The organism is Acinetobacter sp. YH01003 (assembly GCF_013420525.1).
GTDB classification, from domain to species: domain Bacteria; phylum Pseudomonadota; class Gammaproteobacteria; order Pseudomonadales; family Moraxellaceae; genus Acinetobacter; species Acinetobacter towneri.
Map to the genome: position 1 here is coordinate 57,672 of NZ_VOXY01000004.1, position 115,343 is coordinate 173,014.

The 115,343-nt window shown below is 40.9% G+C and carries 99 protein-coding genes, 8 tRNA genes and 2 pseudogenes (2 of these 109 cut by a window edge); 71 read left to right on the forward strand and 38 right to left on the reverse strand.

The genetic code is table 11. The annotated features are described in order from the left end of the window. On the forward strand, positions 1-450 hold the final stretch of the coding sequence (locus FTT70_RS05720; protein WP_180168393.1) for a hypothetical protein. It extends 516 nt beyond the left edge of the window; 450 of the gene's 966 nt are visible here — the last part of the coding sequence; its start codon lies off the left edge, out of view; the stop codon is at positions 448-450. A 210-nt stretch (positions 451-660) separates the two neighbouring features. Here the strand turns inward: FTT70_RS05720 and FTT70_RS05725 are convergent, their stop codons facing one another. After that, complete coding sequence (locus FTT70_RS05725) at positions 661-1,266, reverse strand: hypothetical protein (RefSeq protein ID WP_180168394.1); 606 nt, start codon at positions 1,264-1,266, stop codon at positions 661-663. Positions 1,267-1,323: 57 nt separating this feature from the next. Between FTT70_RS05725 and FTT70_RS05730 the strand changes: the two genes are divergently transcribed. Then, complete coding sequence (locus tag FTT70_RS05730; protein ID WP_180168395.1) at positions 1,324-2,625, forward strand: hypothetical protein; 1,302 nt, start codon at positions 1,324-1,326, stop codon at positions 2,623-2,625. A 45-nt stretch (positions 2,626-2,670) separates the two neighbouring features. On the opposite strand, the gene gatB is transcribed toward FTT70_RS05730, so the two are convergent. Genes gatB through gatC form a run of 3 tightly spaced genes read right to left on the reverse strand, consistent with a single transcriptional unit; the run spans position 2,671 to position 5,991 of the window. After that, positions 2,671-4,146 carry an Asp-tRNA(Asn)/Glu-tRNA(Gln) amidotransferase subunit GatB gene (gatB, locus tag FTT70_RS05735; protein WP_180061216.1) on the reverse strand — a complete coding sequence of 492 codons (1,476 nt, stop codon included), beginning with the start codon at positions 4,144-4,146 and terminating at the stop codon, positions 2,671-2,673. Then, positions 4,146-5,624, reverse strand: coding sequence for an Asp-tRNA(Asn)/Glu-tRNA(Gln) amidotransferase subunit GatA (gene gatA, locus FTT70_RS05740; RefSeq protein WP_004975402.1), 1,479 nt, complete (start codon positions 5,622-5,624; stop codon positions 4,146-4,148). Before gatA ends, gatB begins: the two co-directional genes overlap by 1 nt. Positions 5,625-5,676: 52 nt before the next feature. Further along, positions 5,677-5,991, reverse strand: coding sequence for an Asp-tRNA(Asn)/Glu-tRNA(Gln) amidotransferase subunit GatC (gene gatC, locus FTT70_RS05745; protein WP_004975405.1), 315 nt, complete (start codon positions 5,989-5,991; stop codon positions 5,677-5,679). 137 nt (positions 5,992-6,128) lie between these two features. Between gatC and FTT70_RS05750 the strand changes: the two genes are divergently transcribed. The 6 genes from FTT70_RS05750 (at position 6,129) to FTT70_RS05775 (ending at position 10,890) form a co-directional block, all read left to right on the forward strand. Further along, the gene (locus FTT70_RS05750; RefSeq protein WP_004975408.1) at positions 6,129-7,175 is read left to right on the forward strand and encodes a rod shape-determining protein; all 1,047 of its coding nucleotides are present in this window, start codon (positions 6,129-6,131) and stop codon (positions 7,173-7,175) included. Positions 7,176-7,191: 16 nt separating this feature from the next. Then, positions 7,192-8,049 carry a rod shape-determining protein MreC gene (gene mreC, locus FTT70_RS05755; RefSeq protein WP_131261540.1) on the forward strand — a complete coding sequence of 286 codons (858 nt, stop codon included), beginning with the start codon at positions 7,192-7,194 and terminating at the stop codon, positions 8,047-8,049. Further along, on the forward strand, positions 8,036-8,542 hold the full coding sequence (mreD, locus tag FTT70_RS05760) for a rod shape-determining protein MreD (RefSeq protein WP_178318225.1): 507 nt from the start codon (positions 8,036-8,038) through the stop codon (positions 8,540-8,542). Before mreC ends, mreD begins: the two co-directional genes overlap by 14 nt. After that, positions 8,530-9,096, forward strand: coding sequence for a Maf-like protein (locus FTT70_RS05765; protein WP_180168396.1), 567 nt, complete (start codon positions 8,530-8,532; stop codon positions 9,094-9,096). Before mreD ends, FTT70_RS05765 begins: the two co-directional genes overlap by 13 nt. 39 nt (positions 9,097-9,135) lie before the next feature. Further along, complete coding sequence (gene rng, locus FTT70_RS05770) at positions 9,136-10,590, forward strand: ribonuclease G (protein ID WP_104852376.1); 1,455 nt, start codon at positions 9,136-9,138, stop codon at positions 10,588-10,590. 129 nt (positions 10,591-10,719) lie between these two features. Beyond that, a complete protein-coding gene (locus tag FTT70_RS05775; protein WP_004975418.1) occupies positions 10,720-10,890 on the forward strand; it encodes a PA1571 family protein in 171 nt (56 codons plus the stop codon). Between the two features lie 59 nt (positions 10,891-10,949). Here FTT70_RS05775 and FTT70_RS05780 read toward each other — a convergent pair whose 3' ends face one another. Together FTT70_RS05780 and FTT70_RS05785 are read right to left on the reverse strand one after the other, a co-directional pair. Further along, positions 10,950-12,329: a wax ester/triacylglycerol synthase family O-acyltransferase gene (locus tag FTT70_RS05780; protein ID WP_179996035.1), complete on the reverse strand. Its 1,380-nt coding sequence runs from the start codon at positions 12,327-12,329 to the stop codon at positions 10,950-10,952. Positions 12,330-12,507: 178 nt separating this feature from the next. Then, the gene (locus FTT70_RS05785) at positions 12,508-13,239 is read right to left on the reverse strand and encodes a phosphoadenylyl-sulfate reductase (RefSeq protein WP_179989363.1); all 732 of its coding nucleotides are present in this window, start codon (positions 13,237-13,239) and stop codon (positions 12,508-12,510) included. A gap of 190 nt (positions 13,240-13,429) precedes the next feature. On the opposite strand from FTT70_RS05785, the gene thrH reads away from it, so the two are divergent. Then, the gene (gene thrH, locus FTT70_RS05790; RefSeq protein WP_179989364.1) at positions 13,430-14,047 is read left to right on the forward strand and encodes a bifunctional phosphoserine phosphatase/homoserine phosphotransferase ThrH; all 618 of its coding nucleotides are present in this window, start codon (positions 13,430-13,432) and stop codon (positions 14,045-14,047) included. Positions 14,048-14,112: 65 nt separating this feature from the next. Here thrH and FTT70_RS05795 read toward each other — a convergent pair whose 3' ends face one another. The 6 genes from FTT70_RS05795 to FTT70_RS05820 form a co-directional block, all read right to left on the reverse strand. Next, positions 14,113-15,240 (reverse strand): OmpP1/FadL family transporter, encoded by a 1,128-nt coding sequence (locus tag FTT70_RS05795; protein ID WP_180168397.1) that lies wholly within the window; start codon positions 15,238-15,240, stop codon positions 14,113-14,115. Positions 15,241-15,550: 310 nt separating this feature from the next. Then, positions 15,551-16,777, reverse strand: a complete 1,227-nt coding sequence (locus FTT70_RS05800; protein ID WP_180095824.1) for an OmpP1/FadL family transporter — start codon at positions 16,775-16,777, stop codon at positions 15,551-15,553. A 355-nt stretch (positions 16,778-17,132) separates the two neighbouring features. Beyond that, on the reverse strand, positions 17,133-18,755 hold the full coding sequence (locus tag FTT70_RS05805; protein ID WP_131261534.1) for an iron ABC transporter permease: 1,623 nt from the start codon (positions 18,753-18,755) through the stop codon (positions 17,133-17,135). A gap of 86 nt (positions 18,756-18,841) precedes the next feature. Next, positions 18,842-19,858, reverse strand: coding sequence for an extracellular solute-binding protein (locus tag FTT70_RS05810; protein WP_131261533.1), 1,017 nt, complete (start codon positions 19,856-19,858; stop codon positions 18,842-18,844). A 21-nt stretch (positions 19,859-19,879) separates the two neighbouring features. Beyond that, positions 19,880-20,998 (reverse strand): ABC transporter ATP-binding protein, encoded by a 1,119-nt coding sequence (locus FTT70_RS05815; RefSeq protein WP_180168398.1) that lies wholly within the window; start codon positions 20,996-20,998, stop codon positions 19,880-19,882. 268 nt (positions 20,999-21,266) lie between these two features. Then, positions 21,267-22,622: an amino acid permease gene (locus tag FTT70_RS05820; protein ID WP_171287414.1), complete on the reverse strand. Its 1,356-nt coding sequence runs from the start codon at positions 22,620-22,622 to the stop codon at positions 21,267-21,269. Positions 22,623-22,943: 321 nt separating this feature from the next. Here FTT70_RS05820 and prpF point away from each other — a divergent pair, with 321 nt between their 5' ends. Together prpF and FTT70_RS05830 are read left to right on the forward strand one after the other, a co-directional pair. Next, the gene (gene prpF / locus FTT70_RS05825; RefSeq protein WP_131261531.1) at positions 22,944-24,134 is read left to right on the forward strand and encodes a 2-methylaconitate cis-trans isomerase PrpF; all 1,191 of its coding nucleotides are present in this window, start codon (positions 22,944-22,946) and stop codon (positions 24,132-24,134) included. A gap of 423 nt (positions 24,135-24,557) precedes the next feature. Then, positions 24,558-25,493 carry a polyprenyl synthetase family protein gene (locus tag FTT70_RS05830; RefSeq protein ID WP_178866902.1) on the forward strand — a complete coding sequence of 312 codons (936 nt, stop codon included), beginning with the start codon at positions 24,558-24,560 and terminating at the stop codon, positions 25,491-25,493. A 124-nt stretch (positions 25,494-25,617) separates the two neighbouring features. Here FTT70_RS05830 and FTT70_RS05835 read toward each other — a convergent pair whose 3' ends face one another. Then, positions 25,618-25,974, reverse strand: a complete 357-nt coding sequence (locus FTT70_RS05835; protein ID WP_096901797.1) for a hypothetical protein — start codon at positions 25,972-25,974, stop codon at positions 25,618-25,620. 440 nt (positions 25,975-26,414) lie between these two features. Between FTT70_RS05835 and ndhC the strand changes: the two genes are divergently transcribed. From ndhC to FTT70_RS05915, 16 genes are all read left to right on the forward strand, one after another. After that, positions 26,415-26,960: an NADH-quinone oxidoreductase subunit A gene (gene ndhC, locus FTT70_RS05840; RefSeq protein ID WP_004975445.1), complete on the forward strand. Its 546-nt coding sequence runs from the start codon at positions 26,415-26,417 to the stop codon at positions 26,958-26,960. A 6-nt stretch (positions 26,961-26,966) separates the two neighbouring features. After that, on the forward strand, positions 26,967-27,644 hold the full coding sequence (locus tag FTT70_RS05845) for an NADH-quinone oxidoreductase subunit B family protein (RefSeq protein ID WP_004975447.1): 678 nt from the start codon (positions 26,967-26,969) through the stop codon (positions 27,642-27,644). Positions 27,645-27,729: 85 nt separating this feature from the next. Further along, positions 27,730-29,517, forward strand: coding sequence for an NADH-quinone oxidoreductase subunit C/D (gene nuoC / locus FTT70_RS05850; protein ID WP_004975450.1), 1,788 nt, complete (start codon positions 27,730-27,732; stop codon positions 29,515-29,517). A gap of 14 nt (positions 29,518-29,531) precedes the next feature. After that, a complete protein-coding gene (gene nuoE, locus FTT70_RS05855; protein ID WP_004975451.1) occupies positions 29,532-30,041 on the forward strand; it encodes an NADH-quinone oxidoreductase subunit NuoE in 510 nt (169 codons plus the stop codon). Beyond that, positions 30,038-31,375 (forward strand): NADH-quinone oxidoreductase subunit NuoF, encoded by a 1,338-nt coding sequence (nuoF, locus tag FTT70_RS05860; RefSeq protein ID WP_004975453.1) that lies wholly within the window; start codon positions 30,038-30,040, stop codon positions 31,373-31,375. The genes nuoE and nuoF overlap by 4 nt, the downstream gene beginning before the upstream one ends. Before the next feature lie 11 nt (positions 31,376-31,386). Next, positions 31,387-34,071 (forward strand): NADH-quinone oxidoreductase subunit NuoG, encoded by a 2,685-nt coding sequence (gene nuoG, locus FTT70_RS05865; RefSeq protein ID WP_180168399.1) that lies wholly within the window; start codon positions 31,387-31,389, stop codon positions 34,069-34,071. 3 nt (positions 34,072-34,074) lie between these two features. After that, complete coding sequence (nuoH, locus tag FTT70_RS05870; protein WP_004975457.1) at positions 34,075-35,094, forward strand: NADH-quinone oxidoreductase subunit NuoH; 1,020 nt, start codon at positions 34,075-34,077, stop codon at positions 35,092-35,094. A gap of 18 nt (positions 35,095-35,112) precedes the next feature. Then, positions 35,113-35,655, forward strand: coding sequence for an NADH-quinone oxidoreductase subunit NuoI (nuoI, locus tag FTT70_RS05875; RefSeq protein ID WP_004975460.1), 543 nt, complete (start codon positions 35,113-35,115; stop codon positions 35,653-35,655). Next, complete coding sequence (gene nuoJ, locus FTT70_RS05880) at positions 35,655-36,173, forward strand: NADH-quinone oxidoreductase subunit J (protein WP_171062597.1); 519 nt, start codon at positions 35,655-35,657, stop codon at positions 36,171-36,173. Before nuoI ends, nuoJ begins: the two co-directional genes overlap by 1 nt. Next, positions 36,173-36,481 (forward strand): NADH-quinone oxidoreductase subunit NuoK, encoded by a 309-nt coding sequence (nuoK, locus tag FTT70_RS05885; protein ID WP_004975463.1) that lies wholly within the window; start codon positions 36,173-36,175, stop codon positions 36,479-36,481. Before nuoJ ends, nuoK begins: the two co-directional genes overlap by 1 nt. Further along, positions 36,478-38,373, forward strand: coding sequence for an NADH-quinone oxidoreductase subunit L (gene nuoL / locus FTT70_RS05890; protein ID WP_180168400.1), 1,896 nt, complete (start codon positions 36,478-36,480; stop codon positions 38,371-38,373). The genes nuoK and nuoL overlap by 4 nt, the downstream gene beginning before the upstream one ends. Before the next feature lies 1 nt (position 38,374). After that, a complete protein-coding gene (nuoM, locus tag FTT70_RS05895) occupies positions 38,375-39,988 on the forward strand; it encodes an NADH-quinone oxidoreductase subunit M (protein WP_004975471.1) in 1,614 nt (537 codons plus the stop codon). A gap of 3 nt (positions 39,989-39,991) precedes the next feature. Next, positions 39,992-41,485 (forward strand): NADH-quinone oxidoreductase subunit NuoN, encoded by a 1,494-nt coding sequence (gene nuoN, locus FTT70_RS05900; protein WP_179989664.1) that lies wholly within the window; start codon positions 39,992-39,994, stop codon positions 41,483-41,485. Positions 41,486-41,611: 126 nt separating this feature from the next. Beyond that, complete coding sequence (upp, locus tag FTT70_RS05905) at positions 41,612-42,247, forward strand: uracil phosphoribosyltransferase (protein ID WP_004975475.1); 636 nt, start codon at positions 41,612-41,614, stop codon at positions 42,245-42,247. Positions 42,248-42,328: 81 nt separating this feature from the next. Further along, on the forward strand, positions 42,329-42,622 hold the full coding sequence (locus FTT70_RS05910) for a cold-shock protein (RefSeq protein WP_004975478.1): 294 nt from the start codon (positions 42,329-42,331) through the stop codon (positions 42,620-42,622). Positions 42,623-42,708: 86 nt separating this feature from the next. Further along, positions 42,709-43,290: a cold shock domain-containing protein gene (locus FTT70_RS05915; protein ID WP_096901807.1), complete on the forward strand. Its 582-nt coding sequence runs from the start codon at positions 42,709-42,711 to the stop codon at positions 43,288-43,290. 34 nt (positions 43,291-43,324) lie between these two features. On the opposite strand, the gene gigC is transcribed toward FTT70_RS05915, so the two are convergent. Next, complete coding sequence (gene gigC / locus FTT70_RS05920) at positions 43,325-44,206, reverse strand: LysR family transcriptional regulator GigC (RefSeq protein WP_004975482.1); 882 nt, start codon at positions 44,204-44,206, stop codon at positions 43,325-43,327. 85 nt (positions 44,207-44,291) lie between these two features. On the opposite strand from gigC, the gene FTT70_RS05925 reads away from it, so the two are divergent. Next, the gene (locus tag FTT70_RS05925; protein ID WP_180168401.1) at positions 44,292-45,053 is read left to right on the forward strand and encodes a ferredoxin--NADP reductase; all 762 of its coding nucleotides are present in this window, start codon (positions 44,292-44,294) and stop codon (positions 45,051-45,053) included. Next, entirely contained in the window at positions 45,031-45,618 is a 588-nt protein-coding gene (locus tag FTT70_RS05930) for a hypothetical protein (protein ID WP_218952770.1), read from the forward strand. The genes FTT70_RS05925 and FTT70_RS05930 overlap by 23 nt, the downstream gene beginning before the upstream one ends. A gap of 238 nt (positions 45,619-45,856) precedes the next feature. Here the strand turns inward: FTT70_RS05930 and FTT70_RS05935 are convergent, their stop codons facing one another. Next, entirely contained in the window at positions 45,857-46,279 is a 423-nt protein-coding gene (locus tag FTT70_RS05935) for a hypothetical protein (RefSeq protein ID WP_180168402.1), read from the reverse strand. A 200-nt stretch (positions 46,280-46,479) separates the two neighbouring features. Here FTT70_RS05935 and FTT70_RS05940 point away from each other — a divergent pair, with 200 nt between their 5' ends. From FTT70_RS05940 to FTT70_RS05955, 4 genes are all read left to right on the forward strand, one after another. Next, on the forward strand, positions 46,480-46,758 hold the full coding sequence (locus FTT70_RS05940) for a hypothetical protein (RefSeq protein ID WP_004975487.1): 279 nt from the start codon (positions 46,480-46,482) through the stop codon (positions 46,756-46,758). A 254-nt stretch (positions 46,759-47,012) separates the two neighbouring features. After that, complete coding sequence (locus FTT70_RS05945; RefSeq protein ID WP_180050277.1) at positions 47,013-48,734, forward strand: mechanosensitive ion channel; 1,722 nt, start codon at positions 47,013-47,015, stop codon at positions 48,732-48,734. A gap of 94 nt (positions 48,735-48,828) precedes the next feature. Next, positions 48,829-48,999, forward strand: a complete 171-nt coding sequence (locus FTT70_RS05950) for a hypothetical protein (protein WP_179988591.1) — start codon at positions 48,829-48,831, stop codon at positions 48,997-48,999. Between the two features lie 169 nt (positions 49,000-49,168). Further along, positions 49,169-49,336 (forward strand): hypothetical protein, encoded by a 168-nt coding sequence (locus tag FTT70_RS05955; protein ID WP_004975492.1) that lies wholly within the window; start codon positions 49,169-49,171, stop codon positions 49,334-49,336. A 183-nt stretch (positions 49,337-49,519) separates the two neighbouring features. Here the strand turns inward: FTT70_RS05955 and FTT70_RS05960 are convergent, their stop codons facing one another. The 5 genes and pseudogenes from FTT70_RS05960 to FTT70_RS05980 form a co-directional block, all read right to left on the reverse strand. Next, positions 49,520-50,716 carry an NAD(P)/FAD-dependent oxidoreductase gene (locus tag FTT70_RS05960; RefSeq protein WP_180168403.1) on the reverse strand — a complete coding sequence of 399 codons (1,197 nt, stop codon included), beginning with the start codon at positions 50,714-50,716 and terminating at the stop codon, positions 49,520-49,522. A gap of 53 nt (positions 50,717-50,769) precedes the next feature. Further along, positions 50,770-51,642: a 1-aminocyclopropane-1-carboxylate deaminase/D-cysteine desulfhydrase gene (locus tag FTT70_RS05965; protein WP_104853251.1), complete on the reverse strand. Its 873-nt coding sequence runs from the start codon at positions 51,640-51,642 to the stop codon at positions 50,770-50,772. Between the two features lie 67 nt (positions 51,643-51,709). After that, positions 51,710-51,902, reverse strand: a pseudogene (locus FTT70_RS05970) (HlyD family secretion protein); the annotation flags it as partial. 21 nt (positions 51,903-51,923) lie between these two features. After that, positions 51,924-52,284, reverse strand: a pseudogene (locus tag FTT70_RS05975) (IS4 family transposase); the annotation flags it as partial. Positions 52,285-52,418: 134 nt separating this feature from the next. After that, complete coding sequence (locus tag FTT70_RS05980; protein ID WP_180060383.1) at positions 52,419-54,041, reverse strand: oleate hydratase; 1,623 nt, start codon at positions 54,039-54,041, stop codon at positions 52,419-52,421. 357 nt (positions 54,042-54,398) lie between these two features. On the opposite strand from FTT70_RS05980, the gene FTT70_RS05985 reads away from it, so the two are divergent. Continuing rightward, positions 54,399-55,022 carry a LysE family translocator gene (locus tag FTT70_RS05985; RefSeq protein ID WP_096901823.1) on the forward strand — a complete coding sequence of 208 codons (624 nt, stop codon included), beginning with the start codon at positions 54,399-54,401 and terminating at the stop codon, positions 55,020-55,022. A gap of 186 nt (positions 55,023-55,208) precedes the next feature. Here the strand turns inward: FTT70_RS05985 and FTT70_RS05990 are convergent, their stop codons facing one another. After that, positions 55,209-56,009: a putative phage abortive infection protein gene (locus tag FTT70_RS05990; protein WP_228278934.1), complete on the reverse strand. Its 801-nt coding sequence runs from the start codon at positions 56,007-56,009 to the stop codon at positions 55,209-55,211. 179 nt (positions 56,010-56,188) lie between these two features. After that, positions 56,189-58,246: a methionine--tRNA ligase gene (metG, locus tag FTT70_RS05995; protein WP_004975504.1), complete on the reverse strand. Its 2,058-nt coding sequence runs from the start codon at positions 58,244-58,246 to the stop codon at positions 56,189-56,191. A gap of 278 nt (positions 58,247-58,524) precedes the next feature. On the opposite strand from metG, the gene apbC reads away from it, so the two are divergent. The 7 genes from apbC (at position 58,525) to FTT70_RS06030 (ending at position 68,506) form a co-directional block, all read left to right on the forward strand. Further along, on the forward strand, positions 58,525-59,778 hold the full coding sequence (gene apbC, locus FTT70_RS06000; protein ID WP_180044331.1) for an iron-sulfur cluster carrier protein ApbC: 1,254 nt from the start codon (positions 58,525-58,527) through the stop codon (positions 59,776-59,778). Positions 59,779-60,150: 372 nt separating this feature from the next. Next, complete coding sequence (locus FTT70_RS06005; RefSeq protein ID WP_070152620.1) at positions 60,151-60,744, forward strand: LysE family translocator; 594 nt, start codon at positions 60,151-60,153, stop codon at positions 60,742-60,744. 446 nt (positions 60,745-61,190) lie between these two features. Next, positions 61,191-61,760 carry a dCTP deaminase gene (dcd, locus tag FTT70_RS06010; protein ID WP_004975507.1) on the forward strand — a complete coding sequence of 190 codons (570 nt, stop codon included), beginning with the start codon at positions 61,191-61,193 and terminating at the stop codon, positions 61,758-61,760. Positions 61,761-62,002: 242 nt separating this feature from the next. Next, complete coding sequence (locus FTT70_RS06015; protein ID WP_180061164.1) at positions 62,003-64,075, forward strand: hypothetical protein; 2,073 nt, start codon at positions 62,003-62,005, stop codon at positions 64,073-64,075. Positions 64,076-64,088: 13 nt separating this feature from the next. Then, positions 64,089-64,805 (forward strand): hypothetical protein, encoded by a 717-nt coding sequence (locus FTT70_RS06020; protein ID WP_004975509.1) that lies wholly within the window; start codon positions 64,089-64,091, stop codon positions 64,803-64,805. Between the two features lie 33 nt (positions 64,806-64,838). Beyond that, complete coding sequence (locus tag FTT70_RS06025) at positions 64,839-67,085, forward strand: DUF6160 family protein (RefSeq protein WP_179989684.1); 2,247 nt, start codon at positions 64,839-64,841, stop codon at positions 67,083-67,085. 14 nt (positions 67,086-67,099) lie between these two features. After that, positions 67,100-68,506 carry a hypothetical protein gene (locus FTT70_RS06030; protein ID WP_167846168.1) on the forward strand — a complete coding sequence of 469 codons (1,407 nt, stop codon included), beginning with the start codon at positions 67,100-67,102 and terminating at the stop codon, positions 68,504-68,506. A gap of 58 nt (positions 68,507-68,564) precedes the next feature. On the opposite strand, the gene FTT70_RS06035 is transcribed toward FTT70_RS06030, so the two are convergent. From FTT70_RS06035 to FTT70_RS06050, 4 genes are all read right to left on the reverse strand, one after another. Continuing rightward, the gene (locus tag FTT70_RS06035) at positions 68,565-70,280 is read right to left on the reverse strand and encodes a proline--tRNA ligase (RefSeq protein ID WP_178867157.1); all 1,716 of its coding nucleotides are present in this window, start codon (positions 70,278-70,280) and stop codon (positions 68,565-68,567) included. A gap of 123 nt (positions 70,281-70,403) precedes the next feature. Beyond that, positions 70,404-73,508: an efflux RND transporter permease subunit gene (locus tag FTT70_RS06040; protein WP_180168404.1), complete on the reverse strand. Its 3,105-nt coding sequence runs from the start codon at positions 73,506-73,508 to the stop codon at positions 70,404-70,406. A gap of 63 nt (positions 73,509-73,571) precedes the next feature. After that, positions 73,572-74,705 (reverse strand): efflux RND transporter periplasmic adaptor subunit, encoded by a 1,134-nt coding sequence (locus FTT70_RS06045; RefSeq protein ID WP_004975519.1) that lies wholly within the window; start codon positions 74,703-74,705, stop codon positions 73,572-73,574. A 49-nt stretch (positions 74,706-74,754) separates the two neighbouring features. Continuing rightward, complete coding sequence (locus tag FTT70_RS06050; protein WP_154320463.1) at positions 74,755-75,399, reverse strand: hypothetical protein; 645 nt, start codon at positions 75,397-75,399, stop codon at positions 74,755-74,757. Positions 75,400-75,674: 275 nt separating this feature from the next. Between FTT70_RS06050 and pilG the strand changes: the two genes are divergently transcribed. The 6 genes from pilG (at position 75,675) to FTT70_RS06080 (ending at position 84,303) form a co-directional block, all read left to right on the forward strand. Beyond that, positions 75,675-76,058, forward strand: coding sequence for a twitching motility response regulator PilG (pilG, locus tag FTT70_RS06055; protein WP_004975524.1), 384 nt, complete (start codon positions 75,675-75,677; stop codon positions 76,056-76,058). Between the two features lie 32 nt (positions 76,059-76,090). After that, positions 76,091-76,459 (forward strand): PleD family two-component system response regulator, encoded by a 369-nt coding sequence (locus FTT70_RS06060; RefSeq protein ID WP_004975526.1) that lies wholly within the window; start codon positions 76,091-76,093, stop codon positions 76,457-76,459. 3 nt (positions 76,460-76,462) lie between these two features. Further along, positions 76,463-76,999 (forward strand): chemotaxis protein CheW, encoded by a 537-nt coding sequence (locus FTT70_RS06065; protein WP_004975527.1) that lies wholly within the window; start codon positions 76,463-76,465, stop codon positions 76,997-76,999. A 46-nt stretch (positions 77,000-77,045) separates the two neighbouring features. Next, entirely contained in the window at positions 77,046-79,121 is a 2,076-nt protein-coding gene (locus FTT70_RS06070; protein WP_180095796.1) for a methyl-accepting chemotaxis protein, read from the forward strand. A 169-nt stretch (positions 79,122-79,290) separates the two neighbouring features. Next, a complete protein-coding gene (locus FTT70_RS06075; protein ID WP_180168405.1) occupies positions 79,291-83,841 on the forward strand; it encodes an Hpt domain-containing protein in 4,551 nt (1,516 codons plus the stop codon). A 3-nt stretch (positions 83,842-83,844) separates the two neighbouring features. After that, entirely contained in the window at positions 83,845-84,303 is a 459-nt protein-coding gene (locus tag FTT70_RS06080; RefSeq protein WP_167846162.1) for a hypothetical protein, read from the forward strand. An 81-nt stretch (positions 84,304-84,384) separates the two neighbouring features. Here the strand turns inward: FTT70_RS06080 and dapE are convergent, their stop codons facing one another. From dapE to FTT70_RS06095, 3 genes are all read right to left on the reverse strand, one after another. Beyond that, complete coding sequence (gene dapE, locus FTT70_RS06085; protein WP_004968259.1) at positions 84,385-85,518, reverse strand: succinyl-diaminopimelate desuccinylase; 1,134 nt, start codon at positions 85,516-85,518, stop codon at positions 84,385-84,387. Between the two features lie 141 nt (positions 85,519-85,659). Continuing rightward, positions 85,660-85,806 carry an entericidin A/B family lipoprotein gene (locus FTT70_RS06090; RefSeq protein WP_096901466.1) on the reverse strand — a complete coding sequence of 49 codons (147 nt, stop codon included), beginning with the start codon at positions 85,804-85,806 and terminating at the stop codon, positions 85,660-85,662. Positions 85,807-85,926: 120 nt separating this feature from the next. Then, positions 85,927-86,811 (reverse strand): DUF1853 family protein, encoded by an 885-nt coding sequence (locus tag FTT70_RS06095; protein ID WP_180168406.1) that lies wholly within the window; start codon positions 86,809-86,811, stop codon positions 85,927-85,929. A gap of 87 nt (positions 86,812-86,898) precedes the next feature. On the opposite strand from FTT70_RS06095, the gene FTT70_RS06100 reads away from it, so the two are divergent. From FTT70_RS06100 to FTT70_RS06150, 11 genes are all read left to right on the forward strand, one after another. Beyond that, on the forward strand, positions 86,899-87,279 hold the full coding sequence (locus FTT70_RS06100) for a YbaN family protein (RefSeq protein ID WP_004968265.1): 381 nt from the start codon (positions 86,899-86,901) through the stop codon (positions 87,277-87,279). A gap of 9 nt (positions 87,280-87,288) precedes the next feature. Further along, positions 87,289-87,813: a cell wall-recycling L,D-carboxypeptidase ElsL gene (gene elsL, locus FTT70_RS06105; protein WP_131261501.1), complete on the forward strand. Its 525-nt coding sequence runs from the start codon at positions 87,289-87,291 to the stop codon at positions 87,811-87,813. A 273-nt stretch (positions 87,814-88,086) separates the two neighbouring features. Continuing rightward, a tRNA-Val gene (locus FTT70_RS06110) sits at positions 88,087-88,162 on the forward strand. 26 nt (positions 88,163-88,188) lie between these two features. Beyond that, positions 88,189-88,265 (forward strand) — tRNA-Asp (locus tag FTT70_RS06115). A 51-nt stretch (positions 88,266-88,316) separates the two neighbouring features. After that, positions 88,317-88,393 (forward strand) — tRNA-Asp (locus FTT70_RS06120). Positions 88,394-88,413: 20 nt separating this feature from the next. Continuing rightward, positions 88,414-88,489, forward strand: a tRNA-Val gene (locus tag FTT70_RS06125). Between the two features lie 14 nt (positions 88,490-88,503). Then, a tRNA-Asp gene (locus FTT70_RS06130) sits at positions 88,504-88,580 on the forward strand. A 101-nt stretch (positions 88,581-88,681) separates the two neighbouring features. Further along, positions 88,682-88,757, forward strand: a tRNA-Val gene (locus tag FTT70_RS06135). Between the two features lie 64 nt (positions 88,758-88,821). Continuing rightward, positions 88,822-88,898: transfer RNA gene (locus FTT70_RS06140), tRNA-Asp, on the forward strand. 101 nt (positions 88,899-88,999) lie between these two features. After that, positions 89,000-89,075 (forward strand) — tRNA-Val (locus tag FTT70_RS06145). Positions 89,076-89,169: 94 nt separating this feature from the next. Beyond that, entirely contained in the window at positions 89,170-89,631 is a 462-nt protein-coding gene (locus FTT70_RS06150) for a DUF2750 domain-containing protein (RefSeq protein ID WP_004977378.1), read from the forward strand. A 25-nt stretch (positions 89,632-89,656) separates the two neighbouring features. Here FTT70_RS06150 and FTT70_RS06155 read toward each other — a convergent pair whose 3' ends face one another. From FTT70_RS06155 to yccS, 4 genes are all read right to left on the reverse strand, one after another. Continuing rightward, the gene (locus FTT70_RS06155) at positions 89,657-90,475 is read right to left on the reverse strand and encodes a YdcF family protein (protein ID WP_131261500.1); all 819 of its coding nucleotides are present in this window, start codon (positions 90,473-90,475) and stop codon (positions 89,657-89,659) included. 167 nt (positions 90,476-90,642) lie between these two features. Further along, the gene (locus FTT70_RS06160) at positions 90,643-93,261 is read right to left on the reverse strand and encodes a sulfite reductase flavoprotein subunit alpha (RefSeq protein ID WP_180168407.1); all 2,619 of its coding nucleotides are present in this window, start codon (positions 93,259-93,261) and stop codon (positions 90,643-90,645) included. A gap of 155 nt (positions 93,262-93,416) precedes the next feature. Continuing rightward, positions 93,417-93,977, reverse strand: coding sequence for a YcxB family protein (locus FTT70_RS06165; RefSeq protein WP_004977388.1), 561 nt, complete (start codon positions 93,975-93,977; stop codon positions 93,417-93,419). Positions 93,978-94,124: 147 nt separating this feature from the next. After that, positions 94,125-96,299, reverse strand: a complete 2,175-nt coding sequence (gene yccS / locus FTT70_RS06170) for a YccS family putative transporter (RefSeq protein ID WP_131261543.1) — start codon at positions 96,297-96,299, stop codon at positions 94,125-94,127. A gap of 251 nt (positions 96,300-96,550) precedes the next feature. Here yccS and FTT70_RS06175 point away from each other — a divergent pair, with 251 nt between their 5' ends. The 3 genes from FTT70_RS06175 to gltS all read left to right on the forward strand — a co-directional run bounded on the left by FTT70_RS06175 (position 96,551) and on the right by gltS (position 101,253). After that, a complete protein-coding gene (locus FTT70_RS06175; RefSeq protein ID WP_180168417.1) occupies positions 96,551-97,735 on the forward strand; it encodes a multidrug effflux MFS transporter in 1,185 nt (394 codons plus the stop codon). A 399-nt stretch (positions 97,736-98,134) separates the two neighbouring features. Then, positions 98,135-99,397 carry a DcaP family trimeric outer membrane transporter gene (locus FTT70_RS06180; protein ID WP_180168408.1) on the forward strand — a complete coding sequence of 421 codons (1,263 nt, stop codon included), beginning with the start codon at positions 98,135-98,137 and terminating at the stop codon, positions 99,395-99,397. 614 nt (positions 99,398-100,011) lie between these two features. After that, on the forward strand, positions 100,012-101,253 hold the full coding sequence (gene gltS / locus FTT70_RS06185; protein WP_180168409.1) for a sodium/glutamate symporter: 1,242 nt from the start codon (positions 100,012-100,014) through the stop codon (positions 101,251-101,253). A 91-nt stretch (positions 101,254-101,344) separates the two neighbouring features. Here gltS and chrA read toward each other — a convergent pair whose 3' ends face one another. Continuing rightward, positions 101,345-102,571, reverse strand: a complete 1,227-nt coding sequence (chrA, locus tag FTT70_RS06190) for a chromate efflux transporter (RefSeq protein WP_180168410.1) — start codon at positions 102,569-102,571, stop codon at positions 101,345-101,347. Positions 102,572-102,804: 233 nt separating this feature from the next. Here chrA and FTT70_RS06195 point away from each other — a divergent pair, with 233 nt between their 5' ends. From FTT70_RS06195 to FTT70_RS06205, 3 genes are all read left to right on the forward strand, one after another. Next, positions 102,805-103,815, forward strand: a complete 1,011-nt coding sequence (locus tag FTT70_RS06195; RefSeq protein ID WP_214129004.1) for a patatin-like phospholipase family protein — start codon at positions 102,805-102,807, stop codon at positions 103,813-103,815. 355 nt (positions 103,816-104,170) lie between these two features. Next, the gene (locus FTT70_RS06200) at positions 104,171-104,341 is read left to right on the forward strand and encodes a hypothetical protein (RefSeq protein WP_180168411.1); all 171 of its coding nucleotides are present in this window, start codon (positions 104,171-104,173) and stop codon (positions 104,339-104,341) included. Between the two features lie 357 nt (positions 104,342-104,698). Next, positions 104,699-105,220 (forward strand): acyl-CoA thioesterase, encoded by a 522-nt coding sequence (locus tag FTT70_RS06205; RefSeq protein ID WP_004977311.1) that lies wholly within the window; start codon positions 104,699-104,701, stop codon positions 105,218-105,220. A gap of 184 nt (positions 105,221-105,404) precedes the next feature. Here FTT70_RS06205 and FTT70_RS06210 read toward each other — a convergent pair whose 3' ends face one another. After that, positions 105,405-105,617 (reverse strand): hypothetical protein, encoded by a 213-nt coding sequence (locus tag FTT70_RS06210; RefSeq protein WP_004977309.1) that lies wholly within the window; start codon positions 105,615-105,617, stop codon positions 105,405-105,407. Positions 105,618-106,138: 521 nt separating this feature from the next. On the opposite strand from FTT70_RS06210, the gene FTT70_RS06215 reads away from it, so the two are divergent. The 4 genes from FTT70_RS06215 (at position 106,139) to FTT70_RS06230 (ending at position 110,187) form a co-directional block, all read left to right on the forward strand. Next, positions 106,139-107,161, forward strand: a complete 1,023-nt coding sequence (locus tag FTT70_RS06215; RefSeq protein WP_180168412.1) for a GTP-binding protein — start codon at positions 106,139-106,141, stop codon at positions 107,159-107,161. A gap of 92 nt (positions 107,162-107,253) precedes the next feature. Beyond that, entirely contained in the window at positions 107,254-107,784 is a 531-nt protein-coding gene (locus FTT70_RS06220) for a YaeQ family protein (RefSeq protein ID WP_004977306.1), read from the forward strand. Positions 107,785-107,842: 58 nt separating this feature from the next. Further along, on the forward strand, positions 107,843-108,184 hold the full coding sequence (locus FTT70_RS06225; protein WP_004977304.1) for an FKBP-type peptidyl-prolyl cis-trans isomerase: 342 nt from the start codon (positions 107,843-107,845) through the stop codon (positions 108,182-108,184). Positions 108,185-108,345: 161 nt separating this feature from the next. Next, the gene (locus FTT70_RS06230) at positions 108,346-110,187 is read left to right on the forward strand and encodes a GGDEF domain-containing protein (RefSeq protein WP_257229363.1); all 1,842 of its coding nucleotides are present in this window, start codon (positions 108,346-108,348) and stop codon (positions 110,185-110,187) included. Positions 110,188-110,211: 24 nt separating this feature from the next. Here the strand turns inward: FTT70_RS06230 and FTT70_RS06235 are convergent, their stop codons facing one another. Continuing rightward, the gene (locus FTT70_RS06235; protein ID WP_180072521.1) at positions 110,212-110,532 is read right to left on the reverse strand and encodes a co-chaperone YbbN; all 321 of its coding nucleotides are present in this window, start codon (positions 110,530-110,532) and stop codon (positions 110,212-110,214) included. Positions 110,533-110,684: 152 nt separating this feature from the next. Between FTT70_RS06235 and FTT70_RS06240 the strand changes: the two genes are divergently transcribed. From FTT70_RS06240 to FTT70_RS06250, 3 genes are all read left to right on the forward strand, one after another. After that, positions 110,685-111,677, forward strand: a complete 993-nt coding sequence (locus FTT70_RS06240) for an NAD(P)H-quinone oxidoreductase (RefSeq protein WP_104852325.1) — start codon at positions 110,685-110,687, stop codon at positions 111,675-111,677. Between the two features lie 304 nt (positions 111,678-111,981). Then, on the forward strand, positions 111,982-112,161 hold the full coding sequence (locus tag FTT70_RS06245; protein ID WP_096901477.1) for a hypothetical protein: 180 nt from the start codon (positions 111,982-111,984) through the stop codon (positions 112,159-112,161). A gap of 314 nt (positions 112,162-112,475) precedes the next feature. Next, a complete protein-coding gene (locus FTT70_RS06250; RefSeq protein WP_004977287.1) occupies positions 112,476-112,982 on the forward strand; it encodes a hypothetical protein in 507 nt (168 codons plus the stop codon). Positions 112,983-113,117: 135 nt separating this feature from the next. Here FTT70_RS06250 and FTT70_RS06255 read toward each other — a convergent pair whose 3' ends face one another. Both FTT70_RS06255 and FTT70_RS06260 read right to left on the reverse strand, forming a co-directional pair. Continuing rightward, positions 113,118-114,446 (reverse strand): hemolysin family protein, encoded by a 1,329-nt coding sequence (locus tag FTT70_RS06255; protein ID WP_104852324.1) that lies wholly within the window; start codon positions 114,444-114,446, stop codon positions 113,118-113,120. Positions 114,447-114,583: 137 nt separating this feature from the next. Further along, on the reverse strand, positions 114,584-115,343 hold the 3' portion of the coding sequence (locus FTT70_RS06260; RefSeq protein ID WP_004977282.1) for a LysR family transcriptional regulator. 230 nt of this gene lie beyond the right edge of the window; the window shows 760 of its 990 coding nt (coding positions 231-990); its start codon lies off the right edge, out of view; the stop codon is at positions 114,584-114,586.

Consider the following 115,343-nt stretch of genomic DNA (forward strand, 5'->3'; position numbering starts at 1 on the left):
ACACCTGCAAAGGCTGCACCTAAAGCAGCTCAAAGTAATCCAAAAACAACAAATGCAACCAAAGTTGCTGAAATGAAAGAAAAACCTGAAGAGAAAAAAGAGCCTGTAGTTGCGCCAGTAAAAACAGCTCCACCACGCGTGGTTGAGACACCACAACAGCAACAGACACGTTTATATGTTGCAGCACGTCGTGATTTAAATAGTGGGCGTAATCAGATTAATGCCTGTAATAATGCGCAACGTGCTTATAACTATGGCAAGTTACAGGGCGCAGAGGGTACACGTATTTATACAGAATCTGGCATGTTGGTGGCACGTTGTTTAACGGGTGTTTCGAGTTATCGGAGTCGTTTTCCAAATTCAGATGCGCAGGCGAAACGTATTTTGCAGAATTTAGCCAACAATTATAATCACGCAGGGGCTAAGAATATGTTGAGAGGCATGAAATGAGGAGCGCATAATTTCTGATCTGCTCTTCATTTTAAAATTTAAATATTTATCTCTCCCTTGCACCACAGTGCAGTTTATCACTAGTGCTTGTTTTAAAGACCTTTCCAATATTAAAGTTTTGATGGCATTTAATTTGTAATGGAAGCTCCTTCTCCCACTTGGATGAGCAGTACTGCTGCGCAAGGGGGAGGGGTAATTTAAAAGGTAAAACTAAATAAGATCAGGATAAAACTGCTCAAATTCTTTATTTATCGCCTCACCACGTAATAAATAGCCTTTGGGCTGAATATAACTATAAATTTCTCGTGCAGGCTGTTCATGCCAGCCAATATTAAATGCACAAAGCTTTGGGAAAAATTGTAGATGGTTGTAATTCAAATTATTATGAATCCAATAGGCGAGTTGTTGCCAATTGACTTGATCTTTTTCATACAGTGCTAAAAATGATGGAATGACAATACACGCCGTTGCCCCATAACCTTTTGCATCGGGATAGTCCCAAATGTGACTGGCAAAGTTTTTCTCATTACTTGCGCAGTTATGTCCTTTTTCATTTCCGAGTTGGTTCACGCTTGGTGAGCGATAAGCGGAGCGAATCGCAATTCGTCCAAATTTATCTTGGAGTGGTTCGAGCAGTTGTTGGCAGAGTTCTTTGCCTGTGCGAATGGCAATGTCAGGATGGTCGGGGAAGTTTGGTACACCGTACCAATTGGCGATTTCGCTATACAGAAAGTCACGCATAAAAAAGGACTTTGACAGCTGGACGCGCCCTAAGTCTTCGAGTTTGGTGATTGAGGTTACTTTTTTAATGGTCATCTTATTTAACAAATAGTTCTTTATGCTAGATTACAATATAAATTTAGGGGGGAAGAAATGAGTTATTTTTCTATAGATGAGTCCATTGAAAATATTAAAAATCCATATACAAAAGAATTATTTAAAGAAGTTTACTCTTCTTATGCAATGGGGAATTATAGATCTGCTACTGTGATGCTTTGGTCGGTTGTAGTGACAGATCTTGTCCATAAATTGAAGGAGTTAGATAGTGTTTATAGTGATCCTAAAGCAGCACAAATTCTTCAATACATTCAAGCCGAGCAGACTAAAGATCCTAAGTCATCTAAATGGGAGTCTGAGATTATTGATAAGTTTTATAAAGAAATAAATTTTTTTGAAACTTTTGAAGTTGCTAATTTAGAGCATTTACAGAAAATGAGACATGTATCAGCTCACCCAGTAATTACATCAACAGACTTATTGCACTCTCCTACAAAAGAGACAGTGTACAGCTTGATAAGAAATGCTCTAGAAAGCGTACTAACTAAAGAAGCTTTATTTTCCTCTAAAATTATTGATGTTATGCTTAAAGATTTGAATACTATTAGAGATACTTTAGTTGGTTATGATCAAAGAGATCGTTATTTTTCTCATAAATTCCTTTCAAAAATGCCTAATGCAGTATTGCTCAAGTTCTTAAAGACATTATGGAAGTTTCTTTTTAGAGTTAATAATCCAGAAACAATACTCAATAAAGATATTAATTTGGATATTTTAAATAGTATCATTAATAGAAAAGAGCAGATTTTTATAGAGTTTTTAAATAAAGAAAAAGATTTTATTTCTGATATTCAGTTAGAAGATAATTTAAAAGAAAATCTACTTCATTTCTTATTGAACAATAGATGGTGTTTTGAATATTTTAGTGAAAACTCTATTCAAACTGTAACTACAATTATTGAGGCAAGTGATAGTAAGTTTCAGTTAATTAAGTTTAAGCGTATTATTGATTATATTGATTATTTAATTAGAAACTCAAATAATTATTCATTATCAAATTTTAATATTATAGAAGATGAAGCTGAGGAGTATAGTTGTAAAGATAAATTCTATGACTACTGTATTGAAGGATACTCTTTTGCAAGATCATTTGATTCAGCTAATCACAGATTTGATAAGTTAATACGTCCTTATTTTCAAAACTTTAGTTTTCAACAATTAAAAAATTTAGCTAGTAAGGTTAATCAAAATTCACAATGTTATGATAGAAGTCGTGCAAAAAGAGATCATAAATTAATTATTGAAAAAATATTAGAAAATGATCCAACATACGATTTTACAGGTTTAGATGGTTTTATAGATGGGAATGAATCACTGATTTCATCTTTAACCGATTAATAAAAAACCCGCTTTCGCGGGTTTTCTTTTTCAAAACTGATCAGATTAACCAATCAATTTCTTCATCAATTCATTCACTTGAGCAGGGTTGGCTTTACCTTTCGCTGCTTTCATCACTTGACCAACAAGACCGTTGAAAGCTTTCTCTTTACCAGATTTATACTCTTCAACCATCTTCTCGTTCGCAGCAAGCACGTCTTTGATGATTGCTTCAATCGCGCCTGTATCAGTTTCCTGTTTCAAGCCTTTTTCAGCAATAATTTCATCCGCAGATTTGCCTTCGTCCCACATAAAGCCGAATACTTGCTTCGCGATCTTACCGTTAATTGTGTTGTCCACAATACGCGCGATCATACCGCCAAGTTTTTCCGCAGAAACAGGAGAGTCCGCCAAATCTAAGCCTGCTTTGTTTAAAGCACCAGAGAATTCACCCATTACCCAGTTTGCAGATACTTTACCTTGTGCCGCGCCACCAGCCGCAGCAACCACAGCTTCGTAAAATTCTGACATTTCACGAGTCAATGTGAGCACGTGAGCATCGTACTCAGTTACACCAAAGTCCGCCACGAAACGTGCACGACGTGCAGCAGGAAGCTCAGGCATAGTCGCTTTAATGGCTTCAATTTGCGCATCAGGAATAATCACAGGCAACAAGTCTGGATCAGGGAAGTAACGGTAATCGTTGGCTTCTTCCTTTGAACGCATTGAACGCGTTTCCATCTTCACAGGGTCAAACAAACGTGTTTCTTGGTCAATCGTACCATCCCATTCCAAGATTTCCATTTGACGTTCAATTTCAACATTGATCGCTTGTTCAATAAAGCGGAATGAGTTCAGGTTTTTAAGTTCACAACGTGTACCGAAGGGTTGACCCGGACGACGTAACGACACGTTACAGTCCGCACGGAACGAACCTTCAGCCATGTTGCCGTCAGAAATACCTAACCAACGAACCAGTGTGTGAATCGCTTTAATGTAAGCAACCGCTTCTTCAACCGAACGCATATCTGGCTCAGATACTATTTCCAATAAAGGTGTGCCTGCACGGTTTAAGTCAATACCTGACATGCCTTCAAATTGGTCGTGAATCGATTTACCTGCATCTTCCTCAAGGTGTGCACGGGTTACGCCAATGCGTTTGGTTGTGCCATCTTCAAGTTGGATGTCGATATGACCCAAGCCTACAATCGGGTTATCCATCTGGCTGATCTGGTAGCCTTTTGGAGAATCCGGGTAGAAGTAGTTTTTACGTGCAAATACAGAGGCTTGGTCGATGTAGGCATCAATACCCAAGCCAAAACGGATTGCCAAATCCACCACTTCTTTATTCAACACAGGCAAGACGCCTGGCATAGCTAAATCAACAAGGCTGGCTTGCGTATTTGGGTCTTGACCAAATTCGGTTGATGAACCTGAGAAAATTTTAGAATTGGTTGCAAGCTGAGTATGAATCTCAATACCAATCACGACTTCCCAACCATCAATCAGGTTTGATTTTGGTTTAGCAGTATTCTTCGCCATTATGCGTTCTCCTCAGCAATTGCAGCGCGTTGAGTATGCCAATCGGTCGCTTGTTGATACTGATGTACCACAGATAACAGTTGTGATTCAGACCAGTAATTGCCAATCAATTGTAAACCTACAGGCAAGTGATCTTGGTCAAAACCAACAGGCGCACTAATTGCAGGTAAGCCCGCTAAGTTCACCGCGATGGTGTAAATATCACCCAAATACATTTCAACTGGGTCTAAAGACGCGCCAATTTTGTAGGCAGTTGTTGGTGCAGTTGGTGCTGCAATCACATCGACCTGTTCAAAGGCTTTTAAGAAGTCTTGCTGAATTAAACGACGGACTTTTTGCGCTTTCACGTAGTAAGCATCGTAATAACCCGCAGAAAGGGCATAAGTACCAATCAAGATACGACGTTGCACTTCTGCACCAAAACCTTCAGAACGTGAACGTTTGTAGAGGTCTAAAATATCTTGAGGATTTTCTGCGCGGTAGCCGTAACGTACACCATCGTAACGAGAAAGGTTGGACGATGCTTCTGCAGGCGCAATCAGATAGTAAGTTGGCACGTAGCTTTCAGTCATGTTGAGGTCAATCTCAACCAATACTGCGCCCAATTCTTCTAATTTTTTTAGTGATTCTTCAACACGTGCTTTCACCGCAGCATCTAAACCAGCCACATTGAAGTATTGTTTCGGAATACCAATGCGTAAGCCTTTGAGCGTTGTTGCATTCAGGTTCGCGACATAATCTTCAACCGCTTTATCCATAGAGGTTGAGTCTTTGGCGTCATGACCTGCCATTACATTCATTAAATATGCGCAGTCTTCTGCAGAGCGTGCCATTGGGCCTGCCTGATCTAAAGATGATGCATAAGCGATGATGCCGTAACGTGAAACACGTCCGTAAGTTGGTTTGAGACCAGTCAAACCACAGAAAGACGCAGGCTGACGGATTGAACCACCTGTATCTGTACCTGTAGCAAATGGTGCAAGGTCAGCCGCCACGACAGCAGCAGAACCACCTGACGAACCACCCGGTACATGGTCAAGTGCCCATGGGTTTTTGGTCGCGCCATAGAACGAACTTTCAGAGGTTGAACCCATTGCGAATTCGTCCATGTTCACTTTACCCAAAGTGACCAAACCTGCATTTTTACCTTGTGCCACCACAGTTGCGTCATAAGGCGAGATAAAATTGTCCAGCATTTTTGAACCCGCAGAGGTTTTAATGCCTTGGGTACAAAAAATATCTTTATGTGCAACAGGAATACCTGTCAGTGCTGTCGCTTGACCCGCCTGACGTAATGCATCGGCTGCATCCGCCTGTGCCAGTGCTACTTCATTGGTCACGGTGACATAAGAGCGCACTTGCGGATCAATTTTGGCAATACGTTTTAAATAATGTTCTGTTAGTTCGCGAGAGGAGAATTTGGCTGCCGCTAAACCCTCAGAGATTTCACGAATCGATAAGCGATGTAAATCTGTCATGAGAAAAATTCTTTTACCTTTTTATGAAGTCAAAATGTAACAGCCGAATAAATTATTCAATCACACGTGGAACAAGGTACAAGCCATCCTGAACTGCAGGGGCAACAGCTTGATATTGCTCACGATGATTCTGTTCGGTTACGACGTCTTCACGTAATGGTTGAGGGTGGTCAAATGGGCTTTTTAAAGGCTCAACGTCATCGGTATTTATGCCTTTTAAGCTTTCCATCATGCCTAAAATTTTATTTAGACTTTGAGCATACTCAGCAGATTGCGTATCATTGAGTTTAAGACGAGCAAGATGGGCAATTGCTGAAACTGTTTGTGCATTTAAATCTGCAGAATGCTGAGCATCCGAGGTAGACATAACATCACCTAAAATCAGTATTAATAAAAAATTTCAAAATATCGTGCGTTATAATAAGCGATTGACTTGTTCAACGCACCACATTTAGTTAAAGTTGCCAACTTGCGTCCACATAAAGTTTAATCGAGAACGACTCCGTGATTCTAAAACGACTAATTGGCTTGTTTTCGCCAGACCTAGCCATTGATTTAGGTACAGCAAATACACTTATTTATGCGCCAGGACGAGGCATTATATTAAATGAACCGACAGTTGTGGCAATTCGTCACAGCGGTTCACAGAAAATTGTTGCCGCAGTCGGTCTTGATGCCAAACAAATGTTGGGTCGTACCCCTGCAAACATTTCTGCAATTCGCCCAATGAAAGATGGTGTCATCGCTGATTTTGAAGTGACTGAAACCATGCTGAACCAATTTATTGGCAAAGTGCATGAAAAACGTTTATTCCCACCTGCACCGCGTGTAGTGGTGTGTGTACCATGCAAATCTACTTTGGTAGAGCGCCGTGCGATTCGTGAAGCCGTGTTTAACGCAGGCGCACGTGATGTACGTTTAATTGAAGAGCCAATGGCAGCAGCAATTGGCGCAGGTATGCCAGTCGAGCAAGCCTGTGGTTCAATGGTGGTAGATGTTGGCGGTGGCACGACAGAAATCGCGATCATTTCATTACAAGGTTGTGTTTATTCAGATTCATTGCGTATTGGTGGTGATGTATTTGATGAGCAAATCATTAACTACGTGCGTAAGGCACATGGTTGTGTGATTGGTGAAACCACAGCAGAAACCATTAAGAAAGAAGTTGGCATGGCATTGCCAGATGAAGGTGCTAAACCACTGGAAATTGAAGTGCGTGGTCGTAACTTGGCAGAAGGTGTGCCACGTGCCATTACTGTAACTTCTGATGAAATTACCCAAGCTATTTCTGATCCGTTACAAAGCATTGTATCGGCAGTAAAATCTGCACTGGAACAAACTCCACCAGAACTTTCTTCCGATATTGCAGAGCGTGGAATTGTGCTCACCGGTGGAGGTGCGTTATTGCGTAACCTAGACAAGCTTTTGGCACAAGAAACAGGCTTGCCTGTGGTAGTTGCAGAAGAACCATTAACTTGCGTTACCCGCGGTGGCGGCAAGGTCTTGGAATTCTTTGATAATCCAAACCACGATATGTTATTTGTTGGCTAATACATAGGATTCGGCGGTGCAAACAAATCTGTTTTCCAGACAACCGCCATCTTTTCGCTCTTTTATAATTGCGGTCATTACTTGCTTGGTCATCCTGTTCTTTAACTGGCGTGTCCCGCATGTAATTCAACCTGCACGTGATGTTTTGTATGCGGCATATAATCCAATTTATGCCTTTGCAAGCTATCCTGTATTGTCGCGAGAATGGCTAAGTCAACAAAGTAAGTCTGAAGCTCAATTGCGTCGTGAAAATACCGCGATGCAGGCAGAGCTATTACAGGCTCAAGTCCGTTTGCAAAAATTGTCTGAACTCTCTGCAGAAAATACTCGCCTGCGCGGTCTACTCGATACGCCTTTAATTATTGATGGACGCATGGAAATTGCCGAAGTGATTGGTACCGATGCCGATCCTTTGCGCCACATTATTGTGATTAACCGTGGTTCACAAAATCAGCTCAAAGTCGGGCAAACCGTTTTGGATGATAAAGGCATTATGGGGCAGATCATTGCTGTGTATCCACACAGTAGCCGTGTCATGTTGCTTTCTGACAAAGAACACTCACTTTCAGTGCGTTTGGAACATACAGGCATGCGAGCCATTGTGTCGGGTACGGGCGATTTAGGGCGTTTGAAAATGGAATATGTACCGACCAGTGCCAATATTCAGGTTGGAGAGAAAGTCTATAGCTCAGGCTTGGGCGAGCATTTCCCTGCAGGATATTTGGTTGGAAGCATTGCCAAAATCAGCCGACATAATTCTGGTGAGTTTGCACAAATTGATGTGATGCCTGCAGCACAATTGGCGGGTGGTCATCATGTGGTGGTGCTGTTCTCAGAATCTTTAGCGAAGGAGCAGCCAAATGCCAATCGCTAAAATTGGACAAACCCGACTCGGACAAAACAAGAATAAAGATCCACTATTTCCGATTATTTTTTCAGTAATCGCTGCATCCGTACTCATGGTGTATCCGCTGTCTTATACAGGCTCGGGTTGGCGACCATTGTTTATGTTGATGGTGACCTTGTTTTGGGTGCTTGGGCAACCAACATGGTGTGGCATCTGGTTTGCCTTTGGTACAGGCTTGTTTGCAGACTTGCTCCTCGATGCACCTTTGGGCATGAATGCCTTGAGTTTTGTGGTGATTACTTTTGTGGCACGTTTCCTGACTCGTGAACGCCGTATTATGACGTTTGCAAATTTATGGGTCATCAGTGCAATCGCAATTTTGGCACACCTCGCCCTGATTTGGGTGATGCAAGTCATGGGTGGGATTCAGTTCCCATTTGCCCGTCATTGGCAACCTTTGCTGAGTAGTATTTTGCTCTGGCCTGTGCTGTATTATTTCTTGCGAAAATGGCGCATTTAATTCTTGCCTCAAGTTCACCGCGCCGTCGGGAACTCCTGCAACAGCTTGGGCTGGAATTTGAAATTTACAGTCCTGACATTGATGAATCTATTTTGGCGGGCGAAGATGTTGCCGCGTATGTTGAGCGGTTGGCATGTGCCAAAGCTGACGCAGTTTTACAGCTATTTCCTGATGCTATTGTGATTGCTGCCGATACCAGTCTAGGCGTAGATGGGCAGATTTTGGGCAAGCCAGAATCCAAAGCACATGCCTTTGCCATTTGGTCACAACTTTCTGGTCGAAAACATGATGTTTTTTCAGGGGTTTGTGTGCGTACAAAACAGAAAAAATCCAGTATAGTGGTACGTACACAGGTTGAATTTCAATCGCTTAGCCTAGATGATATGGAAAGCTACTGGGCAACAGGTGAGCCGATTGGAAAAGCGGGTGCTTATGCGATTCAGGGCATCGCAGCACGTTATATTCCGCGTATTGAGGGCAGTTATAGCAATGTTGTCGGCCTGCCACTCTATGAAACCGTACAGTTATTACAGACAGTTAAGGCACTAAATTAACTGCTGCACAAAAATTTTTATAATGTTTTGAGTTTTATTATGTCTGACGAGTTGTTGATTAACGTCACACCGATGGAGTGTCGGGTGGCGTTAATTCAAAACGGCACGGTCAATGAACTATTCGTTGAGCGTACAGCCAAGCGTGGTTTGGTGGGCAATATTTATAAAGGCAAAGTGGTGCGCGTGCTGCCAGGCATGCAAGCCGCTTTTGTCGATATTGGCTTATCGCGTACTGCTTTTTTACATATCAATGACATGATTTGGCCGCGCAGCCAACCTACACCGAATGTCTTTGAATTATTGCAGCCTGGACAAATTCTAACTGTGCAAGTGATGAAAGATATGCTTGGTACTAAAGGCGCACGACTGAGCACTGATCTTTCCATTCCTTCGCGTTATTTGGTTCTAATGCCGTATGGCAGTCATATTGGCGTATCACAACGCATTGAATCGAGTGAAGAACGTGAGCGTCTACGCGGGATCATTGAAACCATTCAGGCTGAGCATAAATTACCAGGCTCAGTGATTGTACGCACAGCAGCCGAAGGCGTCGATGAAGCGGCCTTAGTGCAAGATATGTGTTACTTGGCAAAATTGTGGGAATACATTCAGCGTAAACAAAAAAGCATTGCTGTGCCTTCTTTGATTTTTGAAGAGTTGCCGTTACCGCAACGCGTAATTCGTGATTTGGCGAATGATAACACCGCCAAAATTTATGTCGATTCACGTGAAATTCACGCCAAATTAAAAGAATTTGTGGATGAGTTTGTGCCCAATATGCACAATCGCCTGATTCATTACCCAGGCGAGCGCCCACTATTCGATTTATACAATGTCGAAGAAGATATTCAAAAAGCATTGCAAACCCGTGTGGCATTAAAGTCAGGCGGTTATCTGATGATTGATCAGACCGAAGCCATGACCACCATTGATGTGAATACGGGTTCTTATGTCGGTGGTCGGACTTTAGAAGACACTGTTTTTAAAACCAATATGGAAGCCACACAGGTCATTGCCCGCCAGTTACGTTTGCGTAATTTGGGTGGCATCATCATTATCGACTTCATTGATATGCAAGAAGTACAGCATCGTGATGAAGTCTTGAGTCAGTTTGAGCGTATGCTTGAACGAGATCATGCCAAGACCAAAATTACCCAAGTGTCTGAACTGGGCTTGGTCGAGATGACCCGTAAACGCACCCGTGAATCATTAGAACATTTACTTTGTGAAGCCTGTCCAACTTGTCAGGGACGGGGATATGTCAAAACAGCAGAGTCAGTATGTTACGAAATTTTTCGAGAAATTTTAAGATACGCACGCGCATTTGAATCACAACGTGGCTTTACTGTCGTTGCGCACCCATCGGTGATTGACCGATTGTTAACTGCCGAAGCGCCAGCAGTGGCGGATTTAGAGCACTTTGTCAGCCGTGTGATTAAATTTCAGGTGGAAAATTTATATACGCAAGAGCAATACGATATCATTTTGAGCTGAAATTGTAACAGGATATCGCTAAACAGTTGTTACATCTGAAATTTTACTTTTTTGAGTGAATTCTCAATACTAAGCATACAGAGTAGCCAAAGCCGAACATCTCCCTCGGTTTAGCAAATGAGGTATGCCATGGGTATGAGTAAAGTTGTGATTCAAAAGAGTTTAAAAGTATTAGATCGTAAAGTGACACATAATGGTTATATTGTGGATGAGCAAGGTAAAGAAACTCAAATTACCACTGCAATGGTTAGTGCAGTTTGTCAGCAATTATTAAAACAGTGTCGTACTATTCAAAAATAAGGGGCAGCAATTGCCCCTTAATTGATTCTATTGAATTGTTTTTCTAATGGATTGACGTATCAATCCACGATTTTATTGACCCCTTCAGGCGCATCAATAATCTGTTCAAAACGCTGAATTTCATCTTCCAAGTGTTGCAATAAGTTTTGCATTTTCGGTAAGGCATGACGACAAGCAGTTAAACCAACTTCTAATTTGTCTAAATAGCTGGTCATGGTAATGTTTAAAGCTTGTCCATCTAACACGATTGAAGCAGGGTATAGTGCATCTAGCTTTGCACCATTCCAATACAAAGGTTCACGTGGGCCAGGTACATTGGAAATCACCAAGTTAAAGGCCTGACGCTTTGGCATAATGCCTGACAAAATATTTAAACCAGCAGCGCCGTAAACAAAAGCACTATAGTTCATAATTTGATTGGCATTCATGCGCTTAAAACGCTGCTTGGCATTTTGTACACTGCGGCGCACAATTTTTAAACGCTCAAGCGGATCTTCTTTGTGCGTACCTAAGTTGGCTAAAATCATGGTGATTCGATTAGATACTTCAGAATCGTCATCACGAATAGAGGCAGGCACCATCGCAATTAAAGGTTTTTTCGGTAAAGCATATTGGCTGAGTAAGTACTCACGCAATGCGCCTGAGCAAATTGCCAGTACCACATCATTAATGGTTACGCCCAAAGCTTTAGCAATGCGATGCAAACGTGCAAACTCAAAAGATTGCGCGGCAAAACGACGTGAGGCGCTGACACGTTGGTTTAAGATGGTACTTGGTGCTTGGAAGCTAGAAACATAATCGGGGTTACGTCCCATATCTTTAGTAACAGTTTGTGATACTTCATAAACTGCGCGAGGGGTTGCTTCAACATGACCTTTAACCCCACCAAAAATTTTCTTTAAACGGCTGACTTTCGGTTCTTTCAGGCGTTTAGCACGCGGACCTTCCACACACCAAGGCGGTACAATTCTTTTTGCATTTTCGTCGTGCGAAAGGGATTTTTCCACCAAACGCATGCCAGCAATACCATCTACCATGGCATGATGAATTTTAAAGAACATCGCAAAACGATTATCTTCAATACCTTCAATAATATGGCAAGTCCAGAGTGGTTTGGCGCGATCAATCAACGAGCTGTGTTCTTGTGAAATATAAGTTAATAATTCACGAATACGGCCTGGCTTTGGCAAGGCAATATGACGGAAGTGATGATCGAGATCGAACTCTTCATCTTCATCCCAAAATAGACCATTGAGCTTATTGTTAAATGGTGCAATAGGCATTGACTTTGAATTGCGAATATCGGCAACCAAGTCTTGAATAAAAGTGGCTGGTGCATGTTCTGGAATTTGGAATAAGAATAATCCACCCACATGCATGGGCTGTTGACGTTTTTCGAGTGATAGGAAAATAAAATCAATAGGGTGTAATGGACGCATATTGTGGATTGCCTCACTGCAATTTCTACGCTTGTTCTTATCTGAACAAGGTTTTTAGAGTTATATAAGATTTAATTCAGTATATCTTTTTTATCAAACAAATATAGTGATTTTTGCGCCATCGCAAGTCAATAAAAATCACAGTAAAACTGTGATTTTTATTGTAGTAATAGATGTATTATTTTAAATTTCCAGCATGTAGACCGCATTCTTTGTGCGTTGCTTCTTCCCACCACCAACGCCCTTCGCGTTCATGTTGGTTCGGAAGAACAGGGCGGGTGCAAGGTTCACAGCCAATTGAAATAAAACCTTTTTCATGCAAACGATTGTATGGAATTTCCATCATGCGAATGTAATTCCACACGTCACTACTTGACCAGTTTGCCAGTGGATTGTATTTGATTAATTGTTTATCTGGACCTGAAAATCCTGCATCTGCTTGTACGACAGGAATATCTTGGCGTGTACCTGGACTTTGGTCTTTACGTTGACCTGTAATCCAGCCATCTAGTGTTGCCAGTTTTTTACGTAAAGGTTGAACTTTACGAATCCCACAACATTCTTGATGCCCATCTTCAAAAAAGCTAAATAAGCCTTTTTCTTGAACCAATTGTTGCACTGCTTCAGTTTCAGGAAAGCAAATTTCGATCTCAATATTATAATATTTGCGTACAGTTTCTAAAAATTGATAGGTTTCAGGATGCAAACGTCCTGTATCTAAACTAAATACACGAAATGGCACACCTAAATTGGATGCCATATCAATCAGCACTACATCCTCCGCACCTGAAAATGAAATCGCGACTTCGCCTTGCTGACTTAAGGCAAGTTTTAAAATGTCACTCGGTGATTTATCGGCATATTCAGTCGCGAGTGCATCAACAATGTCTATGGTGGGAATGGTGCGCATAAATCTTCCTACAGTCGGCTTGAGGGCTAATCTTTGTTCTTGAGCGAATTATTTTAATGGAATTCCTAAAAAGGTCTTATCACTAAAAAATAAATGCTTATGAATGAAATAGATTTAAAAAAGAACAAGGCAAATACCAAATCTTCGGCTATGATAGGGAAAAATTTTTACAGGTATTTTGGGAGAACCCATGGAAATCGTATGTCTTGATCTTGAAGGTGTGTTAGTTCCAGAAATTTGGATTAACTTTGCTAAAAAAACTGGCATTAAAGAACTTGAAGCAACTACACGTGATATTCCAGACTACGATGTGTTGATGACTCAGCGTTTAAATATTTTAAAGCAGCATGGCTTGGGCTTAAATGATATTCAGGCCGTGATTGCAGACATGGGGCCATTCCCGGGCGCGAAAGAGTTTGTAGAGTGGGTGAGCACACACTTCCAATTGATTATTCTTTCAGACACGTTCTATGAGTTTGCACATCCGTTGATGAAGCAATTGGGCTGGCCAACCATTTTCTGTCATAAATTAGAAACAGATGAAAATGGCATGATTACAGCATACAAATTGCGTCAACCCGACCAAAAGCGCCAGGCGGTTAAAGCATTACACGGTTTAAATTTCCGTGTAATTGCTGCAGGTGATTCGTATAACGACACCACGATGCTAGGTGAAGCGGATCATGGTTTCTTATTTGATGCTCCTGATAATGTGATTGCAGAATTCCCACAATTCCCGCCAATTCGTGGTTATGATGCGTTAAAAGAAGCTATTCGTAATGCTTCAGTGCGTGATATTCCCGCTTAAGTTTTTAAGCTAAAAGAAAGGGCACTTTAATAAGTGCCCTTTCTTTTATGGAATCTATCAAAAAATTAGAAACGGTAACCTATTTTCATGCCATAACCGAGTGCATGGTTATCTTCAAAATCGCCCACGATATCTGTACCACGTTTTGCTTTGGCATCACCTAACCAGAAATATTTTACGCCAGCTTGAATAAAATAGTTTTCAGCAGGGCTGTATTGACCACCTAAACCTACGCTCCAGAAGCCTTCAACAGGGCCTAAAGTAGTTACAGGGTTACCTGCACCAGAATCCCAACCTACAGATGCAGAACCTGACCATTTGCTACTGAATTTGTGACCTAAACCCACAGTTGCTGAATATTGATCATCAGAATAGTCAATTAGGTTTTGACTAATTAATGGATGTGATAATAATTCTGGGCTAACTACAAAATTATCCCAATGCACCCAACGTAAGTTCGCGAATGCTAATGTATTTTTTGCAATACCAGTTTGTAAATCAAGGTTAACTGATTGAGGGGTAATTGCTTCTACTGGACTATTAACAATTTTACCAAATGGAAGTTTAGAGGTTTCAGTAGAAGATGCATTATGTTTGATTTCTGATCGATATGTAATCGAAGCTTTTAAAGCAATTTCAGGAATTTGATAAGCAAATCCTGCCAGCCAGCCAAAAGCTTCTTCCTGTTCAATTTTAATATTATATCCACTTAATGCTTTATAAGCTGCACCATATAGTTTAATTTCAGCTTCTACAGTTTGCCATACTGGGCCTGCATAAATATTCCAGTTTTCAGTAGGTTGATAACCAATTAATGCAGTTAAATTATGCGTACGGACTTCAACTTTTGTTCCTTCAGTACCGTCAGAGAAATCTGAACCATCAACTTGATAGGTTGCATCAGCACCATAAGGTTGGTCATATAACAGACCTAGGGAAATTTTATCCGTTGCTTGAACTTTAATGGCTGCAGAAGGGAAATAGTAGTCATCTCCCATATCTTCAACTTTATTACCGCTGATATCTTTACCTTTAACAGTCGGATCAAGAACCGAAATACCTGCTTCTGCATAATTACCCGGTTGTAAAAATGCAGCAATAGATTGACCAGAACGGTCTAGACCAGCAGCAAGCGCAGGTGTAAGTGGAAGAGTGCTAAGTAAAATAGCCGAATAAATTTTATTGAGCTTCATGGTCGTTCCCTGATGCTTTATGTAACAAAAAGTGCAGGAAAAGTAACATATTTGAAAAAAGAGTAAATGCTCAACTTGGCAGAATAAATGAACTGAATAAGTTATAAATAGCAGTTGATTAGAGTAAAAGTACTATTTTCAGGTCTTAAGTGAATGAATTTTATTAAATAATTTTTTAGGGTGATGTTTTGGTAAATATGAGTTTAATTGCTTTAAATTTGAACATTTAGTTAACACTTGTATAAAAAAGAGGAGTTTTAAGTGCAAAAAGAGCCACTCCGAAGGGTGGCTCTTTTGAAAAATATTGGAATTAGAAGCGGTAACCCATTTTTAGACCGTAGCCGATTGCATGGTTGTCTGTGAACTCACCAACATTTGGGTTAGCAACTGTTAAAGCCGTTGCATCACCCAACCAGAAGTATTTAACACCACCTGCAATGAAGTAGTTTGGTGCAGGTGAGTATTGAACACCTAGACCTACGTTCCAGTAGCCTTCAGTTGGACCAAGAGTAGTTACAGGATTGTCGACACCTGAGTCCCAACCTACAGAGACATTGCCCGCCCACTTGTCTGTGAGTTTACGACCAACACCAACAGCAGCTGACCATTGCTCTTCATTATATTCAACGAGGTTGCCACCTTTTAATTGCGGCTGTTGCAACAAAGCTGAAGCTAGGTCAATAGCTTGTCCAAACTCTGATGGACGAATAGAGAAGTTAGACCAATCGACCCAACGTACGTTAGCAAAAGCAACGGTATCTGCCATAATTCCTGTTTGGAAATCCAAATTAACAGACTGTGGAGTTGTTACTGCAGTTTTTCCTGGATTAAATGCAGGAATTGCAGCAGGGTTCCCTGCTAACCCTAAACCTAATGCCACATTTAGTGGAACACCAGAGTGGCTTTCTGTTGTAGAAAGTTCATGGTCGATTTCAGAGCGATAGGTTAAAGACGCTTTAAGCGCAATTTCAGGAATTTGGAAGGCAAGACCAGCTAACCAACCAATTTCACTATCTTCTTTCATTGTTGCATCATATCCGCCGAACGCGTTATATGCTGCACCGCGGAGTGCTACACTACCTTTAGCTGTTTGATAAACTGGACCTGCATAAATATTCCAATTTTCAGTTGGTTGGAAACCAAATAAGAAGCTTAGATTTTCAGTTGTTACTTCAGCGCGGGTACCATCACTTCCTGTCGGATTAAATGCTACTGATTGAGCGGTATATTCAGCTTCTGCACCAAATGGTTGATCGTAAATTACACCAAAAGAAAACTGATCTGTGACTTGTAGTTTTAAGGCAGCTGATGGGAAGTAGTAATCACTCGCCATATCACCTGTTGCCTGTCCACCTAAAGCAGTAGAACTCGTACCAGATACATCTGGATCTAATACAGAAATACCTGCTTCAAAGTAGTTACCCGGTTGTAAGAACGCAGCGATGGATTGACCAGAGCGATCCATACCTGCAGCAAAAGCACCTGTCATTGGTACAGTTGCTAAAATCATTGCTGTGCTAAGTGCTTTTAATTTCATTATACATTTCCCTTGGGCTATAAAGTCTTTTATGACAGTTTTTGTTGATGCTTTAAGCTTTCATTTAGGATGATTTCGACTTGTGCAAACCGAGACCATTTGTTACTCCATGTGACAAAAATATCACAATTAAAATAAGAGTAAATGCTCTAGAAAAAACTAATCAGTATAAAAAACACGCTGAATAGAGTATTTGTTCTAATTGGTGTGGGTTTTTAGCTTGTTAGTGATTGAAATTAAATAATAAAATTTAAAAATCAATCTATTGTTTAAATGTTTTTAATTGGTTAAAAAAAATACTTTTTATCAAAATTCATTTTGTTGCAAGGCATATCTTGCAACAAAATGGGGTGCATTAACGTGTGGTTTTTCCAAGCTTTGCCAAAAGAATGACAGGAATCAGCCCAACCAATACAATTAGTAAAGCTGCTACTGCGCCATCTTCATAAGTGCCCCTAGACGCTTCTGCATATAGCTGGGTAGCGAGTGTTTCCATATTTAAAGGACGGAGCAACAAAGTGGCAGGTAGCTCTTTCATGCAATCTACAAAAATTAATAAAGCTGCAGAAATAATAGCAGGGCGTAATAATGGCAGGTGTACACGCCACAACAGTGCAAAGTTGTTTTGCCCTAAATTGCGTGCAGCATCATCAAAAACACCATGAATACGGTTATAGCCTGACTCAATGCCGCCCACCGAAATAGCTAAAAAACGCACAGCATAAGCATAAATAAGGGTAAAACTAGTACCGAGAAATAATAAACCTGTGTGTATCCCTAATTTAAACTCTAAAAAATCTGCAATGGCATGATCAATTTTTCCCAAAGCCAACATGAGACCAATGGCTAAAACAGTTCCTGGAATGGCATAACCTAAACTGGCAATACGGCTAAACCAGTGGTGTTTGCTAAAACGTGCCGCACTGACAATAAAGAAACCAATCAAAATAGTTACCACAGTTGCAAGACTGGCAAGGATTAGTGTGTTGATTGAGGCTTGTAATAGGAAATCTGAAAAGCCCGCATATTGAATGCGTTTATAGGATTCGACCAATAAATGACTGGTGGGAATTAAAAAGCCAATACAAACAGGAATTAAGCCCAAGCCTAGTAACACAAGTGCTTTAAGCCCTTTGACCGATTGTGCAGGCATTAAACGGCTGCGTTGAGCCGAGTTCATATAACGCTGTTTACGCCGTCCTAAACGCTCTACTAACACCAATAAGGTAATAATCATCAACATGAAAATGGCAATTTGTGCGGCACTGGCTAAATCGGACTGATTGGTCCAGGTTGAATAAATCGACAAAGTTAAGGTTTTAATGCCTAAAAATTCTGTTGCACCAATATCATTAATGGTTTCCATTAAAACCAGACTAGTACCCACAGCAATTGCAGGACGTGCCAGTGGAATTGCAACACGTAAAAACACTTGATCGGGTTTTAATCCTAATGTACGTGCAACCTCAATTAAACTGGCCGATTGCATCAGAAACATTGCACGGGTGCTTAAATACACATACGGATACAGCACAAAGCTAAGCAAGAAGATGCCGCCCCACACGGTACGAATATTAGGAAACCAAAACTGTTGTAATTCTAAATTAAACCCATCCCGCAGGATACTTTGCACAGGGCCAATGGGGTGCAAAATGTCGATATAACTATACGCAATAATATAAGTTGGTACGGCTAAAGGCAGCAGTAAGGCCCAATCTAAAAATGCACGACCTCGGAATTGATACGCTGTTACAATCCATGCGCTGCCTGTACCAATCAGGATGGTGAGAATCCCCACACCCAACAATAAAATCCCTGTTTCTGCCAACGTGTGTGGAATTACATAACGCAGCAGATGCCCCCAAATTTCGCTATCACCTTGTAATGCTGTCCAAATTAAAGCGAGCACAGGTAAACAGGCGAGTAGCGTCAATAACCCACTGAGCGAAAATAAAAAATTAAATTTATTTTTAAGCATTGCAATAGAGGTACTAAATAAGGGGGAGGGAACAGCTGAGCATCTTACAGTGCAAAGCGCTGCACTGTAAGACAAAAGCAAAAAATTTAGCGGTTAAACTGGACTTTATCGACCAATAAGTTGGCGGCTTTACGGTGACGTGCAATATCGCTTAAACGAATCGAGTCGATGTTGAGTTTACCGAAGCTAGCGATAATCGGGTCAATTTTTACCCCAGGTTTGACTGGGTATTCAAAGCCGTTTTGTGCGTAGATGGCTTGTGCGTGATCTGAAGCTAAAAACTCGAGCAACTGTACCGCTTCTTTACGGTTTGGTGCATGTTTAGAAACCACTGCACCCGATACGTTTACATGCGTTCCACCATTTTTAAAGCGTGGTAACACGACATTAATGGCATTGCCCCAGCGTTTTTGTTCCGCATCACCTGTACGCATTGTGCCGACATAATAGGTGTTGGCAACGCCAATATCACAAATTTTACCTAAAATATCACGTGCCACATCTCGGTCACCACCGCTGGCTGGGCGAGCTAAATTGGCTTTCACGGCACGCAACCAAGTTTCGGCTTGTTTTTCACCATGATGGGCAATATACGCTGCAATTAAAGCGGTGTTATATGGATGATTGCCCGAACGAATACAGATTTTATTTTTCCATTTTGGATTGGCTAAATCTTCATAAGTAATCGCATTTAATGGTGTACGGTCTTTAGAGGCGTAGACTGCACGTGCACGCATCGATAAAGCATACCAATGACCATTGGCAGCACGTAAATTGGCAGGAATTGCACTATTTAAGGTTTTAGAACTCACGCGCTGAGTTAGACCACTTTCAACCAAATCAACCAAGTTCCCAAAATCTACAGTCAGCATCACATCGGCAGGCGAGCGACGGCCTTCTGCTTTCACACGTTCTAATAAACCATCTTTAATAAAAACCGTATTCACTTTTACCCCAGTTTTTTGGGTAAATTCGGTTAATAGGGTTTGAATCAGCACAGGTTCACGTGTGGTGTATAAATTGACTTCCGCTGCTTGTGCGACACTTGCACCAAATGCAAGTAAACCTGTAACAAGCAATGATAAATTAGACAGTGGTTTCATGCAGTATTCCTAATTAAAAATTTAAACCTGAACAGCAGCTTGAGTAGAAGATAAGGTAGTGGATGATTGTTCATCAGACGCCAAGAAATAACAGCTGTTTAAATCGACAGAAACATAGATTTGTTCAGCGGGCTGAATATCTTGAAGGTGGTTCACTTGTGCCAAAAGAGTGAGATCGTGATCGCGTAGTTTTAGACGCAGTTGTTGCGCATGGCCCATAAAACTTGATGACACAATGCTTGCTGGCAATGCATTTTCACTTGGTGTTTGGCTGACACGCAATTGATGCGGACGGAAGCAGCAAACCAGTGAATCTTGAGCGGTGGTATGTTCTGGTAAATCAATTTTGCCAAATACTGTATGAATTTCTTGATGATTGATTTGCACTGGGATTTCATTCAATGCTGAAAAATAACGTGCAGCAAACAACGTTTTCGGCTGTAAATAAAGTTGTTTCGGTGAACCAATTTGAATAATTTGCCCTTGATGCATCAAAATAATTTGATCGGCAATTTGCAATGCTTCTTCTGGGTCATGTGTCACGATAACCGTAGTCGTTGCAGTTTGTTTGAGGAGTTGAATGGTATTTTGACGAATTTGATCACGCAGACGATGATCCAAATTTGAAAAAGGTTCATCCATCAACAAAACTTGCGGTTCTGGTGCTAAGGCACGTGCTAAGGCAACGCGTTGTTGTTCGCCGCCCGAAAGTGTATATGGATAGCTGTCTTGATGATGCAACATGGAAACATGCGCTAAAGCTTGTTTGGCAATGGTTTCCCGCTGCGCTTTGGGAAATTTCTTTAAGCCAAACATAACATTGTCTAACACACTTAAATGTGGGAAAAGTGCATAATCCTGAAACACTAAACCAATATTGCGTGCTTCCGCAGGAATCTGTGCTTGCTCACTCCACAAGGTATTTTGTTCCAGTTGGATTGTGCCGCTGCTTGGTGTTTCCAAGCCTGCAATCAGACGTAGCATTGTGGTTTTGCCGCAGCCTGAATGACCTAATAAACACACAATTTGTCCACTCATCGCTGACCATGTTGCTTGTTGCACTGCAAAACGCGAACCAAACTTTTTACTGAGCTGTTGGATCGTCAAGACATTGGCAGGTTGAGCAGCGTACGCATTCATAGTTTATTCACACGACAAATTTTGTGCTCAAATGATAACTAAGAACTCTTCTCATGTAGAGTCTTTTTATCATTTAGAATGTAAATGATGTAGCTTTTGCTACAAAAAAGTTGAAATATCAACTGAAAAGAATGGGTTGGAATTTAAATTATTTTAAGTGCAGCACTTTATTTATGGGCTATTAAAAGGGGGGCTTAAAAGCAAAAAGTTACTGCCGAAGCAATAACTTTTTAATTTTTAGAAATCTGTACTATGCGTACTATGCAAATTAAGGTTTTTTCGCATTAAGCACTCTAAATAAAATGTACATCAAGACCACCCATACAGGAATCATAATGACTGATTCTTTAAAGCCTTGTGTCCACATAATATAAAGTACCACTGCAATAAACGCTAAAACCAAATAGTTGCTAAATGGTGACCATAGCGCAGGGAACTTAGTTGGAATCGCTAATTTTTTCAGTGTGCTGGTAAATTTAAGGTGAGTCAAACTGATCATCGCCCAGTTTAAAACCAATGCACCCACAACAATATACATGAGGTGGCTTAAAGCTTCTTCGGGTACAAAGTAGTTCAACAATACACAGCCGAAAATTAATACCGCAGAGAATAATACTGCTGGAATTGGCACACCTTGTTTATTCACTTTTAGGAAAATTTTTGGTGCGTTACCTTGTTTGGCCAAACCAAACAGCATACGGCTGTTGGCATACATCCCACTGTTATACACAGAAAGTGCCGCAGTCAAAATCACGAAATTCAGTAAGTGCGCTGCCCATTCAATGCCCATTTGACTAAAAATCATTACGAATGGACTTTTATCTAAACCACCTAAATCTAACTGATTCCAAGGCACTAAAGACAATAGAATGGTGAGTGAACCGATATAGAAAATTAGAATACGGAACACCACTTGGTTAATGGCTTTAGGAATGGTTTTTTCAGGATCTTGCGCTTCTGCGGCAGCCATACCAATCAACTCAATGCCGCCAAAGGCAAACATGAGGAATGCAAGCATGAAGAACAGACCTTCAAAGCCATTCGGGAAGAACCCCCCATGCGCCCAAAGGTTGCTGAATGATGCGGTTGAATTGGCATCTGCAGAAAGTAAGAGATATAAACCAAACACAATCATCGAAACCACAGCAGCGACTTTAATGATTGCTAGCCAGAATTCTGACTCACCATAGAACTTTACATTGCCCAAGTTAATAATGGTAATCACAATGAAAAAGAACAGTGCCGAAGTCCAAGCAGGAATATGCGGCCACCAGTAGTTAATATATTTGGCAACTGCGGTGAGTTCTGCCATTGCCACCAAAATATACAAAATCCAGTAGTTCCAACCTGCTAAAAAGCCAGGGAATTTACCTGCATATTTATAGGCAAAGTGACTGAATGATCCTGCAACGGGCTCATGAACAATCATTTCCCCCAATTGGCGCATAATTAAAAATGCAATAAGACCACCAATGGCGTAACCCAAAATAATAGAAGGGCCAGCAGATTGGATGACCTGCGCGGAACCTAAGAATAAGCCTGTACCAATTGCTCCACCCATGGCAATCAATTGAATATGGCGGTTCTTTAAGCCACGCTGAAGTTGTGAAGACTCGTTGTTCAAAGTATTCAGCCCGACAAGGAAAAAGTGACAAGATTGTAATAGATCAAATTTCATTAGCCTAGTAGCTAGACAATAATGAAATAAATTTATGATAAATATTAAAATATTTTATGGTTTTTATTTGTATAAAAGATAAGTGAATCAATATATTAATTTTATTTTTGCCTTATAAATCAAGATGACTGGTTAGGGTAAAATTTACCAAATGTTGTTTTTTTATACTTAAGTCAAGACCGCGATACCTTTTGAATAAAAACCGTTATGATGCAAAAGGGTCTTTTTATATGGCCATAACAATCAAAAAACAAGGGAATAAAATTCATGCGTTTTGCACCACAAGTTAAAATTCCAGCGACTTATATGCGCGGCGGTACCAGTAAAGGCGTATTTTTTAAACTTGATGATTTACCTGCAGCGGCACAGCAGCCAGGCAAAATTAGAGATCAAATTTTATTACGTGTGATTGGCAGTCCAGACCCTTATGCCAAACAAATTGATGGAATGGGCGGTGCAAGCTCAAGTACCAGTAAAACCGTAATTTTAGCCAAAAGCACTCAACCCGATCACGATGTCGATTATTTGTTTGGGCAAGTTTCGATTGATCAGCCATTTGTCGATTGGAGTGGCAACTGCGGTAACTTAACAGCTGCAGTCGGTGCATTTGCGATCAGCAATGGCTTGGTCGATGCCAGTAAAATTCCAGAAAATGGCATTTGTACTGTACGTATTTGGCAGAAAAATATTGAAAAAACCATTATTGCGCATGTTCCAATGACGCATGGTCAGGTGCAGGAAACGGGTGACTTTGAGTTGGATGGCGTGACTTTTCCTGCCGCAGAAGTACAAATTGAATTCTTAGACCCTGCCGATGATGGCGAAGAAGGTGGGGCAATGTTCCCCACTGGAAATGTGGTGGATACTTTGCATGTGCCAGATATTGGAACATTCCAAGCAACCTTTATTAATGCGGGTATTCCCACAATTTTCCTAAATGCAGAAGAAATTGGTTATACAGGCACAGAACTGCAAGATGCAATCAATGGTGATGCACAAGCTTTGGCACGTTTTGAAACCATTCGCGCTTATGGTGCTAAACAAATGGGTTTGATTCAGGAAATTGCTGAAGCTGAAAAACGCCAACATACGCCAAAAATTGCCTTTGTTTCTGCGCCAAAAAGTTATGTATCTTCAAGTGGTAAACAAATTCAGGCTGAAGATACTGATTTATTGGTACGTGCATTGTCGATGGGTAAATTACACCATGCCATGATGGGTACAGCAGCAGTCGCGATTGGTACAGCTGCAGCCATTCCGGGAACATTGGTCAACTTGGCTGCGGGCGGGGGTGAGCGTGAAGCTGTACGTTTTGGACATCCATCAGGTACGCTTCGTGTGGGTGCGCAAGCCGTGCAGGAAAATGGACAATGGCAAGTCAAAAAAGCTGTGATGAGCCGTAGTGCACGTGTATTAATGGAAGGTTGGGTGCGTGTACCTGCGGAAACATTAGAATAAGTTTTGCTTCGAACAGATTTGGGGTTTGTTGACATTTCATAAATGGCTTGCGCTGTAGGCTAAAACTGAGCAGATCAGGCATGAAACGCAGGGAATAGTGGGTCTATTGCCAAGTTTCATAACGCAATCTGAGAAAGTTTTAGCCACAGCCTTTCAGGACAAGCATATTTTTTGCTGCTATTGCGTTATGTGCCAGTCATTTAGAATGACTAAATTTCCTGTCCCATGCCTTATATCAGCTAAAAAATATGCGTTGTCGCAAACATAGATGAAGTGTCAACAGACCCTAATTAACTACATATAGCCTCTATCTCGATAGGGGCTTTCTTATGGCTGAAATGTTATATCAGTTCAGTTAAGGCTTAAAAAACTTTGAATTACAGGTACAATGCTGCAACACAGGCAGCTTACTGCTTATTAGACATGAACCAACCACTCGAGGCGAATGTGTCATCACTTCACGATTTACAGGCGCATGCATTAACCGCAGCCCAACAACGTATTCAGCAAGACTTGCTTACCGCTTTAGAGGCTTTTGCATTGCCAGAACCGTTAAAGTCTGCCGTGCATCATGCCGTCATGTTGGGTGGAAAACGTGTTCGCCCTGCCTTGTGTTATGCCACCGCAGCATTAAGACCGAATCAAAACTCTGCTGCGGTACGCCGTGCTGCAGTTGCGATTGAGCTGATTCATTGCTATTCATTGGCACATGATGACTTGCCGTGTATGGACAATGACTTGTTGCGTCGTGGGCAACCGACGTGCCATGCAGCGTATGGTGAAGATACAGCATTGTTGGCAGGCGACATTTTACAGTCGATGGCATTTGAAATTTTAGGCAGTCGTTTGTTTGATCAGGCTGTTGCAGTAGATCAAGGCATTGTGCTCAAACAGATGCAAATTTTAGCCACCGCTTCTTCAAAAATGGTCTGTGGTCAGGTTTTAGACTTGCAGTCTGAAGGTAAACAGGTAGATCAGGCGACTTTGGAAAATATCCACCGTAATAAAACAGGGGCGTTAATTTCTGCAGCGGTGATGATGGCAGCTGTGACCGTGTTTGATGGACGAGATAAAGCGATTCCGCAATTGCGTGAATATGCGCAGGCAATTGGTTTAGCCTTTCAGGTACAAGACGATATTTTAGATATTATTTCGGATACTGAAGTGTTAGGTAAAACTGCGGGGAAAGATGAACAAGTTGAAAAGTCGACCTATCCTGCACTCATGGGCTTGGAAAAAGCACAAGCTTATGCACAAGAATTGCACGATCAAGCCTTTGCTGCGTTGGCATATTTTAAAACTGATACCGTCTTAGAGTTACAGCAAATTTCCGAGTTTTTATTGTCACGTAAAAGCTAAATTATTCTAGATGGAGGGCTTGTGGCTCTCAATACTCAAAAGCGAGCAGATGCTCGCTTTTTTGTGCTTTATGAAAGTGTTGGCTGTTTTAAGCAACACACTTTAATGCAGATTCTATACGGCTTTATTCTTGTAGCGTTGCATCAGGTGGTAAAATTGCTTTGCCTTGTTTTAAGCTGTCTAAAGCCTCGCGGTTAAAATCTACCAATAAAGAATTGTTTTGTGGATCAATCGCATAACGGCTAATTAATTTTTGATCGCCTTGTAAGGTTTCAAGGCGGTATTCATCTGCAATATTCATAATGCCGTCTAAATTAATGGTGGCAGATGCTTTGTCTTGGCGAAATAATTCGTAAATATCACGCAGGTCAAAAATTGCATTTTGTGCGTCAGGATGTTTTTCAAAATAATTTTGCAAATGACGAATAAATAATTGCGCAAACATAAAGTAATTTGGTTTGTGGGTATAGTCTAAGCTCATGTGTTTACTCCTTATTATTCAAATTTTTAATGCTTACTAGGAATAGCACACTCTGAGTGAAAAATTAAAGAAACTCAGGGCTTAAGTTGCAAAAACTACACAAACTTTTGTACGGCTTAAACTAAGCTGAAACCTGAAGTTGCGATGATCTCTCTATAAATTTAAAAACTTTGCAACGAACCGCTCAATTGGTGTTTTGGAAAAAATAATCACAACTGACTTATCTATTTGTTAAAGCGATTAAGAGCCCTACGGAGTAGTGGAATTCTAAAATATCAAGTATTTGAATAAAAAATCATCCGAAAGACTAAGACTTATGAACTAGCAAGTGAAATCATAAATCAGGTACAATTGGCGTGATTAATTTTGTGTTTGGTGTATTTGAAGGCCAATACATACATTCTTTGTTAATAAATAGGCCTGCCAGGAGTTATCCCCGCATGAGTGCCATTACTCCATACGAATGGGCAATTATTGCCTTCGTGATCGGCGTTACATTTTTATGCGTCTTTATGCTGACCGTTCCTTTACTCCTTGGGGGTAAATCATGGGGGCGTGCGAAGCAAGAGCAGTTTGAGTCGGGTGTTGTAGGTGCTGGTGGAGCACGTATCCGCTTATCTGCAAAGTTCTATTTGGTTGCAATTTTCTTCGTTGTTTTCGACTTAGAAGCACTTTATCTATACGCATGGGCAGCTTCTGTTCGTGAAGTAGGTTGGGTGGGCTTTGCAACGGCTGCTGTATTTATTTTAGTTTTACTCGTTGGCTTAATTTATGAATTATCAACTGGTGCGCTGAACTGGGCTCCATCTGATAAGCGTAAAGCAGCAGGGATTAAACCTAAAATTGGTTCGCCAAATATGGATCTTGCAGAAATCACACGCTTTAACTCAATTGAAGAATTGGTAACGGACCCTACCGGTCAAATTCCAGCTCAATCCTCTGGTCGTGTAAAAAAATCTGCGACTACCTCATCTGACAAGGAGTAACTCGGGATGAAATATACCTTAACCCGTGCGAATCCCGATGCTGATCAATATCCACTTCAAGAGCGTCAGATCGTAACCGATCCGCTTGAAGAAGAAGTGAATAAAAATGTGTTCATGACTCGTTTAGAGGACTTGGCACATACAGCAGTAAACTGGGGACGTAAGAACTCAGTTTGGCCGTTTAACTTTGGTACATCGTGCTGCTACGTAGAGTATGCAACTACCTTAACAGGTGTGCATGACTTGTCACGTTTTGGTGCAGAAGTTATTCGTGCTTCACCGCGTCAGGCAGACTTGATGATTGTTGCAGGTACGTGTTTTGTGAAAATGGCACCTGTAATTCAACGTTTGTACGAGCAAATGCTTGAGCCTAAGTGGGTAATCTCAATGGGCGCATGTGCAAACTCAGGTGGTATGTACGACATTTATTCAGTTGTGCAAGGTGTGGATAAAATCATTCCTGTGGATGTGTACATTCCGGGTTGCCCACCACGTCCTGAAGCATTAATCCAAGCATTGATGTTATTACAAGACCAAATTCAATTAGAGCGTCGTCCGTTGTCTGCGGTGATTGGTGATGATCTTAAGCCAGTATATAAGCCGAAGATGATGCCAGAACGTGACCGTAAGAATGCGCAGCGTATTGCGGTGAAAAACTTACGCTCTATGGATGAAATTAAATAATTTAAACGTACAAATATTGATGCACCCGACGGGTGTAGTTGTCGTTTAGGTTGACTGAATTTGTATTAAATAGGAAGCCAAGCCAATGGCTGAAACTGACATTGCTATGCCAGAATCAACTGCAGTTGATTCACGCCCAGCATTTGCAATTGTAGAAGAGCTCAAAACCAAATTTGGTGAGAACTTCTACGTGCAAACGACTTTTGAAGATTTTCCAACAGTCTGGGTTGAGCGCGCACGTGTACAAGAAGTTTTAATGTTCTTGCGTACAGTGTCACGTCCATACGTGATGTTGTTCGACTTGTCTGCGGTAGATGAGCGTTTGCGTACTCACCGCGATGGTCTACCTGCGTCTGACTTTACTGTGTTCTATCACTTGTTATCGCTTGAGCGTAACACGGACATTCGTATTAAAGTTGCGTTGAATGAGAGTGATCTCAACATTCCAACAGCAACCAACATTTGGCCAAATGCCAACTGGTACGAGCGTGAAGCTTACGATATGTTTGGTATCAACTTCGAAGGGCATCCAATGCTTCGTCGTATCTTGTTGCCAACATATTGGGAAGGTCATCCGTTACGCAAAGAGTATTCTGCACGTGCAACGGAATATACACCGTATATGCAGAACCAAGCCAAACAAGACTTCGAGCAAGAACACCTTCGCTTTGTGCCTGAAGATTGGGGCTTAAAGCGCGGTAATAAAGACGAAGACTTCATGTTCCTGAACTTGGGTCCTAACCACCCATCTGCGCACGGTGCGTTCCGTGTAATTTTGCAGTTGGATGGTGAAGAAGTGAAAGACTGTGTGCCAGATATCGGCTATCACCACCGTGGTGTGGAAAAGATGGCTGAGCGTCAAACTTGGCATTCATTCATTCCTTATACAGACCGTGTGGACTACTTGGGGGGTTGTGCGCAAAACATGCCGTATGTCATGGGTGTGGAACAACTGGCAGGCATTACTGTGCCAGACCGCGCACAATGTATCCGTGTCATGATGTCGGAATTGTTCCGTATCAATAACCACTTATTGTTCATTGGTACTGCAATTCAGGATGCGGGCGGTATGACCCCTGTATTCTATATGTTCGCAGACCGTCAAAAAATCTACGATGCGATTGAAGCTATTACGGGTTACCGTATGCATCCAGCATGGTTCCGTATCGGTGGTACCGCACACGACTTACCAAACAATTGGCAACACCTGATTCGTGAAATCTTAGAGTGGATGCCAAAACGTATGAACGAATACTACACTGCGGCATTACGCAACTCGGTATTCATGGGTCGTACGCAAGGCGTAGCGCAGTATGATGCGAAATCTGCCTTGGCTTGGGGTGTGACAGGTACTGGTTTACGTGCAACAGGTATCGACTTTGACGTGCGTAAATACCGTCCATACAGTGGTTATGAAAACTATGACTTCGAAGTACCTGTAGAGTACGAAGGCGATGCTTACGCACGTGTACTGGTTCACTTCCGTGAAATCGAAGAGTCATTGAAAATCATCAAACAATGTCTAGATAACATGCCATCTGGTCCATATAAAGCAGACCATCCATTGGCTGTTCCACCACCAAAAGACAAGACATTACAAGATATTGAAACCCTGATTACGCACTTCTTAAGCGTGTCTTGGGGTCCTGTAATGCCTGCTGGTGAAGCATCTGTAATGGCAGAAGTGGTGAAAGGTGCATCGAACTACTACTTGACTTCAGATAAGTCAACGATGAGTTACCGTACCCGTATTCGTACACCAACTTTCACGCATTTACAGCAAATGCCTTCTGTGATTAACGGCAGTCTGGTATCTGACTTAATCATTTATTTAGCGACCATTGACGTCGTAATGGCAGACGTGGATCGCTAAGGGGTAAACGCATTATGATGATTTTGACTGATAAAAAGCCACGTGTGAATGTTGAAGGGATTTTGACTGCGGAAGAAATCCATGAAATTGAACATCACATTGGTCATTATCCGTACCCACGTGCAGCATCTTTAGATGCCTTGAAGTGTGTACAGCGCCGTAATGGCTGGGTAGATGATGCGCAGTTAAATGCGATTGCACAGCTTCTAACCATCAGCGTTGCTGATTTAGAAGGTGTTGCAACATTCTATAACCGTATTTATCGCCAGCCTGTAGGTCGTCACGTGATTTTATTGTGTGACTCGATTGCATGCTTCCTGATGGGTGCAGAAACACTTGCAGAAGCATTCCAGCGTGAATTAGGCATTCAGTTTGGTCAAACGACTGCAGATGGTCGTTTCACGTTATTGCCAATTTGCTGTTTAGGAAATTGCGATAAGGGCCCAACCTTGATGATTGATGAAGATACTCACGGTTTAGTTGAGGTGACATCGGTGCAACAGTTATTGGAGAAGTATGTATGAATACCGAACCAAGACCAATTTATGGTGACGGTAACCCAGAAACGCATCCATTAACTTGGCGTTTAAGCAAGCAAGAGCACGTGCGTAATGCAGATGATTACGAAGCACTAGAAGGTTATGCAGGCTTTAAGAAAGCGATTTCTATGCCGCCTAAAGATGTGCTTGAAGTCATTAAAGCTGCGACAGTGAAAGGTCGTGGTGGTGCAGGCTTCCCAGCAGGGATCAAATGGTCACTGATGGCGCCAAACGACAATTCAGGTCCACGTTACCTGATTTGTAATGCCGATGAGATGGAACCGGGTACTTTCAAAGACCGTTTGTTGATGGAAAAACTTCCACACCAACTGATTGAAGGTATGCTGATTGCTGCGTACACGCTTGAAGCAACCCACGGCTATATCTTTATTCGTGGCGAATACATCGAAGCTGCACAGTACTTAAATGAAGCGATTGAGCAAATTCGTGCCAAAGGGTATTTGGGCGAAAACATTTTAGGTACTAACTGGGGCTTTGAACTATACGTGCACACGGGCGCAGGTCGTTATATCTGTGGTGAAGAAACCGCATTGATTAACTCGCTTGAAGGTCGTCGTGCTAACCCACGTACTAAACCACCATTCCCGCAAGTTGCAGGGGCATGGGGTCGTCCAACGATTGTCAACAACGTAGAAACCTATAACAACTTACCTGCAATCATGTTGCGTGGTGCAGAGTGGTATATCGGTTTATCTGCAGGTAAATCGAAAGACCCTGGCACAAAAATTTACGGTGCTTCTGGTAAGGTGAAATTCCCAGGTCTATGGGAGCTTCCATTTGGTACGACTGCACGTGAAGTAATTGAAGACTATGCGGGTGGCATGCGTGATGGCTTGAAGCTAAAAGCATGGTTACCGGGTGGTGCATCTACCGACTTCTTGGCAGCAGAACACATTGACTTGCCTATGGATGCAGAAAGCATCATGAAGGCAGGTTCACGTTTAGGCACGTGTTTGCTTATGGTGGTCGATGAAACCCAATGTATGGTTTCTGCAACCCGTAACTTAGAAGAATTCTTTGCGCGCGAATCATGTGGTTTCTGTACCCCATGTCGTGATGGTTTACCGTGGGCTGTAAAAGCACTCAAAGCAATTGAAAATGGCGAAGGGAAAGAAGAAGACATTCAACATCTTCAAGAACTCACCAAAAAATTGTGGATTGGTAAGACCTTCTGTGCTCACGCACCAGGTGCGATGGAGCCATTAATGGGCGCACTCAAATATTTCCGTGGCGAGTTTGAAGCAAAAGTGGCAAATAGCCGTCCTGCTGCTCAAGCTAGCAACGTAGAACAAGCTTAAGGAATTCGACTATGGCTACAATTCATGTCGATGGAAAATCGTACGAAGTCAATGGCTCGGAAAACTTGCTGCAAGCATGTTTGAGCCTTGGGATCGACATTCCGTACTTTTGTTGGCATCCATCCTTAGGTTCTGTCGGTTCTTGCCGTCAATGTGCCGTGACCCAATATGCGAACCCTGAAGATACTCGTGGTCGCTTGGTGATGTCATGTATGACACCTGCTGCTGACAATACCTATATCTCGATTGAAGACAAGGAAGCAACTGAGTTCCGTGCTTCAATTGTAGAGTTCTTGATGACCAACCACCCACACGACTGTCCAGTCTGTGAAGAAGGTGGTCACTGTCATTTACAAGATATGACTGTAATGACACAGCACGATCGTCGTCGTTACCGCTTTACTAAACGTACTCACTATAACCAAGAGCTTGGTTCGTTCATCGCGCATGAAATGAACCGTTGTATCGCGTGTTATCGTTGCGTGCGTTACTACAAAGACTATGCAGGCGGTACAGACTTTGGTGTCTATGCCAACGCATCACGTGTTTACTTTGGTCGTCCTGAATCGGGTACTTTGGAATCTGAATTCTCAGGTAACTTGACTGAAGTCTGTCCAACAGGTGTATTCACCGACAAAACTCACTCTGCGCGTTATAACCGTAAGTGGGACATGCAGTATGCGCCTAGCGTATGCCAAGGCTGTTCTTCAGGTTGTAACATCTCTCCGGGTGAGCGTTATGGCGAATTGCGTCGTGTAGAAAACCGCTTTAACGGTGAAGTCAACCAATACTTCCTATGCGATAAAGGTCGATTCGGTACAGGTTATGTGAACCGTGAAGATCGTCCACGTCAGCCTCAGTTCCGTAACGGTGCGAGCGTAGAAACCGTTTCTGTAGATGCTGCACTTGATACAATTATTGCCAAAGTTCAAGGCAAAAAAGTTTTGGGTATTGGTTCACCGCGTGCATCGCTTGAATCAAACTTTGCTTTGCGTGAGTTGGTGGGTCAAGACAACTACTCAACAGGTTTATCGCAAAAAGAGCAAAACTTGGTTGAACTTGCAGCTTCAATCATGCAAACCGAAGGGATTTACAACCCGGGTATGCGTGAAATTGAAGACTACGATGCTGTGTTAATTTTGGGTGAAGATTTAACTCAAACTGCACCACGTATGGCGTTGTCTGTTCGTCAAGCGGCGAAAAACAAAGCCAAAGAAATGGCGGCAGAGCGTCGTACGCCAGACTGGTTGGCTGAACCTGTGCAACGTATTGCGCAAGATGCAAAATCACCAATTTACATTTTGGCTGCAACGCAAACTCGTTTAGCTGATGTCGCAACAGGTGAAGTGGTTGCTTCTCCAAATGATATCGCACGTTTAGGTTTTGCCATTGCTGCTGCGGTTGCAGGTGACGTGATCACAGGTTTAGATGACGATGCGAAAGCATTTGCACAAACCATTGCTGACACGTTAAAAGCTGCGAAAAAACCATTGGTGATTTCAGGTACAAGCTTACTAGACGCTGCCATTATGGAAGCGGCTGCACAAGTGGCACAAAACTTGGGTGAAAACGCAGGTTTAAGCTTAACTGTGCCAGAAGTGAACTCAATGGGCTTGGCTATTTTTGGTGGTCAAAGCTTAGAGCAAGCATTTGCGCAAGATTACGATGCTGTGATTGTGGTTGAAAATGACTTATATCGTCGTTTACCTGCAGTACAAGTCGATGCAGCTTTAGCGAAAGCACAAGATGTCATCGTGCTAGATCATGCTGAAACCTCAACTGTGCAAAAAGCCAATATCGTACTTTCTGCAGCAAGCTTCGCGGAAGGTGATGGTACGGTGGTGAGTCAGGAAGGTCGTGCACAACGCTTCTTCCAAGTTTATGACCCAAGCTACTACAAACCTGAATTGGCGATTAAAGAATCTTGGCGCTGGTTACACGCACTTGAAACAGGCTTAAAAGGCAAAGCAATTGCTTGGACTGTTTTAGATGACGTGATTGAATCTGTAGTGAAGAATGTTCCAGCACTTGAAGCAATTCAAGATGTTGCACCAGATGCAGGTTTCCGTGTACATGGCTTAAAAGTTGCGCGTGAACCACGTCGTTACTCAGGTCGTACCGCTATGCGTGCACCGTTATCCATTCACGAACCAAAACAACCTGTCGATGTAGATTCAGCATTAACATTCTCTATGGAAGGTTATGTGGGTAATCAAACGCCAGCGGCACTTGTACCATTTGCTTGGTCTGCAGGTTGGAACTCGCCACAAGCTTGGAACAAATTCCAAGACAACGTGGGTGGTCACTTAAAAGGTGGTGACGCAGGTATTCGTTTATTCGACCGTTTGGCGAAACGTCCTGCACGTAGCTATGTTGCACCTGCACCAGTACTTGCAAATCCAGACAGCTTCCGTTTAATTCCAATGCATCACATTTTTGCATCGGGGGAATTTACGGTGAAAACTCCTGCAATGGAATCACGTATTCCTGAAGCAGTATTTGCTGTAGGTACGCAGGATGCGCAGCGTTTGAATCTACAAGATGGTCAAACAATTACTGTACAAGCAGGCGAAACATCTATCGTGTTGCCAGTGCAAGTGATTGAATATTTACCTACAGGTTATATTGGCTACCCAATTGGTCTTGCACCAACGGTATCTCTTGCAGAGCCTGTTTCAGTCGCGGTAGGAGTGTAATTCATGCAACAAGAATTAATCCGTCAGACGCCGCTGTGGGCTGAGAACTGGCCAATTGCCTATTCAGTCATTCAAGCGATTGTCATCTTACTGGTTGTGGTATTGATTGCTGCACTCATGTCTTTTATTGAGCGTCGTTTACTGGGCTTATGGCAAGACCGTTATGGTCCGAACCGTGTAGGTCCAGGCGGTATGTTCCAGATTGTTGCCGACATGCTGAAAATCATGTTCAAAGAAGACTGGACACCAAAATTTGCCGACAAACTTACGTTCCGTATGGCACCAGCAGTTGCAATGGCAACTGCGGTACTGTCGTTCATGGTTATTCCTGTATCACCTTATTTAGGTGTGGCAGACATGAGCATTGGTCTGTTGTTCTTTATGGCAATGGCAGGTATCGCAGTGTATGCGGTGTTATTCGGTGGTTGGTCATCAAATAACAAATACGCCTTGCTTGGTGGTTTACGTTCAGCCGCGCAAACCATTTCTTATGAAGTGTTCTTGGGTATTTCACTCATGGGTGTGGTTGCAATTGCAGGCTCATTCAACATGCGTGAAATTGTTGAAGCGCAACGTGATGTTTGGTTTGTGATTCCACAATTCTTAGGTTTCTTGATTTTCGTGGTTGCAGGTGTTGCGGTAACTCACCGTCACCCATTTGACCAACCAGAAGCAGAACAAGAATTGGCTGAAGGTTATCACGTCGAATATGGCGGTATGAAGTGGGGGATGTTCTTCGTTGCAGAATATGTCAACGTGGTACTGATCTCTGCGCTTATCGTGACTCTATTCTTCGGTGGATGGCTAGCGCCGTTTAACCTTGAAATTCCATTCATTCCAGCAGCTTTCTGGTTCATTATCAAAACAGCATTCTTTGTGATGATGTTTGTCTTGGCTCGTGGTTCTTTAATGCGTCCGCGTTATGACCAAGTGATGAACTTTGGTTGGAAAATTTGCTTGCCATTGGCGCTTGTTAACCTTTTGGTAACTGGTGCTGTGATTCTTATGAATCATTCGGCCTAAGACAGCAGGGAGAACAATATGTTTAAGTTTCTAGCTGGGTTTGGGTCAATTGTACGTTCACTGTGGATGGTTTTCTCGCACGTGACACGTAAACGTGACACCATTTTGTATCCGGAAGTACCAGCCGAAGAAATTGTACCTCCACGCTTCCGTGGTCGTATTGTGTTAACACGCGATCCAGATGGCGAAGAGCGTTGTGTAGCATGTAACCTCTGTGCAGTTGCTTGTCCAGTAGGTTGTATTTCACTGCAAAAAGCAGAACAGGAAGATGGTCGTTGGTACCCAGAGTTTTTCCGTATCAACTTCTCACGCTGTATTTTCTGCGGTATGTGTGAAGAAGCATGCCCAACGACTGCAATTCAGTTAACACCTGACTTCGAGTTAGGTGAATATGTGCGTCAAGACTTGGTGTATGAGAAAGAACACTTACTCATTTCAGGTCCTGGTAAATATCCTGACTACAACTTCTACCGTGTAACGGGTATGGCTGTTACAGGTAAAGACAAAGGTCAAGCGCAACGTGAAAGCGCACCTATTGATGTACGGAGTCTATTACCATGATGTGGCCGTTTTATTTGATGGCACTCGTGGCCATTGTTTCTACGGTTCGTGTAGTGACTAACGCGAACCCAGTACATGCTTTATTAAGCTTGATCGTGTCATTACTTGCTGTTGCAGGCATGTTCATGATCGTGGGTGCACCATTTGCTGGCGCTTTGGAAATCATTGTTTATGCGGGTGCGATCATGGTCTTGTTCGTATTCGTGGTGATGATGCTCAACCTTGGTCAGCAAACTGTTGAGCAAGAGCGTAAATGGTTGACTTCATCAACTTGGGCATACCCAGCTTTGATGAGCTTCCTAATTGGTTTGGTTTTAGTGTGGTCATTAAGCTCAGACTACACTGCACCAAGCGCGCTTATGGGCACCGAAATGGTGGGTCCAAAAGCAGTGGGTCAAGCACTCTTTACTCAGTACTTATTGTTGGTTGAAGTTGCCGCAATGTTATTACTTGCAGCTTTGGTTGCAGGCTTCCACATCGGTAAACGTGAACCAAGTGCAGAAGAGGAAAAAGAATAATGGGCAACATCCCTTTAGAACATGGTTTGATTGTCGCGACCATTCTTTTTGCACTCGGTTTTTACGGTGTGATGGTGCGACGCAACCTACTATTTATTTTAATGGGCCTTGAAATCATGATGAACGCTGCGGCATTGGCGTTTGTCTTGGCTGGTAGTGCATGGGTACAACCAGATGGTCAGATCATGTTTATCCTGATCTTGACACTTGCTGCGGCAGAGGCGTGTATCGGTCTTGCGATCGTCCTTCAGTTCTATCATCGCTTCCATCATTTGGATGTGGATGCTGCTAGTGAGATGCGCGGATGAGTTATTTATATCTAACAGTATTGTTTCCGCTCATTGGTTTTATCCTTTTAGCGGCAGGGCGTAACAACTTACCTGAAAAAGTTGCTGCGATTATTGGCGTAGGTTCAGTGGGTCTGTCTGCATTATTTGCGCTAATTGCAGGCATGGACTTTGTGAACAACGGTTCGGTTGCAACGACTCAACATTTATGGACTTGGTTCAATGTGGGTGGTTTTGCACCTGCGTTTAGCTTGCACTTAGACGGTTTATCTTTGCTCATGCTGGGCATGATTACAGGCGTGGGTTTCTTAATTCACATCTTTGCATCATGGTATATGCGTGGTGAAGAAGACTTTGCACGTTTCTTCTCTTACTTCAACTTGTTCGTTGCGAGCATGTTGTTGTTGGTACTTGGCGATAACTTGGCGTTATTGTTCCTAGGTTGGGAAGGTGTAGGTTTGTGCTCTTACTTGCTGATTGGTTATTACTACCAAAACCCTGCAAACGGTTTTGCAGCAATCAAAGCATTTACCGTAACACGTGTGGGTGACGTTTTCCTACTGATCGCGTTGTTCTTGTTGTATCAACAATTTGGTACGTTGAACACACAATACATCGTAGAAAATGCAGCCAATGTAATGACTCAAAGCTCGTCGATCACCATTTGGACAGCGTTAATGTTGTTCTTGGGTGCTGCGGGTAAATCTGCACAAATTCCGTTGCAAACTTGGTTAGCCGATGCGATGGCAGGTCCTACACCTGTATCTGCATTAATCCACGCTGCAACCATGGTAACTGCGGGTGTTTACTTATGCTGCCGTATGTTCAGCGTATTTGAACTTGCACCTGAAGTGATGTTATTCATTTCAATTACAGGTGCTGTGACCTTGCTAGTTGCTGGTTTTGCAGCATTGGTTCAAACCGACATCAAACGTATTTTGGCTTACTCAACTATGAGTCAGCTGGGTTATATGTTTATGGCAGTTGGTGCAGAAGCATACCAAGCGGGTCTATTCCACATGTTAACTCACGCATTCTTCAAGGCATTATTATTCTTGTCTTCTGGTGCGGTGATTTTGGCTTACCATCACGAACAAAACATTTTCAAAATGGGTGGCTTGTTCTACAAGAACAAATTCCTGTTTGCATGTTTCGCGATTGGTGGCGGTGCATTGGCAGCGATTCCATTCTTGACCATTGGTTTCTTCTCAAAAGACGCTATTTTGGCAGCAGTTTGGACGCAAAGTCATATCGCAGGTATTCCGCTATATAACACCTTATATTGGGTGGGTGTAGCAGGTGCATTCTTAACGTCAATTTATACATTCCGCTTAATTTGGGTTGTATTCTTTGGTAAAGAAAACACACCGTATCACGCGATCAAAGGCGCAACTTACTGGTTCCCATTGGCAGTGCTTGCAGCACTTTCAACTGGTTTAGCGATTGTATTAAAAGCGCCAGTGATGAGCATTCTTGATGCTGCAAAAATCCCAGCATTTGTGATTCCTGAAGCATTAGAAGCAGGTGCACATGGTGCAGAGTATGTTGCAATTGGCGTGGCTTTGGCTGGTTTAGCTGTAGGCGTGGTGTTATTTGCCTTTGCTTACAACGCTGTAAAAGGTTTCGCGCAAACTTCATTGGGTGCGGGTCTTGCCAATATTTGCCGTAATGCACTTGGTTTCGATGCGTTGTATGACATCGTATTTGTAAAACCATACTTGCTGATTGCCAAACTATTAGGTCGTGATCCAGTGGATGGTATGTGGTTAGTACTGCCTGCACTGGTGAAAGGTGGTCATAGCTTTACAAGTTCACGTCAAACTGGTTCATTACGTGAGTACGCATCGAGTATGGCACTTGGTGTGGTGGTCTTACTAATGATCTTGATCGTGATTCAGGTCGTGGGGAAATAAGATGGATACTCCAAACAATTTAATTCTACCCGCGCTGATCCTTGTTCCGTTCATTGCAGGTTTTATTTGCTGGTTGGTCGATAAACTCGACGATAAATTACCGCGTTACATTGCTTTAGTGGGCATGCTCGTTACTTTGGGCTTAACTGTCGCATTGTGGCAAGGTGCTAGCTATAACTATGAATTAGGCGCTCAAGTTCCAACTTGGTCGGCTGAATTTATGCTGCCTTGGATTCAAACCCTAGGCATCAACATTCACTTAGCGGTGGATGGCTTATCTTTACTCATGGTGGGTTTAACTGCATTACTGGGTATTTTAGCGGTAGGCTGTTCATTTGGTGAGATTCAAAAGAACGTCGGTTTCTTCCACCTTAACCTTTTATGGTCTTTGGGTGGGGTAATTGGCGTATTCCTTGCGATTGACTTGTTCCTGTTCTTCTTCTTCTGGGAGATGATGCTTGTACCAATCTACTTCCTGATTGCGTTATGGGGTCATAAAGGTTCAAATGGTCGTTCACGTGTTTACGCTGCAACCAAATTCTTTATCTACACGCAAGTTGCTGGTTTAATCATGTTGATTGGTATCTTAGGTCTAGTGATCTATGGATACATGATGTCAGGTACTATTTCATTCAACTACAACTATTTATTGGCTGTAGCGAATACACTTGACGCACAATTACCAGCAGTCGCTTATGCCTTCATGATCTGTTTATTCATCGGTTTTGCGGTAAAACTTCCAGTTTTCCCATTACACGGTTGGTTACCAGATGCACACGCACAAGCGCCTACAGCGGGTTCTGTCGACCTTGCAGGTATTTTGATTAAAACTGCGGCATACGGTTTATTACGTTTCGTGATTCCATTCTTCCCAGCGGCTTCTGCTCAGTTTGCAGACATCGCCATTATTTTGGGTTTAATTGGTGTGTTCTACGGCGCGTGGTGTGCTTTCCAGCAAACCGATATGAAGCGTTTACTTGCCTATACCTCAATTTCGCACATGGGCTTCGTATTACTTGCAATTTATGCAGGTAATATCCTGACTTACCAAGGCTTAATGATCATGATGTTGGCACATGGCTTGTCATCTGCTGCATTGTTCATTATGTGTGGTCAAATTTACGAGCGCGTACATACACGTGACATGCGTTTAATGGGCGGTATTCGTGGTCAATTCCAATACCTTTCATTCTTCCTCATGTTCTTTGTGGCTGCGTTAGTCGGTATTCCTGGTTTAGGTAACTTTATTGGTGAATTCCTGATTTTGATGGGTTCATTTGAACAGTTCCCAGCCTTCACAATTATTGCGGCAATCAGCTTAGTTTTTGCAGGTGTTTACGGTTTAATCCTGATTCACAAAGCTTTGTTTGGTGTACCAAATGAAGAGCAAAAACAGCACTATGCAAATCCGTTAAAAGATTTAAATGCACGTGAAGTTGTGATTCTTTCAATTTGTGCGCTGGGTCTAGTATGGCTTGGTCTGTATCCACAAACCTTCCTTGATATTTCAAATTCAAGTATGGCGTGGTTAGCAAATAGCTACATCCCAGTTCAAGAAGTAGTTGAAGTTACGCAAGAAGTAACAGCTCAACTCGAAAATGTGGAGATCCAATAAGCCATGAACTTCACAATGTCATTTTCTGAGCTTATGCCTTTAGCTCCTGTGATGATCGTGGCTTTAACTGCGATTATCGTGATGATCCTTACTGCAATTAAGCGTAACCATAACTTAATTGCTACAGCATCAGTGGTGGGCTTGAACCTCGCTGCGGCTTACCTTTTACTCATGATGTTTGGTGGGAACTTTGCTCCTGCCAGCGTGATGGGCATGTTTATGATTGATCCGTTCACCTTGTTATATCAACTGGTGATTCTGATCGCAGCATTGGCATGTTCTACTTTGTCTCATGCTTATATTGAGACCTATAAAGACAACCGCGAAGAACTTTACATCTTGATGTTATGTTCTGTAGCGGGTGCTATGTTGATGGTATCAAGTTCGCACTATGCATCGTTCTTCATTAGCCTTGAGTTAATGTCAATTCCTGTTTATGGCTTATTGGCATATACCCACCAGCGTTCTAAATCTTTAGAAGCGGGTGTGAAGTACTTAGTATTGTCTGCAACTGCATCAGCAATGTTGCTTATGGGTATGGCGTACATTTATGCGTACACAGGTTCATTGTCGTTCTATGACTCTGTTCAAGCATTAATGCAAAACATCCAGCAACCTTTGGTAATTTTAGGTTTAGGCTTAATTGTCTTTGCTGTGGCATTTAAACTGTCTTTGGCGCCATTCCACAAATGGACACCAGACGTTTATGACGGTGCGCCTGCACCAATCGCAACCTTCCTTGCGACTGCAGCGAAAGTAGCAACCATTGGTTTGTTCGTGCGTTACATTTTGGGTTCAGGGGCAATCCTGATCGACTCGATTGTAACTATCATGACCATTATTGCCGTGCTTTCAATTTTGGTGGGTAACTTCCTTGCTGTACGTCAAGTGAACTTGAAACGTATTTTGGCTTACTCATCAATTGCACACTTTGGTTATTTGTTGATTGGTTTGATCAGCATGACTTATGCAAGCTTGGGTAATGTCAGCGTTTATGTGATTACCTATGTCTTGACGACTATTGGCGCGTTTGGTGCAGTGGCATTAATGTCTAGCCCATACAACAACGTAGCAGAAGCTGAAAGTTTGGCTGACTACCGTGGTTTGTTCTGGCGTCGTCCAGTATTGACTGCTGTATTAACCGTGATGATGCTTTCTCTTGCAGGTATTCCATTAACTGCAGGCTTCATTGGTAAGTTCTTGGTGGTGATGGCTGCGGTAACGACTCAGCACTGGTTCTTAGCTGCGATGATCATCGTGGGTTCAGGTATTGGTTTGTACTACTACTTGCGCGTTATGGTGGTGATGTATATGACACCGCCAGACGAACCAAAAATGGATGCTGTCGATCATTGGGGTCAAAAAGTGGGCGGTATTATGGTATTGGCTGCAGCTTTAGCGGTATTGGTGATTGGTGTTTATCCAGACCCAATTATCAAAATTGCACTTGAAGCTGAAATTTTGTCACCAATCCATTTCATGCTGTCACAGCAATAATTTGAAAGAAGTTTAACTTTCAGTCAAAAAGCCTTCATAAATTGAGGGCTTTTTGGTTTATATACACAATAAAAACAGCATATAATAAAAGGATATTTGCTTTTCTTTCCTTTTAGGTGTTCTCCCGTGGCTATTCATGAAATCCGACATCCGCTTATTCGTCATAAATTAGGGCTATTACGTCGTGCTGATATCAGCACCAAAAACTTCCGTGAATTGGCACAAGAAGTCACCATGTTGCTGACTTATGAAGCGACCAAAGATTTGCCTATGGTCGAGCACGAAATTGCGGGTTGGAATGGTGCAGTCACTGTAGACCGTATTGCGGGTAAAAAAATTACGGTTGTGCCTATTTTACGTGCAGGTATTGGCATGTTAGATGGTTTCTTAAACTTGATTCCAAGTGCCAAAGTGTCTGTACTTGGCTTGGAACGTGATGAAGAAACTTTAGAAGCGCGTACGTACTACAAAAAATTAGTACCAGATGTACAAAACCGTATTGCGATGATTATTGACCCTATGCTTGCCACAGGTTCATCTTTAGTGGCAGCGATTGATTTGCTCAAAGCCAGTGGTTGTAAAGACATTCGTGTGATGGTTTTGGTTGCAGCGCCAGAAGGCATTCAACGTGTAGAAGCCGCGCATCCAGATGTGGTGATCTTTACTGCATCGGTAGATGAAGGTTTAAACCAAGATGGTTATATTGTGCCTGGCTTGGGTGATGCAGGCGATAAAATTTTTGGTTCAGTGCAAAAAGATTAAGCCGAATGTCGGTGAAAAAGAGGCATTAACTGCCTCTTTTTTATATACTCATATAAAGTGCAGCTCGTAAAAGGTTAAGCCATGAAATCTGAACAATATCAAGGGAAAATCAAACAATATAATGCCGAAAAAGGCTATGGATTTATTGCCGCACCTGAAGGTGAAGTGTTTTTCCATATCTCGGATTTTCCTGCGGCTGAAGGCGAGCCAAAGCGCAATGATCGGGTTAAATTTAATGTGGTTCAAAATGGTGATCGTTATAAAGCCATTAATATTGAACCTGTAGAAGATAAATCCAAAAAAGCGAAAAAGGCCAAAGCGGTTGCTGCAAATACCTCGATTACGTCTGCATTGTTATCAAACTTAAAGCGTTAGTTTTAAATGTTTTCATGCACAGAAAAGAGGCATTCTCGCCTCTTTTTTTGTACAATAATCAAAAATTAACGTGAAAAGAGTAATTTATGTTTTTAGAAGGGAAAATAAAAACTTATAACGAAGAACGAGGCTTTGGTTTTATTCAAATAGAAGGAGAGCCTAAAGATTTATTTTTTCATATTAAAGATTTTCCCAATAAAAATATTCCACTAAAAGTGGGAGAAAATCTAAAATTTCGTAAAGTAGAAGAAAATGGCAAGTTCAAAGCAGATAATATTGTCCGTCTAGATATTAAGGTTGCAGTCGAAAGGCATACACCTCAATCAAGGGCAATTCATACGACAAAGCAGAATCATAAAAGACAGCAGAAGTCTGAAAATAACTCATCCAATTTTGTTACTTATATTGGTATATTGATTATATTCGGCTTGGCTTATGCAGTATTTAATAAGTACCAAGCTTGGCAAAATAGTCAGCCTGAAGCTTTATCAGTACAAAAAGTAGTAGAAGTTCCTGTTGTTGAACAGAACTTTACTTGTGATGGGCGTGAGCACTGTAGTCAAATGACGTCTTACGAAGAAGCATTATTCTTTATACGAAATTGTCCAAATACTAAAATGGACGGTGATGGTGACGGCATACCGTGTGAGAGTCAGTTTAATCGCTAAAAAAAGAGTACCATCATCGGTACTCTTTTATAAACTATTTCGCGTCGCAAAACTTCATAAATGCCTTTAAGCCAGGCCCTTGGTATTTCTGACGATGCACCAACATGAATAACGGGCGCGTCAGTTGCCAGAAAGGTGTATCCAAAATTACCAATTGACCTTTTTCTAGTAAAGGTTCAATCGCCAATCGTGAAATACACGACATACCAATTCCACCTGCGACAATTTTTAAAATCGCTTCGTTATGACCCAAAGTTAAACGAATATTGGCATCAGGCAGGTCTTTTAAAATTGCATTGTCAAACACTTCACGGGTACCTGAACCTTCTTCACGTAAAATCCACTCGGCGTCTTCAAAATCTGCGATACTTAAAGCACGGTTTAACTGCGCTAAAGGATGACTTGGTGCACAGCACACTGCAAGCTCATCATCACGCCAATGAATACATTGGAGTTGTGGCAAGTGACAAGAGCCTTCTATCAGGGCTAAATCTAGCTGAAACTGATTTACAGCTTCAATCATTTGGCGGGTATTGCCCACTTGTAATTGTAAATGCGCCTGTGGCTGAATTTGCAAAAAGTCTGCCATTAAATCAGGCATCAAATAGTCACTGATGGTGAGGGTTGCACCTAAACGCAAATCGATGCTTTGTAGTTCGCCTTTAGCAGCTTGCTCAAATGCTTCACAACGCCCCAAAATTTCTAAGGCTTGTGGCAATAAAAAACGACCTAAATCGTTCAGCTGTAGGCGCTTACCCAAACGGTCAAACAGTGGAGCACCCAAGCCATCTTCCAAATCTGCTAAGGCCATGCTTGCAGCACTTTGGGTGAGTTTAACGGCATCACTGGCTTTGGTTACTGTCCCTTCTTGGGCAACTGCTACAAAAACCGCCAACTGGCGTAAAGTCATGCGCATGAATCAAGCCTTAACATTTAAAAAATATTCATAAATTACCCCGACATGCTAACATGAGCACAGTCTTTCATGCCACGCTCAAATCATGTCAATTGAAAAATTTACTTTAGAAAAAGTGCTTTCGGTTCATCGTTGGACCAACACCTTGTTTAGCTTCACCATGACCCGTCCTGCGCATTTTAAATTTACCGCAGGACAGTTTGCACGTATCGGGTTAAAAGTGGGCGATGAATTGGTGGTACGTGCTTATTCGGTGGTGTCATCACCCTTTGATGAAACATTGGAGTTTTTCTCAATTGTCGTGCCAGATGGTGCGTTTACTTCTAACTTGCAGCACCTTCAAGTGGGCGATGAGCTGTACTTGGAAAAAATTCCGTATGGTTTTTTGACTTTGGCGCGTTATCAATTGCCTGCGCCACACGATTTATGGTTACTGGCCACAGGTACAGGTCTTGCACCGTTTTTATCCATGCTGCAAGATTTTGAAACATGGACAAAATATCAACATATTTATTTGGTTTATAGCGTGCGTACCGAAGCTGAATTGGCTTATGTCGATAAAATTCACGAGATTGCCGAAACTTTTGGCGAAGGGCATACAGGCTTTAAATTTATCCCAATTATCACTCGCGACCCTCAAGCTGATTTGCATGATCGTTTGCCTGTATTAATTGAAAATGGTGAACTCGAACATGCTGCGGGTAGTGTACTCAACCCTGAAACCAGCCATGTGATGTTATGCGGTAACCCTGCCATGGTGGATGACACCAAAGAAGCCTTAAAAGCGCGTGGTTTAAGCATGAACCGCCGCGGGGAAGGTAATATTGCAGTTGAAAATTATTGGTGAGGATGTGATACAACTATTCAAATATCAACTGTTCAAATATATAGCCAGCGCAGGGCTGATGTTTATAGTCGCACAAACCGTACAGGCTGAAACGGTGGAAACTCAGGTTGCTGTGCAAGATCACGTACTCATTTATGATGGGCCACTTAGCCCTGAAGCCAACGCACGTGCAGCGGAATTACTTAAACAGTCAGATAAAATTGATACCTTAAAAATCAACAGTCGGGGTGGCGAGATCGGCTTAGGTATTGATTTGGGCAATTTGGTCTTTGACCATCAACTTAATGTAGAAGTTGCGCAGTATTGCTTTTCTTCTTGTGCCAATTATGTGTTTCCTGCGGGCAAAGTAAAATATTTAAACTTGCGTAGTCAGTTGGGTTGGCATGGTGGCAGTTTGCAAAAAATGCAATTTGAAAGTGCCGAAATGGAACAAATGTATAATGAATATATTGGCCCAATCCGTGCAAAGGAAACCGCTTTTTTTCAGAAAATTAAAGTTCAGCAAAGCTCAACCATTGCAGGGCAGACTCCTGAATATGAAAAATATCAAGCGCTATACATCTAAGAAAATGCGAAGTTTTGGCATAGATCAGGTGCGTTTTAAGCAGGTTTTGTGGCTGCCTAAATCGAGTTTTGAAAATAAATGTATTTTCACAATTCGCTAAAAATTGGTTGTTGAGGTGATCTTCACCATTCATATAAAAACCTCATCTACAACGCTGCAGATGAGGTTTTTGCTTGGTGCGATTCAATTTTGAAAGCAACTTTTGAACGCAATGCTTGAAAGTGACTCTTCAAAGAAATTAGTGCACAAACATATCCATATATTCGCGGATTTCCTGAATCGCGCTATTGACATCGCTACTTAGCCAAGTCGGTTCAAAAAAACCTGCATAATGCTCTAAGCGCTCTTGAGGAACCACCAAACGCACAGGACATTCTTCTTCAAGTAAGCGCCACGGTAAAATTGGCACTTCATTATCCAGAAATGCAGCAATGTTGCGAATATCAATGATCATGGCATTCACACAATCTGGAAATGGCATGACCGAAAATTCTTCGGTACGACGACGGAAATATTCCAAATCGCCCCATTTGAGCAGATAGCTGGGCTTGCTAAATTCAATAATACCAATGAGATGCCCATCACGGGTATAGTGCAAGGCACATTGATGAGTGACGTCAGTGTCAAGATCAAGCGATACACTTTGTTGACGATACGCCATAAAGTTCAAAGTACACAAAAAACGGTACGTGATTATAGCGCATTTCCCCGTGAGAGGCAGCTTTGTCGATATTGGGCAACATAGGTGGTACTTGAGGTATATTACATCTTTTCACCATCTTGCTATGTATTGTCACACAATAAGCGTGAGGAGCTTGTTAGTATGAAAATTCATCAGATAAATACATAAGTGAGGGGAACATGCCGCATGATTTCAATAAACCACCTCATGTAAACTCAGCTGAAGACATTAAGCGAAAAAAACGTATTCCAGTCTATATGCTTCTACTGGTGGGAATCTTTTTATTGGCATTGCTGATTTACATGATGGCGGATCGCAATCCGAGTCCGAGCGAAGCACCTCCTGGACATCCTAATCCAACCGTACAACAAGCAACGCCAAATAGCACGACAACGGGCACAGCTGGAGATGAAGCACGTGCAGAGGACAGCAATACTGCAACAGCAACAGATCGGTAGTTTAGCCTAAGCGTCAAAAAATCGTATTTACAAATTCAGCCTTGCCTAGATGCAGGGCTTTTTTGTGGATTTTCGCAAGGTTTATTATCCCTCCTTTGTAGAATTGTTGCGATTCTGCATCCCAAGGTTGAATAAAAAATATGCAAATTCTATGGTGGGTAGAGCTTTACTCAATAATTTGAATCGATAAAAAGCAGTTTTGCGCTGTGGTGCAAACCTAAAAATGAAGCTAATCACCATGAGGATTAAACAAGATGAATGATTATTTTAATGGGAACCTACATGGCAGAGGTTTTGATGCCATGTATTATTGGGAGCAATTTCAACCCATTTTTGCTGCAGTCGCAATTTTACTTGTCGGGTGGGTGATTGCATTATTGGTCGCGGGTGGAATTAAAAAGGTTCTACAAAAATTAGGCACCGATCAAAAATTATCAAATGCAACGGGGCATCGTTCAAATATTGAAGTGATTGTGTCACGGGTCGTGTTTTGGGTAATTTTAATTATTGCAGTCATTGGTGCGTTGAACGTGTTGAATCTGACCAGTGTCAGTGGGCCATTCAGTAATATGATTCAGCAGTTCTTATTGTTTATTCCTTCTTTACTGGCTGCTGTTGCTGTTGGTTTTATTGGTTGGATTTTGGCAAATCTGGTTAAAGTGGGGATGCAAAAACTGTTGGCACGTACTCAGTTGGATGAAAAACTCAGTGCCGATGTCGGTGTGAGTGGTTTAAGTCAAAATATCAGTGAAATTGTTTATTGGCTGATTTTATTGCTGTTCTTGCCAATTGTGCTGTCAATTTTAGGCTTAAACGGTCTGTTGTTCCCTGTGCAAAACATGGTGAATGAAGTTGTGCTGTATTTACCGAACATCTTCATTGCAGGCGTGATTGTTTTTGTAGGATACATTCTGGCAAAAATTGTTCGTGGCATTGTCGAAGGTTTATTGGGTAGCTTGAATATTCAACAGCATGCTGAAAAAGTTGGCATCTTCAAAAATTCAAATTTACCTAAATTACTCGGTTCGTTTGTTTTCGCCTTGGTGATCATCACAGCCTTGATTATTGGTTTTGAGGCACTTGGCATTGAAGCCATTTCACAGCCTGCGACTGCCATGCTGTATGAAATTATGAATGCGATCCCGCATATTATTGCGGCAGGTCTGATTCTTATTTTGGCTTATGTGGTGTCGCGTTTTGTAGCCAATATTGTGGTGGAAGTGGTTGCAGGCACAGGAGTCGATGGTATTCCTGCCAAACTCGACTTACAGCGCTTTTTAGGTACAACTAAAATTTCATGTGTGGTTGGTTATCTGATCGTATTCTTTACCATGCTATTTGCGGTATCTGAAGCGGCGAACCGTTTGGGCTTTGATCAAGTCAGCGGCTTGATTGCCATGTTTATCCAGTTTGGTGCAGATATTCTGTTGGGTGCTGTCATTTTGGTGGTGGGTTTCTGGCTAGCGAATTTGGTCGCCAAAGTGGTACAGCGCGGTGAATATAACAGCTCGCGTTGGTTGGCAAACTTAGTCCGTATTTTAATTATGGGCTTGGTGGTAGCCATGGGCTTACGCGCGATGGGTATTGCAGACTCTATTGTGAACTTGGCCTTTGGTTTAACTCTTGGTTCTGTTGCAGTGGCTTTCGCACTTGCCTTTGGTTTAGGTGGTCGTCAACCTGCAGAACGTGTGTTAACTGATTTGATTGATAAAGCCAAACGTGAGGCGAATCAACCGAATCCGTTGCACAAAACAGAAACGGCAACGTCAGCATCAAATGTGATGACACCTATTGTATCTGAGCAGCCACAAGCGTCTGTAAGTGATGTGACTACAACACCTGAAGCGGCAACTGATCATGCTGTGCCAGATACGTTAAAGGTTGATCCTGAACATCCACCAGTCAATAACCCATTTGGTTCGACAGGTGAGGCTGAACCAGATGTTGATGAACATCCAAAAAATGACCCGAAATAACCTGTTCAAATTTTGATTTGAATCGCTAAGATGATCGACCAATCACCGTATTGGTCGATTTCTTTTCGGCGTTCAAAAAAAAGAGGAAACGATAATGTCCAAATCAGCACCCAATAAGTTTTTTGCCCCAATCGTGATTGCTGGTATCACTATCGGTTTTTTTGTAGCAGCTTATAAATTTGTTTTTGCCAAACCAGAAGTAGCCACAAAACCAACTGAAAATGTTGAGAAAAATCACCCAAAGGAGGATAGACCAAGCTCTTAAATTATGTTAAAAATTAATCAACTTTGGCAGGAATGAGCCAAAGACTGATTTGGATAAATCAGATCAATAACTTGGAAAGCTTGATGAGGGTTTAAGGGAAAAATAAAAAACTTGGGTTTTAACCAAGCTGAAATATTTGAGTCTTAAAATTCGCGCAAGGATGACAATAATGAGAGAAATCAATATGCTAAACAAATTACGTATCAGTTTAAAAGTTCAAGTGGCAAATTCGTTACCTATGCATCAACAAAATGCTGTGCTTAAAATGCAGCAAACTGAATCACGTTTGGCAAATACGCCAAAATTGGTATTATTTCGTACCGATTATTTAGAATAAAATAACAGGATTCACGTATTGCTAAGTCTTTATAGTACGTGACGGTGTTAAAGAAAAAGCCAGTTTAGAAAAAACTGGCTTTTGTCATTTTGCAATTTGATCGGCAAGATCAATATTATTCTGTTTAGACTAGAATCATTTTTATCACATTCATTTGTTTGCATGTTTCATCTAAAAGCAAACTTAAACATACTCCGATGCTGCATGTGCAGATGACCACGCCCATTGGAAATTATAGCCGCCCAAATGTCCCGTTACATCTAAAACTTCCCCAACAAAATACAAGCCTTTTTGTTTTTTACTTTCCATGGTTTTAGAGGAAACTTCTTGAGTATCGACTCCGCCTAAAGTGACTTCGGCAGTACGATAACCTTCTGTGCCCGATGGTTTGACTTCAAAGGCATTTAAACGTGCTGCAGTCTGTTCTAGTTTTTCATCACTGATATTGCCAATTGCCGTTTCAGAGAGCGTAGGCCAAATCAGTTGTTGTAATTCAGCTACCACACTTTTTGGCAAATGTTCGCTGAGTAAGGTACGCAGTAAAACTTTAGGACTGCTTTGCTTTTTGTTTTTAAAAAAGTCATAGAGTTCTAAGTATGGCAAAAAGTTAATTTTAAAACTTTGTCCGACATCCCAGTAATTAGAAAGCTGTAAGGCACTTGGCCCACTCAAACCACGGTGGGTGAATAGCAATGCTTCTGTAAAACTATTTAATGAATTTGATAAAGTCGCATCCACCGCATTGCCGCTTAGACGTGTGGTGACTTCTTTAAAGCTGTCTGAGAAGGTAAAAGGCACTAAACCTGCGCGGGTCGGGTAAACACGATGACCGAACTGTTTGGCAATTTCATAGCCAATTCCAGAGCCACCTAAAGTTGGAATAGATAAACCACCTGTGGCTACGACCACAGTGCTTGCTTGGAAATACCCCAAAGTCGTTGCAATTTGAAAACCTTGATCATCTAGGGCATTCACAGCTTTGACTTCACAATTGGTTTGAATATCGACCAGATTGGTTTTTTCACATTCGGCCAAGAGCATGGCTAAAATTTCTTTAGCGCCGTTTAAAGTGAATAATTGTCCGTGTTTACGTTCTTCATATTCAATGCCATATTCGCAGACTAAATCAATAAAATCCCAGTTGGTATAACGGGTGAGAGCAGAAATGACAAAATGTGGATTATGTGAAATATAATGGTTTGGTTCGACTTCTAAGTTGGTGAAATTACATTTACCACCACCAGACATTAGAATTTTTTTGCCCACTTTATTGGCCTTTTCCAGTACCACAACCGAACGCCCACGTTTGCCTGCTTCAGCAGCCAACATCAAGCCTGATGCACCTGCACCTAAAACAACAACATCAACCTGATGAACCATGAGTATTACTCGGTAGACGAAAAGCGAGTAATTATAAAAGATTTGTGGGGGTTTTAATATACTTTAAGCTTTCCTTGCAACCCACCTGTATGAATGGCCAGGATTCGAGTGTGGGCAGGGAAATGATTGTGCTGGATTAAATCAAGAAGTCCCATCATCATTTTACCTGTATAAATGTGTTCGAGTGGAATTTGATATTTTTGCTCAAAATTTTGAATAAATTTCAATAATTCAGGTGTAGTTTTGGCATAGCCGCCACCACAATAGGCATCGGTTAAAGACCAATTGCTTTTATCGGTCCATTGTTGAATGTCCTGTTTGAGAAAATCACCTTTCAAGGCTGAAAACCCTAAAACTTGCTGTTGTTCCGAGCTACTTTCAATGATGCCCACAATTGTTCCACCAGTACCCACAGCACAACAAATTACGTCATAATTTTCTAAATCATCAGGGGAGAGGATTTCCTGTGTCCCTTGAATGGCAAGGGAATTGCTTCCACCCTCTGGAATAATAAAGGCTTGAGGATATTGCTGTTGAAGTTGTTGTAAATATTCCACTTCATGGCGCAGACGATATTCGGCTCGGCTGACAAAATGCAGTTGCATGCCAAAATCTTGCGCTGTTTGTAGGGTAGGATTTAAGTCTTGGGTCGCAAGTTCTTGACCACGAATGATGCCAATACTTTGAAAGCCAAAGCGTTGAGCTGCATAAGCCGTTGCTGCAATATGATTGGAAAATGCACCGCCAAAAGTGAGGACTTGAGAAAAACCTTGCTGTTGTGCTGCCAAGAGGTTGTATTTGAGTTTAAAAAACTTGTTGCCCGAAATCTGGGGATGAATCTGATCAAGGCGTTTGATGGTCAGTTGAACAGGCTGGGGAAGTTCTAATGTTTGATAAGGGGTAGGAAAAGCAATGTGATCAAACATTTTTTGCGAACGAGAAATGAATTTGACCACATTGTAAATGTATTTGATTGAGAATGTCAGTGTTGGTTTATGAGTCGGTATCCACCGACGTGATCACCGACATACCAGGGCGTAGATTTTCGATCCCTTTTTGATTCGGATCAATGGTGATACGTACCGCTATACGTTGAACGACTTTGGTAAAATTTCCTGTGGGATTGTCAGGTTTAAGTACACTGAACTCTGAACCCGCAGCGGGGGGAAATCTGTTCCACATGGCCTGGCTCATTGAGCAATGTTCAAACAATAGGTATCGCTATTCCACGATAGACGATGGCTAACATCAAGATATTGATATCTCGTTTTCCCCATTTCCAGTTGGTTCTATCCAAAGTTAATTGGACTTTATCGAATAAAAATATATTGAAAATTAACTGAGAAATTTGACGATAATCGAAATACTGATCTGCAAAGAAGCGTTGTATACGTCGATAAAAATGATTGTGGTAAGCACGTGATGGGTAAGGCTTTAGATGCAGAAGAAAGATTACATGTCTGTTTTACAATTAATGCCAGCATAATCAGTGTAAAACATTTTACATGTGACTTACTCCACTTTAGATATTTGTTTAAGAAGAGATGTAACTCATTGAAATGTGTCATCATATTCATCGTCAGAAAACAAGTATTATGCCATTATTTCAATGAGTTATCTTTTTTGTCGTGTACAAAGATCGTTTTATCAAAGTAAGTTGAATAACCATAGGGTAGCAATTTACCCTATGGCTTTTTAAAATTTAATGAAAAACTGCTTCCAAAGCATTTAAGCCAACTTTAGGATCGAGTAAACCATTGTAAATCTCTGGAATTTCACGTTCGACACCTAAGAGCTGATAAATGGCAATCATGGCACAACGTACGGAATATTCCACAGTGAAAACCACATCATCTTCAAGCTCTACGAATTGACCTAAGAAAGCAAAGTTGACCGCATTTTCTGGAATGACCCATGGACGATCACCTGCTTTACGACATGCAAATAGGGCAGAAGCATAAGGCATCATTACTGTGGTAATGTCGGTATGTGCCAACACATGATCCAAAATGTCATCGAAACCAAGTTGATGAATCAACTCAATTAAAATCTCTTGACCCGTCGCTTCACTCATCGGTTTTTTAATGTAATCGCCGATATGGTCAATTTCAAAACCATAACCCCATAAGGTGAATTTACCTTCTGGTAAGTCAGCAAAATGCGGTTGAGCTGGAACGACCACAGATAGATGCCAACCAGATTCAAACCAAGTCATGAGTGCACCTGTACCCGGTTCATTTCCTGTGTAATCAATAATCCGTTTTAGCAGCACATCATCATGCATGGTGAGCGTAAAGGATTTCCATTTATGCTCATCAATGTTGCCATAGAAGGTCATTGGACGACCAAAATCAGGAGCTTTTTGAGCCAATGTTTCCCACAAACGCCAGCCATGATCTTGTCGATCACGAATTAGCTCAGGAACATCGAATTTATCGCCATAACGTGAATCAGCAGTAATCGAACCTAAAGTAAAGAGCGCAAGATCATGCTCACCCAGTTGAATTTGTTCAGTGCCTTCTGGAATGTTGACATAAAGTTGGGTTGCCTTACGTTCCTTCGTTTGGGCATCTTCGACAAAGTCTGCATCTGTGACATAACTACCGAAACGAACATCAACGCCTTGTTCCACCAACCAGCGTTGTAGAGGATGAATCATTGAATCATATTGATTGTATTTAGTTCGTTTCACACCTGCTAAGGTATGGATGCGTGGTAATTCTTGAATGAAACGTAGAAAATAACGGCGTAATTCCGCTGCGCTATGCCATTTTTGAAAGGCAAACGTGGTTCGCCACATCCGCCAAAAATTACTTTGGAAAAATGCATCATCAAAAAATTCATCAATACGGCGACTACCGATACGATCTTCTTTTAATGCCAGTAGACGTAACATTTGAGCACGGTTGAGCGTTGATAACCCCAATTTTTGAGCTTCTGCAATAATATGATTTGAGTCGATCAAACGTGCTTGAGCATTGGTTTTAACTTGTTCGTTAAATTCACGACATTCTTCACGAACAGAAATGTCTGGATTTTCTAAAGATGGGATGCTTGAAAATAAATCCCAAGTACACAAATAAGTCTCATCAGTTAGCATACGTCCACCACGTGTGACCCATGCTTGGTTCGGATTAAGCGGATTATGTCCACCATCCATCGAACCACCAGAAACATTCAATTCTTCTAAAATATGGATATGTTCAGCTGGCACTTTAGCATCACGAATCGCAAAAGCAGCAGCAGCCATACCAGCTATGCCTCCACCTACAATCCAAAGATGTGATTTAGAGCGGTCTAATGTTTTCAGTCTTTTATTTTGCATCTGATGTGCCTCGTTTGTAGTTCTAAAGAAAATTAAAGCCGTAATTTTATTATGGGATTATATGTTTTAAAAATATATGAAAGTTCTGCTAAAAATCGATGATAAATTATTATCAGAAAAAAACTTTAATAGAAAAAATGGATGCACAATAAAATTTTACTGTTCATATGCTATGTTTTAACTGTTTGATATTGAAATTAAATTGAGTTTTTACTCTATTTTTGGTTTTTTTAATAAATATCAAATTGCTTGAAAAATCCTTAAATTTATAAACATAAATCAAAAAAATTATATCTTCTATTATGGTTTTTTAAGTAAAATAAATAATTGAAAATTATTCTAATCTTGAGGTCTATCTTGGAATCATTATTGATTTTAGGCTCTATTGCTTTGGCATTAATGTTGGGGGCAATTAGTCCTGGGCCTACCTTTATTTATGTGGCAAAAAATTCGATAGCCATTTCACGTAAGCATGGTTTATTTACGGCTTTAGGCACGGGTACGGGTGCCGCAATTTTTGGTTTATTGGCGGTGATGGGGTTGCAGGCTATTTTATTGGCAGTGCCTTCAGCATATTTTCTGCTTAAAATTTGTGGTGGTTTATATTTGTTGTTTTTGGCTTATAAAATTGTGAAGCATGCCAAAGCGCCTATTCAAACCAATCTTGCACATGGACAGCAAATGTCACTGCGCCGTGCGTTTACTACAGGTTTAATTACGCAGTTATCTAACCCTAAAATTGCAATTGTCTTGGCGAGTATTTTTACGGCTTTGTTGCCTAAAGAAATTCCGAACTATTTTTATGTGGTGCTGCCAATTCTGTGTTTTTTTATTGATGCAGGTTGGTGTTCATTGGTTGCAGTGGCTTTGTCTGCAGAAAAACCGCGTCAGGCTTATATTAAGTTTAAGGCTATTTTTGACCGTGCAGCAGGGGCGGTCATGACAGTATTGGGATTAAAGTTAATTTTTGGGATGAAGTGATTTATTTGTGTAGATACCTATGCCTTTTGGGAGAAGATTGGGATGAGGGTATTCTAATAATTAAAATGTTTGCCTTACTTTTAAAGGATCAAAAGTAACAAAAATCCTTTGTTCGTTAGAGGGCACGTCCGTGTGCCTAACGAACAGGCTACATCCATGTCACCTTTCTGTGCGTTAGTACTTAAATCAATATTCATCCTCTTCGAATTTGATAGATGGAAAGTAATGTTTAGGGTCATATCCGTCACAATATTCAAATGGAATATTTTTAATAAAATCATATTTATTTATAAAATTATTTTGGAGCCATTTTTTTCCAAAACGCGATAAAACATTGAAAAAAAGGATATAAAGCTCAGGGTTTGAAAGTTGAGCACGGTAAATTTTTATTAACTCGTATTTTTCAAAATCACTTAGGATTGTTGATTCATCTACTATTTTTATAGCATTATACATATTTCTAAAATAAGAGCTTAAATGAGTTTGATTGGTTTTCAATAAGCAGCCTCTAAAATCCTTTTCCATTAACCTTTTCTGAATTTTAATAACTAATTCTTCATTAAATCCATTATACCTTGATAGTTTATTTACTATAAATGTCGTCCAACTTCCCTCTATACCAAAGTAAAAAATAACGTATGAGATATCTAATATTTGTGATTTATTGAGTTGGAGATTTTCTTGTACAGAAATTTCTTGAATCGTTTCTAAAATTCGTTTGAACTGAATTTTGAAGGTTACAAAAGCCTTTTTCCCTTCTTTTGGTGGGTGTTGCGGATTGGTATTGGGTAAAGAAATATTTATCAAATGTTGGTTGTGATAATCAATCATTTTAAAAAAATTAGACTTTAAATTATTTTTCTGTGCTTCATCTTTTTGATTAATAATTGTATAAATCAAGAGGAATATGCTTGATGCACTTAAGAGAGTACCTATAACTCCTCCATACAAATTACCTAAAGAAGCTCCTAAATTTGGATCAATCAAGGAGGTTACTCCAATTTGAAAAGCTTTGTTGGTAAAAATAAAATAGGTAGCTAGCAAACTAATAATTATCAAGACTATTGGTAGAACTAAGCAAAAAAACTTTATCCATCTATTCATTATTTATAACTATAAAAAAACCCCACTAAAATATAGCAGGGCTTTTTATCAGTGTCTAAAAATTAAGACACTTTATCACCCGGTTTTGCGCCAGATTCAGGTGAAATCACCCAAACACCTTCGCCATTACCCGCAGCAAGTACCATCCCATTAGAAATACCAAAACGCATTTTACGAGGTGCAAGGTTAGCCACCATCACCACCAATTTGCCTTTTAAATCTTCTGGTTGATAAAATTCACGAATACCACTAAACACATTACGTGGCTCAGCTTCACCTACATTTAAAGTTAATTGAAGCAGTTTGTCTGAACCTTCAACGGTTGCAGCCTCTAAAACTTCTGCAACACGTAAATCAATTTTGACAAAGTCATCAATCGTGATAATTTCCGCTTCACCGACTTTTGGTTCTGCTTTTTTCTCTTTGGCTTTTTCTTTTTTCTTTTCCGTTTTTGGTGCTTCAGCAGGTGCGGCTAAAGAATCTTTAGATGCATCTACCATTGCAGCTACCGCTTTCGGATCAACACGTTGCATGAGTGGTTGGAACAACGCAATTTCATGACCGACTAAAACAGTTTTACGTGATTCAAAGTTAAAGCTATCTAACTGTAAGAAGGCTTGAACTTGTTCAGCCAAGGTTGGCAGTACAGGCGCAAGATAAATCGCCAATTGACGGAATAGGTTAATCCCTACAGAACATACGTCATGAACTTGCTGTTCTTCGCCTTCAATTTTGGCTAAAGCCCAAGGCTTTTTCTCATCAATATATTGGTTGGCGCGGTCAGCAAGCGCCATAATTTCACGAATTGCCGCAGAGAATTCACGCTCTTCGTATGCTTTGGCAATCGAGTCACCTGCAGCAATAAAGCTTTGTACTAACTCAGGTTCAGCGCAGTTTGCACTTAATTTGTTATCAAATTTGGTGTTGATGAATTTGGCACAACGGCTGGCAATATTTACCACTTTACCCACAAGATCAGAGTTTACTTTCTGCACAAAATCATCCAGATTTAAGTCAGAGTCTTCAACTTTATCAGACAGTTTTGATGCAAAGTAATAGCGTAAATATTCAGGATTTAAATGCTGTAAATACGTTTCTGCTTTAATAAATGTGCCGCGAGATTTCGACATTTTTTGACCATTTACAGTCAAGAAACCATTTACAAATAAACCTGTGGGCGTGCGATAACCCGCACCATCTAACATTGCAGGCCAGAATAAAGCGTGGAAATATACGATGTCTTTACCAATGAAGTGATAGACTTCTTTGTCTGAATCTTTTTTCCAGTAATCGTCAAAATTTAGGTCAGGGCGTTTGGTTTTTACGTAGTTTTCAAAACTCGACATATAACCAATTGGTGCATCAACCCATACATAAAAATATTTATTTGGTGCGTCTGGAATTTCAAAACCAAAATATGGTGCATCACGTGAAATATCCCAGTCATTCAAGCCATTTTCAAACCATTCATCTAATTTGTTGGCGATCGAAACTGGCAAACGACCTTCATCGCGTGTCCATTTTTGCAAATATTCGCCAAAATTAGGCAATTTAAAGAAGTAATGATCTGATGATTTTTCTACTGGCGTTGCACCGCTCAAAGTCGATTTTGGATTAATCAGCTCAGTCGCATTATAGGTTGTGCCGCAAACTTCGCAAGAATCGCCGTATTGATCTTCCGCTTTACATTTTGGGCAAGTGCCTTTAATAAAACGATCTGATAAGAACATGCCTTTTTCAGGGTCAAATAATTGCGTGACGGGACGAACAGCAATATTGCCTGCATCACGGTTTTTGACATAAATTTCGCTGGCACGTGCGCGGTTGGTGTCGCTATGCGTTGAATCATAATGATCAAAATGCACACCAAAACCGTCAAAATCGCGAATGTGTTCTTGTTGCACATTGGCAATTTGCTGTTCAGGGCTAATCCCGTTGGCTTCGGCACGCAGCATGATTGCTGTACCATGCGCATCATCCGCACAGACATAAGTCACGTCATGTCCCATTGCACGCATGGCGCGAACCCAGATATCTGCCTGGATATAACCGAGTAAGTGACCCATATGGATCGGACCATTGGCGTATGGTAGGGCGTTAGTGACTAAAATTTGACGCACGGATATAACTCTCTCAAATAGGGACGATGCAATTCGGGCAATTTTACCTTAGATAGCACATAGATGCACAAGGGATTCCAGGAATTCTTTTCAAATCCGCTTAGAAGGCTAAATACAATATCGAAACAAGCTCTTGGTCTGCATTTGAAGATAAATCATGTCAAAAACCAAGCAATATACTCAGAATTAAGTATTTCAGTGATAGCACGACTTAACCTTATACTGAATTATCGTTACACTATCAAAATCGCGGTATTTCCAAACTTTGGAGTAAATCTATGTCTTGGCTTTCTTCACTTAAATCAGTTTTTTCACCTTCGCATACGGTGAATGAGGAAGCTATTCAGCACGTGCTACAAAGTTATATATTGCCTGAATCTGAACATGCTTTAAAAGATCGTATTTCTCAAGTGAATGTGCAAGGTGATATTCTGCAAATCACCATCAATACTTATCCTGAAGAAAAACAACATTTACAACAAATTCATGATGAACTGGCAGATGCTTTAGAAAAATGCGGCATTAAAGAACTGAATATGCATGTGATTCAGCAGAAATCTGGACAGAAAAAAGAAAGTTGTGGGCATCAACATGCTGAAGATGAAAGCTGCGCAACATCGACCACACAGACTGCAACATCTCATTTACCACCGGTGGTCGATGCTGCGGGCCAAAGTTCAATGCAAGAAGCCGATCCGAATAATCCACCGATTCAAAAAGCTGCGCCACACCAACGTGATGTGCCGAAACATCCGCGTATTCAAAACGTAATTTTGGTATCTTCAGGCAAAGGCGGGGTTGGAAAATCTACCACTACAGTAAATTTGGCTTTAGCTTTGCAAAAGCTCGGCTTAAAAGTTGGCGTATTGGATGCCGATATTTATGGTCCAAGTATTCCGACCATGCTCGGCAATGCAGGCAGAACCCCAATGATTGAAGCCGAGCAGTTTGTACCGTTGGATGCTTTTGGGATGCCTGTGTTATCCATCGGACATTTAACAGGTGACCACAATACACCTGTAGCGTGGCGTGGACCAAAAGCCACAGGTGCATTAATGCAGCTCTTTAATCAAACTTTATGGCCAGATTTAGATGTGTTGATGATTGATATGCCACCAGGAACGGGGGATATTCAATTGACACTTGCACAGCGTATTCCTGTAACGGGAGCGGTGATTGTGACTACACCACAAAATGTTGCCTTAATGGATGCTGTCAAAGGCATCGAACTATTTAATCGTGTGCAAATCCCTGTCATGGGCGTAATTGAGAATATGTCGACGCATATCTGCTCAAACTGCGGCTACGAAGAACAAATTTTTGGTCAAGGTGGTGGCGATAAACTGGCAGAACAATATGCCATTCCGTTACTTGGGCGTTTACCATTGAATGTCAGTATTCGTGAAAATGTCGATGCAGGTACGCCGTCAGTGATTGCAGGCGATGATGCTGCCGATAGTTACATTGCGATTGCTCAGCAAATTGCAAAAAAACTGCCTAAAGCTGAAAAAGATCAGAATCGTATTTTCTAGTGAGGGATCTCAGCTTGGAATGATTGCAGTTGCACTCATTAAGTTATCATTCTTTAAATTTTGACTGATTCATCTTTAAAAGCTAAGTCACAATATTTTGAAAATTTGGCTCACTTCGGTGAGCTATTTTTTTTGATTAAAAAATACACAAGCATCTGATTTAATGGTGTTTAATCTTTAAATACCTTAAAAATGTTAAGATAAAATGACTTATAAGTTACCATTTAATTAAAAAATATTTTTTATATAAGTGATTGAATAAAATAATAAATTTAAAATGTTAAACTGATCAAGAATTTGTCTTACAAAATACTTTTTGCCAATTGCAATGAACTATTTTAATCTGCGCTCATTCAGTAGTGAGGTCAATGCATGATTTCATGGTTTTTTATCGGTTTGGTGATCACAATTTTATTGACACCAGGGCCAACCAATACCTTGCTTGCATCATCAGGTATTCAGGTTGGTATCCGCAAATCTTTCCGATTAATTCCAGCAGAAGCATTGGGTTATTTGATTTCTATTACACTTTGGGGCGCCTTAATTGGTACGGTGTCTACTCATCTCCCGTTGTTGCCCACCATTCTAAAATTATTCAGTGCAAGCTATATTATTTTCTTGGCGATTAAATTATGGCGCACGGCTAAAGTCGAGCAAAGCTTTAATCAACCTACGATCCGTGCGAGTGAGCTATTTTTAGCGACTTTACTGAATCCTAAAGCATTGTTGTTCGCCTCTGCAATTTTCCCAACGATTGCATGGGTAAAAGCAGACTATTATGTGGCACACATGTTGGCATTTTTATGTTTAATCGTGCCGATTGCTTTTTTCTGGACATTTATTGGTTCGGTGCTCGCTAAAAATAAAATTAGCTGGCTCAATCAGTGCAATCTACAAAAAACAGCTTCTATTGTGTTGCTGAGCTTTTCAATTCCTTTAAGTTATTCGGCTTTGTTGAGTCTATAAAGCCAACGTTGTATCTAAAAGTTGTATCTACTGGAAATAGGGTCTGTTGACATTTCATAAATGGCTTGCGCTGTAGGCTAAAACTGAGCAGATCAGGCATGAAACGCAGGGAATAGTGGGTCTATTGCCAAGTTTCATAACGCAATCTGAGAAAGTTTTAGCCACATGAGCAAGAACAAAGCACTGCTTTGTTTGCTGCGCAAGGGGACAAGCATATTTTTTGCTGCTATTGCGTTATGTGCCAGTCATTTAGAATGACTAAATTTCCTGTCCCATGCCTTATATCAGCTAAAAAATATGCGTTGTCGCAAACATAGACGAATTGTCAACAGACCCTAATCATTGCACTTAAAAAAGCGATGTGAGGGAAACGGCTGGTTTTCATTAACTTAGATTTCAGTTAAAGTACAGCACAGTTAAACATTCATATTTTGGATAGAAAATAAATGGCAATTAAGTCTGATCGTTGGATTCGCGAAATGAGTGAAAAACACGGCATGATTGAACCGTATGCAGAAAACCAAGTTCGCTTTGACGAAAATGGCGAGAAACTCATTTCTTATGGTGTTTCTAGCTATGGTTATGACGTACGTTGTGCACGTGAATTTAAAGTCTTTACCAATGTTCACTCAGCAATTGTCGATCCAAAAAACTTTGATGAAAAAAGTTTTATCGATATTGAATCAGATGTGTGCATCATTCCGCCAAACTCGTTTGCCTTGGCGCGTACCGTTGAATATTTCCGTATTCCACGCAATGTATTGACAGTATGCTTAGGTAAATCGACCTATGCGCGTTGCGGTATTATTGTGAATGTCACGCCACTCGAACCCGAGTGGGAAGGTCATGTAACTTTAGAGTTTTCCAATACCACGAACTTACCTGCACGTATTTATGCGGGTGAAGGTGTGGCACAAATGCTGTTCTTTGAATCAGATGAAGTTTGTGAAACCTCGTACAAAGACCGTGGTGGTAAATATCAAGGGCAGACAGGCGTGACCTTGCCTAAAGCATAAGTGATTAACCCATCACAATTTTTCTGTTGAACAAGCGAGCCAATGTGCTCGCTTTTTTTCATTCATCGGAAAGCTGTGCTGTTTAGCCAGTTTGTTTTGCATTTGCATAAATATTCAGCATAATTAAATATGAGAATGCTTTGGCATAATCACGTTTTTAAGGATAAAAACACTCAAATAAATAGCCAAGCTATAGATAAATAAAAGAAAGATGCGGAGCATCAGATAAAAGGAAGGTCGAGATGACTGAACACGCAATTACTTACCCTTTTCGTAAGCATTGCTTAGCCACTGCGATAGGCTTACTTTTGGCGAATCCGAGTTATGCTTTACAAGCACTCTCCGATGACTCTTTGTCAAATACCACAGGCGAAGGGGTTGCTTTAGTCCTTGATGACTTCAAAATGGTGTTTCAGCAACCGAATGATCTATCTACAGGGTCGAGCTATACACGTGGCTTAGAAAACCCTAGTCAATATGATACGGGCTTTATTCGTATTATCCCGACGGGGGAGAATTATGTGCAGTTGGCAGAAAGTGCATACCATACGGTTTATAACAATACTTATAATCAAAGTGTTTTAAAAGGTAAGGCTGAGCATAAATATAACGAAACTTACCGTTCAACTTATGAACAAACCTATACAAATCAATATTCAACTTTGTATCAAGAATATACTAAAAATATTGAAGCTGATGTTGACGCGAAAAAAGAAACATTTACATTTGATGTTCGTGAAGGTTTTTTTAATAATGAGACGCTCAAGAATTATTACAATCAGCGTCTTGCGGATTATATGGATGGTACTTGGGGAAAGATTGGAGCTAGTTTAGCAAAAGATGGGACAACAGCATATGATATGAATGCTTTTTTTGTGAATGAGAAAAAAGCAAAAGAATATGCTATTACAAACACTTATGAAATGCTTGATCTTTTATATGGGAGTCGGTCGGCAGAAGCTAATAATGATTTATTGAATTCTGATTTTTATAAAGGGCTTAGCAACTTCACTCGAGCAGACCAAGTTGGTTCACAAGTAGCCACATTAATACAGGCTGAAATAACCAAAGAAACAGCATCGGCTGATATTCGGGCTAAATATAATGCGAGTCAACTTGCAGAAGATACAGCCAAGTCTGCTGTGGCAGAAGTTTATGCTCAAATTATACAATCGGCTGAACAGGCAGCGGAAATTGCTGCATTAGGTTCTCCTGTGCAATCTTTAAGAACCAAAGCAGATGTCTTTATTTATGGTCTGGCATTATCTAAAAGTGATAACTCTTTAAGCAGTCGTTATAGCAATCAGGGTTTTAACTGGGGTTCTGCAGACAATCCATGGTTATTCCGTGCAGGTACAGAAAAAGTCAAACAATTTAAAAATGTAGAAAAAGATGTTGGTTATTTAGCACTAGAGGCACCGCTCGCAACTACTACAGCAACTGAAAGTGATAATAATATTAAATTGGGCTTTTGGACTGATATTTTTTCACGTCAGTTGAACTCAAGTGCAGAGGTGGATCCAAGCACTGGGGCACCAAAATCGGGTTTAGATAAAGAGCACCGTTTACGTACTCAGTTTGTTGCCAATGGTTTAAGCCTAAATGGTTCTCAAACGCGACTATTTCAGACTTTAGACTCTGATAATCCAAATCATCATCAAACATTGGGTATGGCAAGTTTATTGCGTTTAAATACCAATGATAATCCTGCGAATCTAAGTTTCACAGATTCAAACTTAGATAGTAAAGGAATCCGCATTAGTACAGCAGCAAAATCAGATACTTTGGATGGAACGGCGGTCACACCAGCAATAGATGGTTCATTGGCACCAGTTTTTCATGATACAGAGGGTTTGTATTTATACAGTCCGAATATCAATTTAGTTTTAGGGAATATGTATCAGCCTTTTGTGGTTGGTTCTGAGGGCAATAATATTGTGCTAGAAGTAACACGTATTCCGAATGTTCCTGAAATTTACAATAAAATTTATCAAAATTATGAAGATGGAAAGGGTGGGTATTTAGGTTCTACAGCATTTACAGGTTCTACCTGTAATGTGGTGAGTTGTGGCACACCGCTAAAAGCCAATGTCAATGACAGTGCTGCGATGTATCAAGGACGTAATGCGACGCATAGTAGTATTGCAATTGGTACTGTAGAACGCTTGCCAAATAATATGTTGCGTGCCAAAGATCATACGGATGCCACAGGTGTTGTATTTAAGGGTGTAGATGGTACTGCTAAGAATCTAGGTTCAGTTGCAATAGATGGTGTGCTGATTCAGCACCTTAAATTTAAAACAACAGGTCTATAAAAGGAGAATCATCATGTTGAAAAAACTGTCTTGTATTGCATTGATGTGTAGTCCTTTGACCCATGCCAATTTAATTGCACTGGAAAATCATGAATTAACGCAGGCTACTGGTCAAGGTGGAGCAGACCTCAGTTGGACGTTATCGTTAAACCATGAATATGCCGAAAATTTAGAACTCAGCAATATTTCTAAATTTAATGGTGGGACTAAACCTACAGAAGTTTATTATCGCTATAGTAAAAATTGTGCTGACAATAATGTGCTTTGTCGTTTAGCGATTGCACCCAATAACCATGAAGATAATAACGGCAATAAAAAATGGCTGGTATTTAAACAAATTCAGGGCACCATACAAATAGATAAATTTTCTTTAGATGGCACGACTATTATTAATCATAAAAATGACCCACAAACGGCAATGCAGCTTAAGTTTTATGATGATAAGCCATTAAAAATAAGAAATTTGGGTTTTGCAACCATGGCGATCGAAACAGGTACAGGGCAGGGAGCAAATGAAGGTTATGCAAATTCAGAGGTATATACCAAATTTCAAGGAAGAAATTATCAACAAGATGGTAGTTATAACTTAGTTCAGCAAGATGTACCTTTGTTTGATCAGGGCGCTGAAAAAGGATTTATGGGCTTAAATATTCACGGCAATATGCACATGTCTGGCAATGTGAAAATATTTAGCTACAACTGTACAGGTTCAGCAGCAAGTCGTTGTTGAATATAGGATTAAGTACAGTATAGGGAAATAACAATGAAAAAAATAATGCAGTTGAATTTATTAACATTGAGCGTACTTTGTGCGCAACAAGTGTATGCTTTAGAGCTGATTGCAGACCAGCATTTGTCTGATGTAAGTGGGCAAGATGGTATTGTAATCACCCATGAAATGTCTAAAGCCACGATTAATCAAGTCAATTGGTATGATCCTGATTTAGTGGCTGGAACTCAACAGGGTTTAGGCTTACATAATGTAGAAATTAAAGGACAGAATAACCAGCCTATTATCAGTAAGCTTGCTTTAGATGTGGGGAAAACTGATGTTGGCGCAGGTGTGCGTATCGATGCGAGTATTGATGCTTTTCAATCGACTGCTGATTTAAACTTGGTCAAAAAAAACTGTGTCGGAAATAGTTGTACTAAAGAAACACAAAGCTTGGGTCAGTTCGGCTTAGAAACTAAATCACCTTTAAAAGTTTTATTAGAAACCAAAGCAGGTTTATTCAATCAAAATGAAACGGCACATTTAAACTTCCAGTTACAGAATGCCAAAATTAGTCATGGTTTAGGTAAGCATGAATTATCTATGCATGATTTTAACTTTAATTTTGCGACTGACGGCTATATGTACATTGATGCCGATGAGGGATTGGTCTTTACCACTAAAAATGGCACCACCGACCATTTTGTGAATCTTGGACGAGTGAAAGACCTGAGTGATGTTGCTAGTAGCCGACAAAATGCAACTAACCCTGGGGTCAATATTGACTTGCGTTATGATGATAAAAATTTAATTCGCTTTGGTGCATCAGGTGCGGTAAGCAATGCGAAATTGTTTTTTAATGGGCATCAAAAAAATGTTGCCAATTTTGACGTTTCGAATAAGGTCAATGGTGTAATTGAAACTAAAAATACCGCAGTTACAGGCTACGATACTGTGGTGGGGCAAGGTGGTTTGCATTTGGGCTTATCTGCTGATTTTACCAATCAAAATACGGCAGGCTTGGCTGCAGGGCAATTACCAACAACCTTAGAAATTGGGCACACAGGAAAAGGCAGTTATGCGGTTGAGTTTTCGAATTTAAGACCGCTAACCACACGTGATGCACAAGGTGCTTTGCACAATAAAAATGCTTATATTGATTTTGGCGATATTTATATTAATACCGTACAAGCGAAAAACCTCAATTTTTTAGTCAATGAAAATATTAAAAATACCATTGGTGCAACCAGTCCTATTTTAAACCAGTTGCTATCGAGTAAGCTTGAAGGTGACCAGTTCTCACTGATCGCTGTTCGTGGTATGGACTTTCAGTCTATTGCAGCCAAAGCTAGAATTATTTCTGACAACTCTTTAAATGAATTGACAGGAGATGGTGGTTCTTGGGGTATTGGGATTCCAATTTATAATTTAAATGCCAATGTGGCCTTGTCGGGTAAACAATATCTGTCACCTTATGATGGAACGAACAAAACTGGAATTGGTTATAACGCTATTGTTTCTACCGAAGGTTATGGCATTGATTCAAAAACAGGCTTACCAAGTACCACTTCTATTATCTTAATTGACGGGCAAGACAGCCTGCATGCTGGTGAAGCTGTCAACTATTATGCTGGTTTAAGAAATATTGATGCATTAATTCAGTCCGACGGTGTGATTGGTTATGAAGATGAAGGGATTTATATTCGTGCAGATCATTTATTAGTTGCAGCAAAAGCAGAGTTAGCGATTGGACAATTACCAGGTTCGAAATACAACTGCGTCACAGGATCAACTAAATGCGGTGGTTTTGTACCTTACGATAATTTCTCTAAGAAAGATGATGTGTTGACCACAATTGCTTTTAAATTAGATGGCAATGGTGAATTGTTGGTAATTCCTGGAGTGGATCCTACCGATACTAATCCGAACTCAAACTTTTTGTCTTTTGATGCGAACTTTAAGTTTAGAAGTCTAGATAGCACAGAACAGGCTGATCCGAAGAATTTAGGTAGTTATTTTAGTTTGATTAATGAAGATCAAGTGAATAATGAAACTGTTCAAACGTCTTCTATTAACTTGAATCGTATGGAAGGTCATTTAGGTGTCAAAGGAAAAGTCGTCGTCAGTGCAGATACGGTCACTTTAGACAATCAAGTGAAATTTAATTATAAAAATGATATTGCTCAACCCTTTAAAACAAACTTTGCAATGTCTACCAATGGCAATATGCAGAAAATCGCATCTGTCGCACTTACAGGTGGAACCATGCGCAGCACATTGGGCATTACGCCACGCTAAAGGATAGAAATAAAATGAAAAAAACAATTTTAGTTGCATCTATTTTAAGTACAGCTTTTTCATTCAATTCTGCTCAAGCGATGCAGGCTTTAAATGATGATCAGTTATCTCATGTACAAGGTCAGGCACTTTTGAACCTGATGACTGCGACAGATCAATCGCAAGGGTTAAATTTTTATAAACTAAGTGTTGATGCACTCATGGAGCTTAATGCCAACATTAAAACGCTACAATTAGGTTGTGGCGGTGTAAATAACGCGATTGGTGGTAAAGCGGGATGTGATATTGATATTTCTAATATTTCGTTAAGTGGTTTGAATGAATCCTATGATTCAACAGGTAACCCAAAGTTTAATGGTGAACGTGCGGGTACCAGTGCACAAATTACCAATCCATTTATTGAATTTGCGATTAGTGGAAATAGTGCGTCAACACGTGAAGTGGTTGGTTTTCGCTTAGGTGCAGAAGAAATTTTAGGTCTACTGACTTTGGGTACAGATAACGTGCAAAACCCAAATGACGGGATTAAAAGTTTCAGTGGTTATATGAAAATGGCACAAACGCAAGGGCATTCATTTACTAAAGAAGCTAAATTTGGTAATGCCTCTGACCAAAAAATTAGTGGGATACTGACTGCGTTGGGGCAGGATCGTGTCTATACAAGTAAACCTGGCGCAGAAGGACATACTGGGATTACCGTTCCATCGATGCGAGCTGATTTTACGATGCCTGAAACAGTAGTGACTGGTCAGCGTATGGAGTCCGCTATAGTTACGGGTATCCGTTCAACATTAGCTTCTATTCCGCTAGCGGCAACAGAGTCTGGGACATATACTGGTGATGTAAATGGAACACCTGACTTTTCAAAAGACCAGTTATATGTCACATTTCCTCCTTTATTGTTTGGTTCTGTTGGTGATCACTCATTCTTTAAAATGAGTAAGGGTTCTACATTAGAAAATTTGAATATGGATATTACTTTTGTCCAAGCCCTAAATATGATTCACAATATTCCTCTGACAGGAACAGGTGGATATTTATCTTTACAAAGCAAGCCAGTGCAGTGGATGGGTGCAGATGAAAAAGATATTGCACAACAAGGTTGGTGGATGTCGTTTAAGGAACCAGTGCAATTAGGTTATTTGGCAACTGCGGATTTGGTAGATGTTTCTGCAGTACTACCACAGGTCGCAAAAGCATTAACTTCTGAGTTAATGCAAGATAAGCATAATGTAGATGTAAGTTTGTTAGAAGCATTAGGTTCATTGGCTGGTACACCAATCGAGCGTAAAATGAATATCGATGTTGGTAGTTACACAGGATATTACACGGGTCAACCAGCCAGATTAACACTTAATAATCAGGTTTTACAAAACCAAAATGTTACCCCTAACTGTTATGGTGGTATGAAATTCTGCTAATCCCAAATGAAAAAAATCCCGCAACTTGTGCGGGATTTTTTATACTCAGTGTTCAATCTTATTTGGCAATTTTGATGAGTAATTCTTCTTTCGTTAGGTTGCTAGATTCAGCATCACGACGACCTTTATATTCAAAAGTACCTGCATCTAAACCTTTCTCACCAATCACAATACGGTGCGGAATACCTGTAAGCTCAAGGTCAGAGAATTTCACCCCAGGACGTTCATTACGATCATCCAGTAATACATCATAACCCGCAGCTTGAAGTTCAGCATAAAGTGCTTCTGCTGCTTCTAATGTGCGAGGTGATTTATGTGCGTTCATTGGTACAATCGCAATTTCAAATGGTGCGATGGCTGCAGGCCAAATAATCCCTTTATCATCAAAATTTTGTTCAATGGCAGAGGCAACGACACGTGTGACTCCAATCCCATAGCATCCCATGGTAACAGTAAACGGTTTGCCATCTTCACCTAATACTTTGCAGCCTAACGCTTCTGAGTATTTAGTACCAAGCTGGAAGATATGACCGACTTCAATACCGCGTTTAATTTGTAGAGTTCCTTTGCCATCTGGAGATGGATCGCCCTCAACGACGTTACGTAAATCGTAAACTTCAGTATATTGTGCATCGCGTTCCCAGTTCACACCTGTTGCGTGTTGATCAACTTGGTTTGCACCTGCAACGAAGTCAGACAGTACTGATGCAGCACGGTCTACAATCACAGTTATGCCTTTTTCAACCAAACCTTGTGGACCAACAAAGCCAGCAGTTAAACCTAAAGCTGCAATTTGTGCATCGGTTGCAAAAGTAAGTGGTGCAGCAATCTGTGGATGCTTTTCTGCTTTAATTTCGTTGAGTTCATGGTCACCGCGCAGGAATAATGCAATCACAGGCACTTGACCTGTTTCATCTGCAACACCTTGAACTAAGAGCGCTTTGACTGATTGGTTACTATTTGTGCCTAAAAATGCAGAAACTTCAGCAATGGTTTTTTGGTTTGGTGTATCCACAATGTTGAGTTCTTGGGTTGCAGCAGCACGTTCACCCACCAAAATAGCTTCAGCCATTTCAATATTGGCTGCATAATCAGATTCGGTAGAGAAGGCGATATCATCTTCACCGCTTGAAGCCAGAACGTGGAATTCATGTGAACCAGAACCACCAATAGAACCTGTATCTGCTTGTACTGGGCGGAAGTCTAAACCTAAGCGCGAGAAAATACGGCAGTAGGTGTCGTACATTACATCATAGGTTTCTTGTAAAGAAGCTTGATCGGTATGGAAAGAATAAGCATCTTTCATAATAAATTCGCGTGAACGCATTACCCCAAAACGTGGGCGAATTTCGTCACGGAATTTGGTTTGAATTTGATAGAAGTTGATTGGTAATTGCTTATAGCTTTTTAATTCATTACGCGCCAAATCGGTAATGACTTCTTCATGTGTTGGGCCAAGTACAAAAGGATTGTCGTGGCGGTCTTTAAAGCGCAGTAATTCAGGACCGTATTGCACATAACGACCTGATTCTTCCCAAAGTGAGGCAGGCTGAGTGACAGGCATAAATGTTTCTAAAGCACCTGCGCGATTCATTTCTTCACGAACAATGGCTTCAACTTTATTTAGCACACGCACACCCATTGGCAGCCAAGTATATAAACCTGAAGCCAATTTACGAATCATACCCGCACGTAACATCAGCTGGTGAGAAATCACCTCGGCATCGTTTGGGGTTTCTCTTAACGTAGCAAATAAAAAGCGACTCGCGCGCATGGAAACTGTCCTAAAAAATGAAGCGTTAAATGGATTTTTTTCAAAGCCAGATTATACAATAAAAATCGGGCTAAACTTGTGTTAAAATTTAGCCCGAGCGATTGTGTGATTTTACGTGAGATTTTAAGAAATGAGTTTACGTGTTTGGCGTAACATAAAATTCTTAAAATCGTCTAAATAAGTGAAAATGACAGGTACGACCACCAAGGTGAGTAGGGTAGATGTAATTACACCGCCAATGACTGCATGTGCCATAGGCGCACTTTGTTCGCCGCCTTCACCCAAGCCAAGTGCGAGTGGCACCATCCCCATCACCATTGCACTGGTGGTCATTAAAATAGGGCGTAAACGGGTTTTCCCTGCAGCAATAATTGCATCATAACGTGACTCGCCCTGATCCATGGATTTTTTAATAAAATCAATCAGTAAAATCGCATTTTTGGTGACCAACCCCATCAGCATAATAATACCGATAATAGAAAACAGGTTCATGGTCGAGTTAAAAATAAACAGTGCCAAGAATACCCCAATCAGCGATAAAGGCAGAGAAGCCATAATCGCTGCAGGGTGAATGAAACTGTTGAATTGTGAACCTAAAACGATATAAATAAACACAATAGATAGGGTAATTGCAGTCAGCGCATAACCTGCAGATTCAGCCATGTCAGCATTGGCGCCTTGAGTGTCGAAGCCATAACCTGCGGGTAATTTAAAGTTATCCTGAATTTTTTGAATGTCGGCACCAATGTCACCTGCAGGACGTCCTGCGGTGTTGGCTTCGACCAAAACTTCACGGGCTAAATCACGACGGTTGATTTGTGCCGCACCTAAACTTTCCTCAAACTTCGCCACACTTGCCAAAGGCACTAATATATTTTGTCCATTGGTATCGGTTTTTTGTGAAGTTAAATACATATTTTGCACATCGCTCGGTAAGCTACGATGGTTTTCTTTAAGGCGAACATTGACATCGTAGGTTTCGCCACGTTCATCTTGCCAAGTAGTGACGTCATCCCCCGCAATCAGTGGGCGGATAATATTGGCAATTTGATTCACCGATAGTCCTAAATCACTTGCAAGGACACGGTTAATATGAACACCTAATGTAGGTTTAGGGGCTTTTAGCGAGCTTTCTAAATCGACAATACCATCCACCTGAGCAATTTCTGTCATAAAGCGGTCAGAAATTTTTTGTAATTCTGCTAAATCGGGGCCTTTAATAGACACCATCACAGGTTTTTGCCCACCAGAAACCGTTTCATCGGCAGAGGCGACAGAGGTGATGGTGATGCCTGCAACACTTTGTAGACGCTGGCGGAATTCGTTATTGAGTTCGGTTAGCGTTTGTTGACGTTCATTACGCGGGCTGACAGTTACACGTAAATTAACATGATTTTTCCCGCGATCTGTCACGCTGTTAATGGCCCCGTAAGTCGCGCGTACTTCTGGGTGTTGACGAATGATTTGATCTACTTGTTTTAATTTTGCTTGTGAATATTCAAGCGATGCATCCACAGGTGTTTCAAATTTAATCCGAATTTCACCTTTGTCAGGTACAGGTACAAACTCTGTGCCAATCAGTTTGGATAATCCGAGTGCAGCAAATAATGAACCCACGGCAATCAATAAGGTAATAACGCGAAATCGCAGTGCCAATTTTAAAAGTTTTTCATAATGATGGCTTAAATTGTCGAGTTTGTTAGAAATCCAGTTTAAGAAGCGTTTTACCCGTCCAGGTTTTTTATTCGGATTTGCTTTTTCTGCCCAGTGTGCAGAAAGCATTGGATCCAGCGTAAAACTGACAAACATGGAAATCAGCACGGCAGTACTGACGGTGACACCAAATTGATAAAAAAAGCGTCCGATAATGCCGCCCATAAATGCCACAGGTAAAAATACCGCCACAATGGTTAAGGTGGTTGCTAAAACTGCTAAGCCAATTTCTTTAGTACCATCCAAAGCAGCCGTGACATGGTCTTTACCCATATCTGCATGACGCACAATATTTTCACGAACCACAATTGCATCATCAATCAATAAGCCAATACTGAGCGAGAGTGCCAGTAAGGTCATCATGTTGATGGTAAAGCCAAATGCCCAAATAAAGGTGAGTGTGCCGAGTAGGGCGATTGGCAGGGTCAATCCTGTAATAGCGGTAGAACGGAATGAACCAAGAAACAACAGTACAATCAGGACTGCCAGAATCGCACCTTCAATAATGGTACGTGCTACATCACGGATACTGCCACGAATCCCTTTAGAAGAATCCACCACGACTTTTGCAGTCATGCCAGCAGGCAGTTGGGTTTGAATACGTTCTAAGGTTTTATAAGTGTTATCTACCACTTCAATGACATTAGAGTCTGAACTACGCAAGATATCGACAGCAACCGCAGTTTGCCCATTTAAAAATGCACTGGTTTCCAGCTCTGCCTGACTGTCTTGAATTGTGGCAACTTGTTTTAAAAAGATTGGCGCACCATTTTTATTGGCAATAATTAAATCGCCAAAAGCCAGAGGATGAATGACTTTGGATTGGATTTCGACCACCAATTCACTATTGGCTTGTTTGAGTGTGCCGCCAGGTACTTCAATATTTTCAGCTTTGAGCGTGTTGATGACCTGATCTACACCTAAGCCAAAACTCATTAACTTTTGTGGATCTACCTCAATCCGAATTTGTCGCTGTGCATCACCCAATAAATTAACAGTTCCGACACCAGACACAGTGCGCAGTTGCGGTACAACTTGTTGATCTAAATAGGAACTTAAATCACGCAAAGACATTTGTGAGGATTCAAACACAATCGACATGACTGCATTGGCAGTTGGGTCGTAGCGCTCCACCACTGGGTCTTGAATTTCATCTCGAAAGCCTGCACTGACAGACGAAATTTTATCGCGTACATCTTGTGCCGCCACTGCCGAAGGAACATCTAAATTAAACTCGGCAATAATAGTAGATAGCCCTTCACTGGATTGTGAAACCAGTTGTTTGAGTCCAGAAATGGTGTTGATCTGATCTTCCATTTTCTTGGTGATTTCAGATTCAACTGTTTCAGGTGATGCACCCGGATAACTGGTATAAACCACTACAAACGGAAAATCGACGTCAGGAAATTCTTCCACGCCCATACGTTGCCATGAAGCCAAGCCAAGCACCATTAGACAAAACATCATCATGATGGTAAAAACGGGATACTTGACGCTAACTCGGGTAAACCACATAACAACGATCCTGATTTTTTATTTATTGGACATCTGCACTACTGCATTGAGATGAAATTCAATTTATTGAGGGTTATTTTGAATGATCACCTGCTGCTGAATTTGATCGGGGTTGAACACCACTCGACTGACTAGATCACTGCTCTGTAAGCCTTGAATCACAGCAGTATTGTCACTATAGCGCTGTTCTAAAACTGTGATATCCACGCGGGCAATTTTTTGATCTCGAATCACCCAAACATAAGGTTTGTTTTGGATATCGTGAATGGTATTGAGTGGGATGATTTGCCCTGAAATTGTCGTGTTCGCTAAAATATAACCATCCACAAATGCCCCAATACTTAAAGAGGGAAGACGCTCAAGCGGGGTCGCAAAAAATTCAATTTGACGACTGGCTAAATCCGCAACAGGAGAAACACGGCTAATTTGTGCATTAAATGTGTTTGCTTGTCCTTGGAGTTGATATTCAATTTTTTGACCAATTTTGAGTGCGGCTTGTAAGTCGCTTGGTAATTTGGCTTGAATTTCTAATTGGTTCGGATCGACGACTTCAAATAAGGTTTGTCCTGCAGCCACAGTTTGCCCAGGCTCAACCTGACGTTGGGTAATGACACCGTGAATTGGACTGGTAATCGTGCCATCCTGATCGGCTTTTAGTGCAATATCGACATTGGCTTGTTGGGCGCGTACATTTTCCATTTGCGCACGATAATCTAACTGACTTTGCTCATATTCCACTTGTGAAATAAAACCCTGATCGAGCAAACGTTTTTTTCGTTGCATCATGTTGCGGGCTTGGTTGGCTTGCGCTTGCGTTGCAGCTAAATTGGCGCGAGCTTGTGCTAAACGCGCAGCATTATCCTGATTATTTAAGCGTAGCAAGGTTTGACCACGTTGTACGCTATCTCCCACTTTGACATAGACTGAGGTTGCTGTGGCAGTCACCTGTGCTTGAATACTGCTTTGATTCACAGCACGCACTGTGCCTGTAAAGGCAGTTTTACTGATTGCGCTGCCTTGTTGTGGTGTCACTAAATCTTGCTGAATGAGTTCAATTTTTTCTGATACTGTTGTTTTATTTTCAGTTTCTGTTTTTTGGCAGGCACTCAGCAAAATACATAAACCGATTGCACCGATACGAAAAATGGGTAAATGCTGCCGATTAAACCTAACTGCGATACGCTGTGCAATGTGCATGCATATTTGTCCTTATTGATTGCCAAAATGACAAGGTAATTCAAATCAACTATTCAAGTGCTTTTAAGCGAGTAATAATTCTGTCGTATTCTGCTTGTGTATTTCGATAGCTTGTTTGTAAAGATTGAATCATATCTTTTTTAAGCTCGATGTTTTTTAAGTTATTGTCCAAATTGGTTTTTAGTTGTGCAGGCACAGGTTTGACCTTGCGTAAATACTCCATTTCTTGACGTTTAAAAGTAATACGGTCATTTTGCAGCTGTTTGAGTTGTTCTTGTTGGAAAATAATTTGCTTTTTAATATGCGCTAAAGCGTTATTACGTTTAGTGATTGCGGTTTGACTATTGGTATAGGCTTTTTTTAAACGCTGATCAGATTCCATTTGATACGCTTGAGCAGCACGTTGTGGGGCTTTTTTAATATCCATTTCAGTGTTGTATGGACGTGCGCGCTGAATCACTTGCATGTTACGGTCTAATGCTTCATAGCCATGACGAATATGATTAGGTGTCACATTACTACTAATATTTGCAACGCCATGTTGATCATAATAGCGATACCACACCGCTTTGTTCTGGCTGTCAGCCATGAGTGGGGCAGAGGACAAGAGCAGTAAAGCAAGCATGCCCAATTTAAGTGACTGCTTATTTTGTTTTAATTTGACAGCGAGTGATTTTGCAAAAAAAGTGCTCACGTTGTCCCCCACAATAAAGTTGACTAAATTACTTAAATTACACGTAATAATAGTGTTATATTAGATCAAAATTAGGAATTAAAAAAATACAACCGATAAAAAATATCAATGGTCACAAGAAAGTGTGAGCGGTTTGGTGATAATGGTGTAAAAGTGTAGATTTACACTAAATATGTTCATTGAAACTACAAGTAAAGATATGTTAAAAATACGATCAATGTGTAAGATTTTTCTACTCAGTTGCTTGTACAAACAAAAATGGGAAGGGTCATTGAATGGACGATAAATTCCAAAATCTAAAAGTCATGGTGATTGATGATTCAAAAACCATTCGCCGTACAGCTGAAACACTTCTGCAGCGTGAAGGTTGTGAAGTGGTTACCGCAGTTGATGGATTTGAAGCTTTATCCAAAATTGCAGAATCAAATCCAGATATCGTATTCGTAGATATTATGATGCCACGCCTAGATGGTTACCAAACGTGTGCCTTAATTAAAAACTCGCAAAACTACCAAAACATTCCTGTCATTATGCTATCAAGTAAAGATGGTTTATTTGACCAAGCTAAAGGACGTGTCGTGGGTTCTGATGAGTATCTGACTAAACCATTTAGTAAAGATGAATTATTAAACGCCATTCGTAACCACGTGACCGCATAATTATTAGTTAGTTAGATTTATTGGGGAAAATAATGGCTCGTATTCTTATTGTAGATGATTCACCTACAGAAACATTCCGCTTTAGAGAAATCTTGACCAAGCATGGTTTTGAAGTCATTGAAGCAGCGAATGGTGCAGATGGCGTGACCATGGCGCAAGCTGAATTACCAGATTTAGTATTAATGGATGTGGTTATGCCAGGCGTGAATGGCTTTCAGGCAACACGTCAAATTTCGCGTGGTGACACCACCAAACACATTCCAATTGTAATTGTGAGTACCAAAGATCAGGCAACTGATCGTGTTTGGGGAAAACGCCAAGGTGCAAGCGATTACTTAACTAAGCCTGTTGACGAAAAACAATTAATTGATGTGATTAATCAACACCTTAATGCAGGATAAGCTATGGCTGCAAATGGTTTTATTGAATTGCTTCGGTTATCTAAACGTGGAAACAAAAACTACGTTAGTACCGAAAATGAGGTAAACCGCTGGTCAGGCATTGCTTTTGAGATGATGGGGCAATATTTCGTTGCTCCATTAGGAGAAGTTTCTGAGGTTATTTATCCACCGAAATATACGCCAGTGCCAAATACCCAACCTTGGGTAGTAGGTTTAGCGAATATTCGCGGAAGATTACTTTCAGTTTCAGATTTGGCACATTATGTTTCTGGGCAAAGCAGCCAATATTCACCTACTCAAAAAGTAATGTGTATTAGTCATAATGACCATTATGTCGGTTTAGTTGTAGATCAAGTTTTGGGTATACAGCACTTTAATAAGAAAAGTTTCTTTTCTAAACACAATGATTTAGATAGTAATTTACAAGAATATTGTCAGGGGTATTTTCACCAACATAACCAACAATGGCATGTTTTCTTATTTAGTCGTTTATTGCAAAACCCAAAATACATGAACGCATCTATAAAATTTATAAATTAACTGTCGCGCACCTAAAAAATGAAGGCGTCAATCGGGGAGAAGCTGCATGGGCTTTAAACTTAAAAAGAAAAATTCAGGCGAAGAAACCGTCCGTAAAGCAAGTGGTCCAGGTTTTTTTGCAAAATTACAGGCGCGAACAGAAGAGTTTGCGAGTGTATTTGGCGAAACAGAAAAATCTAAGCCACTTATTTTAGGCGCAGCTTTTTGTATCATCTTATCGCTTTTCCTGTTGTTATACCTTTTTTATAGCGTGCCGCGTAATAACGATTTTACCCGTAGTTTGGGTGATTTACGTCTGTTGTCACAAACCATTTCACGTCAAGCAACCGAAGCGACTGCATCAGGTACGCCTGAATCTATTAAAAACTTAACAGATTCACAAAAAGCCTTTGCTGCTCACTTAGAAACAGTGAAGGATATTCATGCCAGCACAGATACACTGCGTGAAGTGGAAACACAGTGGAAATCGGTTTCTGAAAATATTGATTTGATTGCTTCGCAACAAAAAATCATTAACCAACTCTATGACACCAACATTGCAATTGGTGAAACCATTCCGGGTATTCAGGCTGAATATAACTTGATGGTTGACCAAATGGCACGTCAAGACATGCCAAGTAGCCAGGTGGTTATTGCAAAGAACCAAGTATTCATTGCAGAACGTATTTTACGTTCAATCAGTTCTGTATTAACAGGTACAGACAGTTCACGTGAATCTGCAGATGACTTTAGTGCCGATACCGAAACGTTTGGTGCTTACTTGGCAGCACAGTTAAATGGTAGTGCGGAACTTGGTGTACAACGTATTACTCAAGAAGATTTACGTAGTTCATTAGAAGGTATTCAAGCAGAATATGAAGATGTATTGAAATCTGCTGCTGCAACGGTTTTAAGTAACTCAACACAAATTGTAAAAGTACGTCAGGCATCATCTTCTATTTTTGATCAGTCAGATAAGCTTTTAACCAATTTAAATAAATTGTCTAGCGGTTCAGGTTGGTCTATTGCAATTCCTGCAATTGGCTTAATTGCAGCATTACTTGCGTTCTTATTCTGTGTATTCAAACTCTTGAACTTACGTGGTGAAGCCGATAAAACTCGCGTGGTTCGTCTACAAGATGAATATGACCGTAACCAGAACGCGATTTTACGTTTACTTGATGAGATTGCCGACCTTGCGGATGGTGACTTACGTTCATACGCAACAGTATCGGAAGACTTCACGGGTGCCATTGCCGACTCGATTAACTTCGCAATTGACCAATTACGTGACCTTGTATCGCGTATTCACGAAACATCGCACGAAGTTGCACAATATACGGCAACCACACAGAACATTACCAACCAGCTTGCTGAAGCATCTGAGCATCAGGCGCAAGAAATTGCAGGTGCATCTGCCGCAATTAACGAAATGGCAATGTCGATTGACCAAGTATCTGCCAACGCTGAAGAATCAGCAGCGGTAGCAGAACGTTCAGTACATATTGCATCGAATGGTGCAGACGTTGTAAACCGTTCAATTGAAGGTATGGATATCATTCGTGAGCAGATTCAAGAAACCTCTAAACGTATTAAGCGTTTGGGTGAATCTTCACAAGAGATTGGTAACATCGTTGCCTTGATTAACGATATTGCCGACCAAACTAACATCTTGGCATTAAACGCAGCAATTCAGGCGTCTATGGCGGGTGAAGCAGGTCGTGGTTTCGCAGTCGTAGCCGACGAGGTACAGCGTCTAGCGGAACGTTCAGCATCTGCAACCAAGCAGATTGAAACACTGGTTAAAACCATTCAGACCGATACCAACGAAGCCGTAATTTCGATGGAACAAACCACATCGGAAGTTGTACGTGGTGCGAACTTATCTAAGGATGCGGGTGTTGCACTGGATGAGATTCAAACGGTATCGACCAACCTTGCGAAATTGATTTCTAACATTTCGGATGCTGCAAAACTTCAGTCTGCTTCTGCAGGTCACATTGCAACCACGATGAACGTTGTACAGGAAATTACCTCGCAAACGACCAGTGCAACTTTCGATACTGCACGTTCGGTATCTGAGTTGGCCAACATGGCAGAATCATTACGTGAATCTGTAACTGACTTTAAACTACCTGAATAAGCGGGATTCCAGCTTGGGGAAAGGTGTACCTATACACAGTTATGGGTACACCATCATTCAGAGATAAAGCATCGCAAAGATGAACTTAACTTTTGGGTTAGGGGCATTCAGGATGGTTACAATTAAGTTGAAGTGCCTTTTGGTGCTGAAAACGTAAGAAGCCTTAGCTATGAAAGAAATATTAAAAAATTTAGTCGAAACAATGACGCTTCCTGAAGATAGTTATCTTGAGCAAGATGCGGAAATTCTTGAAATTTTTGTCGAAGAAATTGAAGAAATCTTCGAAGAATTAAATCCATTATTTACAACTTGGTTTGCGAACCCAACAGATCAAGAAACTTTAGTAACTATTCGTCGTCACTTTCACACTTTAAAAGGCTCGGGTCGCATGGTGGGTGCGAAGTCTGCGGGCGAGTTGGCATGGACGGTTGAAGATACTTTAAACCGTGTGCTTTCGGGTACGGTAACACTCAATACTGATATTCAAAAATACGTAAAAACTGTTTTAAATATTTATCAATACAAGCTTTATCCAATTTTTAAGCAAGTCGGTTTAATTGATCTTGATTTACGCCCATTGGTGCTTTTAGGACAACAATTACAGCAAAACCAAAGTCCTGAACCTGCATTGGAAGAGTTGCTAGTTCTTGCGGATCAACTGACTGCAACTGATATGCCGACAGGACTAGAATTGGCGGATGCTGCAGTTGAATCATCAGAAGATGTAATGACTGCTGAAGAAATGCCACAGACAGAAGTTGCACAAGAAGCGGCTGCTGATGCGAGTCTATTGGCTGAAACTCTGGCTATTTTTGTAGAAGAAGCTGAAGAGCATTTAGCGACCATTGATCAGTTCTTGGCGCAAGATCAGATTCACTCACAAGACTATAATGGCTTAATCCGTGCTTTACATACACTGCGCGGCAGTTCGTCTATGGCGCAAATTGATCAAGTTTTTCAAGCCAGTTCTAAAGTTGAAAACTTGTTTAAAACGTTTGTACAAGATGAAATTGAATCTACATCAAAAGAAACTGCGCTGTTGGTGCAATATGCAGAATTTGTCCGGGATTATCTGCATGTACTTCGTCAAGGTCACTGTGATGGTTTAGATGTAATCTATGCAACTTTTAATAAAGCATGGGATAGCTACGGCTTTAGCACCAGCGATACAGAAGACTCTAATCCTCAAGGTTTAGTATCGAAGCTAATCGAACTGAATATTGATCGTTTACTTGATGCCGAATTTGAATTTGATAAATTGGCGCAAGCGCAATTCCCAAGCTATTTAGAAGAACTCAGCGCACAAGCACAATTATTGGTAGAGCATACCGATAACCGTGCGTCTGTGGGTATCCATCAATTTACTGAAGAACTTAAAGCCGCTTACGACAGTGTTTTAGCCAAGCCAATCTTGCTTAACTCTGAATATGGTTATGAGTTATTTGCACAGGCGCACCAAGAGTTTATTCATTTATTCGATACCTTGGCTGCGGGACAGCGTGTTACGGTTACAGAAGACATTCAGAAAACCTTAAATGACTTAACTGCATTTGTGCAGCAAGACATTGATGCAATTGCACTTGAAGATGCTGAAACATCAGTGAGCGACAATGCTGTAGAAACAACAGTTGTTGCAGAACCTGAAGCTGTGCCTGCTGCAGTTGCTAGCGAAAATTCGGGCACAGTGAATTTGGCGCAATTGTCACAACGTATTGCATCAGATCAACAAAACATGCATGCCGATGATGCCAACAAAGACTTCGATCCTGACTTGCTGGATATCTTCTTGGAAGAAGCAGAAGAGCTTTTGGTGGGTATGGATGAAGATGTCAATACTTGGTCAAAAGACGCCAGCGATACTTCGGCGTTAAATAACTTAATGCGTTATTTGCACACTTTAAAAGGTGGTGCAAATATGATTTCTGCGACGCATATTGGTTTAATTGCACACAACCTTGAGTCGATTTACGAGCGTATCATTAACAACCAAATTGTTGTTTCACCTGCGTTAATTCAAATTATTCGTTTGGTGCAAGATGATATTGCAGACCGTATTCAGACCATTCGTGATGAGCGTGTGGACTATGCTGCGCCAGAGTCGATTGCAATTTTAGGCAACATTGTTAGCTTGGCACAAGGCGATGCAGATGTGTCAGTTGCAAGTGCGACAACCGCAGCGCAGCCTGAACAGACTATTGAGGCAGTAGAAGAGGTTGATGCACAGCCTGAGTTGGCGGTAGAAGCGTTGCAAGATACAACTGCAGATTTAGCTGAAGATGACGCAGTTATTGCTGATGATGCACATTTTGAAGACGCTGCTGCTGCGGCATTTGAGCCGATCACAGAAACTGTAAGTCTTGAAGCAAGTGCTGAATCTGAAGATGAGCAATTACATTCAATTGTGGTTGAGACTTTCAGAGAAGAAGCGGAAGAAATTTTGGATGCTGCAGATCAGCGCTTGAAACAATGGTTTGAGCAGCGTAGTGACCGTAGTATCTTGCTTCAATTACAACGTGCGGCGCACAGCTTAAAAGGCGGTGCACGTATGGCTGAAATTGAGTCTGTTGCGCAAATCGCCTATCAACTTGAAAGTGCCTTTGAACAGTTTGCAGTGCATCAATTTAACTCAAATGTTTATGATGCCTTGTTGCAAACCACGTTGGCATGGTTGCGTGATGCAATTTTCAAAGCAGATTACAGCAATTATGACAGCTTAAAATCTAGCTTGTCGGCGATGCAGTTTGTAGATGTATCTGCGCAATTGCCCGAGCGTTTAACGCATACCGACTTGTTATCGCCAAGCCGTAGTTATGAGTTTGTTCAGGGTGATGGTACAGAGCCACCTGCAATGTCGGGTGAGTGGGGCGAAACCACACAGCTGGATAATAGCAATGAGATGATTCGTATCTCTGCCGATTTAGTCGAGAAGATGATTGACTTGTCAGGCGAGAACTCGATTAACCGTTCACGTATTGAAATGGAGCTTGGGCAACTAGGCGGTACGTTGAATGAGATGGAATTGGCGATTAAACGTCTTGCCGATCAGTTACGTCGAATGGAAGGCGAGCTGGAATCGCAAATTATTGCCAAGCATGGTTCTGAAAACTCACGTTATGCAGACTTTGACCCATTAGAGATGGACCAATATTCATCGTTGAATCAGTTGTCTAAATCTCTGGCGGAATCTGCATCGGACTTGGTGGACTTTAAGAGCACCTTGGCTGAAAAAATTCGTGATGCCGAAGGTTTGTTATTACAACAATCACGTATTCAGGCTGAAATTCAAGAAAGCTTGATGCGTACACGCCTTGTACCATTCTCACGTTTATTGCCACGTTTACAACGTATTGTGCGTCAGACTTCATCGACCTTAAACCGTCCGACAGAACTGGTGGTTTATAACACTGAAGGTGAATTAGACCGTACCATTCTAGAGCGTTTGGTGACACCGTTTGAACACATGCTGCGCAACGCGGTCGACCATGGGATTGAAGACCCTGCACAACGTGCTGCAGCCAATAAACCTGAAGTTGGTAAAATTGAACTGAACATTACCCGTCAAGGCACAGATGTTGTGGTGACTTTTGTGGATGATGGTAAGGGTATTGATGATGCCAAGATTAAAGAAAAAGCATTGAGCTTAGGTTTAATCAAAGCCGATCAGAATTTAGATAAAAACGAAATTCTGCAATACATTTTCCACCCAGGCTTTACAACAGCACAATCGGTTACACAAATTTCAGGTCGTGGCGTTGGTTTAGACGTGGTGCAAAGTGAGATTAAGGCGCTCGGCGGTCACGTTTCTGTAGATTCAACATTAGGTCAAGGCACAACCTTTAGTATTCGTGTACCAACGACGGTTGCGGTATCCGATGCCTTAATGGTTAAAGTTGGTGATCAACAATTTGCTGTACCGTTGGCGCAAATTGACCGTATTGTACGTATTGCACCAACCACTTTGGAATCTTACTTCAACAGCAATGAAGATTTCTTCCAAATTGACAACCAGAACTACAAGTTACGTTACTTATCTGAGTTCGTTGGCAATCAGCCATTACCGCGTTTAAGCCATGTGGGTCATTCACTACCTGTTCTGTTAATTAAAGGCAGCACAGGTCAAACCATTGCTTTACTAGTCGATCAGTTGATTGGTTCGCGTGGTCAAATTGTTGTGAAACCAATTGGACAACAGTTCTCAAGCATTGGTGCAATTGCAGGCGCAACTATTTTGGGTGATGGTCAAGTTTGTTTGATTTTGGATGGTCAGAACATTGCCCGTCAAATTCTTGCAACGCAACGTACTAAACAAGCCAGCGATCAACGTGATAGCCAACGTCGTGATACACGCCGCTTAATTATGATTGTGGATGACTCAGTCACCGTACGTAAAGTAACTTCACGTCTGCTTGAGCGTCAAGGTTATGATATCGTGACTGCTAAAGATGGTGTCGATGCCATGGAGCAGCTTGAAAACGTCAAACCTGACTTGATGTTACTGGATATTGAAATGCCACGTATGGATGGTTTTGAGGTGACTAACCTTGTGCGCCACCACGACATGCATAGCAATCTGCCGATCATCATGATTACGTCACGTACAGGTGAAAAACACCGCGAACGAGCGTTTAGCTTAGGTGTGACGCATTACATGGGGAAACCGTTCCAAGAGGCAGAATTGCTTGCCAATATTGAACAATTATTAGCAGTCAGTCAGGGGTAAACGATGAGTCAGACGAATAGTCCAAATTTACTCGGGCAAATCAGTCAGCAAGAGCTGCAACATTTAATTACCGTATCTACCGGTTTTATTGATGCTTATATTGTTGAATGTCATGGTAAACAACCGATGCTGATACCTCAAAATATTGTGTTGTCAGCGCTGGATAACGCCACTCAAGTTAAAACTGTGGAATGGCACGAATCGCAATTGCCTGTTTATGCAGTCAATGACCCAGAGAAAAAAATGGGCGTGGCACTGGTCATTGAAGGTGATGAAATGGAGCAGCGTTTTGCTTTGATGTGCAATGAAATGCCTAAAACACTGCGCTTGCGTATTTCTGAAGTAGTGGATGATGACCAACAAACCACGACTGATCCTGCGGTATTCCAATATGTCCGTATGGGTGAGCAGGTCTTTCATGTACCAAATTTACAATACATTCAAGAAAACTTGACGGCTTAAACGCAATTTTCTCCGTTGTAAAATAGAAAAGGAACTCAAATAGAGTTCCTTTTCTGCTTCATACAACTAATCTTATTGGATTTAAGTTAGTAATCCTTCCAAAATCTGTTCATAAATTTCTGCCAATGGCTCTAAATCAGCCACATCAACATGCTCGTTAATTTGGTGAATGGTGGCATTGAGTACGCCTAACTCCAACACTTGTGCACCTGTCGGCGCAATAAAGCGACCATCAGATGTACCGCCACTGGTCGATAATTCTGTTTCAACACCTGTGACATTGCGAATGGCTTGACGTGCAGCATTAACCAATTCGCCCACAGGGGTTAAAAATGGCAAACCTGAAAGCGTCCACTCGATTTCATAATCCACTTGATGGCGATCTAAAATTTCCAAGACACGTGCTTTTAGCTCATCTGCAGTCACTTCAGTCGAATAACGGAAGTTAAAGGTCACCGTCATGTTACCTGGGACAACATTGGTCGCACCTGTTCCTGCTTGAATATTTGAAATTTGAAATGAGGTGGCAGGGAAGTATTCATTGCCATGATCCCACACCGTTTCACACAGTTCCGAAATCGCTTTAGACGCGGTATGAATCGGGTTAATTGCCAAGTGTGGATAAGCCACATGACCTTGTTTGCCTTTTACAGTCAAGACACCATTGAGCGAACCGCGACGCCCATTTTTAATAATATCGCCTAATTTATGGGTACTTGAAGGTTCACCTACCAAACACCAAGTCATTTTTTCCTGACGTGCTTCTAAAGTTTCAACGACTTTGACGGTGCCGTTAATAGAGGGGCCTTCTTCATCAGAAGTGATCAAAAAGGCAATTGAGCCTTTGTGATCAGGATGTTTGGCGACAAAGCGTTCAGAGGCAACCACCATGGCTGCCAATGCGGTTTTCATGTCGGCACTGCCACGACCATAAAGTTTGCCATCACGAATTTCAGGTACGAATGGATCGGTATTCCATGCGTCTAAATTGCCAGTTGGTACAACATCGGTATGACCTGCAAAGCAAAAGACTGGTGCTTCCGTACCTTTACGCGCCCAGAGGTTATCTACATCGTCAAAACGCATAGATTCAATCTTAAATCCAATTTTTTCTAAGCGTTCTGCCATGAGGTTTTGACAGTTGTGATCGACAGGAGTGACAGACGGTTGGCGTAAAAGCTGAAGGCTTAAATCCAGAGTAGCAGAAGAGGTCATGAGAGTTTCAGACGTTTATCAAGAGTAAGTGCTAATAATAGGGGAATAATGCAACAAAAGTGAAATTTTAGCGTGAAAAAACCTTGTCCGAGAACAAGGTTTTTTGTGGTTTTTGTGAAGATATTCCTGAAATACTCAGAATTATTTGCGAATTTCTTGTTGGGTTTTTTCAGCAGTATTACTCACCGCATGACCTGCAGAAGATACGTCTTCGCCCACGCCTTTAATTGTATTACAACCCGTTAAAACAAAGGCTAATAGTAGTGAAGTCGCTAGAATTTTTTTCATGATCATCTCCAATATGTTCTAGATAGATTATTTTGATGTGTTTTTTAGCTTAGGAAATAAACAGAATAATAAATAGGCAACTTTTATGGTGCTTACGTAATAAAATGTTGAAACTGGTATTCAGCGTGTTAATGGTGGATAGCTAATCAGCGGTGCAGCACGATACATATAAAATTGTGAATGTGCCGCCCGATAATACAAGCCATCTCCCCACCATTGATTAGGATGGCTACTGGCTTGAGCATTTTGACAAATCCATTCATGACGTTGCAGGCGATAAAACTGTTCTGTTTGTGCAGGAATATCACTCCCCCAAAGACCTAAACGACGAGCGCGATTAACCCAGTATGGCACAAGTGTTGTAGATGATTGTGCCAAGTGATGTATGGTGAAATACAATTGTCCTTTGAGTACAGCAAAACGGCGTTGAATCGGCACATCCAAGGCTTGTTTAAATTGAAATTGCTTTTGACTAAAATGATTCAGTTTACGCGCTAAAGTATCGGAGCGGTTTAAACCATACCAGTGTGCCAAAGAGCAATCCGCTTCGGCTAAGTAGTATTTTAATGCGACTTCCCAGTGTTCAACCTGCTGCGTGTCATGGTTGTGCAGTAAAAAATCCAGTTCACCCACAGTTTTAGCACCATCAATAATTTGAATACTGTGCCCCAATAATTCGAAGGGATGATAGTCACGATCACGCAGCCAAAACCACATCAACATTTCAAAGCGTAAGCCTAAACGGGTACTTTTCAGTTGATTTAAAAAATCGTACACCGCTTCGGGATGTGAATCTAAATAGGCTAAACGTGATTGATAAGCGTGATAATGGTGTTGCCAAAAAGTATCTGAATGGAATTCAAAAGTATGTTGAATGGGCAATTGCTCAGGCACAGCACATAAAATATTCGGACTTGCCACACTAAAAGCCAACTGACGGATAAGCGGGGTTTTGTAGGTCAGCCATACTTCGGGCAGAAGCTCGGGTTGATGCAACTCAATCATTATGAATCCATGCTGAAAAATGCAGAATTACAACGGAAAATTAAAAAACGCTTTATACTACCGCAATTCGTAGTTTAGGACAGTGGTATGCAAAGCTTGTTATGGCGAAGTTTAGTGGTGATCTTTGTCATCCTTGGCTTTATTGGTGCATTGTTGCCGGGTATGCCTACTACAGTTTTTTTGATTTTAGCAGCTTGGGCATCGTCACGCGGTTGGCCGCAAATGGACAACTGGTTACTGAATCATCCTAAATATGGCAGTACACTCAGAGATTGGCGCGCCAATGGTACTGTACCGCGTAAAGCCAAATGGTTTGCAACGATCATGATGAGTATTAGTGCCGTGATCATGCTGTTCACAACTGCGCCCGTTGCGGTCAAAATTTTTACCAATACCACCATGTTGGTGGTGTGTATTTGGTTGTGGTTACGTCCTGAACCACAGCCGCCCACGAAAGAAGAAGAATAGGGTAGCGCAATGTCTTTTTTATACACACAAGCAGATATTTTGATTGATTTAGCCGAGCAAACTTTATATTTGCCGAAGCATCAGAAACTCTACGTCATCTCGAGTGGTGTGAATGGCATTGGTGAAACTGAAAATAGTGGTAAAACACCACGTGGCTGGCATGAAGTCGCTTTAAAATTTGGTGAAAATGAACCTGAAAATGCAGTATTTATTGCGCGTCAACCGACAGGTGAAATTTACAATTTAGATTTAGCTGAACAATTTCCTGAACGGGACTGGATTTTAAGCCGCATTTTATGGCTCAGTGGTTTGCAAGAAGGTTTTAATCAAGGCATTGGCTGCGATACTTTTCAGCGCTATATCTATATACATGGCACACCAGACACAGAACCGATGGGAATTCCTGCATCGCATGGCTGTATTCGGATGCGTAACCACGATATTTTAGAATTGTTTGAACTGATTCCAGAAAAAGCCTTGGTTTATATTTCTGAACACAAGCTAGATTTAAATAGCTTAGGGTTGCTTGGTTGATGGTGCGTTGATGGTGCGAGTCAATTGAATAAAGTTGTATTCATCGCAACATAAAAAACCAATACATTGAGCAGGTAGAGTGCAACGCTAACAAGTTGAAAAGCACATTAATTTTGCTTGAAAACTAAAATAACTTGCAGAATTTGTTTGTTTTTATAGCGGATCACCTATTTTTTAATCACTCAGTCACAAAAAACTGAAAACAAGCCGAAAAGCGTTTGACAGGCGGTAAAGATTCTCTATAATGCACCTCACAAACGATAAAGACGTTAAGGGCGCTTAGCTCAGTTGGTAGAGCGTCTGCCTTACAAGCAGAATGTCGGCGGTTCGATCCCGTCAGCGCCCACCAAGCCTTTACGTTATAGATTCTTACGTGCAGCGGTAGTTCAGTTGGTTAGAATACCGGCCTGTCACGCCGGGGGTCGCGGGTTCGAGCCCCGTCCGCTGCGCCACTTAAGATTCTTTAACCATTGTTTGTACCACAATAGTGACTTTGTGTAAGTGCAGCGGTAGTTCAGTTGGTTAGAATACCGGCCTGTCACGCCGGGGGTCGCGGGTTCGAGCCCCGTCCGCTGCGCCATTTACATAAATTGCTTTTGAGGGCGCTTAGCTCAGTTGGTAGAGCGTCTGCCTTACAAGCAGAATGTCGGCGGTTCGATCCCGTCAGCGCCCACCAGATTCTTTTGCGATGCAGCGGTAGTTCAGTTGGTTAGAATACCGGCCTGTCACGCCGGGGGTCGCGGGTTCGAGCCCCGTCCGCTGCGCCATTCAAAAGAAAAGTTTAGGTTGCCTGATAGACTTAAACTGAAATGATGCAAAGTTTGACAGTTTTGCAAAATCAGAACAAAATATTGTTTTGATCTTATCAGGGCGCTTAGCTCAGTTGGTAGAGCGTCTGCCTTACAAGCAGAATGTCGGCGGTTCGATCCCGTCAGCGCCCACCATATTTTAGTATTTATGCTTGGCATACATACAAAAAAGACCTTAATTGCTTACGCAATTACCGTTGCAGCGGTAGTTCAGTTGGTTAGAATACCGGCCTGTCACGCCGGGGGTCGCGGGTTCGAGCCCCGTCCGCTGCGCCATTTTTCATTCCCTGATGTGAAAAATGTATTTCAAAGTTCAAGACGACGTTCTTTGCTTGTCTTGCATCATAAAAAATAACGATGTTATTTTTTAATCTTCAGGGCGCTTAGCTCAGTTGGTAGAGCGTCTGCCTTACAAGCAGAATGTCGGCGGTTCGATCCCGTCAGCGCCCACCATATCCTTTCATCCTCCTTTATCTTATATTACTTGCGTATTGCAATAAATTCGCCTAAAATTTTTATTTAATAATAATACTAATATCCGTGACTTATGCGAAATCCTTATCAACGTAAAGCTGCATCTAAGCAAGCAACGCAAACTTATAATGCACAAGATATTTACAAGCAATTTATTGAGACCATTGTGTCTCAGGGGCATGTTTTTGCATTGTATGAAGATGGCTGGGCGCTCTGTGCCACGCCTACAGGGCAACGTGCTTTTGCAATGTGGCAAAATAAAAGTCTGGCAAAACTGTTAATTAAAGACAATTGGGCCAATTATCAAGTCGAAGAAATTTCACTGAAAGATTTTATTGAAAAAGTGATTCCATTTTTACGTCAGGAAGCCACCAATATTTCGATGAATCTAAGCCCAGAAGGGCAGAATGTATTGGTTGCCCCTGAAAAGTTATTGCTTGATCTAAAAAATTATTTGTATCAGGTGTATATGCAAAAACCTGAATTTTTTAAAGATATGCAAATTCCTTTACCACGCTCGATACGTTTGAATTAAGTGATCTGCTTGCTAGATTTTATTTTTAATACTCATTCAGCAGCCAACCACTGATATAAGCAAAATACTCGCGTAACCATGCGTTATAGCGGGTATAGAGTGGTGTCGTTGCACTGAGCATGCTGAACTGTGTGTATCCTTGTCGTTTGGCAATGGCTGCTGCACGTGGTGTGTGAAAGTCGCTGGTGACAATTATAATCGGTTGGGTTTTATCTGTGCCTAATGTATGCAGCAAGGGCTGACTGTTTTTCAAATTAAGTGCCGTACTGGTGCTTTGGGTTTCCAAGATAATGTGTGATGCTGCAATTGCATAACGTTGTTGCAAATAATTAGACATCACCTGTGCTTCAGTGAGTTGTTCCGCAAATGCAGGGCCACCACTAACAATGAAATAACTTTGAGGATGCTCCAAGGCATACGCGGCTGCAGTATCCAGTCGTTTGGCGAGCGTGGGCGATGGTTGTCCATTTTCAATGCCACTGCCGAGTACAATCACCACTTTAGCATTGTTGGTTACAGTATTTTGCTGCTGTGTACTGAAATGAATATAAGTAAAAAAGATCAGCAGGCTGATGCACCACAGCCAAAATACGCCCCAACCGAATTTCCACAGCCAATCTAAGCGTGTATGTTGTTTTAAGTAGCTTTGAATCCAAGTATAGAAAATGGCATAACACAGCAGCATCATGCCTATTAAAACAGGTAAAACGGTGCCGAAATGAATTTTCTTTAAGCTGATGAGATAGGCACCATCCAATACTAAAATTAATCCAATTAGGCTACTCAATATTCTTTTAAATAGACTAAATTGTGTTTGTACGTGACTTGCTTGCATGCCTTGCATAATTTTATTGTACTGTGATGCTGTACAAACAGTATAGCCGAAGCTGCTGAAAAATTTTGCCTCAACTGAATTATGTTTCGGCTGAGGCTATGGATAAAACTTGGGTGAATTGCCAAGTTTTAGCTATAGAGCTACAGCGCAAGCCATTTAAAAAGTGTCAACAAATCCTAATACACATCTCGGCGATAACGTCCTTGCTGACGTAATTGTTCCAGTTGAGTCTCACCCAAAATATCTTTTAAGGCTTGGTCGACATCACTGGCCATGCCTTGAATGCTACCGCAGACATAAATCACGGCATTTTGTTCAATCCAGCGTTTTAATTCTTCAGCCTGTTCGCGTAACTTATGGTGTACATAGACTTTTTCGGCTTGATCACGGGAAAAGGCCAAATCAAGGCGTTGTAGCATACCTGTGCTTTGCCAAGCCTCGATGGTGTGCTGATAAAAGTAATCGTGCGCTTGCTGACGTTCACCAAAAAACAACCAGTTTTGGGTGTAATTCAGGCGGGTACGTGCATGCAATAAGCTCATTAATCCTGCAAGCCCTGTACCGTTGCCAATACAAATAATTGGGCGGTCATCATCAATTAAATGGAAAGATGGATTATTGCGAATGCGTAATGCGATATTTTGCCCAAGTGCAGCATGTGCAGTTAACCAACCTGAACCTAAGCCAAGCTCGCCTTGAGCATCGAATTTTTGACGCACCACAAGTCTTAAAACCTGTTGTGAAGGAATACTGGCAATTGAATATTCACGACTAGGCAAGGGTGAAAGTTGTGCCAATAATTCATCCGCAGTTTTAAATGTCTGAATTGGCGCGGTGAGGTCTTTATCTGCCAAAGCCTGTACTAAGGTTTGCTGACCATCAGCAAGAATTGTATTGGCATCGAGTTGATGCTGTTTTAAAAAGGCGTGAATCCGTGCAGTGCTGTTTTCAGGCTGAATTTCTGCAATATCACCTGCAGACCAATGCACATCATGTTGTGCTAACAGTTCAATATTGAAGGCGGGTGCGCCTAAACTGTTGGGATTTAGCAAGTCACGTTGCTGTAAGGTCCATGTATCAAAAGTTTTTTCGATATGCATACTTGGTAAGTCAAGTTGTGTGACCTGTACCAAAGCCTGATTCCAACGCTGTATGTCTGCAGGATTGGCATTATTTACTTCAATGGTATTGAACAAGGCATGTGCTTGATTACGTTGCAACCATGCAGCAATCGTATGTCCAAAACGGCAGTAATGATCTGCATATTCACGTGAACCTAAAGCCAGTACTGCATAACGCAAATGACTCAGGTCACAGGTTTGCGGTAGGATTTTTTTCACAAAACTTGAGGTCAAATCGGGTGCATCACCTGTGCCATAAGTGCTAGCAATACATAACAGTTGGGTGGTGTTTTTAAGATCTTCAAGGCTGAGATGTTGCAGGGCTTTGACTGTGACAGGCTGATGTGCTTCTTGCAGACTCGTTGCAGTGCGCCATGCCAATTGTTCGGCAGTACCTGTTTGGCTAGCATAGACGATGAGCCAGTGTTCAGCATTTGGGTCAATCTTAAATTGAGTTTGGTTTTGACGTGCAGCAAGAGTCAAACGCTTTTGTTTACGTCGTTTTAAATATAGCATCCAGCCTGTGACGAAAAACAGCGGCATCATCAAGGCAGCAAGCATGGCCAAAAATTGATAAACAGGTCCAAAGAAACTACCGCGATGCACAGGTAGCATACTGCTCATGATTTTTTCATTAAGCTGTTTGTTTGCATATAATTCAAGTTGAGTAATACGTGCTTGTTGATAATCAAAAGTTGCGTTATTGCGGGCACGTTCATGTTGTGGAATGACATCGACAAAGTTAATTTCAATTTCACTATTGGCGTGTTTAGGCACATTAAAAGTGATACTGGAATAATCCTGCCCCAATTGCTGCGGGAAATGTTGCCATGCCTTCGTCAATGCCAGATTGATTTGTGCCTGATCCAGCGTATTCTGCTTGGCTGGTTTTGTAGTGTTTGCGCGGCGTCCTGCAGTTTGTGTTTGCGCAGCCTGATGAAGTGCTTGAGCATTTGAATTTACAGGTTTGTTGCGTCCATCTGCTTGCAATTGCGCTTGTGGTCTTTCCACACCCATGACTTTAAACATGCCATTGCGCCACCACTCATACGACCAATACAGTCCTGTGCATGCCAAAACTAGATAGAAAATCACGACCCACGTGCCCACTACGGCATGTAAGTCCCAAATAAAATTACGTCCTTTTAATTGAGGTTTGAGCGCAAACCATTGTTTAAATGAATGGCGTTTCGGCCAGCGTAGGTAAATGCCACTTAACACAAAGAACAACAACATGAGGGTACATGCGGCTGTAATTTGTTTACCAATAGGCCCTACGGTTAAGTTGCGGTGTAATTGCTGAATAAACTGGAAAAATTCACGTCCCCGAATTTCAGGCAACACTGCTGCCGAGTAAGGATTAATCAGGATATTTTGTCCACGTTTTGCACCTTCTTTCGCAATATTGATGGTTGAAGATGCAGCCGGGTCTTTTGCAACGGTGATGCTATTAATTTTATAGTCAGGTTGGGTACGCTGAAAATGTTGATAAATTTCTGCAGGGCTTAGTTTGGCTTTCTGCTCAACTTGTACCTGATAACTGTTCGGATTCATCCATTTTAGAATTTCTTGTTCGTAGGAATAAATCGCACCTGTCACGCCCATGAGTGACAAGATCAGTCCTGCAGTAATACCAAGGAACCAGTGAATTTGGAAAAAGGCTTTCTTCAGCATAAGCGTTGGTTGTTGAGTATGAATTGTGATGCAGAATAATGCAGAGATGAAGTTAATGCAAATGCTATTTATTCTCATTATCGTTCATTGTTTTAATTTTAAGCAAAAAAAACCTCCATCACAGGGGATAGAGGTTTATTTTTAAATAGGGATATTTAGATTTGCTTGGCTTCGCCTGCAGCTTCAGTCAAATGCTTGCGAATGGTGTTGAACGAAAAGTTCTTGCTGTCCATACGCTTAGGCAGAATATAAGCACCTTGCTGACCTTTTACTTTGAAGTTCATCAAGATAAACTCAGGGGTATTGTACCATTCATACACATCTTTCCAGCCAATTGCACCCACGCCTTCTTGAGCGCCCATTTGCTGACGCATCACGATACCGTGCGGCTGTACGCCTAAACGAATCCCTTTAATTTCTTGAACAGGAAATTCATTCATTTTTCGCTTAACGTACCATTCCAAGCCGTATTTACGCACGAGCAGGTAGAGCACCACACAGACAATGGCAACCCAGCAGAAAATTGTCGAATAATTTTTTAATAGCAGAATGCCTAAAATGGAAAGGGCAACAATCACACCCATAATAATCCATGCTTTCATGCCAATTTTATTGGTACTGCGCCAAATTACCAGTTGTGCGTGACGTTGTTCTTCTTCAGAAACTTCGTAGATCACAGGCTGTAGGGTATAGGCGTATAAACTTTTCGCGGTCATAGTGAAACTAACAAATTTAAAACTATAAAAAGTTTAGCATTAATTGCTGTCATGCAGTGAGTATATTGTCGCAAAATCATGCTAAGGTCGGTGAATACTTGTGCAGCTTAGGGCGAATAAGTAGGCACTGACCGTTTGCAGGATTGTTTATAAAGACGCCAGTTCAGTTGCGTCCTGATCATGTTCGTGGCTTAAACTTTGTTTTAAGCGACTTAATTGTTGCAAGATACTCATCATCAAAGATAATTGCTGCAAAATAATTAATGATTTTTGATCTTCTTCTTTGTTTTGGCTTAAACGCTGACGAATGGTTTGCAACATGTTGTGTGCACTTAAATCTGGCGTTTCATCTTTCAGTAAAGCACCTTGAATATCGTCCATTGCTTGATCGAGCAGTTGCAAGACTTCCTGATCGTCAATTTTGTCACGATGCGCACCAAGTGCAGCAATATAGCTAATAAAGGTGTGATTTAGACACAAGAACTCAAAGGCTTGAGCTTTTTGATTGGGGTCAAAATCAGGTTCGGTGGCGAGTGTTGAAATCAGTGAAGCAACTTCTGCATCGGTATTATGAGCAGCACGGCGCACGACACGATAATTCAAACCGTTGTTGCGTCCATTTTTATATTGTTCAATCACTTCTGCCAAATAGCCACATTGCGCGGTGAGTGAGCGGCGAATCGTACGTGATAAACGACGGAATTTCCAATCGGGGAAGATAAAACTCACGCCAAACCATGCTAGCGCACAACCAATTAAGGTATCGACCATACGTGGCACAGCTGCGGCATAGCCCAAACCTTCTAGGTTAAAATTCATCAGCGCCAAAATGGTCATAAAGGCAGTGGCTTGTGCATATTGTTTACTGCGCAATTCAAAGAACAACATGCCACTAATCACTAAAACCAGTAATTGCCCTTCAACGGACGGTACAAAATATAAAATGGTGTAGCCGACTACAATCCCTGCTAACGTCCCAATAATACGCAAACGTAAACGCCGTTTGGTGGTGTTAAAGTTAGGCTGCATCACAAACAGGGCGGTCAGTAAAATCCAGTAGCCATATTGAATGTTGGTGACTTGCACAAAAATATAGCCAATCAACAGCACAATCGACAAACGAATGGCGTGGCGGAACAAAACCGATTCGGGGGTTAAATGCTGCTTAATCCGAATGACAATATCATCCCAACTTTTTAAGTCATCATCTTTCAGTTGCTGTTCAATATGTTTGGATTTATCCAGTTTAATATTACGTTCGGTTTCAAGGTTACGCAGTTGAGCATCAATTGATTTCAGGTTTTGGTATAAGGCAAACAGTGCATTAATCCAGACTTGGTCATATTGCTGTTCACTGCGCAGTTTTTCTAAAGACTGTTTAAGATTTTCAAAAGCATGTTTAAAACGCTTGTTATGCACATAAGGTTTACGATGCAAAATGCTTTCGCTTAAATCTTTACAGGCTTTGCCTTGAATCGACAAAATACGCTGGAAGCGAAATAAAATATCGCTGTGCTGAAATATTTTCGCCAGTTTTTGATAATCAATATGTGCAGAGTCGGCACGTTCGTGAATGTCTTGTGCGACAAAGTAATACTGTAAGCTACGACGGGTATCTTTTTGCCCGCGGTCACCTTTTAAACGGGTCAGTAAAGCGGTTTTTAAGTCGTTAAAAATCGCAATTAATTTGCCATTTTCAAGTGATAAATCAATGATACTTTGTTGATAACTCGGTGCAGTCATATCCACATCAAATAGATTTGATTTGGCAAATAAAAAATCACCCAAAGAAGAATAACTGAGTGAAAGTTTGTCTTGTAAGGCACGAACAGGGAACAGTAAAAAGCTGATGGTCGAAATTAAGCCGTACCAAATTGCGCCCGAAACCAAAAGCAGCGGCTGCATGTACCAGTCATCAAATAGGTTGACGCCAAGCATGGAATAGACTGACACCACCAAACAGCCATAAGAAATGGTGGCATAACGTCGTCCGAGCGAACCGAGCAAAATTAAGACAATACACGACAGGATTAAGCCTGTAGCAAATAAAATAGGATGCGGAAATAAAAACTGAATTGATGTGGCGGTAACAAAGAAACCAATATAGGTATAGAGCTGATTGACAATACGCACCGAAAAACGGTCATCAATATCACTCAAACCTGCGGCAAGCACACCTAAAGTTAAAGGAATAGTGGCAAGCTGCATCCCCATAAAATAGGGAACAAAAGCAGTTCCCGCAAATGCAATGAGCATGCGGATGTTATACATAAATGTGGTGTTATAGGTCGCTTGTTTGAGCTTTATCAGCCAAGGTTTCAACATCATTCCTTTAAGTAAACTTTTCTGTCTAAACAGAGATTTATGCTGCAAGATGAAGGTTTGCGTACATTGTAACTGTAGATGAGATGTTTAGAGTACCTAATATGTGAAAATTCATCTTTGATCACAACAAATCATACTATGGAGCGTGTAAGCTTGTCTGTACATCTGTCATTTCATCATAAAATATGAGCATATCGAAAACGCTGCCAAGTTCAAGCAGTACGCCACCATCTGCGCAACAACCCAACATGCGGCAATATTCGACTGCGTGGATTTTATTGTTGGCGTTATTGACTTCGCTTGGGCCTTTATCGATTGATATGTATTTGCCTGCCTTGCCCGTTATGGCAAGCGAGTTTGGCGTATCGACCCAAATGGTCGCAAACAGTTTGCCTGCCTACTTTTTAGGTTTGGCATTGGGTCAACTGATTTACGGGCCGCTGAGTGATCGGATTGGACGTAAGCCGCCTTTATATTTTGGCTTGGCACTATTTTCACTCGCCAGTATGTTGTGTGTGTTTGCACAAAATGAATGGGGACTGATTGCTGCACGTATTTTGCAGGCTTTGGGTGGCTGTGTGGGTGTGGTAATTGCACGAGCAGCTATTCGTGATCGCTTGGATTTGCAAACATCCGCTCAAGCTTTTTCGAGCATGATGATTGTGATGACCATTGCGCCCATTATTGCACCTACGCTGGGCGCATGGGTACTTAGATGGATGAATTGGCAAGCTATTTTTGTAGTGCTGACCTGCGTTGGAATTATTTGCTGTTTATGTGTGCGCTTCTTTTTTAAAGAAACTTTGGCGAAAGAACGTCGTTTAAATTTGAACTTTCAGCAAGTACTGACCTTATATTTTGCCATTTTAAAAGATCGTGATTTTCGTTTTCCAATGTTGGCAGGCTGTCTGACTGGTGGGGCATTGTTTTGCTATATCAGCGGTTCAAGTGCAGTCATGATGGATCAATATGGCTTGAGTGAAACAGCTTTTGCTTATGTGTTTGGTGCCAATGCGATTGGTATTATGCTGTTTTCGACCCTGAATAAAAAAATCAGTGGCAAATTGGGTGTGTTACAACGCTTAAAATTGGGCAGCATCATTCAACTGAGTGGTGCGGTCATTCTACTGCTTGCAGGTAGTTTGGGGCATGCACCTTTGGCATTGGTGATGGTCGGTTTATTTCTTGCTGTGTCTGGGATTGGTTTTACAGGCCCGAATGCTATGGCACTGGCAATGGCAAAACAGGGCGCACGTGCAGGAACAGCCAGTGCGGTCATGGGCAGTGTGCAATTCTTTTGTGGCTTGATTGGTGGGGTGTTACTCAACTTTTTAACAGGTAGTGCTTTGCTGAATATGGCTGTATTAATGCTGCTATTTATTGGGTCTGGAATGTTCGCCGTTTTTCATATTTTACAACCGCAACCAGACTGAGTTAAGGTCAATACTTTTTCAAATGGTGATTTTTTCGTAAAAATCTGGCTTTTAGGCAGAACCGAAATATATACAATAGTCTAATGGTGGTGTAAATACTTGAATAATCAACCTATTTAAAGTATTGAATTTTATATGGTTTAATTGTTTAAATCTGTAATTATGATTAATTGTGATTTCTTATTCGGGAAAACTGATTTTAATAAACGTCATAACTTGATAGATTGAAGCCTGTAATAAATGACACAAATTGTAATATTTTAAATATTTGGGTGTCTTGGACTATTTGGCAAAAGTGTTTTGATTTTTAAGCCATTTTTATAATTCGATGTGAAATCGATAGATGACGAACAAAATCATCATGCACGGATGCAGCGTTGTTTTATTTTGGAGAGATAAATGAGTCAATTACTCAACGGTCAGTTTATGATCAAAGGTTTAGCTATTGCCGTTACAACTTTAATGGTAAGTACTGCACACGCAGCAAAAACTGAGCAACAACAAATTCAAGAACTTCGTCAAGAAGTTGAAGCGTTAAAATCGTTAATTCAGCAACAACAGCAAGTACAACAACAGCAGCAAACTCAAATTGCCCAAGTACAACAGGCGAAGCCTGCTGCACCTGCAAGTGCATTAAGCAGTTTAAAGTCTAAATCTGGTGCAGATGTTTCTATTTATGGTTCGATCCGTGGTGATGCAAACTATATTATTAAAGGTGCAGATAGTGACTTTAACTCAGCACATACAAGTAAAGAAGAAGCAAGTGACAAATTACGTGCTACCGCAAAAGTTACTCGTTTTGGATTAGATTTTAATACGCCAATGGGTGACAACAAGCTAGGTGGTAAAATCGAAGTTGATTTTGCAAGTTCTGATAATGACAAATCAGAAAACTTACGTATCCGTCATGCTTATTTGACTTTAAACAACTGGTTATTTGGTCAAACTACATCGAATTTCTTGTCAAATCATGCACCAGAAATGATTGATTTTGCGACTAACATTGGTGGTGGTACAGCACGTGTGCCGCAAGTACGCTACAACTATAAATTAGCGCCTGCGACACAATTATTCGTTTCTGCTGAAGAAGGTAATAGTTCTGGTACTGATATTACTTATCGTGTACCAAATTTAACGGCAAAAGTGACTCAAGCTTATGCAGAAGGTAAAGGTTCCGCTTCTGCACGTGCATTGGTAGAACATTATAAAGCTACTTCTGGTGATGATAAAACAGGTTGGGGGGTGGCTGCAGGTACCAACTACCAAGTTTCAGAACCATTAAAAGTGTCTGCTGATGTATCTTATGTACAAGGTAACAGCAACTACTTATATGGCAATAACTCTGCGTATGTACTTGATGCTAATAAGAACATTGAGCAAAATGAAGCGATTGGTGTACAAGTGGGCGCAACTTATAAGTTCTCACCACAACTGCGTTCAACTTTAGCTTATGGTGCTTTATTTGCAGATGATGGTACAGACTATGCGCGTTTAAATGATGGCGCTAACGAGAAAGTACAACAAGCGTGGATTAACTTTATCTATTCACCTGTAAAACCAGTTGATTTAGGTATTGAATATATTAATGGTGAGCGTGAAACCTTCAAAGGTCAAAAATTCAGTGATGACCGTGTAGGCTTTATGGCACGTTATAGCTTCTAAGTTTCAGTACTTTTAGCGAAAAAAAAACAGAGCTTAATATTAAGCTCTGTTTTTTTATGATTTAAATTTATGAAATTAATTCAATAACTTAAATTTTATCCACTTTTATAAAATGCTGTAACTTTCACTTATAGCTTAAAACAATCATTAAAATTTATAGAAAAAATGTAGAAAATAGCAGCTTTTTGTCAAAAAAAATGCATAATGATCGACCTTTAATCTTGCTGTTTTTTATCAAGTGGTTGAATATCTTTATCGGAAGGTATTTATCCACCTCAGATATTTTGGAGCTTATATGAGATTACCTCTCAGTGTTAAGCCGATTCAGTTGTTTGCACTCGAAGTCACCCCGAAAGTGAAATTGCTGTCTTTTGTCTTTCTTTTCTTCTGTTCTAGGCAAACGCAGATGATAACGCTTGAGTGAAACCAAAGGATGGGTTGGCTGAGCGAAATGCGTACCTCTTAAACTTCGGTCAAATACGATACTGTTTACATACTTTGTATTGCGGCATTTTTTAGTTGATTTAGAGTCATAGTGATGCAAATACTTTGGTTTGCATAGACAGTTCTTGATCATATTAAAAATAATCTGCAATCACTATATGGATATTGCCATGGAATTTACTTTTAATGCGTTTTATACGCTGATTGCTGCGGTCATCGTCCTGCTCTTAGGGCGACTTTTAGTCAATAAAATTGATTTTTTAAAACGCTATAATATTCCTGAACCTGTTGCAGGTGGTTTGGTTGCCGCTATTGTTTCATTGTTGGTGAATCAATTTTGGGGTTATAGCATTACCACCAGTAGCGCATTGCAAACTAGCTTTATGCTTATTTTCTTCGCCTCGATTGGTTTAAGCGCGAACTTCACAAAATTGCGTCAGGGCGGAATCGGTTTAATTATTTTCTTGATTGCAATTTCCACATTTATTGTGGTGCAAAACTTTGTCGGCATTAGTCTTGCAACATTGTTAGGTATTGATCCACTAATTGGTTTAATTGCTGGTTCGATTACTTTAACTGGCGGTCATGGTACGGCAGGAGCATGGGGTGAAATTTTAGAAACCCAATATGGTATTCAAGGTGCTTTAGCGCTAGGAATGGCAAGCGCAACCTTCGGTTTGGTTATTGGTGGCTTAATTGGTGGCCCATTGGCTAAAACTTTAATCAACCGTCATCAATTGGCTGTACCACGTACCGATGAACAAAATGAAAAACGCGATAATACACCTGCGGATCAAGATTCCAATGAGTTTATTCCATTTGAATATCCGCATCAGGTGCGTTTAATCACAGCAGATAATGCAATTACCACTTTGGGTTTATTTGCAGCGTGTTTGGCATTTGCCGAATTTATGACAGGCGTTGCCAAAGGCAGCATGTTTGAATTGCCAACTTTCGTTTGGGCATTGGCGGGCGGTGTGATTCTGCGTAATGTTTTAGAAAGTATTTTTAAAGTCAATATTTTTGACCGTGCGATTGATGTGTTTGGGAATGCATCTTTATCGTTATATTTGGCGATGGCGTTGTTGTCACTCAAATTATGGCAATTGGCCGATTTAGCAGGTCCTTTAATGGTGATTTTAGGTGCGCAAACGCTCACAATGGCGTTATATGCTGCTTTTGTGACCTTCCGTATTATGGGGAAAAACTACGATGCAGCCGTGCTGGCAGCAGGACACTGTGGTTTTGGGATGGGGGCGACGCCAACAGCAGTCGCCAATATGCAGGCCATTACCAATATGTATGGTCCATCTTATAAAGCGTTCTTGATTGTGCCGTTGTGTGGTGCATTCTTTGTCGATTTAATTAACGTTGCGGTGATTCAATCTATTCTAAAATTCTTTGGTGGCTAAGCTCCAAAGCATTCAGGCTTGATTCAGTCATCCACAAAAAATGCCAGTTCAATTGAACTGGCATTTTTATTTGATCGATAGCATTTTTATTTTAAGCCATGAAATGCAAGAATGCTGTATAGACCAGGAAACTACCAATTAAACTGAGCCAAACAGGTAGTTTGGATTTTAATAATCCAATCACCAAAACAATAAACAGCAGATCAGCAATACTCAAAATATGACGCTGTGCCATTTCGAGCACCATATACAGCAGCAAGCCGACTACCGCTGCACTAATCCCTGTAACCGCATGACGAATAGAGGCTTGCTGCATCAACCAAGACCAATAAGGCAGGGTGGCAAATACCAAAAAGAAAGACGGCAGAAAAACCGCCAACGTGGCTAAAGTCGCATTCAGCAGCATAGATTCTGTCATTGTAATCAAACTGCCCAAATATGTTGCAAAGCTGAACAGTGGGCCAGGCACCAATTGCGCCATGGCATAACCCAAATCGAACTGTTCTGTACTGACTAAGCCTGTGCTAACAAAATCTTGATGCAATAAAGGCAAAATGACATGCCCACCGCCAAAGACCAAAGATGCGGCTTGATAGAAACTTAAATTGGCTGCATAGAGTAATTGAGGTTGCAGCCAGTTTAGACCTGACAGCACAATAAAGGGTGCAACAAAAAGTACTGCCCAAAATACAGCATAACGACGATGTTTGAGTAAATGTGCCGCAGTAAAATGCGTATCTGTCGCCGTTGTATTGGTGGATGATTGTGCAGCAGTTGGTGCTGCGCGTTTCGCCATCCAAATGCCAAAACAAGCTGCAATCAGAATCACTAAAACTTGATTGAAGCTCAAGGGCATCAGATAAATAAATAGGGCAGAAGCAAACATTAAGGCATATTGCCAAACCGTTTTACAAAAACTACGCAACATTTGCCAAAATGCCCAAGCCACCACGGCCAATACGATCAGTTGAATACTGTGAAAGCTATTTGACGACAGTACATCTAAATATTGATGTCCCAAAACTGCAACCAAAGCCATAAACAACGCTGAAGGTAGGGTGAAACCCAACCAAGCTAGGACTGCACCCCAATAGCCTTTTTGCAAATAACCAATCGCTAACCCCACCTGACTACTAGTTGGGCCAGGTAAGAGTTGTGCAAGTGCGACAATTTGTGAATACTGGGATTCATCTAGCCATTTGAGTTGATGCACAAAACGCTGATGGAAAAATACCAAATGCGCTGCAGGCCCGCCAAAAGACAGACAGCCTAATTGCAGAAAAATCCAGAATAATAAGGAATAAGAAGGTGTTGGCATATAATTTTAGACAGATTCGACTTGTGCGCCACTGTAGTGGCTAGACGTGACAGTTTAACGAATTACTACAAGGATCGGTTAAAATAATAGATAGACTATGGGCGGTCATGCAAGGCGAAACAAATAGCATCAGTGGCATGGTTAAGATGGTTGCTGTATCAAGTTAGCTGATCAACCTTGTCACGATTGGCGGTGAAATATCGACTGAAACCTATGGATTCAAGAAGGTCATTATGAAAATTGGGTATGTATCTCTTACAGCATTATTGATGGTGGGATGTCAGGCAGTGCCATCACAGCAGCAATTTTCGACTCAAACTTTACTTGAGTCGCAGCCCGTGGTTGAAGCAGAGTCACGCCTGAATCAAATTGATTTTCGTCAGTTAAAACAACAAAAAAAAGGTCCAGTTGTCGCCTTGGTTTTGGGCAGTGGTGGCGCACGTGGTTATGCACATATTGGGGTGATTGAAGTACTTGAGCAGTACGGTATTCATCCTGATTTTATTGTGGGCAGCAGCGCAGGCAGCATTGTCGGTTCAATTTATGCCAGTGGTAAAAATGCACAGCAATTACGTGAAATTGCCATGAATATGAAAGCCAATGATGTGCGGGATGTGACTTTAGATTTAAAAGGCTTTTTTGATGGTAAAAAAGTTGAAAATTATGTCAATGCACAAGTCGATCAACTCCGTTTGGAGCAATTTAAAATCCCGATGTACGTGGTGGCGACTGAATTAAAAGAAGGCAAAAAAGTCGTATTTAATTATGGCAATACGGGGCAGGCAGTGCGTGCGTCAGTGTCTATCCCAAGTATGTTTGTACCTACTAAAATTGCAGAACATGAATATGTCGATGGTGGTTTAGTGAGCCCTGTACCTGTCAAGGTTGCACGCGATTTAGGGGCAGATATTGTGATTGCCGTGAATATTTTGGCGCAGCCTATTCATACTGAAACCAGTAATGTGTGGGGATTGTTTAACCAAAATATTAATATTATGCAAAAGCATTTGGCCAATGAAGAATTGAAACTGGCAGATGTGGTCATTCAACCTGATTTACGTGAAAAAGCCCATATTTTTGATGTAAAAGGGCGCGAAGCGACTATGCTGGCAGGTGCAGAAGCAACCGCAGCGCAATTAAATAAAATTGATCAGGTCTATCAACAGCATCATTATGCGCATGGGCATAGAATTGTAGACTATAAAGTGAGTAATACTTTTGGGCTTTATGGACAGTTTAAATAGCTGTCCAGATCCTTCATTTAGGTCAATTCAATGAAATCAACAGATTTAACTTAAGTCTAATTAGGTGCTTGATAAAAATAACTTTAATGTTAGATTGCTTAGATTTATTCTTTGTAAGTATTTGATATTATAGTTTAAAAATAAAGATACCCTAAAGATATCTAAATACTGAGATGAGGTATTTAGACTTAAAATCAATTTTTTAGCGTGTTCTTTCGCACTGTTTCCATTTATTCTATGCAGCATTTACTGAATTAGTTTTTTAAGCAGTTTACCAATTGAACATGCTTCCAAGACAGCCTAACTTTTGTGCTTCAGGACTTTAAAACTTTATAAAAAATCGAGGGGATACTTCATGCACAGCTTTGAAATTGGACAGCTGGTGAAACTTGCTACTATGGAGCAATTTATTTTTACAGTGACGATGATTAATCCAGATGGTTCTTATGTGATTGAAGCTGCACTGAGTACTGAACAAACTTTGACTTATAGCAATGTGTCGCAGGAAATGCTGCGCTTGGCTTAAATGTCGCAGCGAAGTTTGAAAATTTACGGGGAAATTGAACTTTTTTTTGTGTAAATTCGCCGAAATTTGCTTGAATAATCCATTGAATAAAAGATTTTAGATTGTTTTTTGAACACTTGAATCAGGGGGATTCACGTAATATTCAATTTGAACAAATATTCTAAAAAATTAGAAATGGATTAAAAAATAACAGCTTGGGAGTCTTAGTGTTAGTCTTATAATTTTAAATAAATGTTATCATAAACAATATAAATAATAATGATGCAGTTGTTGCCGAAATGAACATTCAAACTTTTATAAACGCGATATAATAATACGCTCATATCTTACTGTCTTTAAAAGAGTCTAGAGAACGCGATGTCACCATTAGATCAAATTGCCCCAGTGTTAGATGACCAGTCAGAATTAACCATGACCGTGTTAATGACACCCGACATGGCAAATTTCTCAGGGAATGTACATGGTGGAACAATTTTAAAACTATTAGACCAAGTGGCGTATGCATGTGCGAGCCGCTATTCTGGTAGTTATGTGGTGACCCTTTCGGTTGATAAAGTGAACTTTAAAGAGCCGATTCATGTGGGTGAATTGGTGACTTTCCTTGCTAGTGTGAACCATGTGGGTCGTACTTCAATGGAAATTGGGATTCGTGTAGAAGCACAAAATATTCAAAAGCGTACAGTGCGCCATACCAACAGCTGTTACTTCACTATGGTTGCAGTCGATGAAAATGGTAAACCAAAACAAATCCCTGCGTTGAAATTAGACAATGACTGGAAGCGTTGCCGTTTTGAAGCAGCAGAGCAACGTAAAGTTGCACGTTTGCAAGAAAATCATCATCCATCTTGCAGCATTTATAAGAAAACTGAACAAAACTAAGTTTTCATCAAATTTAGCTGAAAACCTGTTTGCAATTGTAGACAGGTTTTTTTGTGCCTATTTTTTAATTTTGTCCAAGGCAATATTGATTGGCTTTGTAGATAAACAAAAACTGAGTAAACCGAGAGAGTGGCGGAAAACTCAGTTTTTGTATTCGATTTACATTTTTAAATGTATCTAAGTTTTAAGGCTGTTGCGTCGATGCAGCAGGGGTTTCAGTGCTTGCTTCAGATGCAGGTTGTGCAGCAGCTTGTTCTGAAGCTGGTTCAGCCACAGTTTCCTGCGTTGAAACAACCACTTTTTCCTGTTCTGTTGCTGTCGATTCAGCCTTTGCAGCAAAAGTAGTTGCAGTGGCAAAAGCAAAAGTTGAAGCGAGTAAAATTTGTGTCAATTTCATGGTTTGGCATCCTTATTTAAAGTTTTTCATGAGTAGTAGGGAGTGCTCAGCACAAGCATTAAGTAAAAAAACTTATTGCGGCTAAAGTGTTCAAGTCAGTCATCACCTGATTTGAACGGGCTGAACAGGAACTCATGCTAAAGAGCCAAAGCTATGGGATCAATGCTTGCAACAAAGCAAAACAATGACGGTTACTTGAACCGCACAATGATGATGAATAGGTCGTAGTTTGGTAATTTTTGTTTTAAATATGCAGTCAAATCCAATCAAAATGGCTGTGTTTTCCGCAATAAAATTGCGTGGTTGGCAATAAAACATAATATCAAGCGGCTAAAACTCGTGTATTTCCCCAAATAAGTTGCAGATCATCACGTAATAAATGTAAGCGAATTTTTCAAATCATGATGGTGATAGATGTGCTGAAATGAATAAATTTCAGTGTGTTTAGATTCAGATTGAACTAATCGCTAAACTTGCTTAGCATGCTTGAGTTGTTTGAAATTCAATAAAGTGAGCTTATTTTGAAATTAATTGCACCACAAAAAGCAGTCCCGACGCATATTATTTCTGGTTTTCTCGGTGCAGGAAAAACCACCTTATTGAAACAGTTACTCAGCCAAAAACCAGAACATGAAGTTTGGGCGGTGCTGATGAATGAATTTGGACAAATCGGGGTCGATCAACAACTCTTACCTCAGCAACAGGGTTATCAAGTCAAAGAATTATTGGGCGGTTGCTTATGTTGTAGCAGCCAATTGCCTATGCAAATTGCTTTGTCGCGTTTATTGTCCGAAGCGAAGCCTGACCGTTTATTCATCGAGCCGACAGGTTTGGGGCATCCTGCGCAACTCTTGGAACAACTGACCGAACCACATTGGCATACGCATTTATCGATGCGCGCCTTGGTGACGGTAGTAGATGGTTCGCGTTTGCATGATCAGGCGTGGACGCAGCAAAACCTGTATGCCGATCAGCTCAAAGCTGCACAAATTATTGTGGTATCACATGCAGACCAAATGCAGGCGGCAGATGAGCAAGCCCTCATACAACTACAACAGGAATATCAAGCCTACGCGCAAAAATGGTTGAAAGCAGAACAGGGTCATCTGGCTTTGACCGAAATGGATATACCGTATGTCGGTACACAGCGTAAAATTCAGCCGTTGCTAAAATTGCAAAAGAAGGTCAGCTCTACAAATCTGCAAGAGTCTGCAGAAATCAAACAATTGCCATATCACTATGTCGAAACTGCACAAGGATATGCAGTCGCAGGTTGGAAATTGCCTAAACGTTGGCAATTCGACTTTTATCCCTTATTAGATTTACTCTGTGAACAGCAAGATTGGCTGCGTATTAAAGGAATTTTTTATACCAATCAGGGTTGGAAAAGTTTCAACTTCAATCCGCAGCAATTTAATTATCAATCTACCGATGAAGGCATAGACAATCGGTTGGAAATTATTTATCAAAGCGAGCGTGATTGGGAAAAATTTGAGGCTGAACTATTGGCGTATCGGGTCGATGCTGCTGCGGTTCTAGACTGAAATCTATACGTTATCGGGCAAACGATACAGCAAAATCACAGAAAATCCATTATGCTTAGTGGCAAATTTAAACATAGTTTTAGGAATAGACAATGGCGCTGAAAGCGACAATTTATAAGGCAGATTTGAACATTGCCAATATGGATGTGCATCAATACGGTGACTATCAGCTCACCATGGCATTGCATCCTTCTGAAACTATTGAGCGATTGATGGTGCGTATTTTGGCATTCGCACGTTATGCAGATGAAGCTTTGGAATTTACCAAAGATTTATTTGAAACCGATGAGCCTGCTTTGTGGGAAAAAGACTTAACAGGGCAGTTAATTAAGTGGATTGAAGTCGGTTGCCCAGATGAAGACAAAGTCAAAAAAGCCAGTTCGCGTTGTAAGCAAGTTGCGATTATTGCTTATGGTTCATCGGTAGATGAATGGTACAAACGTAACAGTAAAATCAAAACTTTAAATAATGTTGAAGTGTGGCAACTATCGCCAGCGAGTACCGAAGCCGTTCAAGCTTTATGCGAACGTACCATGCAATTGCAGTTGAATGTAATGGATGGCGAATGGACATTGATTGGCGATCAGGCACAGGCTCAGATTGAGTGGACACAGTTGCAATAACACTTGCACGAGCTGGAAATTATCTTAAACATCGAAGTGTAAATATTTGGAGATGAACATGAGTGCAGAATTAGAAATTATTGATTTGGTGGTGGGTGAGGGGAAAGAAGCGGTTAAAGGCGCTTTAATTACTACGCATTACACAGGCTGGTTGGAAGATGGCACCAAGTTTGATTCATCCTTAGACCGTGGTAACTATTTTGAAACCGTGATTGGTACAGGTCGTGTCATTAAAGGCTGGGATCAAGGCATCATGGGGATGAAAGTGGGTGGTAAACGCAAACTGATCGTACCTGCGCATTTGGCTTATGGTGAGCGCAAAATGGGCAATATCATTCCTGCTAATTCTAATTTGATTTTTGAAATTGAATTGTATGATGTGAAAACACGCGATCAATAAACATCTTTCAACTTAGCCAAACCGCTAGAATTTAAGTCATTCATCCGATGCCAGTAAGGTCTAGCATAAATGACTTAATTTTTTACTTCAAATTTAGTGCAAGAACGATTAGATTAAAAAATAAGCACAATAGGATTTTTGCATTTTTGAATTTCACTCGGATGTGGCACAAGTGTGCATTACTCTTCTTAATTTTACTGTGCAGTGTACTCACACCACCGCGTGTGTTGGCGCAGTATGAGTCTGCACCTGAATCTTACTATCTACATCAACAACTGCTCAATTCTGTTCAATTTACTGAAGATCAATCGAGTATTTTGACTGGGCGATGGTTGTTTTATCCGCAACAATTGATTCAAGAACCCAGTGCGGTACTGGCATCGAATACCGTTGAATTGCCTGCTTCATTTGAAGATTTAATGGGCAATGCCAATACTTACGGCACTTTTATTGGGCACTTTCAAATTCCAAAAGAATTTCTAGGCAGACGTATTGCGATTTGGATTCCCAACCAATATGGCGCCTATCGGGTATTTTTAAATGGCGATCCACTGGTGCGTGTTGGCACAGTCGGTGCAGATGCGAGTAGTCACCAAACCGAAAATGCCCCACGAATTGCATATTTTGTTCCTGAAAGTGAATATTTTACCCTGACCATTCAAGCGTCTAGCTTTCAGAGCTTGCAAGGTGGTTTAAAAAATCCAATGAAAATTGGTTTAAGTCGCACCATCAATCAACAGTATCAGCGTTTGATGATGAGTATTGCCATGATTTGTGGGGCAGTACTTGGTATTGGTTTGTTTACCTTGATGTTTTCGGCATTTAGTCTTGCAAATGGTGGAAAGACCAAGCGTATTTTTATTTTCGGCATTTTTATTGTTTTTCTGGCATTACACAATTTATTTTCTGCACCCTATGCCTATACCACTTTCCTGAATTTAAGTTGGTCTTGGGGAATAAGACTCGAATATTTATTTAGTTTTTTAGCGATTTTATTTTTCCTGAGTTATATGTTTTTGCTCAGTTCGCGCTATTTGCATCGTTGGGTATATAGCGCGGCAATGCTGTTATTGAGCTTTAATATTGGGGTGACGCTGTGGGCAGAACCCACTATTTTTCAGCAGTTGGCATTTTATAGTTCTTTTTTCTTTGTGCTGATTTTGGCAAATTTTGCTTATGGATTTTATCAAACCCTGCATTCAGGAGAGCATTATTCTAGAATCAATTTTTGGGCAGTAATTATTCTGTGTGGCACATTTATTCATGATTTTTTATTAATGCTGAATTTGGTCAATTCCATTCATTTATCTTTTATTTCGACCAGTGTTTATGCATTGCTCATCATGTTTCAGCAGGCACGAAATTATGCCTACCATAACTTACGCATTGAACGCTTGAACCAAAAACTGATTCATTTAAACAGCTCGTTAGATTTAAAAGTGCAGGAACGCACTGAACAACTCAGTCTTTTGAATGAAAAACTGGAAATACAGATTAAAACCGATGCATTAACAGGGGCATATAATCGCCGTGCATTAAATGAAGAAATTCAGCGTTTGTATTTTGAAACCTTGCAAAATAAGCGACATATTTTGGTCTTTGCGATGCTCGATGTCGATTATTTTAAAAAATACAATGATCATTATGGGCACTTAAAAGGCGATCAAATTCTGCAAAACCTAGTTAAAGTTTTACAAGATACTTTGCCTAAAAATGCGTTTGTGGCACGTTATGGGGGTGAAGAATTTGCCATTTTACTGCACGATATTCCGCAACCTGCGATTGCACCACTCATGCAAAAGGTCTTGCAGGCTGTGCGTGATGCAGCTTTTGAGCATGTGGCACGAGAAGACTATAAACAATATGTGACTTTAAGTATTGGTGTAGCGTGGATGACCCGCGCACAAGCATATACGCACGTGGATGATTTTATGAAAGCCGCAGATGCACATTTGTATCGAGCCAAACATGCAGGACGAGATCAGGTGCTCATTCAGACTTAATATGTTGTAGCGACTCTACATGAGTTAAAGATAACTTTGAATTTTTTGTTGGAGTTGTGCGATAGAAACATTGCTCGATAGTCGTTCAACAATTTGCCCATCTTTAAAAATTAGGGTGGTCGGTAAACCAAAGACTTGATAGCGCAAAGTTAAAATTGGAGATTGATCGACATTCACTTTGCCAAACTTTACCGAAGCATCAAAAAGTTGGGCAAGCTGCTCAAAAAATGGTGCATTTTGAACACAAGGCGTACACCACGTCGCATAAAAACGAATCACCGCAACGCCTGTTTCATATTCAAACTCACGGTAATTATTTTCGTTGTATTCCACAATTTCTGACATCACATACTCTTTAATCATAAATAAAAATTTAATCACGCATGAAACACCACGGCATGAGAATTATACCTAAGTTAATCTGGGTTTTAATGCTTTGCTGTTTTATGTTCAAATAGTCAGAATTCATATCAGCATCAAACAATCAGGGATTTGCCATGACACAAAACACAATGCAGCAGATTATTATTACAGAACCAGGTGGCCCAGAAAAATTAGCCTATGAAACGGTTGCAATACCTGAGCCACAAGCCAATGAGGTTTTGGTCAAAGTACATGCTTTTGGTTTGAATCGTCCTGATATTTTACAGCGTCAGGGGCTGTATCCTATGCCTAAAGGCGTGACGCCAGTGCCAGGTTTAGAAGTAGCAGGTGAAGTAGTTGCTGTGGGTGCAGATGTTAGCCAATTTAAAGTTGGTGATGCAGTGTGTGGCTTAACCAATGGTGGTGGTTATGCAGAATATTGTGTTGTACCAGAAAGCCAGACTTTGACAATTCCAACAGGTGTCAGTTTTGTACAAGCCGCTGCGATACCTGAAACATTTTTTACTGTGTGGGCCAATGTATTCCAAATGGGTAAAGCCAAAGCAGGTGAAACGGCGCTGATTCATGGTGGAACCAGTGGTATTGGTACAACTGCTTTAATGCTGTGCAATGCCTTAGGTTTAAAAACCTTTGCAACCGTAGGTTCAGATGAAAAAGTACAAGCAATTTCACATCTCACCACAGCAATTAATTACAAGACACAAGATTTTGAACAAGTGATTAACGAAGCGACAGACAATGCTGGGGTCGATGTCATTTTAGATATTGTTGGTGCGCCGTATTTGGAACGTAATTTAAACTTATTACGTCGTGATGGTCGCTTGGTGTATATCGCATTCTTAGGTGGTGCAAAAGCCAAAGAAGTAAAACTTGGTCAAATTATGATGAAGCGTCTTACCATTACGGGTTCGACCATGCGCGCCCGCAATACTGCAGAAAAAGCTGAAATTACCAAAGGTTTGCAAGAGATCGTTTGGCCATTGTTAGCCAAAGGTGAATGTCTGCCTATGATTTATAAAACCTTTCAGTTTGATCAAATTCAGCAAGCGCATGCCGAAATGGATACAGGCGAGCATGTGGGCAAAGTAGTGGTCGAAGTGATTTAAAGACTCAAATTTAAAATCAACGTACATAAAAAAACTGACCGAGTGTCAGTTTTTTTATGCATATTTTTATAGAAGATTTTAACAAAGATTTTTTGAATCTTTTTTAGCAATTATTTTAATCATAATTACATAAATATTCCTTTAAACTACAATTTAACACAATAAAATTTTTCCAAATAGTCAAATATTAAGGAGGTGTAGGACACACCCTGTCAATAATAAACCTTATCTTTATATTCATTGAATTCATTCTCAAGATAACAAAATGGTTCATGTAAAATAATTTGATAGAGAGAGCAGGCTTATGAAAATTTTATCTGCATATACGCCAAAACACAGTCTACGTGCATTAAAACGGTTACACAAAAATATTGTTCGTCAGCAAATCAATGTTCGGAACTTAAATAAAATGTATCATGCGATGCTACATTTAGAACGCTATATTGACCGCCTCGATCATGATAAACGCGAAAACTTGTATTAAGTGTAAAGAGCAACCTGTTAATTATTTTTTACTAAAAAGTACAAGTGAGTTGAAAAGTTAAACCTGTTATTTATTGGATTATTCATTTGAAATAACGGGTTTTAAATAGACGGTAAAATTCAGGAGAAAAACTAAGGGAACAATAAGAAATTTAAAATAAACAAGGACGATCAAAGCTGAAAGATCAATTTTAAACTGCTGCACTGTAATAGGTGCAGCACTGCCTTGTGTGAACAATTGCTTCGGAATGTGTCGAGCTTTTAGCTAAATTGTGCGAAAATAGCGTTTTGCTATTTTTTGTCCAAGGGCAGTACATGATTGACCAATCTCCTGAATCATTAAGTGATATCGAAATACTCGACATTTTGCAGTCTATGAAAAGTGATGAGCTAGACACAGAGGCAAAAGAAATTATCCGTAATGGTGGGAAAGCAGGTCGTCAGGAAGCGCATAAAGCAGCGTTGGTGGCATTGAATCAGTCATTCGAAAGCAAATTTGTAGAAGCAGTAAGTTTGGCTTTGCAGTTAAACGAAGCACAAATGAAAAAAATCCGTTATAAAAAAGACCGTGTACGTATTTTAAAAGCACGTGGCATTGATTATTTAGCCATTGATGGCACAGAAACTGCACAAGTATTGGCTCAGGTTGCACAAGCGATTGTGCGTGAAGATGCTGTGGTGACGCATGATTTGCACAACATTTTTCCTTTCTGGAAAGAGGGCTGGCCGATGGTGCAATTCGACAATGTCTATAAAATTCTAGCTGAAGATATTGCGATTCACTATCAAGCGGTATTAGATGAATTGATCAGCAAATATTAAATAGATATTCAGCTGAATTTCAGATGTATCTGTTCAGGTTTGAAAAAAGCACCACTTCATTTTGATGTGGTGCTTTTTTATGAATGCTAGAAAATCTGGATGCAGATCAAGCCCACACGAATACAGTGAATTTCACTATCCATCTGCTTCAGTGTTGTTTTGTATTTCCTGTGTTTCTACAATTCGTGTTACTAAAAGTTGGTCAATTTTAAAATGATCGACATCGACCACTTCAAATTTATAACCATCAAAAAGTACAGAGTCGGCAGGACGCGGGATTTTACGTAGCTTATACATCATAAAACCTGCAATGGTTTCATAATTTTCATCATCTGGCATTTCATCAATTTGCAGCGCGTGTTTAATGTCTTCAATTGGTGTACTGCCATCAATCAGCCAAGAATTGTTATCACGTTTAATGATTTGCTGATCTTCTTCAATAGGTGTTACCCAATCGCCCATCACAGTAATCATAATATCAGACAGGGTAATTACGCCCACAACCAACGCATATTCATTAATGACTACGGCAAATTTTTCTTTGGTAGAGCGGAAACGGTCTAAGACTTCAGACAGCGTGAGTGTATCTGGAATGGTTAATACATTACGGATGGTGCTTTCATTTAGTTGTAGTAAAGATTGATTATTGAGGATTCTGACCAGAATATCTTTGGCATCGACATAGCCAATAACATCATCAATATTTTCGCTACAGACCAAAAATTTGGAATAAGGATATTCTGCAAGTTTTTGACGAATACTGGCTTCAGATTCCTTTAGGGTAAAAAACACCACATTTTCACGTGTAGTCATACTCGAAGGCACGTTACGTTCTTCAAGTTCAAACACGTTTTCAATAAAGTGATGTTCCTGCTTTTGTAAAACACCTGCTTGAGCGCCTGCATCCATGACTGCAGAAATATCATCAAATGTAATATTGTCTTCGCGCGTGGTATTTACTTTAAATAAACGGAACAGCACGTTGGCAATCGCATTAATCATCCATGCCAAAGGCTTGCATATCCGAATAAAAATTTGAATCGGATTAATCACCGATACCGCAATTTTTTCAGGTGCGATCATTGCCAAACGCTTAGGCATTAGGTCGGCAAATAAAATAAACAGCGAAGTCACTAAGGTAAATGACAAGGCAAAACTAAGCGTTTCAGCCCATGGTCCTTGATAGAAGCGCACAACTAAGTTGTAAAAATAAGGACGGAATGCGCCTTCACCTAAAATACCACCTAAAATGGCAACTGCGTTTAAGCCAATTTGTGAGGCAGCAAAAAAATCAGCTGAGTTTTCTTGTAGGTCTAAAACTTTTTGGGCACGTTCATCGCCTGATTCGGCTAGAATTTTCAGTTTAACTTTACGTGCACCAGCCAACGCAATTTCAGTCAGCGATAAAAAACCAGCTCCGACAATGAGGATGAGGATAATAACAATATTCTGGAAGAGGCTCACGAATCCACCTGTGGATTATATTATTTTAAATATAACAATTTGAATCTTTATTAAATCATGATTAAACAATGAGGAATATCGAAATATTCCTCATCTGAGTATAAGCGTTTGTGCCAATAAGTTCAGTGAATTTTTAATTAATAGGCTGAAAATTGAGAGTTATTCAGTAAAAACTCACGGTTTTCTTCTTCAATCATTTGGCGCGCTACATATAAAATCAATTGGCGTAACCAACGGTGTGCAGGGTGATGATGTAACAACGGACACCATGCCATCTTTAATTCAAATTCTGGAATATAAAATGGTGGGTCTTTAATCAGTAAACTTTGGCTTTTGGCTTGTAAGCGCGCAATACGTGTAGGTAAGGTTGCGACTAAATCTACATTAGACGCGAGTAGTGCAGGCATTTGATAATGACGGGTAAACACCGAAATTTTACGTTTTTGTCCAATACGCTCTAAAGCTTGATCAATCCAACCCAGTCCCGCTTGTTTCTCTGGATTCACACCAAAACCAACGCCCATACCTGTTTTAGAAACCCAAATATGTTGTGCATCTAAGTAGCTTTTTAAATTCAGGTTATTGGCAGCAGGGTGTTTGTGATTGAGCAGGCAAGAAAAACTATCACGCCAAACTAAAACCTGATGGAAACTTTGTGGAATTTCATTAAAACGGTTAATTGCCAAATCAACTTTGCCTTGTTCCATATCGCGATAAGACACATCACTCGGGGTTAGAAAGTCCAATACCACATTGGGTGCTTCAGAGCGTAAAGCTTTAACCAAGCGTGGGACTAATGTGGCTTCTGCGTAATCGGAGGTCATAATCCGAAATACACGATTTGAAGTATAAGGGCGGAACTCAGTACGCGGCTCCAAAATCATAGAAAGGTCAGAT

Bases quoted from the DNA above. Each gene is read 5' to 3' on its own strand.
- FTT70_RS05725 (WP_180168394.1), bottom strand. From the start codon at position 1,266: ATGACCATTAAAAAAGTAACCTCAATCACCAAACTCGAAGACTTAGGG.
- FTT70_RS05730 (WP_180168395.1), top strand. From the start codon at position 1,324: ATGAGTTATTTTTCTATAGATGAGTCCATTGAAAATATTAAAAATCCA.
- gatB (WP_180061216.1), bottom strand. From the start codon at position 4,146: ATGGCGAAGAATACTGCTAAACCAAAATCAAACCTGATTGATGGTTGG.
- gatA (WP_004975402.1), bottom strand. From the start codon at position 5,624: ATGACAGATTTACATCGCTTATCGATTCGTGAAATCTCTGAGGGTTTA.
- gatC (WP_004975405.1), bottom strand. From the start codon at position 5,991: ATGTCTACCTCGGATGCTCAGCATTCTGCAGATTTAAATGCACAAACA.
- mreD (WP_178318225.1), top strand. From the start codon at position 8,036: ATGCCAATCGCTAAAATTGGACAAACCCGACTCGGACAAAACAAGAAT.
- FTT70_RS05765 (WP_180168396.1), top strand. From the start codon at position 8,530: ATGGCGCATTTAATTCTTGCCTCAAGTTCACCGCGCCGTCGGGAACTC.
- rng (WP_104852376.1), top strand. From the start codon at position 9,136: ATGTCTGACGAGTTGTTGATTAACGTCACACCGATGGAGTGTCGGGTG.
- FTT70_RS05775 (WP_004975418.1), top strand. From the start codon at position 10,720: ATGGGTATGAGTAAAGTTGTGATTCAAAAGAGTTTAAAAGTATTAGAT.
- FTT70_RS05780 (WP_179996035.1), bottom strand. From the start codon at position 12,329: ATGCGTCCATTACACCCTATTGATTTTATTTTCCTATCACTCGAAAAA.
- FTT70_RS05785 (WP_179989363.1), bottom strand. From the start codon at position 13,239: ATGCGCACCATTCCCACCATAGACATTGTTGATGCACTCGCGACTGAA.
- thrH (WP_179989364.1), top strand. From the start codon at position 13,430: ATGGAAATCGTATGTCTTGATCTTGAAGGTGTGTTAGTTCCAGAAATT.
- FTT70_RS05795 (WP_180168397.1), bottom strand. From the start codon at position 15,240: ATGAAGCTCAATAAAATTTATTCGGCTATTTTACTTAGCACTCTTCCA.
- FTT70_RS05800 (WP_180095824.1), bottom strand. From the start codon at position 16,777: ATGAAATTAAAAGCACTTAGCACAGCAATGATTTTAGCAACTGTACCA.
- FTT70_RS05805 (WP_131261534.1), bottom strand. From the start codon at position 18,755: ATGCTTAAAAATAAATTTAATTTTTTATTTTCGCTCAGTGGGTTATTG.
- FTT70_RS05810 (WP_131261533.1), bottom strand. From the start codon at position 19,858: ATGAAACCACTGTCTAATTTATCATTGCTTGTTACAGGTTTACTTGCA.
- FTT70_RS05815 (WP_180168398.1), bottom strand. From the start codon at position 20,998: ATGAATGCGTACGCTGCTCAACCTGCCAATGTCTTGACGATCCAACAG.
- prpF (WP_131261531.1), top strand. From the start codon at position 22,944: ATGCGTTTTGCACCACAAGTTAAAATTCCAGCGACTTATATGCGCGGC.
- FTT70_RS05830 (WP_178866902.1), top strand. From the start codon at position 24,558: ATGAACCAACCACTCGAGGCGAATGTGTCATCACTTCACGATTTACAG.
- FTT70_RS05835 (WP_096901797.1), bottom strand. From the start codon at position 25,974: ATGAGCTTAGACTATACCCACAAACCAAATTACTTTATGTTTGCGCAA.
- ndhC (WP_004975445.1), top strand. From the start codon at position 26,415: ATGAGTGCCATTACTCCATACGAATGGGCAATTATTGCCTTCGTGATC.
- FTT70_RS05845 (WP_004975447.1), top strand. From the start codon at position 26,967: ATGAAATATACCTTAACCCGTGCGAATCCCGATGCTGATCAATATCCA.
- nuoC (WP_004975450.1), top strand. From the start codon at position 27,730: ATGGCTGAAACTGACATTGCTATGCCAGAATCAACTGCAGTTGATTCA.
- nuoE (WP_004975451.1), top strand. From the start codon at position 29,532: ATGATGATTTTGACTGATAAAAAGCCACGTGTGAATGTTGAAGGGATT.
- nuoF (WP_004975453.1), top strand. From the start codon at position 30,038: ATGAATACCGAACCAAGACCAATTTATGGTGACGGTAACCCAGAAACG.
- nuoG (WP_180168399.1), top strand. From the start codon at position 31,387: ATGGCTACAATTCATGTCGATGGAAAATCGTACGAAGTCAATGGCTCG.
- nuoH (WP_004975457.1), top strand. From the start codon at position 34,075: ATGCAACAAGAATTAATCCGTCAGACGCCGCTGTGGGCTGAGAACTGG.
- nuoI (WP_004975460.1), top strand. From the start codon at position 35,113: ATGTTTAAGTTTCTAGCTGGGTTTGGGTCAATTGTACGTTCACTGTGG.
- nuoJ (WP_171062597.1), top strand. From the start codon at position 35,655: ATGTGGCCGTTTTATTTGATGGCACTCGTGGCCATTGTTTCTACGGTT.
- nuoK (WP_004975463.1), top strand. From the start codon at position 36,173: ATGGGCAACATCCCTTTAGAACATGGTTTGATTGTCGCGACCATTCTT.
- nuoL (WP_180168400.1), top strand. From the start codon at position 36,478: ATGAGTTATTTATATCTAACAGTATTGTTTCCGCTCATTGGTTTTATC.
- nuoM (WP_004975471.1), top strand. From the start codon at position 38,375: ATGGATACTCCAAACAATTTAATTCTACCCGCGCTGATCCTTGTTCCG.
- nuoN (WP_179989664.1), top strand. From the start codon at position 39,992: ATGAACTTCACAATGTCATTTTCTGAGCTTATGCCTTTAGCTCCTGTG.
- FTT70_RS05910 (WP_004975478.1), top strand. From the start codon at position 42,329: ATGAAATCTGAACAATATCAAGGGAAAATCAAACAATATAATGCCGAA.
- FTT70_RS05915 (WP_096901807.1), top strand. From the start codon at position 42,709: ATGTTTTTAGAAGGGAAAATAAAAACTTATAACGAAGAACGAGGCTTT.
- gigC (WP_004975482.1), bottom strand. From the start codon at position 44,206: ATGCGCATGACTTTACGCCAGTTGGCGGTTTTTGTAGCAGTTGCCCAA.
- FTT70_RS05925 (WP_180168401.1), top strand. From the start codon at position 44,292: ATGTCAATTGAAAAATTTACTTTAGAAAAAGTGCTTTCGGTTCATCGT.
- FTT70_RS05935 (WP_180168402.1), bottom strand. From the start codon at position 46,279: ATGGCGTATCGTCAACAAAGTGTATCGCTTGATCTTGACACTGACGTC.
- FTT70_RS05940 (WP_004975487.1), top strand. From the start codon at position 46,480: ATGCCGCATGATTTCAATAAACCACCTCATGTAAACTCAGCTGAAGAC.
- FTT70_RS05945 (WP_180050277.1), top strand. From the start codon at position 47,013: ATGAATGATTATTTTAATGGGAACCTACATGGCAGAGGTTTTGATGCC.
- FTT70_RS05950 (WP_179988591.1), top strand. From the start codon at position 48,829: ATGTCCAAATCAGCACCCAATAAGTTTTTTGCCCCAATCGTGATTGCT.
- FTT70_RS05955 (WP_004975492.1), top strand. From the start codon at position 49,169: ATGAGAGAAATCAATATGCTAAACAAATTACGTATCAGTTTAAAAGTT.
- FTT70_RS05960 (WP_180168403.1), bottom strand. From the start codon at position 50,716: ATGGTTCATCAGGTTGATGTTGTTGTTTTAGGTGCAGGTGCATCAGGC.
- FTT70_RS05965 (WP_104853251.1), bottom strand. From the start codon at position 51,642: ATGTTTGATCACATTGCTTTTCCTACCCCTTATCAAACATTAGAACTT.
- FTT70_RS05980 (WP_180060383.1), bottom strand. From the start codon at position 54,041: ATGCAAAATAAAAGACTGAAAACATTAGACCGCTCTAAATCACATCTT.
- apbC (WP_180044331.1), top strand. From the start codon at position 58,525: ATGTCTTGGCTTTCTTCACTTAAATCAGTTTTTTCACCTTCGCATACG.
- FTT70_RS06005 (WP_070152620.1), top strand. From the start codon at position 60,151: ATGATTTCATGGTTTTTTATCGGTTTGGTGATCACAATTTTATTGACA.
- dcd (WP_004975507.1), top strand. From the start codon at position 61,191: ATGGCAATTAAGTCTGATCGTTGGATTCGCGAAATGAGTGAAAAACAC.
- FTT70_RS06015 (WP_180061164.1), top strand. From the start codon at position 62,003: ATGACTGAACACGCAATTACTTACCCTTTTCGTAAGCATTGCTTAGCC.
- FTT70_RS06020 (WP_004975509.1), top strand. From the start codon at position 64,089: ATGTTGAAAAAACTGTCTTGTATTGCATTGATGTGTAGTCCTTTGACC.
- FTT70_RS06025 (WP_179989684.1), top strand. From the start codon at position 64,839: ATGAAAAAAATAATGCAGTTGAATTTATTAACATTGAGCGTACTTTGT.
- FTT70_RS06030 (WP_167846168.1), top strand. From the start codon at position 67,100: ATGAAAAAAACAATTTTAGTTGCATCTATTTTAAGTACAGCTTTTTCA.
- FTT70_RS06035 (WP_178867157.1), bottom strand. From the start codon at position 70,280: ATGCGCGCGAGTCGCTTTTTATTTGCTACGTTAAGAGAAACCCCAAAC.
- FTT70_RS06040 (WP_180168404.1), bottom strand. From the start codon at position 73,508: ATGTGGTTTACCCGAGTTAGCGTCAAGTATCCCGTTTTTACCATCATG.
- FTT70_RS06045 (WP_004975519.1), bottom strand. From the start codon at position 74,705: ATGCACATTGCACAGCGTATCGCAGTTAGGTTTAATCGGCAGCATTTA.
- pilG (WP_004975524.1), top strand. From the start codon at position 75,675: ATGGACGATAAATTCCAAAATCTAAAAGTCATGGTGATTGATGATTCA.
- FTT70_RS06060 (WP_004975526.1), top strand. From the start codon at position 76,091: ATGGCTCGTATTCTTATTGTAGATGATTCACCTACAGAAACATTCCGC.
- FTT70_RS06065 (WP_004975527.1), top strand. From the start codon at position 76,463: ATGGCTGCAAATGGTTTTATTGAATTGCTTCGGTTATCTAAACGTGGA.
- FTT70_RS06070 (WP_180095796.1), top strand. From the start codon at position 77,046: ATGGGCTTTAAACTTAAAAAGAAAAATTCAGGCGAAGAAACCGTCCGT.
- FTT70_RS06075 (WP_180168405.1), top strand. From the start codon at position 79,291: ATGAAAGAAATATTAAAAAATTTAGTCGAAACAATGACGCTTCCTGAA.
- FTT70_RS06080 (WP_167846162.1), top strand. From the start codon at position 83,845: ATGAGTCAGACGAATAGTCCAAATTTACTCGGGCAAATCAGTCAGCAA.
- dapE (WP_004968259.1), bottom strand. From the start codon at position 85,518: ATGACCTCTTCTGCTACTCTGGATTTAAGCCTTCAGCTTTTACGCCAA.
- FTT70_RS06090 (WP_096901466.1), bottom strand. From the start codon at position 85,806: ATGAAAAAAATTCTAGCGACTTCACTACTATTAGCCTTTGTTTTAACG.
- FTT70_RS06095 (WP_180168406.1), bottom strand. From the start codon at position 86,811: ATGATTGAGTTGCATCAACCCGAGCTTCTGCCCGAAGTATGGCTGACC.
- FTT70_RS06100 (WP_004968265.1), top strand. From the start codon at position 86,899: ATGCAAAGCTTGTTATGGCGAAGTTTAGTGGTGATCTTTGTCATCCTT.
- elsL (WP_131261501.1), top strand. From the start codon at position 87,289: ATGTCTTTTTTATACACACAAGCAGATATTTTGATTGATTTAGCCGAG.
- FTT70_RS06150 (WP_004977378.1), top strand. From the start codon at position 89,170: ATGCGAAATCCTTATCAACGTAAAGCTGCATCTAAGCAAGCAACGCAA.
- FTT70_RS06155 (WP_131261500.1), bottom strand. From the start codon at position 90,475: ATGCAAGGCATGCAAGCAAGTCACGTACAAACACAATTTAGTCTATTT.
- FTT70_RS06160 (WP_180168407.1), bottom strand. From the start codon at position 93,261: ATGCTGAAGAAAGCCTTTTTCCAAATTCACTGGTTCCTTGGTATTACT.
- FTT70_RS06165 (WP_004977388.1), bottom strand. From the start codon at position 93,977: ATGACCGCGAAAAGTTTATACGCCTATACCCTACAGCCTGTGATCTAC.
- FTT70_RS06175 (WP_180168417.1), top strand. From the start codon at position 96,551: ATGCGGCAATATTCGACTGCGTGGATTTTATTGTTGGCGTTATTGACT.
- FTT70_RS06180 (WP_180168408.1), top strand. From the start codon at position 98,135: ATGAGTCAATTACTCAACGGTCAGTTTATGATCAAAGGTTTAGCTATT.
- gltS (WP_180168409.1), top strand. From the start codon at position 100,012: ATGGAATTTACTTTTAATGCGTTTTATACGCTGATTGCTGCGGTCATC.
- chrA (WP_180168410.1), bottom strand. From the start codon at position 102,571: ATGCCAACACCTTCTTATTCCTTATTATTCTGGATTTTTCTGCAATTA.
- FTT70_RS06195 (WP_214129004.1), top strand. From the start codon at position 102,805: ATGAAAATTGGGTATGTATCTCTTACAGCATTATTGATGGTGGGATGT.
- FTT70_RS06200 (WP_180168411.1), top strand. From the start codon at position 104,171: ATGCACAGCTTTGAAATTGGACAGCTGGTGAAACTTGCTACTATGGAG.
- FTT70_RS06205 (WP_004977311.1), top strand. From the start codon at position 104,699: ATGTCACCATTAGATCAAATTGCCCCAGTGTTAGATGACCAGTCAGAA.
- FTT70_RS06210 (WP_004977309.1), bottom strand. From the start codon at position 105,617: ATGAAATTGACACAAATTTTACTCGCTTCAACTTTTGCTTTTGCCACT.
- FTT70_RS06220 (WP_004977306.1), top strand. From the start codon at position 107,254: ATGGCGCTGAAAGCGACAATTTATAAGGCAGATTTGAACATTGCCAAT.
- FTT70_RS06225 (WP_004977304.1), top strand. From the start codon at position 107,843: ATGAGTGCAGAATTAGAAATTATTGATTTGGTGGTGGGTGAGGGGAAA.
- FTT70_RS06230 (WP_257229363.1), top strand. From the start codon at position 108,346: ATGTGGCACAAGTGTGCATTACTCTTCTTAATTTTACTGTGCAGTGTA.
- FTT70_RS06235 (WP_180072521.1), bottom strand. From the start codon at position 110,532: ATGTCAGAAATTGTGGAATACAACGAAAATAATTACCGTGAGTTTGAA.
- FTT70_RS06240 (WP_104852325.1), top strand. From the start codon at position 110,685: ATGACACAAAACACAATGCAGCAGATTATTATTACAGAACCAGGTGGC.
- FTT70_RS06245 (WP_096901477.1), top strand. From the start codon at position 111,982: ATGAAAATTTTATCTGCATATACGCCAAAACACAGTCTACGTGCATTA.
- FTT70_RS06250 (WP_004977287.1), top strand. From the start codon at position 112,476: ATGATTGACCAATCTCCTGAATCATTAAGTGATATCGAAATACTCGAC.